Raw genomic sequence first — 82,388 nt, forward strand, 5'->3', positions numbered from 1 at the left:
CGATCGGCCAGATGCCGGGCGAAGGCTCGCGTCAGCGCCAGGCGCTGGTCTGCACTGAGCTCGTGCGGCAGCGCCACCTCGAACTCGCGGGCAACACGGGCATCACTGCGCTTCTCCGCCCGCTCGGCGGCATTCCATAGTGCCGAACGGTTCCTCGCCCATGCGGCACTGACACCTTCCGGCAGGACGATCTCGGCATGTTCGACGCCCTGACGGTTGGAGAAGTCATGGGTCAGCCCATCGCGGGCGTTGGTCAGCCGCTCGGCGGCACGATAGGCGGCGGACGCCACGGCACTGCGTCCGCTGCTGCGGGCGACCGGCTTCATGCTGAGATGATAGATCGCCATCGCCCTTCCCCTCCCCCTGGTTAGCGGACCTGCCGGTCCGCGCACCGAGTTGCCCGGCAACTCGTAAGTGCGCCCTTGTGCCTTCGTCGACTGCGCGCCTCCGGCCCTGGTGGGAGCAAGCCGCAATCGTCGTCTGCCTTCCTCGCCCGGACAGACTGTTCTCGCCACTCGCAGATCTGCGAGTGGTCGAGTGGCGTGGCTGCGGGCAGCATGGGCGCCGGTGCAGCCGTCAATGCCGCGACGGCAGTTCGGATTGATCACAGGACAGGCGCGCGGCCCGACACGCAGGGCCCGACAAGGGAGAAGAACCACATGGCACGAAGGACCATCGGCGAGCGGTTGGCCCGGCTGGAGGCGCAGAAGAAGACGTTGCAGATGCGGCTTGGCAAACAGGAGCGCGCCATCGACACGCGCCGCAAGATCCTGATCGGCGCGCTGGTGCTGCATCGCCTCGCGCATGAGGGCGGCGCACCGTTTGCGCGCGAGCTCGCTGCATGGCTGCGGCGCGAACTGCCGAAGTTTCTGCTGCGCGACGCAGATCGAAGCCTGTTCAACGATCTGCTGACGCCGCAGGGCGACGACCGAGCCGCGAGCGATGGTGCCGATGATGCCGATGCTCATCGCGAGGCCAATCGATGAACTGGCTTCGTCTCGTCAGGGCGGCCTTTGCCAACATGATGCGCATGGCCATGCGTGATCCGCTATGGGCCGTCGTTGCTCTGGTTCGGTTTCCGCTTCGATATGCCAGGTCGTTCTTCATGCATGCGGCGGGCTATGCATTCGTCGTGTTCGCCGTCGGCTTTGGGATGGACTATCTCACCCGCGAGATCCTCGGCAGCAGCAAGGGCGATCTAATCTGGATGATCGGCAACTGGATGTTCTCCGCCTTCGCCGTCGTCCTGCTGCTTCGGATGTTATCCGCGCCGCTGATCCTGCACTTTGGGCCGGCGAACGATGCCACGCATGGCTCGGCCCGCTTTGCCGGAAGGCGGGAGGTCGCGGCACTCGCCACGTCAACCAGCGGTCTGCTGATCGGTCGTGCGCAAAACTCCGGGCGGCTGCTGCGCTATGACGGACCGGCCCATCTCCTGACCATGGCGCCGACGCGCAGCGGCAAGGGTGTCGGCACGATCATTCCCAATCTGCTGACAGCTAACCGCTCGATCATCTGCATCGACCCGAAGGGCGAGAACGCCATCATCACAGGCGATGCGCGCCGGCACTTCGGGCCGGTCCATATTCTCGATCCGTTTGCCGTGACGGGCCACGTCCCGTCCGCCTTCAACCCCCTCGACGGCTGCGATCCAGACAGCATCGATGTTGCCGAGGATATCTCGACGCTTGCCGATGCGCTGGTGTTCGACGCGCCGGGTCTGTCGGGTGACGCCCACTGGAACGAGGAGGCAAAGGCGCTGATATCAGGGCTGCTTCTCCATGTCGTTGCCAGCCAACCGGCTGAGCGGCGCACGCTCTCGACGCTCAGGCACTATCTGACCCTGGCGCCGGATCGCTTCCGCACCGTGCTCGAGGAGATGCAGGGGAGTGAGGCCATCGACGGATTGGTGGCGCGTGCCGCCAACCGGCATCTGAGCAAATCGGAACGCGAGGCGAGCGGCGTGCTTTCTGCCGCCCAGCGGCACACGCATTTCCTCGACAGTCCGCGCATGACGAAGGTGCTGGCTCGATCCGGTTTCCGGTTCAGCGATCTGAAGCAAACCAGGGCAACGGTGTTCCTGGTCCTGCCGCCGGACAGGCTTGCGGTCTATTCCAGATGGCTGCGTCTGCTGATCGCCCAGAGCCTCACCGAGATGGCGCGCACCACCGGTCCGTCGGGGGCATCAGTGGGGACATCATCAGGAGCATCATCGGCTCCCTCCCGCCCGCCGGTTCTCTATCTGCTCGACGAGTTCGCATCCCTCGGTCATCTGGCGCCGATCGAGCGCGCCATGGGCCTGATGGCCGGCTATGGCGTGCAGCTCTGGCCGATCATACAGGACATCCATCAGCTGCGCGCCACCTATGGTCAGCGCGCCGGCACCTTCCTGTCGAATGCCGGCGTGCTGCAGGTCTTTGGCGTCAACGATCACGACAGTGCCCGCCTCGTCTCTAACCTGCTTGGCCAGCAGACCGTCGTCTTCCAGACGGCCGCCCGTGCCCTCGATCCAGAAAAGACCGGCCTCACTCTTGCCGGACAGCATGTCGGGCGCCCGCTCCTGACACCGGACGAGGTGCGCCATCTTCCCGGCGATACCGAACTGCTGTTCCTTGCCGGCCAGCGCCCGATCACGGCGAGGAAGCTGCGCTATTTTGCCGATCGGGAATTTGCCGGATTGTTCGCGAGAGCGCGCGAGTGATGCTGGAGACTGATGGTGGCGACTGATGGTGGAAGAGACGGCGGCTTACGCCGCCGCCTCGTGGTCGTCAGTGCCGTCATCGTCATGATCAGCGTCGACATGAGGCTGCAGATGATGCAGGTAGTCGACGGCGCGCTGTGCGTGGGCGGCGGCAGTGAAGATCGCCCGCCTGTCGCGACCGAGAACCTCGAGCCAGCCGGCGAGATAGCTCGCATGATCCGGGCGTGGCTGAAGTTCAGGGACGATACCGAGATCGGCGCAGAGGAAGCAGCTGCCGAGTTCGGCAATCAGCTCCTCGCGGGCGCGTTCGCTCCTGTCCTTTGCATAGCGGCTGAGGTCGCGATCGAGCCGGTGTGGCGATGCCGTCCAATGCGTCATCTCGTGACTGAGTACTGCGACATAGGAAGCATCATCCGTGAACGCATCGAAGGCTGGCATCTGGATATAGTCGCGGGCCTGATGGCACACAGACTTGTAATTCTCAATGCTGTAATCAATCGAGCTATGCGGCGACAATTTTCACGTTGCGCCAACGCAAAAAGAGATGCGCTGTGGATGACGGAATATCTTCTCCCACCTCCGCACTCGGCATAGTCTGACAAGCTCCGTCCATTTCGCGCCCGATTAGCGAAAATCCGCCGCTGTCAGAGTAACGGAGGTGGCACGGCGGTGGGAGTAGACCTTGCGGGCGACCTCCTGGATGGTGGCGCGGAAGGCGTCAAAGGCTGAAAGGCATCTTGTTTCCGAAGCACGCGTCCTGTGCAGTTCGGTATCGGATTTTGCGAGGGCGTCGATCTCCACGAAGAAGAGAACCTCGAACATCCCGTCATGGCCGATGAAGCGGACCGCGTTTCTGACGGCGTCGAAGCTGCGGCTCGGGTTGGGGAAGGCAAGGGTCATGATCGGCCCGCTGTCGTTTCCTGCGTTTTCGGGGCGAGTTGCGAAAGTCTGGTCCGTTCCCTGCGGCGTCCGGTATTGACAAGGTTGAGAGACAGCATGCCCTTGGTCGCGTCCGATCGGCTCATGCCGGTCAGAGTCTGGCCATCTGTTCGCGCCGGAATGCCGGTGAAGACATGATAGACCGTCCAGGAGCGGTCGGGCTCGATGCGCCGGCCATATTGGATGTCCATCGAATCGTGGCAGAGAGCGCCGCCCTCGTTTTCCCATCTGCCGAGCGCCATGGCATCCGGTCGTCGTTCGATCTTGTCGTTTTCGATGGTCATGATTCTGATCCTTTTGCGTTCCGTCCGTCAGCCGTGGCCGAATGTTTTCTCCATGAGGGTCGCGCTGCCGCCGGCCAACATTGGCACCGTCTCCAGAGTATCCTCCGTCGTCACCCGTTCATGGCGCTCGTCTTCGTTGCGAATGCGGTATTGCAGCATGTTCCCCCTCGCCGGCAATGTGCCGGTGACACGATAGATGTCCGTCGACCTGGAAGGGAATATGCGGAAACCGCCCTTAAGCTGAACGGACTGTCCCACCGCGAAGATATGTGTCGCTGCGGCGCGGGGGATCGGTCGGCCATTGCGCTGTAGAATAACTGGTGTGGTCATGATTGCTGTTGGTCCTTTTCCAGGATGGTATCAAGGTCCGATATATTGATCGGCACCATCTTTTGCGCCGAAGCCTGTATGGCAATCGCCGGCAGGTAGATGAAGGCGGCGATGCGTCGCCATGCTAGCCGGAAGACACCTTCGAGCGGCTCCTCGTCGTAATCGATGCGATAGTCTCCGGCCGGCTGCGGCGCTTCGAAGCCTGGCAGCAGGAATGGAGAAGAAAAGCGAACGATGGTCTGCGTGGTGCGACTGTTCATGATGGCAGGTCTCCCTGGGAAACACACGGATGCGGTTTCCCTATCATTCACATTCGAACCGACACGATCCCGGGGCTGCAGGTACATCCGCGGTCAACACACGAGTTCATTCCAATTCGAACACGGCGACATGCGCCCCGAAACGGGTCATGCATTCGCTTTCGAGAATTCGGAGTGTATGGCGGGTCGTAGTCTCTGACACCGCGAAGCCAGATAGGCCAAATCAACGAGATGTATCTCTACTCCCTGATTGAGCCTCAATCAAGGCCATTAAGTTTTTTCCGGCCTTCTTCAGAAAAATATCCAGTTAATTAAGATATAAAATCATTAACTCCTGTAGTAATTTCCATAATTATCGCCGAAGTTATCGGACTTAATTTAAGTGATTACAGATATTATTTTCGTACAATTTCGGTGCCCCAATAATATTTCTTGGCACTCCTATCAATCGAGTGCCATCGGTGCTATTTATTAGCTGCAGCCGCCCTATGCGCCGGCAGCAGAAAGATCTCTCATGACATTCCGCCCGCTCCACGACCGCGTCGTTATTCGACGCGCCGAACGTGATACCAAATCCACGGGCGGGATCATCATTCCCGACACCGCCAAGGAAAAACCCCAGGAAGGCGAAGTGATCGCCGTCGGCCCCGGCCTGCGTGACGAAAGCGGCAAGCTGTTCCCGCTAGCCGTGAAGGCCGGCGACCTGATCCTGTTCGGAAAATGGTCCGGAACCGAGGTCAAGATCGATGGCGAAGACCTTCTGATCATGAAGGAAGCCGACATCATGGGCATCGTTGAGAAGACCGCCGCGACCTCCGACAAGGCTGCCTGATCGGCCGAATTCCGCTCCCTTATCTCAAGACCGAACTGGACCAGACCATGTCTGCCAAGGAAATCATCTTCTCCACCGACGCCCGTGACCGACTGCTTCGCGGCGTGGAATTGCTTAACAACGCCGTCAAGGTGACACTCGGCCCCAAGGGCCGCAATGTCGTCATCGACAGGTCCTATGGCGCGCCGCGCATCACCAAGGACGGCGTCTCCGTCGCCAAGGAAATCGAACTTGCCGACAAGTTCGAGAACATGGGCGCGCAGATGGTGCGCGAGGTGGCGTCGAAGACCAACGACATCGCCGGCGACGGCACCACGACCGCGACCGTGCTTGCTGCCTCCATCTTTCGCGAGGGCGCCAAGCTGGTTGCCGCCGGAATGAACCCCATGGACCTCAAGCGCGGCATCGACCTCGGCGTCACCGCCGTGCTTGCGGAAATCAAGGCGCGCGCCACCAAGGTCAAGTCCTCGAGCGAGATCGCGCAGGTCGGCACAATTGCCGCCAATGGCGACGCCAGCGTCGGCGAGATGATCGCAAAGGCGATGGACAAGGTCGGCAACGAAGGTGTGATCACCGTCGAAGAGGCCAAGACGGCCGACACCGAACTCGATGTCGTCGAGGGCATGCAGTTCGACCGCGGCTATCTCTCGCCCTACTTCGTGACCAATGCGGAGAAGATGCGCGTGGAGCTGGAGGATCCCTATATCCTCATCCACGAGAAGAAGCTCGGCAACCTCCAGGCAATGCTGCCGATCCTCGAGGCCGTGGTGCAGAGCGGCAAGCCATTGCTGATTATCTCCGAAGATGTCGAAGGCGAGGCTCTGGCGACGCTGGTCGTCAACAAGCTGCGGGGAGGCCTGAAGGTCGCCGCCGTCAAGGCACCAGGCTTCGGCGATCGCCGCAAGGCCATGCTGGAGGATATTGCCGTTCTGACGGCCGGCCAGATGATCTCCGAGGATCTCGGCATCAAGCTGGAGAACGTCACGCTTGATATGCTCGGCCGCGCCAGGCGCGTGCTGATCGAGAAGGACACGACCACGATTATCGACGGCTCCGGCGACAAGGCGGCCATCCAGGCACGCATCCAGCACATCAAGGGGCAGATCGAGGAGACGACATCCGACTACGACAAGGAAAAGCTGCGGGAGCGCCTGGCGAAACTCACAGGCGGCGTTGCGGTGATCCGCGTCGGTGGTGCGACCGAGATCGAAGTCAAGGAAAAGAAGGACCGCATCGACGATGCTCTGAACGCCACGCGTGCGGCGGTCGAGGAAGGCATCGTTCCCGGCGGCGGTGTGGCGTTGCTGCGTGCGAGATCGGTCCTGGCGGGGCTCAACGGCGAGAACGCCGACGTGACGGCGGGCATCTCGATCGTGCGCAGGGCGCTCGAGGCTCCGATCCGGCAGATTGCCGACAACGCCGGTGTCGAAGGCTCGATCGTTATCGGGCAACTCGTCTACAGCAAGGATCACAATCAGGGCTTCGACGCGCAGACGGAAACCTATGTCGATATGATCGAGGCCGGCATCGTCGATCCCGCCAAGGTCGTACGAACCGCTTTGCGGGACGCGGGCTCGATCGCGGCACTTCTGATCACCGCTGAAGCCATGATCGCGGATATTCCCGCCAGAGAACCCGCCCACAGGGGCGGAGCCGAAGCCATGGGCGGCATGGGATATTGAAGGCAGTGCTTGAACCGTTCGGCCAGGGTGGCCGAAGGGTGGAACCCGAAGACAACGGACAGGGAGAATTTCAATGGCCATGCAGAGCAACAGCAAGACGTCGATCGCGCAGCGGTTCGAAAGCTACCAGCCATCCAAGACGATTCTCGTATGGGCTTGCGTCGTCACCGCGGTCGCAACGATAATCATCGGATTCAACTGGGGCGGCTGGGTGACGGGCGGCACGTCGCGTACAGCGGCAGCAACCGCGGGCGACAATGCACGCGGGGAACTGGCATCTGCCGTCTGCGTCGAGCGGTTCAACGCGGCGCCGGATGCCGCCGCGAAACTGGTAGAGTTCAAGGCGATAACCGATAGCTACAAGAAGCGTCAATTCGTCGAGGCCGGCGGCTGGGCGACCATGCCGGGACAGACGACAGCTGACAGCCGCGGTGTTCAGGGCTGCGCCACGGCTCTCTCTTCGTAGGAACCAGTTCCCAGAGCGCTCTCCCATGCTTGAGTGGAGCGCTCTACAATCTATGAGAGCAGGAGAGACTAACAAGCGATCCCTTTCGAGAAGCTCGATCCACAGTCGTCGCCGAAGGAAGCCGGAACCAATCGCACGGAGCGGTCCGCGATTCTGCGAAAGAAGAGAATGGCGAGACAAGTATAGGGGCCAAACGTCGCCGGGCATGCGGAACGACTGACGACGACCGTCTCATTTGAGCGCATGCAGGAGTTTCGGCCTGCCTATTTATTCAACCGGGCCCCCTATCGCGAGGCCGGCTCTATCAAGTTCAACGATCAAAGGATCACCCCAATGGCCAAAGGACAAATGAGAGGCAACCGCGAGATGCGGAAGCCGAAACAGGAAAAGGCGCCGACGAAGGTGGAGGCAAGCTTCGCAAACCAGATCAAGGATGCCTCGAAAAGCAGCCCGCAGGGCGGCAGATACAAGAAGTGAAGCCAAAGGCAATAGCGCCAAGGCGCCGGGCGCTCTCGCCGAGCTAGCGCCATGAGCGGACATGTTCCGAAACCCAGGAGATCCAGCAATGACGAACACTCTTCATGCGATCTATCGCTTCGACTATCCGCTGTTCCTCATCAGATCCGCCGTGGTGATGGCCCTCGCTTTCTCGGCATTCATTGCCATACGTGGAGTTGTTCATTGATCGAGCCTATCGACCGCGACCTGAACCCTCCCCTTGCCGACGAAAGGGCATGGCTCAAGATCCTTGCCAGATATCGTCAGCCTCATCTCAAACGCAGCGTCTTCGAGCTTACGGTGACCGCCATCCCGTTCGCGCTTTTCTGGGCCGGTGCATGGGCGTCGGTTCACTACGGCTTCTGGCCCGGCCTGATCCTGATCGCTCCGGCAGCCGCCTTCCTGCTGCGTCTGTTCATGATCCAGCACGATTGCGGCCATGGTTCCTTCTTCGCGCATCGACGCGCCGACGACTGGACGGGCCGCGTGATCGGTGTCCTGACGCTGACGCCCTATGATTATTGGCGTCGGGCCCATGCTGAGCATCACGCCTCGGCCGGCAATCTCGACGATCGCGGCGTCGGCGACATAACCACATTAACGCTATTGGAATATAAAGCCCTGCCATGGTCCGGGCGGCTTATCTACCGACTCTACCGGCACCCGGCGATCATGTTCGGCATCGGTCCGGCGTGGCTGTTCCTGTTCAAGCAGCGGCTGCCCTTCGGCATGATGCGAGCCGGTTCACTGCCCTGGATATCCACCATGGCGACAAATCTGGCGATCGCTGTGATCTCCGCGACACTGATGTGGGCAATCGGAATACCGCCCTTCCTAGTGGTGCATTTGCCGATCGCCCTGCTGGCCGGAGCCGCAGGAATATGGCTTTTCTACGTGCAGCACCAGTTCGAGGAAACCCATTGGTCGAATGAGCCCGAATGGCAGTTTTCATATGCGGCCCTTCATGGCGCGTCGCATTACGATCTGCCGCTCGCACTTCGCTGGATCACCGGCAATGTCGGCATCCATCACGTTCATCACCTGTCAAGCAGGGTGCCTTACTACAGGCTTCCGGAAGTGCTGAGGGATCATCCCGAACTGGCCAGCGTCGGCCGCATTACCCTGATGGAGAGCCTGCGCTGTGTAAAGCTGGTTCTCTGGGACGAGCAGGACCGACGCCTGATCTCGTTTCGTGATGCCGCCGACTTGCGGCCCGCCCAATAGCGGGCGATCGAAGGCCTCGCGATCTTTCAGATTCGCTTGGCACGCTTTAGATCTTTGTTTCTGCGCATGTCGTTATCGAAACCGCTGCACATTTTCGCGCGATATGCCCCAGCCGGTCATCGCGGATGAACGAGGTTATTCCGCGGCAGGGCTTTTTGCAGAGTTGCGGGAGCGTCCTCTCTTTGCTCCCCTCGACACTCGGCTTCTGCCTGATGCGAATCCTGAGAGGGCTGCCTTCGGTTCGTTCGATGTCGAAGTGTCCCGTTTTGCGGACGAGGTCGCGCAATTTCTTGAAGCCGAATGTCCGCGGATCGAAATCCGGTGCCAGATTGAGAAGCTGCTTGCCGACCGTGCCGAGGCTAATCCAGCCGTCATCCGCATCCTCCTGAGCCAAGACCCTCTCTATCAGCAGCCTGGCCGTATCCGGTGACTGCAGCGGTTTGTCGCTCGTGGCAGTATCGCATTCCTCCTTGATCATTCCCGGCAAGAGGTTCTCGGTATAGATGAAGCGTCGGCACGCCTGGCGAAAACTCTCTGGCGTTTTCTGCTCCCCGAACCCAAAACATCGATGCCCTGTTCGCGGATGCTTGCCGCGAGCCGGACGAAACCAGGCAAAAGCCGTCGAAACGCCCGCTGTGCAGCAGGTCCATCACATCGATGACAAGCGTGATGTCGGACACATTCTTGCCTGTCGTGTAGGCAAATTGCTGCTGCGGAATGATCGCGTGCTTTGCGAGGATCGCGGCCCAGCCCCGCGAGCGCGTACCCGAAAAATCACCGTAGATGCGGCGCACGCTTGCCTCGCCGATCTTGGCAACCTCTTCAAAAAGGCCGTCGGCAATTTTCGCGGATGTGTTGTCTGCGTCGATCAGAACGGCCAGACGCGGCGATGGTGGTTCGGATGGCATGTTGTCCCCTGCTTCAATTCAGCCCTGCTGCGTTTCTTTGGTAATCACCTCAAAACGGGCAAGCGTTGTCGGTCCGAAAGCCGTCGAAAGGGCGACATCCGTCGCGTCACGGCCGGTCGCCATCAGAATTCGCCCGATGCGTGGCTTGTTGTGACGGGCATCCACCGTATGCCAGTGTCCTCCGAGATAGACCTGGAACCAGGCGCTGAAATCCATGGGATTGGGATCGGCCGGCACGCCGATATCGCCGAGACAGCCGAGATAGCCGAGATAGCCGAGATAGCCGGTACAATATCGCGCCGGGATATTCATGCAACGGCACAGCGCAATGGCGAGATGGGCGAAGTCCCGGCAAACGCCGGTCTTGTCGGTGAATCCGCCATGTGCCGTGCGAAGCGGATCGGCCTTCATTTAGTTGAGCGTGATGTGACTATGGACGAAGTCGCAGATGGCCTGCACACGCTGCCATCCGAACGGCGTCTTGGAAAATCGCGCCCACGCGAAATCGCCGAGCCTGTCGGTATCGCAATAGCGGCTGCCGAGCAGGAAGACCAGAACCTCGTCCGGTAGGTCGTTGATCGCATGCTGAAAGGCGCCTTCCGGGACGATATTCGGCTGACCGCTGTCGTAAATCTCGAATTCCGTGGAGATCGTCGTTAGCCCCGGCGGCGCGACGATGCGGCTGCAGGAATTGCCGAACACATCGGTGTAATGCCAGGCTTCGATCTGCCTGTCAAAGTTCAAAACCTGATCGCCGAGAAGATCGACACGGCAGGAGGGATGGATGTTCAGCACAAGTAGCATCGGGGTGGGCTGCGTGCACTCATATCCTATGTGAAATCCGGCGCGTATTTTCATCCTGAATTCCTTGTTTGAGGTCGGGCATGCACGGAGGGCTGTTGCGAAGCGTGGATGGCAACGCGGAGTTCCCGCAAGCCTGTTCCGTTGCCGGTTTATCGGGTCGTGACGTTGACCTGCACTGTCATTCCATCGAAATCGGAACGAATGCCATTGTAGCTGCCGCTCAGTGGCACCGCCTGGCTGGGATCACGGGCAACGGCAACGCGAACAAGGTCTCGATTGCCGACAATGCCGTTGGTCGGATCGAACTCCGTCCAGCCGGCTCCGGGAAGATAGATCTGGCACCAGGCGTGGGTAGAGCCTCCCCCAAGCTTGGCGCTGCCATCCCGATCGGCGACATAGATGTAGCCGGTGACGAAACGCGCGGCGAGCCCGAGCTAACGGGCCGCTTCCATCATCAGCAGGGCAAAGTCGCGACACGAGCCTGAGCGTAATGAAAGGGTCTGCACCGGCGTCTGCGTTCCGTGTTCGAGGCGACGCGCGTATGAAAAGCTCTCGCGGACGGCATAACAGAGTGTCATCAGCAGGTGGCCCGTTTCCGTCGGCTGGCCGTAACGGACGAACTGGCGTGCCCAGCGTCCAAGCGTCCGGATCGGCGTAGTGACGCTGCATTGCCGGCTGGAGATCGGGAACCTCGTCCGGATCGTAGGAAAACGGATAGGCCAGGGCGGCACTGTCGATCTGGAAATCCAGTGCGAGCTGAGGTGTATGGCATAGTTGTCGAAAGGCAGCACCGCCACCGACGGCTTGCCGCTCAAAGGCTCGGGCAGCAAAAACCACCAGACCCCGCCGACCGCCAGTGCAAGCGCCGCGATTGACGCCGTAGTCATTTTGCCCCAGCGCGGTATCAATTCGAGGAGCGATCGACGCGCCTGCCTGCCGTCGAGTCTCAGCCGATACATCCGCACCGGACGGCTGATGTTCTTGACTTGCTGCTCGCCGGCAAAATCGAGCGACCAGTCGATCTTGCCCTGGAGATGGTCGTATGCCGTTCCCGACACCACTACGCCGCCCGGCTCAGCCAACTGCTCCAGCCGGGCGGCGACATTCACTCCATCGCCATAGACATCGGCATCCACCAACGCCACATCGCCCAGATTGATCCCGACGCGGAATACGATGTGCTCAGGCTCCGGTAGGCCGGCGTTGCGCGCCGCCACAGCATTCTGAAGTTCCGCGGCCGCATCAACCACGCGTGCTGCGCAGGCTTCCGGCCTTGACCGGTTTGCCGGACAATTTGCCGAATTGAGGTTCCCTTCTTTGACAGCTCCAAGATCGCCTCATGATCTCCTGGCGACGCAGATATCTCCTATTCACAGCCCTTCGGCAGAGGTGAGAAGCTTGGGATCAACGACATTGCTGCCGACCGCATGCCTGATCTGGCCCATTGACTTGCCGACAGCATAGAGACTACGCCGAATCTTTGCCACAAGACTTGAAAAGCATCCCAGAACCATCCATATACCATCCTTGCGGATGGAGATGCGCTATGCAAGACAATGTTCATAGGCTTCGCGACAAGGGCGGCGATTCCGAAAAAATCACGATCAATCTCGGCTATGTCGATCTCGGCCGTATCGACCTTCTCGTGCAGGAAGGCTTCTATTCCAATCGCACGGATTTCATCCGCACGGCCATCCGAAACCAGCTTGCCATCGAGCGTGAGGCGGTCGCTCAATCGATCGTCCGGCACACTCTCGAGCTGGGGCTTCGCGACTATACCAGAGCGGATCTGGAAGCTGTGAAGGCAGCCGGAGAGCGGCTCGATATCAAGATAGTCGGACTGGCCCGCATCGCGACTGATGTCTCGGCCGAGCTTGCCCTTGCAACGATCGAATCGATCACCGTGCTGGGCGCGCTTCACGCCAGTGCCGAACTGAAGTCAGCACTGTCCGAGCGCATTCGCTAGGGCAGCGGCCCTACCAACAAGGATATCTTCCATGAACGTGGATTTCTTAGCAGCAATGCGTCGGGCGGCAGCATCCACGCGCGCCTTCAACCTCGCCAAGGCGACACGGGTAATCCAGGATGCTCTTGCAGGACCTCACGCGCATGGGACGAACAGGGGTGCAAATCCACACATCATCCCTCCTGCATCCCAAAGCCGGTCAAGACCTTTTCCCGTCGATCCCGACGCTGAGGTCATCGAACCGACAAAAAGGCCGACCGATGAAATCGCTGAGGGGCCAAGCGGAGGTGCAGCCGCGCAAAGGCTGCGAAAGCCCATGGGGGAGGTCCTGCGTATCCTGCGAGAAGGACGGTCCGCGAGCAGCCGGTTTGAATCGATGTCGTTGTCCAGCTTGCCCGACATCGCCAAACAGCGTCCCTCTCTTGCGATTGCAATCGGGGCGCAATATCTCACGCGATCCTTCGTCGGCGCAGCAGGTCGACGAAACTACAAGCTTTACATTCCGGAGTCTGCACATGACCAGCCGCGCGGGCTTGTCGTGATGCTTCACGGTTGCAAGCAGGATCCCGACGAATTTGCTATTGGGACACGCATGAATGATATTGCCGAGACACGCGGCCTGCTCGTCGCCTATCCCGGCCAGACCGGTGTGGACAACGCCTCGTCCTGCTGGAACTGGTTCAGGCCGACGGATCAGATGCGCGGCGCTGGAGAACCTGCGATCATTGCGGGAATCACCGCGGAGCTCATGTCGGAATTCAACCTCGATCGCAGCCGAATTTTCGTCGCCGGCCTTTCAGCAGGCGGCGCAATGGCGGCCGTCATGGGCGAAACCTATCCCGATCTCTATGCCGCAACGGGCATCCATTCCGGACTTCCCTATGGATCGGCAAACGACGTGATGTCCGCATTTTCCGTTATGCGAGGGGACGCGGGTTTCATGTCCCGCCCGGAGCGCCGTACTCGCGCGATGGAGCCGGTTCGCACCATCGTCTTCCACGGAAGTGCGGACCGGACGGTTCATCCTTCCAACTCCAAACGGATCGTGACGGCCGCCGCTCCATCAGACTCCACCACCCAAACGCAAACGGGCCGTTCAGCAGGCGGGCGAACCTATACGAGAACAATTGTTGCCGACCCAAAGGGGCTGCCGACGGTGGAACACTGGCTGGTCGAAGGGGCCGGCCATGCGTGGTCAGGCGGCCATGGCAGCGGCTCGTATACCGACCCTCATGGACCGGACGCCTCAGCCGAGATGGTGCGTTTCTTCCTCGAGGAGCTTTGACAAGCGCAGCGAAGAAAATTGGTGTCGTTGAGTGTGCCGGAGCAGATGATCTTGGAAAGCGCTTTGGAACATTCAAGAAGGCTTCCGTCGACGATTTCCTACTCGGGAATCTTAGTGGGAACTGCCGGAACCAAGCAGGGCCATAGATTTCAACGACATCAATAGACCACCACCCAATAACCAACTGGCAGACTTGCCGAAACTACATGAAAACCGCGAAAGTTGGGGGAAGCGAAATATTAGGTCGCAATCCTAGTCGAACGCTCTATTTCTTTTTCAAAGAAGGAGCCTCAACTTGAAAAATCTCAGAGAATTTGCTTCGAGCACAAATGGAGACCGGTGGTTTTTGGGCGTAGACGCGGCGACCGATACAGAATTTGTCGTTCACCGTGGTAATCCATCGTCGGGCGGTCATGAAACGACAACTCCCGTGACTTCATTCCTAGACCAGCGCCCATTTGGGCCAGAACGCGAGGCTTTGGTTATGTTACTAGCTGATCGACGTCCTGCCGAAAGCGGAGAAATACCCGCCAAGCCAATCTAGTGCCAACAGTCCAGGTGGCACACGACGCGGCGATAGACAAAGGCAATGAAGGAAATCTGAATTGCACTCAGGACGGCCACTACGAAAGGGCACGGCCACCGCCGCGGCGTGCGATCCCGTGATGGTACGACGATCAGCAAAACCGACGGTTGGAAGTCCCACCGGGCGGTCTGATCCGATTTTCTGTCCAAGTCACACTTCGCATTCCTAAACGGCAGGCTCCATCCGTATCTTTCGCTTGGCGGCCGCAAAACGATCTCGAAATTCCGGGCACGATGGGGAAGACAGGCTCCGATCGAGGTTTGAGATTGGGTGTCCTCCGACAAGTGTCATCCAGCCTGGGTGATTGCACATTGCAATTGGGGCTTCCCGCAGCATGTTTTAACGAGTGGCAGTATCTGAAACGGGCGTCGCCGCCTGTGGGCGCACAGAGTGCCTCAGCCCCAACAAGGGAGGACTGCATGTCTTCCGCCTTCAGCATCTGCTTTCCCGACAATCTGATGCGAAGTGCCCGTCGGCTCCACTATTTTGAGTTTCTCATAAAGTCGACGCCGGCGCTCAGCGTGGCATTTATCGTCTGTGTGACGCTACGCGGCGTTCATGATGGAACGCACCACGGAAACCGAAATCACCTTCGCCCACCCCTTTTTGCTGAGTTCGTTGATGGTGCCGAGATTGCGACAGCAGTCGCACCAGGCAGCGCCTGTGAGTGTCCGCGCAGGAGATTGAAGCCGCCTTGGCCAAGGACGCAAGAAGCGGCGGTTGATCCCGTCGACTGATCGCTGCCGGAGCACCTCAACATCGCGACCACGAAAAGTCGCCAATATGGCAATCCGGTTTCCCAACAATGGCAGAAGCTACGACGAAACGCCCACTCGAAGTGCAGCCGGACCGCCGCGATCCTCGCCGCCATGGAAGCCAAAAACAAAAGCTCCTCTACGCTTATGCGGAGGAGCTTTCTATGAAGCGACTCGGATGTGCAAATAATCGGGTCTCAGTGGTTGCGGGGGTGCCAGCAACGAACCGCATCCAGAAGGCATTCCTCCTTCCCAATTGCGATCTTGTGAGTTCTAATTAGCGGGCCATTGACTTCCAATCAGCCGATCTGGTCTTAGTCGACTGACGCGTAGCCGGGCTTCTTGTAGAGGATTTTCCTTGATCTCGGGTTCGAAACGTCGCTGTCCCAGCGGCCTGCTGGCACATCCTCGATCACCAAGTAGGATGGATCCTCGTAGAGGCCAGCGCCCCGGGCTTCGACGTACGCATCAATACGGCAAGGACCTCGTCTGGGCCCGCTATGGCAGTAGGGAAAGCAACCAGTTCCTACTCGTTAGATTTCCCACATAACCAATTTTTGAGTTTCCAACATCGACTGGCTGTAGATCACTAATGTCTTGACTGGCGAACACCCATCTTGCTCGTCAGCAACCGATGCGCTTCTGCATTCACGCGACTGATGGACAGACCGGCAACACCAAATCGTTCGTAGAGCGATGTGAGCAACGGCAGAAGATGTTCACCCAATCGCTCTTCGATATTGTCAGCCGGGATCGTTGCCTCAAGCACAACCTCATCGCTCTTGGCCGGATAGCCTTCTACCAGAAGATTGCTCAATGGGTTTGCCCAGGAGCGCAGCACGCGTCCGCTCAAGCCAGTGAACATGGCGCGGAAATGCACTGTGATTGGGGTGGTATCATCCCTACGGAGCAAGGAAGCCAAGCTTTGCGCATGCAGCAGTACCTCGCCCATTCTCCACAATGGCAAGGTCGTATCCATAATCGTCCTAGGCGGGAACGTTTCTTCGCCGTCTTCCTGATAACCGCGGATCAGAAACATGCGGCCGGCCGGCGCAGCGCGCCAGAAGTCGCAATGAGCGGGATTGTAAAACATGCGCTCGCGGGTCCCGTCGGGCGGTCCAAGCCAGCACTCGATCACCCCGTCTACCTCAAGCGGGCGAATGCCATCACGATCGGGCAGCCAGAACGGCGGGCAACCTGTCTTGCGAACGACAGCATTGCGTAAGATGTTCTCGAAGGCGCCCAGTTCCACCGGCTTCAGATCGCCTTCCAGCCAGTAGTCCATGCGATACCAGCCGTCGGGAAACCGCGCTGGTGCGTCGTCCGGCAACGGCGCCACCAGTGAGCGCCACCGTTCAAAGGCATCGAGAACGAACCGTTCCTGCGTATTGCCCTCTGCAGGTTCGTCCACGAGACCAACCACCCGCAGGATATCGAGAGCCTTGGCCAAGGTGATCGTCGTTTCACCGCGCCCAAAGGCTGCCATCGTAGGAATGCTGACGCCCGCGAGGGCAGCATGATCCTTTTGCGTCAAACCTTCCGCCTTACGACGCCGCAGGGTTTCCTCCACAAGCCGTGGCCATGCTAGAGGCGCTATGTTTCCAGTATTCTCAAACATGAATTGTCCACGATCTCCTTGAATTTGTGTCTGAAGCCATCGGCTTGTTCGGCCGGCGGCGGCATGATGATTTTTTCCGCTTGGGCAACCCGGCGCCGGAGTTGGGCGAAAGTTAAATCGACTGCGCGTTCGGGCAAGCCGATATCCTTTCCAAACCGGCGGAACAAATCGTGGCCCGCCGCCTCCAGATGGACTTTCTGACCACCGATCGACAGTGCCAATGTCTGGTCGAACCCATCATAAAGAGCTGTGTTCACCACATCGTAGGCTGGCGACAGGCGCAGTCCCGCCCCTGTTTCCAGTAGGGAGAAGTTTTTCAGGTGCGCATCGCAATTGCCAACGAGGGTGAAGACAATCAGGCGATTAAAAAACCGCAGCAGATCAATCGTCCCGCGCACGGAGTGCTGCCGAATGATGGCCGCTATGTCCTCATAGGCCGCGTCATATTTGCCTGCGTAATCCTGGCCCTTCGGCTTGCTGAGTATCTGCGCACAATCTTCAAGCCGCAACTTCTCGCCGTTCGGTCCACGGTCGAACCGCGTGGCGATGAGCGCCGTTTCACCAATCACTTCGATGAATGATGTTGTGAATTTCGTCACCTCCTGCTCTCCGAGGATCGCGGCAGTCCAGCGCAGACTTAGCGCCTCGTTTCGGACCAAGCTGTCAATGCGGTCCGAGTTGAATTTTGCAATATAAGACGCAGGTCCGATTGCAGTCGCAGGTGTGTAGCGATTGTTCTCGTCGCGGGTAACAAGCAATTTCTTTTGAACACCGGAGACGGTGCGCCCTGGCGTCGCCGTTGCTTCGGTAATGTCGGGTAACGATCCTGCCGCGTCAGGTGGCAACACGCTTACCGCGCCGATACAATCTGCTCCATAGCGCAACAGCAGGCCAAGATCGTCCTCCTCAACAACATGCGCTGAACGAGCCTGTTCTTCGCGGAGCCATCCTTCCGGCCCAAGATGCTGAAAGAATGGATGCAAGCCGATCGCCCATTCATGCTCACGCCGTATGGCAGGAAAGCAACAAGCTATGTCTCCCTTGCTCCAGTTGCTATGATAGGTAAAGCGCGTGCCGCCGTTGACCGTCTCGATCAATATGCCGGCAAGCTCGTCTTTAAAGAGAATATTTGCGCTTCTTTCGGCCATGAAGCTTTACCTTCATCCTCTCTATAGAAGTCGTCCTTCGCGGCTTTTTACGAAGCTGTGTGAAATCATAATGCCGGATCGGAGATTGGAAAGCAAATCATACCTTCATAGATGCGTAAACGCAGAAAAACTATGTTGTTATAACTTCATAAAGGAGATGACTGCGAGTGCGCTGCAGGCCAGTGAAGCCATAATTCGATTTCGAATCCCGCCCGGAACCGATCGGTCGAAGGAAGACTTGCGACTGCGCAGTATCCGAAGGCAAACGCGGGGTGCACGTTATTGGACTGATCGTTAAAGAAATCTACAACCAAACTGAGTAGCATCGCCTCACCTCAAAATATCGCATGGCAAAAATGAGCACTTGGTCAGGCTCGTGGTGTTTGTCACCAAAGGGGTTTGAATTTTCTAAAGGATATCTACGCCGTTGCGATAGACGACAATCAATTCCCATGTGCGGCGGGCTGTAAGTGTTTTACATTTTAACACACCTGTTAAATACGTCACCGGGGACTAGGGGGATGGGAAAGGCGCATGGCGGGACAATGTCTTCGTCGAACGGCTCTGGCGGTCGATCAAATACGAGGAAGTCTACCTCCCCGCCCTACAAGACTGTATCCGAGGCCCGTGTCGGCATTGGCCGATATCTGACCTTTTACAACAGCCGACGCCCAAATTCATCCCTTGACCGGCAGACGCCGGATCAGGCTTACTTCAACGCGCTGACACCGATGATGGTGGCAGCATAATCGAGACGGAAATCCACTTAGCGAAACGCCCGAAATTGTTCAGACAAACCGAGCCACCTCTCAGGATTTCCTTACTGGAGAGCGCGTCATCGTTGTTACGATGCGTTGAAAGACTTGATCACGTCTGAGGAAATGCGCGATGACTTCATCGCCGAATGCGCGCAGGCGAATTTTCGCCTGAGATAGCCGTAAACCAATCCTTACGGACCAGAGATCTCCCATCTCGATTGAGCTATTCCTGGCGATCGCTGACAAGTGCCTCCTTGAGCGCAGCTTCGGTCACGCTGAGCGCTTCGGTCAGACCGCCGGACGTCAAGATGAAGGTCATCGTTCTGTGATAGCCTTCCCACATGACGTCGAGAGGTTCTTCGTCGATCTGAACATCGAATTCGCCGGGTGCGTGTGCTCTTCCATTCCAGGCAACTTGAAAGCTTTCCGGAAGGTAACTCTTCTGATGCTCGTCCTGGTATTCATGGAAAACCCTCGCAAGGCGGCTCCGGAGGTCACAGGCTAGCCCAGATCCGCAGCCGTGAGCGTATAGGTCGTTCCGCGCCTGGGGTGATAAAGTCTCGTCGCGGCTTCCTGAATATCGGGGGGGCCGCATCGAAGGCCCTGAGGTAGTCCGTCTCCGACATTCCGGTCGACGTCCTTGGAAGTGCGGTCGTCTCCACGAAGAACCGAACCTCGAACATGCCGTCATAGCCGAGAAAGCGCACCACCTTGCGCACATCGTCGAAGCTGCGGCTCCTGTTCGGAAATAAAAGGGTCATGACAGCTCCGGTTCAAAAATTGGCACGCCGGGACGGCGTTCTCAATAGGTTACTTGTTCTTCAGAAGCCACATCTTGCCGGCCATGGGTAATACCGCGGGCGGCCTCTTGCGTCTCCTCGTCGGAATCGAGACTGCGCGGCAGCCCGAATCCCAGCAATGTGTCCAAGGTCGCCGACGTCAGAAACCTGACCTTTTGCGGCCGCTCCCGAAACCGGTCGTTCTTTGCGTAGGTGACGGAGGCATCGCGATGTGTCCATTTATTTGCCTCCCGCGGAAACAGGTCGCCTTCCTTCGCGAGCTTCGGGCCCTGATCTGGGCGGATGTAAGCGTGATCGTATTCACTGTTCAGTCCTTGCATTGGTAGAAGATATGGAAAATTGTCGCCTATGGTCCTACTGCTGCGCTTATAGGATCATGCAAACATAGCGGGCAGGCAGATCGCGGCGGCACCGCCGCCTCACGGCTTCCGGCGCGTCAGCGGATATGCCTCGGCTTCGTAGAGTTTGCGCATCTGCACGCCATCGAAACGCGCTTCCTCGACTTCGAGAATGGACCCTCGAAGGAGAGAGGCCGGCATGTCCTCGATCGCGAAGCGAAGGGCATCGGCGGCGGAATCGAACCTTTTGTAGCGGAGGCGGCTTTTTCTCTTGATCGTCTTGCATGGGTAAAGCCCTGCGCCTGCACGATAGTCGAAAGCTGCCATAAACCCGTTCCCTTGCGATTGGAGCGATTGTCGAGGACAGTCGGGCTTCACCGGCCTGCGACGTCAACGGAAGAATGAGGTCAGCCCGACCGTGTCCGCAGTCCGCTTTTCGAGACGCTGCTGCATCTTGGTTTCATTTCCCGCGTCCGGAGAACTTGTCTGCTGCGCAAATCTCGCAGCTTTGCCGCGTCGGATCCGTCTTCGGAACCCAAACAACGTTTGAACAGGCGTTCGACGGCATGGCGGGTGGTGTTGATCATGATGACATCCTCAGTGTGCACGCCGGATGAAAATATCCGGCGCAAGCCGCTCCAGCCAGTACCGCGGAGTTCGCAACGTTCGCAAATGAGGGTTGCCAAGCAACCGGCACAGCCGGGAGGATCAGGTAGCCGGAGGGCTGAAAACGTATTCTTTATGTAGTGTTGCAATATGTAGTGTTGCAATGCGTCTCTTTCAAGACGCTGCAGGAATAGTCAAAGCCTTGCTTGCCAAAGGCGGAAATGAAGTCCAGGGTACTATGTCGGCTGCAACTGGTCAGGGCGCTGCCGCCTGAGGGACGTATGTGCGCCCTAGCCCCGACAAGAGGAGGACGCGATGTCGTCCCGATCCTCACATGCCAGCTTCCTGCTTTATTTCCAGAAAATGCTCCTGAAGGCCAACTACGAAAGCAAGCAAAACCCAGGAAATCGGAAGGTCCGGAAAGCCTTTCGCATGGTGCGCAAGAGACGGCGGCTTCATGGCCCGTCACTTGTCGGCCCCGAGATATCACCGGCACCCACTATCCCCGTGAATGCTCCCGAGAAAAAGCCAGGGCGCTGGTAGCTGCGCAACGGTATCGTTCTTTCGCTCTTTCCTGCCCATCAGCGTTGTGTCTCGGCCTTCGGACCTCGAGATCACAGATGCAGGCCTATTGGAGACAAACTCATGCGCCAATCATCTTGCAGGGCGCTGGCCCTGACGATAACCGTTCTCCTGCATTTTGCATCGGGACTCAGCTCCGGGGCGTTGGGCCAGACCGCAACGCCAGTGCCCGAAAATGCCCAGGCAAGCCGTTACGGCTCCGGCTGGGAGTGCAATCGTGGCTTTCGAAGGCAGGATGATACCTGCCTCGAGGTGAAGCTTCCGGACAACGCGTTTCTGACGAACTCTTCCTATGGAAAAGGCTGGGATTGCCATTACGGCTTTCTTGAGAAGGGCGATCAATGCCTCACCGTCCAAATTCCGACCGACGCATATCTCGACCCGTATTCCGGCGACCGCTGGAGATGCCTGCGTGGATACCGTCAAAGCAATGCGGGCTGCGACCTTATTAAAGTCCCGGAGAACGCATTCCTGTCGGATAACACCCCAGGATCCGGTTGGGAGTGCGAAAGAGGTTATCGCGCAACACAACAGGCATGCGTCAAGCTCGAAGTCCCCGCCCACGCCTATCTGACAACCAGCGGAGACGAGTGGAGGTGCGATAGAGGACTTGAGAAGAGGGATCAGGCGTGTGCCGCCGTTCAGGTTCCGGAGAACGCTATCTTCGTCGACGCTCCCTACGGGCAGAAATGGAAATGCGACCGAGGCTTCCAAATGAAAGCCGATGAATGCCTACAGATCAAGCTTCCCGAAAACGCCCATCTCAACTCGACGGGCAATGGCTGGGACTGCAATCGTCCGTATCAGCTTCGCGGTGATATCTGTATAATGGATTGAAAATCAGCGGAGGCGCTGTATCCGGCGCCTCCTCAGCAAATTCATTTCTGTTTCTTCCCCAGGCCGAAGCCGTTGCTAGCAAGCTTGACCTGTGCTACCTGCGCCGCAGTCATCGGAGTTGCGTTTCTATGCATCTTCGGTTTTCGAGCTTCCCGCTTGCTGCGTATTTGGCCCTTGGCCATTTCTGCTTCTCCCGTGCGATGGTTTGTTTTCCGTTGACAAGATGCATCGGCTTGTGAGGATGAAGAAGACGTGGGGTTTCGGCCTCTGCTTCCTGTATCTGCGCAATGTTCAGGGGCATCGCTGGAATCACAGGCGGGTCTAGCGCATCTATCGGGAGCTTGAACTGAACCTAAGGATCAAGCACCGTCGGCGGATGAAGCGCGAGAATCCGGATGAACTGGCAGTGCCGGATGCGGCAAACATGGTCTGGTCGATGGACTTCATGGCCGACCGCCTCGCAGACGCTCGGCAATTCAGGCTTTTGAACGTGTTGGACGATTTCAACCGCGAGGGCTTGGGCATCGAAGTCGATTTTTTACTACCAGCCGAGCGGGTCGTGCGTAGTCTCAACCAAATCATCGAATGGCGAGGCAAACCGCTGGCGATCAGAGTGGACAACGGCCCCGAATATGTCAGCTCGACGCTCACTGGATGGGCCGAAACTCAAGGGATTGCCTTGAATTACATCCAGCCAGGCAAGCCGAAGCAGAACGCCTATATCGAGCGATACAACCGAACGGTCAGGCATGAATGGCTTGATCTGTATATTTTTGACAGCATAACGGAGGTGCAGGACATCGCCACGGAATGGCTTTGGACATTAACCACGAAAGGCCCAACATAGGCATTGGCGGGATCACACTCGCTCAGAAACTGAAAATGGCTGCGTGAATTCTACCGCTGAACCCCGTTAAAACGGGGAGGACTACCATTCCTTCGGAAACAGCCAGGCGAACCCTTAAATAAAGTTCCAGGGGATCATGTCCCAGGTAGTGGTGTAGATCCCCTGTCCCTCCTGCGATAATTGCAAGAAGGAAATAGGTGGCCGGATTTTACTCCGCCCGCGGCTGGATTATTCCGCCGCTACCGGGGCCGACTTTTGCACCGCCGCTCTCACTCGACCGCCCGACCTGTGCCGCGATGAAACTGGGACAGCCGCAGGTATCGGTGCAAGCGCTGACGGACCTCGATCGACTACTCAAGGATCATGGACTCAGGCAGGTCTTTTCAGATGACGCGACAGTTACCGAGGAGGCATGTGATGAAAGCGAGACAGCATCCCGCCATCGCAAAACGACCCTGCCAGTTCAGCATGACGTTGGAAACGCCCGAGGTGACGCGGATGAACGTCGCGGAGACGCTTCGTTCCCCTTGCCAAGTCGTCTCGGGGTATTTCGAAAGTGTGGCTTTCCCTTAGCGCGAGAAGGCCTCGAAAGGATTGGTTTCGGTGAGTTGCCGGACGGTCTCCCTTGTCGGCTCCCTCCCGCCCGCCGGTTCTCTATCTGCTCGACGAGTTCGCATCCCTTGGTCATCTGGCGCCGATCGAGCGCGCCATGGGCCTGATGGCCGGCTATGGCGTGCAGCTCTGGCCGATCGTCCAGGACATCCATCAGCTGCACGCCACCTATGGTCAGCGCGCCGGCACCTTCCTGTCGAATGCCGGCGTGCTGCAGGTCTTTAGCGTCAACGATCACGACAGCGCCCGCCTCGTCTCGAACCTGCTTGGCCAGGAGACCGTCGTCTTCCAGACGGCCGCACGTGCACTCGATTCGGAAAAGACCGGCCTGTCTTTTGCCGCAAAGCATGTCGGACGTTCGCTGCTGACGCCCGACGAGGTGCGCAATCTTCCGGGCGATATCGAACTGCTGTTCCTTGCCGGCCAGCGTCCGATCACTGCCACGAAGCTGCGCTATTTTGCCGACCGGGAATTTGCCGGATTGTTCGCGAGAACGCGTGACTGATGATGGAGACTGATCGTGGAAGAGACGGCGGCTTACGCCGCCGCCTCCTCGTGGTCATGGTCGCCATCATCATCGCCATGATCAGCGTCGACATCCGGCTGCAGATGATGCAGGTAGTCGACGGCGCGCTGTGCGTGGGCGGCCGCGGTGAAGATCGCCCGCCTGTCGCGGCCGAGAACCTCGAGCCAGCTGGCGAGATAGCTCGCATGATCCGGGCGTGGCTGAAGTTCAGGGACGATACCGAGATCGGCGCAGAGGAAGCAGCTGCCGAGTTCGGCAATCAGCTCCTCGCGGGCGCGTGCGCTCCTGTCTTTGGCATAGCGGCTGAGATCGCGATCAAGCCGATGCGGCGCTGCCGTCCAGTGGGTCATCTCGTGACTGAGTACTGCGACATAGGAGCCATCATCGATGAACGCATCGAAGGCTGGCATCTGGATATAGTCGCGGGCCGGCACGTAATAGGCTGCCGTTCCCCCATGGCGGATCATCGCACCGGTATTGGCAAAGAAGCGGCCGGCATCGCCGATGCGGATCAGCGGATCCTCAACCGGGGCGATGTCGTCAAACCGCTCGTCGAGACCGGCGATCTGGTCGCGGTTGAAGACGGTGTAGCTCTTCAGGAAGGGAATATCCTGTTCCAGCTCCTCGCCGGTTTCGGACGTCTGCCTGCGCATGAAGGAACTGGCGAAGACGACGGTGGTCCCGGTCTCGCCCTTGCGGACTGCGCCGCCAAGTTCGATCGCCTGGCGGAAGGTCATCCAGGTCGACGAGGCAAAGCCGCGGGCGATCGCCTCGGACCACAGAAGCAGGACATTGATGCCCGAATAGGGCTGGCCATTGTGGCGCAGTGGCCGGGTGATCGCGCCGGTCACGGAACCAGAGGTCCATGGCCTGACCCAGGGCCGCACGCCCTGCTCGAGCTCGGCGATGATCGTGTCGGTGATGCGGCTATAGAGATCGGCGCGTTGATTGCCCTGTTGCCTGCCCATGTTGGAACCTCCGTTTTGAGGTCGCGGCCATCGCGACCTGCTACGGCGGTCCCAGAGCCAGGCGGCAAGCAGCGCCCGCACCCGAAGGGCCGCAACGCAGTGGAGGACGGCAAAGCCGTTGCGGGCGCTGCGTGCCTGGCAGGACCAGAGCCGCAGCAGGGCGCGATGGCGGCAGTCGCACGGAGATGATCGGCAAGGCAGGATGTGGCAGGGGGAGAGACGAACGGGCGGCGGACGCAGACGGCAGCCGCCTCCCCTCACCTCATCTACCGGGCCGTGCGAGCGAGCGGGCGATGTCGATGATGTCGTCGCGGGCGGCCGTCGGATCCTCCTTGTTCCAGGCAACCCCAAGCCCGATCTTCAGGTCGATGCCCCTGACCTTCTTCAGCTCGAAATTGCGCTCGGGAAGATTGGCCGTCCATTCCGGCGCAAAGCCGATGCCAAGGCCGGCAGAGACCAGTGACACCAGCGAGAAGGTGTCGTCGCAGCTATAGGCGATGTTGCCGCTCAGATCATGCTCGTCGAACAGCGACGCGAAGTAGCGCTCGGTATAGGACAGGTTCGCCCGTGAGAAGGCGATGATCTTCTGGTCCTTCAGGTCCTCGACCGAGATCTCCTCCCTCTTCGACAGTGGATTGCTCCTGGCGACGGCAAGCAGATAGTGCTCCTGGGCGATCGAGAAGAAGCGCAAGGTGCCGATGTTCTCGACCGGGCGGATGAAGCCGAGATTGATGCGGCCGGTCTCCAGCTGGCGGATGATGTCGTCGCTGGTGCCGCTGGTGATGTGCAGGCGGATATCGGGATATTTGCGGGCGATCCTCGCCAGGAAGGCCGGCAGCACGCTCCTGGTTGCCGGATGCACCGTGCCGATCTTGATCTGGCGGATACTTTTTCCCGCCGCCGCGCGGGTCACCTCGGCCGAGAGATCAATCTCGCTGAGGATCCGAACACAGCGGTCATAGAACACCGCCCCTGCCCTGGTCAGTTCCACCCGTCTGGTCGAGCGGTTGAACAGCTGCACGCCGAGATGCCGCTCGAGCGCCTGCACCTGGTTGGAGAGCGCCGGCTGGGCGATATTGACCCGCATGGCGGCGCGGCCGAAGTGGAGCTCCTCGGCGACTGCGACGAAGTAGGAAAGCTGGCGCAGTTCCATTGCTAAATACCCGCGGGATTCGGGCCGGAAGCAAAATGCCCCTAGGCAAGCCTACTCTGCCGCGTGATCGCTCTTGATCACGCGGGTCGGATGTAGTTGAACGATGCATCAGTCGGAGAGAATCGCCCATGGTGATGCAATCCGTCACAATCGCCACGTCAAGGCGATTTCAACATACGATGGCGACAATATTGCCTATCCAGTGTAAAATGGCGAGTACTGCGCTGGACATGAGCGTCAAACAGCTCGCTGAGCTAGCGGAGGTTTCAACCAACACCATCGTGCGCTTCGAGCGCGGCGACGAGTCAAAGCCCAGAACGATCGCCGCACTGCAAACCGTGTTTGAAAAAGCCGGGGTTACTTTTCTGGACGGGCTCTACTCCGGAGATGGCGGGCCGGGCATTCGCCTCACTTCAGGCGCGGACTAGCGGCAGCCCTGGTGATTGGGCTTTGCCTCTTTTTTTGTTCTTGAACCAACTCGAACCGCTAACCCGTTGCTTTCCGAGCATCAGCCTGCAAATTCCGAGGCAACCCGCCCCCTGATTCCGAAATGATCTCGCCCCCCGGTTCCGAGAATTAGTCGCCCCCTTGTTCCGAGATGATGCCGCCCCCTTTGGCAGGGATGTGGCGTGGGCGTTCTGCCGGTGTGAAGTTCCTTCCGTCGATGTTGACGAGGAAGGAACGGGATGCCTGCGGAGAGACTGGAGATGCGGCGTGTCCGCGAGATACTGAGATATCGTTTTGAACAAGGACTGGGCCACAAATCGATTGCGGTTCGGGTCGGGGCAGCACCGTCGACGGTGCGCGAGACGCTGCGGCGGGCAACGGTTGCGGGTCTTTCGTGGCCGTTGGACGACGACGTGAGCGATGCCGTCCTGGAGGCGGCGCTCTACAAGGCGGCCGGGACGAAGACGGGTCATCGTCGCGCGCCGGAGCCGGACTAGCGCAGGTCCATCGCGAGCTGAAGCGCAAGCACGTGACGCTGCAAATTCTCTGGGACGAATACATGAGCCGTTATCCCGACGGCTACCGCTACAGCCGGTATTGTGACCTTTACCGCGGCTGGGCGCTGAAGCTGCCGGTGACGATGCGGCAAGATCATGCTGCCGGCGACAAGCTTTTCGTCGATTATGCCGGCGACGCGGTCACGGTCGTCGTTGATCGGCTGTCGGGTAAGACGCGGCAGGCGCACTTGTTCGTGGCGGTCCTGGGAGCGTCCAGCCTTTCGTTTGCGCAGGCGCGCTGGACAGAGACACTACCCGATTGGATTGAATGCCATATCCAGGCGCTGGAGTTCTTCGGCGGTGCGCCAGCCTTACTGGTTCCCGACAATGCCAAGGTGGCGATCATCAAGGCATGCCACTTCGATCCCCAGGTCAACAGGACCTATAGCGCAATGGCGGCGCACTATGGGAGCGCCGTGCGACGACTGGGACGCCCAACTGCTGTCGCCCGGTATGGCTAGCCGTAGGGCCGCGTCGCCGGACCATCCTCGTGAGTTCTGTCCCACTGCTGATGTGCTCAAGACCGCGAGCCCGATGGCACAACGATCGTTTGGGAAGACCAATTCCCTCACCATCAGTCGTTGACTGGCAGCCCTCGTACGCTTCCTCAGAACGGCCCAGACGGCCGCTCGGGGACTGAATTGACGAGGGCATTGAGCATTTTATGCTGTTCTTGCAGCCGCAATGAGGTGCGTTGCGCCGCTTCAATATCTGGACAATTGGCGTTCAGCCAAAAATAGAGAGCATGTGTTCCCATCAAGATCGCGGTTAGAAGAGCATTGATCTCATGAATCTCCTCAGCCAGTCCTTCCGGCGGCCGCAAGTGGTCGGGCAGATCCCGAACGGGGTAAGTGCCAAATTCCCTCTTTTGAATTCCGAGCGCCTCGTCGGCCCAGCCTAGACACTGATCGTCACTCATCTCGACCCGGCCAGAGACAGCATCTCGCTGGGCAACCGCTGTTTCCGTATCAGACGGAATATCGGGCTCGAAGCCGACATCTGCGGCTGTCCTGTCCATCGTACACCTCTTTGCCTGGGCTCGCGCCTATCCTGACCGCTTCCGGCTAGCCGCGACATCACACACCAAAGAAAGCGTGAATCCTAGATGTACATGAGTATAACGTCACCCAAGGGCTCCAAGAACTGACCTCAAGATTCTCAGGATTTCCAAACCTGGCCATCCGATCCAACGAAGCGTGGCGACGGAATTTCGAACCAAAAAGCCGTACCGTGACCGGCCCCAATGTCCAGACCAATTGTACCGTCCATGAGTGTGACAATCTCTTTGCATATCGCCAAGCCCAACCCAACGCGCCCAGTTCGAGTCTCGCCTTCCGCCCGGAAGTAGGGCTCAAAGATATGTTCCTGCGCGCCATCTGGTATACCTGACCCATCGTCCATCACAGTGACGCGAAGGCGATCAAAAGGATTTCCCATGAACTCGGCAGACACCGAGACCCTGGTCTGCGCATGCTGCAGGCCATTGCCCACCAAATTTATGAGCACCTGGCTTACGCGCTCGGAATCGATTGTCACGTCAAAGGGAGCAGCGGAGACATTTACTTCAAGCTCAATCTCTCTTTCTTGCGCCTGCACCACGAGAGTGGCCACGACGTTTTCAACCAGAAGACTGACGTTGGTTGGACGTCGGTTAAGCACATGTCCGACTGCCTCGAACCGAGTGTAGTTCAAGACACCATTGAGAAGGCTCAAAACGTGGTGACCGATGCTGTCGATGATGCGGATTGATTCCGCTCGCTCATCGTCAGCGGATATTGATGTCCGCAATGCTGACGTAAGAAGCGCCAAGCTGGCCAACGGAGACCTGATCTCATGGCTCATTGTGGCCAAAAACCTGGTCTTCACCGCGGCAGCTTGTTCTGCGGCTCGCCTGTCGAGCTCTGATTGGGTCTGGAAAAGCTTGCGCTGTTCAAGTGCCGCGCCAACGAGAAGGGTGACCAGTGTCGTAGCAGCCAGAAAGCATTGCACTGTTAGTGTTTCGACATCCAAGACACTGAAGACGCCAAGTCTTAAATTATTCAGTTGCACGCCCAGCGCAGCAAAGCCGATCGCCAAGACGGTCAATGATGCGCTGAGGAAACCCGAGGAGAACGTCACAACTACTACGGCGACAGTAATGAGGAAGAGCAGAGAACCATTCGGCTGATTGAAAACGAACCAGACCAGGAAAACGATCAAGACGCCAATCGAAAGGGTCTGCAAGCCTTCCCTCATCGAGGGCCACCTCCATTGCGACGTCGCGAGCAACAGCATCGGAGGCGCAAACGCCACCATTCCAAGCAGTCCGGCAGCTTGACCAAGAGTTGTGGCCACAAGAGCCTTCGGCGTATTTGGAACGAATGCGTCGATGAATCGAGACACCACGGAGGTGCCGGCGGTGACGCTATCCGGGACCACGAATGGCAGCAGATAGCTTCGCACCGCAAGAGACGCTATCATCGCAATGGCAAGGGCAACAACGTGCCTGGGACGCCGGACGTCAATGCCGGACCGCAGCAACATGTCCAGAAAAATCACGAAAATCAAAATGCCGGCTGCACGAGAGAGCGACGTACCCACGATACTGATATAGTCGACATTGCCTTCCATGTTCCACTCAGAGAGGAAGGTCGCGGCAATTACAGAAGGAAATACCCAAAGGCGATGCCAGCGGGGGGTCAGAATTAAGGCGACCCCGTACAGCATCGGGGTCGGATTTATAACCGGTACACGACCAGCTTCGTAGAGCGGCTGCATGGCCACCAGGAAAATAGTATAAATAGCGGTCGCGAAGAACAGCGGCATTATTGCCCGAAACCAATTCGGCCAAAGCGAGAGCTGAAGCATATCTGGAGTTGGTCGCCCGACGCTCAACGAATTACCGCCGGCGCAGGCGTTCGTGCAGGCTAACAAGTGCTGCAACGGACGAAGCTTTCATCTTTTGCATCATTCGAGAGCGGTAAACTTTCACGGTAATCTCAGCCAGCGAGAGTTCACCAGCAATCTGCTTGTTCATCTTGCCCGCAACTACATGTGCCATGACCTCCTTCTCCCGGGTGGAGAGACTGTCAAATGACTCTTCCAACGCGCATATTTCAGTCCTTTCTAGTTGCTGATCAGCCTCAAGACGAATTGCACGGGCTACAACATCCAAGAGGGTCTCTTCCGCAAAGGGCTTTACCAAATAGTCAAGCGCCCCACCTCTTATTGCTTGAACGGCTAGAGGCACCTCATCGCGACCCGTCATGAATACGATAGGCCGTCTGTCGCCGCGTGCGGTCATCCTGGCCTGCAGTTCCAAGCCGGTCTCCCCTGGAAATTCCATGTCGAGCAGGAGGATACCCGGGTCGGGCGGCGCAATGCGTGTTTCAAACTCCGCGATCGACAGAAAACAGTCCACGGTCCAGCCTGCCGCTGACAGGGTTCGGCGCAACGCAATCAAAAGATTCTTATCGTCATCGACGACAATTACGTGGTTCCCACCGACACTCACTTGCTGATCCATTTCAACGCCTTTCGAGCCGCGAAGAAAACTGTCAGGAACCTGGACGCATCGTAAAAAGTCGGCCGCGACCGGTGGGAATAATTGATGACTAACGAGTGAACCACGCACACCATTAGCGACAATTTACGTTGAAGCTGCAAACCAGTCCAGCCATCGTCAAGAGGGCGGCGATGAAAGGCTGCCGGCGGCCCCAAGTCGACAAATCAACCGAAGCCCGTAGGTTTCGGCGAAACTATTCACTACCCATGCCCATGCCTGGAGCGAACGGTAGGCCGCGGATCAAAAATGGGAAAAGCGTCATGACTGGTGCTCCGTCACTGTGGAAAGTGCTCGACATGGGTCTCGGCCGTACGGCCGAAATAGACGACGCGGCGGCCCGGGAAAGAGACGAGGTATCCCGCACAACCGGCGGCTTTCGCCTTCTCACAGAAAGCGACGTAGTGGTAGTCGGCGGGGTTCGCCTGCGCCCATCGCACCAGACGCTCGATCTCGGCGGCATCGAAGGCAGCGGCGACGTTGCCAGCGGGGGACTGCATATCCATTGTCACGCTGTCGCCGTCCGGCAGATAGTAGGTCTGGCTGTTGCGGCGATAGTCGACGGTGTAGCCCTCGAAGCCGGCAGCGATCAGCTTGCCGACAATCTCCGGAAAGCCCAGGCTTCCATCGTGAGCTGCGTGCAGGCAAGTTTCGGCAATAGAAAACCGTTCCGCGTCCATGGCGGCTTCCTTTCATCTCAATGTTGAGTGTGGCCGGCGGGTTCAGTCCACCGGGGTTGCTTTTAGGCCGCGCCGTTCGGCGAGAATCTTCAGGATATGGTCGAGCGTTTCGTGCTCTTCTCTTGTCAACACGCCGAAGAATTCAGCGTCGTTCTCGTCGGCAAGCGATGCCAGCACCGGGATTTTGGTCCGCCCCTCCGTCGTCAGGGATAGGCTATGAGCGCGCTTGTCCTGCTGGCTTTCCGCCCGCTCAACCAATCCTTTGGCTACCAGTCTTTCCGCCAGTTTGCTGATAGCCCCCTTCGTCATGCCCATCCTCTCGGCAAGAACTGAAGGAGGCGTAGGCTCCAAGTCGTAGAGCGCCCGCATGAACGACCATTCCGCGACGGTGACATCTTCGCCTGCGACCTTGCGCGCGAACTCCTGCGACACGGCGTTTGACACCATTCGCATCCAGTACCTGGTGTGATCGGTCAGTTCCGAGATTGAGGTCACGAGGTATCCTTTATTGACAAGGAAACTACCTTAAAGAGGTTTCCTAGTCAACAATAATTTGGGTACCGGCTGAAACGGAAGCGGCCGCTTGGGACGCTTCGCGGCGCCTTCGGTCAGGCTCGTTGTAACGGGTGGGGACGATTTGAACCGGCCCTGTGGCAAAACGGCGAAGCATCGGGCCTGCAGCCGCGCCGCAGAGGCTATTCCATCCGGACTTCGCTAAAGGCACCATCGGCTCGGCCAATCGCCCGCCAAAACCCCGCTGGTTCTCCTGCGGCACTTCTAGGGCAACATCGACGCGTGGGATCGCGCCGTCATCAGCGCCCTTGCCAGCGATCGCCGCGAACCAGCACTAACCCTGACCCTTCAACGGTCTTCCATTGAACACATGAGTTTGCAGGGAAACTGATGGCACGTGGCGGGGTTGCGATTGGCGCCAGTCAACCCACCCCGCATCCATTCTCTATATGTATATCCAAGGCTTACGTTCACTCCGCGAAAGGGTCGGTTTTCGGCGCCGATTCACGAGACTGCCATTGCTTTTGTGGTGGGAACGCTAATTACGTCCTCGTCAAGTGGGATGGATCTTCGCACCGCATGTCTCCGTCGCTCATCGTACCTCCTGTCACGCAAAATGCGCTTTGGACCGTAGAGCGCGGTATTTCACCGATCGTGGCGACGGCCATTCATGAGGGCCATAGCGTTCGGGAAGAACTGCAGGCGCTATGTGCGCTGTCACAGGACGAGCGGCTGCGCGAAGAGGATCCCTTCACCGAATTCACTATCCGCGACATCCCCAATCGGATCGTCTTCCATCGTTCCCGTTTCGAGGTTGATGTCAACCGAAGTCGCGACGGCGCGATTTATAGGACGCCTGAACAGGCATGGGGCCTGAGGGTCTGGCGCAATGAGCTTAGCACCGCACATGTAGAATCCTCCCTTCAGCTTCACGACGATTACTACGATATGCTGTTCACCTTTCTGAGCGGTGTCGAACGGCGGCACGGTCAGTTTGTCGTGCTCGACATACACAGTTACAATCACCGACGTCTAGGGCAGGCTGCCGTACCGACCGAACAAGCCAAAGCTCCGGACGTCAATATCGGCACGTCTTCGATGGATCGAGCGCGATGGTCTCACATTGTCGATACACTCGTGGAGCACTTTCGATCTTTCGAAATCGGGGGGCGTCCTCTGGACGTACGCGAGAACGTCGCCTTCCAGGGGAAGGGCGAGCAGACCCGTTTTATCCATGAGCACTTTCCTTTGACGGGTTGCGCGATTGCCGTCGAGTTCAAGAAGATCTTCATGGACGAGTGGACAGGAGAACCCGATCTCGATGCTCTGACAAAACTGCGGGCCATCGTTGCCTCGGCCGCACCGGTTCTTGAGCACGCATTGACGGAGGGCCTTTGAACAAAGCACAGCAGGTCGAACAGCATGATCTTGATGAGTGGCTTGCCGATGTTCTCGACTGTATCCACAACGGCAAGGCGGTGCGCCGCGACCTGCCGTCGGGTGGGCGTCTGCATATCGATCGCCCCCTGCCCTTTCTCTGCATCCATATCGCATCGGATGACGCCGAGCCGGTGGCCCGCGATATCGCCCAGGCCAACGCCTCTTATCTGACTGCGCCTCTTTGGGATCAAACACGCGCCATTATCGAAGCTGTGACCATCGCCCTGAAAGAGAGGTTCGGCGTCTGCATCGTCTTCGACATCGGCGAACTGTCGCAGGACAGGTTCCTGACCGACGATGCGCCTTTCCTGGCGCCATTCGAGATCTCGATATGGTCGAGCCCGGACGCAACTGAAGCAGCCGATGCGTTTTCCGCCGCGGTGCGACAAAGCGAAGCCCGCTTCCGCACGCCCCGGGTCGAGAAAGTGGAGGCGGCGACGGAAGACGAAATCTTGCATGGCCCCCGACTGGCCGGTTCCACAATCAAAGTCCGGTTCGCACCCGTCTACCGTCAGCCAAATTCCGACGACGTATACCCTGAGGTTCGCGAGCAAGTCGTGGCCCTGCTGTTCGACGCGGGGCTGCAGGCTCTGGCGAGTTTCATCGAGGCACACCAGGTCCTCAAGCTGACCAACCATCGAGCTCTGGGACGAAAGGCGTTCATCGACGCGGTGTCGCGTGTCGACCGCAGCATCGACGAGATTGCCTCGACATTTGATTTTCTTCTCGTCGTCACGCCGATCAATGCCGAAGCTGCCTTCGAGGAATTCAAGACCAGTGGCTTTAAGAAACAGCCCAAATTCCTCTATCGGCCGCTTTCCTTCCAGGCCGAGACCGTCAAGCGCAAGCTTTTCTCGATATCGTTCGACCATCTCGAAGACCCGGTCCTTTACCAGCTTTACCGCGAGAAGCAGCAGGAGCTCGATTTACAGCTGTCGCTCCTGGGCTCACGTCAAACTCCCAAGTTCGTGGAATTCGGTCGTGCGCTCTATGGGCCGGTGGAGCGCCCGTTGCTGCGTGAGGCGAATGCAATATTGGCAACTCTGGCGGGCCATGAGCCGCCTAGCGACGATGCCACTGGCAGGGACGATGAAATTGCTGACTGCTTCTACGTAGAAGCGCGCGCGAGAGCCATGATTGCGGCATACCGCCGCCAGTCCAAAGGCTTCGACGTTTCGATCGAGCTTCGAGACGACTTGCCATCCGGCCTTTTGGTATCCGGACGCCGCCTCCTGATTTCTCGCAGCACTTCGATGGGACGCCGCCGCGTCGAGCCCTTGCTGGCGCATGAGGTGGGGGTCCACTTGCTCACCTACTTCAACGGTTCCGCACAAGGGCTGCGGCTGTTCCGGTCTGGCCTGTCGGGTTACGAGGGCATGCAGGAGGGCCTGGCCGTGTTCGCCGAGTATCTTGCCGGCGGCATGACGGTCGAGCGCCTGAGGCTTCTTGCGGGCCGGGTCGTCGGATGCGCGGCCATGCTCGACGGAGCAAGCTTTTCCGACACCTATCGCATGTTGGTCCATGAGCATAACTTCTCTGACACTGCGGCCTTCAACCTGGCTCTGAGGCTCTACCGAGGTGGCGGGCTTGCCAAGGACGCGATCTATCTGCGCGGGTTGCTTGCACTCCTTGCTCATCTGGAGCGCGGTGGAGCGCTTGGACCATTCTGGATGGGAAAGATCGCCGCCTCTCATTTTGGCGTAATGCAGGAGCTGGCAGATCGAGGCCTTCTTGGCCTCCCCGCCATTAACCCGATCTTCCTTGACAGCAACAACGGACGTGCACGGCTGCAAAGGGCGACAACCGGGATGCGGCCACTCGATATGATCCAGCAATAGGAGCCGTGAATGCGGATTGCATTTTTCGTAAACTCGATTGAGGGCGAAGCGAGCTCCTACACGACGACGGCGCTGGCGCTGGGGGCCATCGCGCGCGGGCATGAGATTTGTTACCTCACGCCCGGCGATTTCGTGCTGCGACCGGATGACAGTCTGATGGTTCGGGCGACTATACCCAAGACCAGCAAATACAAGAAGGCTGATGCCTTTATCAGTGCGTTGCAAGGTGACCAGGCACAACTAGAGACGATTGACATAAAAGAGGTCGACGTTCTCTTCCTTCGCAATGATCCGTCTGAAGATGCAGACGAACGTCCTTGGGCGGCACAGGCCGGCACAATCTTCGGAAGGCTGGCAGCCGAACGTGGCGTGCTGACCGTCAACGATCCGGACGGTCTCACCCGGGCCCAGAACAAACTTTACTTTCAGGGTTTCCCGGAGGCGGTTCGACCGACTACACTCATCTCAAAGAGCATCGAGGAAATCCGCGCCTTCATCGATCAGCAGAAACAAGGTGCGATCCTGAAGCCTCTCCAGGGCTCCGGCGGCAAAAACGTCTTCAAGATAACCTCCAGCAAGGAAGCCAACCTTAATCAGATTTTCGAGGCCGTCAGTGGGGAGGGGTACCTTATCGCCCAAGGTTATCTTCCCGATGCGACCGCAGGGGACGTCCGGCTGTTCCTGATGAATGGAAAACCGCTCCAGAGGGACGGCGCTTATGCTGCGTTTCGTCGCGTGCCAGCGAAAGGCGAAGTCCGCTCAAATATGAGCGCTGCGGGAAGCGCAGCGGCCGTGGAAGTCACCCCCCAGATCCTGGCCGTTGCCGAGATGGTTCGACCAAAGCTGGTGGAAGACGGGATGTTTCTGGTTGGCCTCGACATCGTCGGGGACAAGATCCTGGAGATCAACGTCTTTACGCCAGGGGGCCTGCCGGACATCGCCGAACTGCACGGGGTGAACCTTGCTCCTGACGTCATCGCCGCACTCGAACAGAAGGTGGCAATGAAGAGGAATTACGCCGGCATGCTCTCCAATCGAACTCTCGCGACCCTCTGACGGTCACGTGGCGCGGTTGCCCTTGGACGGATGCGAACCCTCGGCACCAAACTTGTCTTCGCCACCTCGAAACGATCAGCTACTCGACTTTCGAAGCAAAGGCAGCCTATTCTCCAAATGGAAGTTCGATGTCTTCGCGGTTTTGCCTTGCCCCCTCGATCAGGACCGTCTTGAACCTCTCGGCATCTTGTGCCGGCAGCATCCCCGCCCCGGTCCGAACACCTTCCTGCCACGCAGGCCCGCGCTCCCACGCTTCATTGTAGACGAGTGCCAGGTCGGCAGATCGCCTCGTCTGCTGCAGGGCTTCAAAGAGCACGGCAGCTTGACGAACGTCCTTCTCACGCTTTGCCGGCCCCTGCCCGTCAGTGTGCCGACGGCTGGCGACTATGAGCTTATGGATCGCATACCGAGATGGATCAGGGACAACGACTGGAACACCGCTTCGGTGAAGCAGCATTGTCCTGACGGGTTCCCTGATGAGGAAGTCGAGAAAGCGTAGTGGATCCGCGCTGGCGCCGCCAAGGGCGGGCATCGTCGCCGGCTGGTCGGTGTATTCATCCGAACCGCGGTTCGACGTCAGGAATTCAACCCTGTAACCGTCGGCATTCTGAAATGCCGAGGAGGCCGCGGATCCCGATCGATGGGGAACCGGCCGGAAGCTTGTATCAACGCCCTGCAGTAGCTCAACGATCGGAGGCAGGCTGTCTTCAACCTCCCGACTGATGGCATAGTCCTGGGCGATGTCCGCATCGCCGGTCAGGATTGCAGCCATGGGAAGGCGCACGCCCAGCAGTCCCGAATAGCACTGAAAGGCCACCGTGCCGATAAGAACACCCCGGAGCCGAAAGAGACCGCCGTCGGCAAGAGCCTCGACGATGTCGCCCGACATGGCGTCAGGTGCGACCATCCCGCCTTCCCGAGTGAGGGTGTTGACCATGCGCCGGCGAGCGCGTAGATCGTCCTTGTCCCGCTTATGTTCAGCTACTCGTCGTGCGATGTCCGGATCGTCAGCAGTGCCGACGTAGCGACGTTTCGTACCACCATGTCCATCTGGGATGTCGAAGTACCAGTACTTTCGCCCCTTGATGTTCGCCGGAGTGAACCGACCCTCCGGAGGGAAATCGGCCGTCCAAGCGGCGTCGAGCGAGCGCTGACCTAGCTCGGCGAGCATGGTCTGATACATGAGGTCGATAGACTTCATCAGCTCGTCTCCGATGTTATACTGTTTTTCAAAAACAGTATAACGGTCGCGGATATGGGAAGCAAGATCGGATGCCAGTGATGATCCGCCCTGGGAGCTGACCCGGCACAGCCAGATATTTGCTTTGAAAACTGGCTCTCACTCAGAATTGCTGCTGTTGCGAGCGACGCTCCGGCTCACTCACGGCAGGACCAGCATGTGCAGCATCGCAATCCCGCGCGCGAGCCTCGCCCCCCAACGGCCTTGGACCTGACTTGCGCCGAGTTATCTCACAGCGAAAGCAGAAACTCACTCGCTCCTGCCAACGCTGAATTGGGGCACTGTCGCTGTGAATTGCAGGGTACGCAACAATCGGCGTTTCAATATTTTGAGGAAGGACGACGGTCGGAGTCAGGACCGTCGTCCAAACATCAGGCTTCGGGCAGCTCGCCGATAAGCTTGTCCAAGGTGATCGGATAGTGCCGTACGCGGACCCCGGTCGCATTGTAGATTGCGTTTGCGATCGCCGCAGAGACACCACAAAGGCCAAGCTCACCGACGCCCTTTGCCTTCATTGGCGACGACATGGGGTCGGTCTCGTCCATGAAGATCACCTCCTGGCGTGGAATGTCGGCATGAACCGCGACCTCGTAGCCAGCGAGATCATGGTTGACAAAAAAGCCCCGCCGAGTATCGACGGCAAGTTCTTCCGACAGGGCGGCGCCGACCCCCATGGCCATCGATCCGATCACCTGGCTGCGGGCAGTGATGGGATTAAGTATCCGGCCGGCCGCGCACACAGCCAGCATTCGGCGAATGCGCGTCTCGCCGGTTGCGACGTCGACGCCAACCTCTACGAAGTGCGCACCGAAGGTCGACTGCTGATGGGTCTTCGTGAGGTCACCCCATTCCATGGTGTCCTCGCCGACCAGTCCGTCCGGGCCGGCGGCCTCGGCGAGCGGTACCGAGCGATCGCCGGAGCGCACCACGCCGTTCTCGAACACAATGTCTTCAGAGTTCAAGCCGAGTTTCGCGGCCACTGCCTGGCGCAGCTTCACGCAGGCGGCATAGACGCCGGAGGTCGATGAATTCGCCCCGAATTGGCCGCCGGAGCCTGACGACACCGGAAAGCGGGAATCCCCGAGCTGCACAGCGACCTTGTCCATGCCGACGCCCATCATTTCGGCGGCTGTCTGGGCGATGATCGTGTAGCTGCCCGTTCCGATATCGGTCATGTCAGTCTCGACCGTTACGACTCCTTCCTTGTCGAGCTTCACTCGCGCACCGGAGGCAAGCACGAGGTTGTTGCGGAATGCCGCGGCAACGCCCATGCCGACCAGCCAGCTTCCTTCGCGCCGAGACCCGACCTTGGGACGGTTGCTCCAGCCGAAACGTTCCGCCCCGAGTTTCAGACAGCCGACGAGGTTTCGATGCGAGAACGGTCGGTCGGGATTTTGTGGATCGACCTGTGTGTCGTTGACGATCCTGAACTCGATCGGGTCCATGCCGACTTTTTCTGCCATCTCGTCGATCGCAATTTCGAGAGCCATCATGCCAGGAGCCTCACCCGGAGCACGCATGTCGTTGCCTTCCGGGAGATCGAGCGTTGCAAGCCGCATCGCCGTCATCCGGTTTGCTCCGGCATAAAGCAGCCGGGTCTGGGCGACCGCCTCCTCAAGGCGCCCACCAGGCTGATCACCGTTCCAGCTTTCGTGTGCGATCGCAGTGATCTTCCCGTTCCGGTCGGCGCCGATACGAATGCGCTGGACCGTCGCTGGCCGATGGGTCGTATTGTTCATTATGAACGGCCGCGGTAGCGCAACCTTCACGGGCCGGTTCGCGGCCCGCGCTCCGAGCGCCGCCAGTACGGCGTCCGCGCGCAGATACAGCTTGCCGCCGAAGCCTCCGCCGATGAATGGCGACATCAAGTGGATCTTCTCCTTGTCGACGTCGAGGGTCGTTGCAAGGTCGGAACGCCACCAGTCTATCATCTGGCTGGAGGTCCACACCGTCACCTCGTCGCCATCCCACGCCGCGATGGAGGCGTGCGGTTCCATCATCGCATGCGACTGGTCCGGGGTCGTGTAGGTTTCCTCAAGAGTAACTGGGGCATCTCGGAAAGCAGCCTCAAAGTCTCCGACGCTGGAATCCGGCTTCTTCGCGTCGTCCGGCTTGGCCGCCGATTTCATTGCCTCCTTCAAGTCGTAGACACCCTCCTCCTCCGCGTATTCGACCTGGATCAGGGCGGCAGCAGAACGCGCCTGCTCAAAGGTATTCGCAACGACGACCGCGATCGCCTGATGGTAGTGGTGGATCTTGTCACCGCCGAAGAGCTCGACCGTGTTGAATCTGCCCTTCTTGAGGCTCCCCCCATCAAGTGTCGTTACGACCGCGAGTACCCCCGGAGCTCTCTTTGCAGCGGCGACGTCCATCGACTTGATCAAGCCTTTCGCGATCGCCGATCCGACGGGATAGCCGTAGGCGTATGGTATGTTGGGGTCGTGCCACTCGTAGGCGTACATCGCCCTTCCTGTGGTCTTAAGCTGCCCGTCGATGCGGGGGATCGGTTGGCCAATGACCTTCAACTGGTCGATCGGATTGGTGGTTGCTGGCGTATCGAACTTCATGGATCAACCCCTTGCTTCTGCGAGGACGGCGCCAAGCGTGCGCTCGACAAGCTCGACCTTGAAACTGTTCTGCTCGGTGGGACGGGCGTCGGCCAGGATGACGTCGGTGGCAGCACTGGCGCCGTTCGGAAGCTCGGCCTCGGCCGCTTCGACCCGCCATGGTTTAGGCGCGACGCCACCGATCGCCACACGTCCGGTTCCGTCAGGCTGGATGACCGCTCCGACCGAAACGAGTGCGAAGGCGTAGGAGGCACGATCTCGAACCTTGCGGTAGATTTGCTTACCCCCGATCGGCGGCGGCAACAGGACGGCTGTAATGAACTCGCCGCGCTCAAGCACGGTGTCGATATGCGGCGTGTCGCCGGGCAGACGATGGAAGTCTGCAATCGGGATCGAGCGCCTGCTCCCGTCAGCCTTCACCGTCTCGACAGTGGCATCGAAAGCCCGCATGGCGATCGCCATGTCGCTCGGATGGCTGGCGATGCAAGCATCGCTGACACCAACGACAGCAAGGGGGCGGGAAAAGCCACCGATCGCCGAACAGCCGGTGCCAGGCTGGCGCTTGTTGCATGGCTGATTGGTGTCATAGAAGTACGGACAGCGCGTCCGCTGCAGAAGGTTTCCCGCCGTCGTCGCCTTGTTGCGAAGCTGTCCCGAGGCACCCGCCACGATCGCTCGTGACAGAAGTCCGTAGTCGCGACGAACGACCTCGTGCGCTGCGAGATCCGTGTTCGTTACCAAAGCGCCGATCCGGAGCCCTCCCCCAGGAGTGATTTCGATCTTGTCGAGACCGAGACCATTCACGTCGACCAGATGCGCTGGCGCCTCGATCTCAAGCTTCATGAGGTCGAGCAGGTTCGTGCCGCCGGCGATGAACATGGCCTCAGGGTTCGATGCGACCGTCTTGGCTGCTGCCTCGACGGACGAGGCGCGTTCGTAGGTGAAGGCTCTCATGCTTTGATTCCTCCAACTTCGGTGATGGCATCGAGAATGTTGGAGTAGGCTCCGCATCGACAGATGTTACCGCTCATGCGCTCGCGGACTTCCGCTGCCGTCAATTGCGCCGGGCTGGTCAGATCGTCGGTGACGTGGCTGGGAATGTTCGACTTGATCTCCTCGAGCACCGCCACGGAAGAACAGATCTGTCCGGGGGTACAGTACCCGCACTGGAAGCCGTCATGCTTGATGAATGCGGCCTGCATAGGATGAAGGTTACCGGGCTCACCCAGGCCTTCGATCGTTGTGATCTTGTCGCCCTCGTGCATGACGGCGAGCGTCAAGCAGGAGTTGATCCGGCGGTCGTCGACCATGACGGTACAAGCACCACATTGACCGTGATCACAACCCTTCTTCGTGCCGGTCAAATGCAGGTGCTCGCGCAGCGCATCGAGCAGTGTCGTCCTGTTATCGACGTCGAATTCGCGTTTCTCGCCGTTGACGTTGAAGCTGACCTTGGTCGTGTAGGCCATTGTTGTTTCGGCGGATTGTGCCATCGCGTCCTTGGCAACGGTCCCGGTGAACGCGACTGATGCAGCCGACGAGATCAGCAGGGAGCGGCGGGAAAGTTCCAGTTGAATGGTGTTCTGCATAGGCCCAGTTCCACTTCTTTGGTTCTTTGGTTTTTCGTTTTTGGACGGAGGCGTGTGGCCCGAACAGCCACGAAGCCAACTGGGAACCTAGGGCAATGGAGAATTTGGTAAGGGTGTCCTGTTACATTAAGTTACAAATCACGTGCATTTGTAACCAAGGCCGAGCTGTGTCTCAGCCACGAGACGACGTCTCCCATGCGCAAGAGAGACCATTGACATCACCTTTCGTGCCACCAAGTTCCTCCTGAAACATGGGAGGAGCTTATGCCAAGGTTTATCACCATAGGATACGGAGACGAGGCGGGTTACGAACGGACAGACGAGGCTGTCCTCGCCGACGCTCACGCTCATGATGCAAAGCTTCAAAGGGCCGGTGTCGAAATGGGCATAGCCGGACGAGCCGTCCAGGTTAGAAACCATGAGGCTAGGAAAGTGACCGTTTCCGAGGGTGCATACATGAGGTCCGCACTGCCTGTCGCGGGTTTCGCCGTCATCGAAGCGGCTGACCTGGCGGAAGCGATAGAGATCGTTTCGAAGACGCCATGCGCCGTCGCCTACGGTGTCGTCGAGGTTTGGCCACTAAGCCAAACGCGATAGACCGAAGAGCCAGGCGAAGTGTCCTGGCCACAAAAAGTTCCGCGCTGGCCACCGCTCACTCACGCCCGTCAGAGCGCTTGTCATAATAGTGAATCTCCAGCAGCAGGCAGCCGGTCTTCGACCTGAACGGTCCATGAAGGACCCCCGGGGGACGGCAGGCATAGGTATGAGCCGGAAACGACGCGGTTCCGGTAGATGGATCACCGACGACGAGATCACCTTCCACCAGATAGACCTCTTCCCAATAGTCGTGCACGAACGGTTTGTCGGTATACGCCTCCGGCAGGAAACGCAGCAATCTCGTACGACTGCCTTTGCCGTTCGCTTCGTCGAGCCGTCCAGCCAAAATTTTCTGCTCGATGCCGGGAGGATAACCTGGTGGAACGTGCCAGCCCTCCTCCATATCCACAAGATGGAATTCCTTGTGTTCCTTGAATATGGGCACAGGCGGGTTCATGCTGCCGCCGCCTTATTGGCGTGAAGTGCGCCATCGAGCGTGTAGGAGTCGAGCATCTGGTCGACCAGCCTGGTGCGTGAGTCCCAGTCGCATGTGCGGTAACTGTGGTTCTTGGTGACGAAGTTCGCCCCCGCGTAGAACATCTCGTATTGGGTATGCCTGGAGGCAAACTCGGAGCCAATCGCGTCCCAGGCGAGTTTGAAAAGCTTGACCCTGCCTTCGCTGCTCGTGGCGGGCGATTGCTGTGTTTTCTCGATCATGGCCCTCAACAGCGGATCGGCGAAGTCATCGACGCTGGAGGGCAGCATTATCAGCCCGCCGCCCGCCAACTCCCTGAGCGTCGAAATGACCTCTGGGTAAAGCCTCTGGGTGAGCACCTGCGCCGAATAGAGGGTGTGGGCATCCGGAACGAAATACTTGCCATGGGCTTGCCCCTTGACTTCCATGGCGTGCACGAGCGCGTCGACCATCGCGCTCTGTGCGGCGAGGAGACCGAGCGTCTCGCGCACCTGCGGGAAATTGATGATGCCGTTGGTTTCCGCGATACGGTGCGCCAGTCCCAGTTGGAAGCGCATCTTCACCATCAAGCGGATTTGCGCCTGATAGTTCTGCAGGACATGGGCGGGCGTTGCATGGAACTGCCGCTGGCACATGCCGATGTCCTGATTGATGAAGACCCGGTCCCAGGACACTTTGACATCTTCGAAATAAAGTACCGCATCGTTCTCGTCGAAGCGGGTGGAGAGCGGATTGTCGAAGACGCTTGTCGCGTGCTCCTCATAAGATTTGCGGGACATGATCCTCAAACCGCGAGCGTTCATCGGGATCGCAAAGGAGACCGCATAGGGCTCGTCGCCCTCAGTGAGCGGCTGGATACAGGTGACCAAGACCTCGTTCGCCAAGATGCCGCCGGTCGCCAGCATCTTCGCACCGCGTATCGTCAAGCCTTCCTGATCCTGGTCGACGACACCCGCCGTCAAGGTGCGGTCCTGTTGCTGGCTCGCGGCCTTGGAGCGGTCTGCCTGCGGGTTGATGATCACATATGTCAGGTAAAGGTCGTTGTCGCGGGCGTAGCGATAGTAGTCTGCCAACGCTGCGGCGCGATGCGGATCATAGGCTTCAAAAATCTCGGCACCCATCATCATGCCGGCAAGACAGGAGGCGACGTGGTCGGGGGCTCGGCCGAGAAAGCCACAATGCAATGTTGCCCAAGCCTCGAGCGTCTTGCGGCGCTCCACGAGTTCGGCATAGGTTTTCGGCATCTGCCATATGCGGCTTGCGCGATCGCCGGACTCCACCGTATCGAATGTCATAAGTGATCGGTTCTCATCGGCGCTTTGGAAATCGTAAAGCCGTCCGACGGAGCGGATGGTTTCGCGAAAGGCCGGATGCGTCGTCACGTCACCCGCAAGCTGGCCATTGATATACACCTGCCTGCCGTCACGCAGGGTCTCGGTATGCTGCGAACCTGTTTTCAGCATGACTTTTCCCTCAGTAGTGGATGGCCAGCGGCCAGGACGCTTCGTCGTTCACTTCGGACTCCAGTGCAGCATACCGCCCCCTGCTGAACACAAGTGGCCGGCGATCCCGGAACGATAGAAATGAGTTTACCTTCCCGATGAACAGCAGATGGTCACCGCCCTCGTGGACAGCCCAGCGCGTGCAATGAAACAACGCTGCGGCACCGGGCAGGACGAGGCCGCACCCCGCCTTCAACTGGCAAGCTATTCCTTCCCATTTATTGGTCAGAGGCCGAGAGAAGCGGCTCGACAAATCTGTCTGATTTTCCGAGAGGACGTTGATCGTGTAGCCTTCTGCCTTTGTCCACAGGGGGAGGCTGGCGGCACGATTATCGATGCTGAACAGGATCAACGGTGGATCAAAGGAAAGCGAATTGAAAGAGCTTATCGTCACACCGATTTTATCCATGCCGATCACGCTCGTGACCACGCATACTCCGGTGGGGAACTGCCCTAACGCCTGCCTGAATGCGCTTACGTCAAAGACTGGTTCCATCCCGGACCCTCGGTATTGTTTTGATCTATCCTATGCCTGTTCCTGCAATTTCGGTTTCCACGGTGGTGTCGAATGCGGGAGGCCGCTATCCTGCCCGCACGTTCGACGACCAATCGCCGAACAGCGGCGCTCGCAGCGCCGCGAGTGTCAATTCCAAGTGCGTGCCGACCGCGGCGACCGCCCGATCTGCCGCTGATTCACGGATGGCCTGCGCGATCGCCCCGTGTTCGGTCAGCACTTCATCAATACGGCGGCCAACAGAGATCGCATGCACACCCATTCGAACCTGCCGGTCACGAAGGCTTTCATAGAACGCCGCGAGTATCGGGTTTCCCGCAGCCCTTACAATCGTACGATGAAACTCCCTATCGCGCTCTATGAAGGCGACAGGATCGTTTCGAACCTGTTCCTGCACAGCGATCAGTCGGTCCAGTTCGTCAGCCACCGCACCGCCGAAGCGGCTCGCTTGCTGCGCGCACCACTCCTCCACCAACCGGCGCGCCTGCATGATTGAGACCACCTCTGCATCCGTGATCGGCGAGATATACGCGCCCTTCTTCGGCAGAATCTTCAGCAGCCCGTCAGCCTCGAGTCTCAAGAAAGCTTCTCTGACGGGTGTCCGCGACACACCAGTTTCCCGACACACCTGCGATTCCGTCAGGAATGTTGTCTCATCGCGCGGCAAGGTCAGCACATATTGTTTCAGCCAGGCATAGACCACGTCTTGCGCAGCTTCGGGGCGCTGGCCGGCGGCGACACGATCTGAACCATCGCTTAACGTCATGTACATCTTGTATACAAGTGGCTTACGAAAGTCAATATTGAGGGAGTTCTGGGTCAAGGACTGAAGAGCAGAAGGTCACCGCTTCTTATGGGCGAACCTGTCCTCCCGCGAGCGCTACTTCGCGCCTCTCTTCAAGAGCATGAGCTCCGCCGGAACATTCGCCGAAGCTGCGGAAACTTGCAGCCCAAAGGAAATCAGTGTTGGCGAGATGATTGCCGGATCACCCTGTTGGGTCCGTCGGTCACATATTCCACCTGGCGCGCCGACCCGCTGGGTTGCGTCTCAGGTTTCCTGCCCAGTCACAGGATCGGCTCCCGCCGCCTAGTCAATCGGCTGTTCGGCCGCCATGACATCTCGCACCTGGTCGATCTTGCCGACGGCAGGACCAACACCGAGAACATCCTTCGCCCATGCCATCACAGCCGGGTCCGCCACCACGGCATCGCCTGGCTGCTCAACTGTGCCGATATCCTTGTTTGCTGCCGCCATAAGGGCTGCGCTCAGGGCCTCGTCGCTGAGTGCCGGATCCGTCGGGACGACATCGACGCCGTTGTCCAACTCGAACTGGGCATACGCCACAACGTAGTCACGGATGGCAGCCATGCGAGGATCGTTGGAGTTGAGGTACGCCCGATAATTGCGGTTCAGAGAGTTCAGGCCGCCAAGCTTTGCAGCCAGATTGGAACTGAGGATAGGCTCCTCCACTTCGTCCGAAGCAATAGTCGGCCTTTCGGGCCTTGGCGAAGGCTTGGCCACTTTCAGATGCACTTTGTCGGCCTTCGGGGAAATGTTGGCGATTTCGGTTCCGGCCTTTCTGAATGCAACGCGCTTTTCTTCGTTCTTGTGGAAAAGCTTCCCGAATGCCGTCGCTATCGGATCGCTTGATCTGCCGGTTGCGCTCTTCTCGCGAGAAGACAGACCAGAATTTCCGTGATGGGCAGAGGCGTGGGTCTCTCCCGCGCTCTTGCCGCCACCATTCCCGTCGCTGCTTCCTCGGCCATTGCCGCCACCATTTCCACCGCCATTGCCACTACCGTTTCCATTGCCGGCGAGGGCAGTCGATGTGATGAGCTTCAGCGGGCTCTTCAGATCCAAAACGACTGGCGCGGCAGTAAGTATCGCTGACACGGAGGCCACAAACGTCAGACTCGCGATTTTTCCCATGCTCCATCCCTCCGAATCATGAGCTCTACGAGCTCCCATCATGATGCTTGAGGATATTATGGCACCGAATTGTGGCAACAAGCCACTGGTCGGGCGGCGATGGGCAAGGATAGGAATCGCGCACTATGGTTGGAAAGGCCCTTAGATTTCGTCTGAGTGGCCACAACGGAGTCGCGAAAATCGAAGCCTGTTGAGGAGATCGGGGCTTGCTTGCCTCGCGCGCCTGGGCTGCGTCCGCGCCACCACGCCGGCTCCTATTCGGCTTTCGTCAGTGGTCCGGGCAGCACTACATTGAAGTGGTCTGCCATGAACCCGTGGACCCAATTCGGGGCATTTCGATCTGTTGGCGGCGATCATTCTGACCGAAAACCAAAGCAAGGAGCTCTACGTTCGATTGCCTTCGCAGTCTGGCCGTGAGGCCGTTAGTGGAGCTTCCATGAAGATGAGGTGATTGCGCAGTTCAGGAGGCGCTTCGTAATATGCCCCGATCTCCTGGAAACCAAGAGATCGGTAGAGGCCAAGCGCTTCACCGTGATTACGGCCGGTATCCAACCGCATGGTCATGTAACCCCGCTCGGCAGCCACTCGCACGATGTTCTCGGCGAGTCGGCGGCCCAACCCCAAGCCTCGCCCCTCCGGACCGACGAACATGCGCTTCATCTCGCATATGTGATCATCAATCCGCTGCATCATCACACAGCCAACCACCTTTCCGTTCAGTCGGGCAACAAGGATTTCCCCGTCTGGAGCCGCGTGAATCTTCGGCAGGCTGTCCACGAGCGCAGCCCATTCTTCTGGCGTGTAGTAACGGTCGACGAACCAAGCATTTTCGCCATAGCGCGACCGGCACCAGTCGATAAAGTCGTTGCACAAGGCTCGAATGGCTGGAAAATCGCCAGGCCCGGCTGGGCCAATCTCCGCGTTCTGTTCCACTTCTGTACCCCACTCGCTACGCGCCAATCAGCCCCTCCCTTTCGCTATTCCGCCCGGTCCTCTTTTGCCCGCTCGATGAATTTCCCGGCGACCGCCCATGCCAGAGCCAGCGCCCTATCCTAGAGGAAATCGTCGCGCCTCGGGGTGAAAGTGTCAATCAGCAGTCCCTTTTCGAGGGCGACAACGCCATGGACGAGGTTGGGAGCGACGATGAAGCTGGAGCCGGCATCGAGCCGCGTGGTGACGCCATCGACGGTGACGTCGAAGGCACCTTCGGCGACATAGCTTACCTGCGTGTGTGGATGTGAATGCAACGCGCCGATGGTGCCGGGATCGAAGCTGAAGGCGACGAGCATCATTTCCGGGCGGTGCGACAGCACGGCACGCCTGTTGCCGGTCGCGACCTCCGTCCAGGTGATGTCATGGGGAAGCGTATAATGATCGGCCATCATAATCTCCTATCGGGCGAGCCAGCCGCCATCGACCGGCAGCACCGTGCCATGAACATAATCAGAGGCGCGCGAGGCAAGATAGACCGCCGTGCCCACCATATCCTCCGCCTTGGCCCAGCGGGCGGCCGGGATGCGCTTCAGGATATCCGCGCTTCGCTCCGCATCAGCGCGAAGTGCCTCCGTATTGTTGGTCTCGACATATCCGGGCGCGATCGCATTCACATTGATGCCCTTCGATGCCCATTCGTTCGCCAACAGTCGGGTGATACCGGCGAGCCCGCTCTTCGATGCCGTGTAGGATGGAATGCGAATGCCGCCCTGGAACGATAGCAGCGAGGCGATGTTGATGATCTTCGCCGGCGTCTGACGAGCCAATACGACCTTCGCGAAAGCCTGGCAGAGGAAGAAAACTGACTTCAGATTGGTGTCGAGTACCGCATCCCAATCCTCCTCCGTAAATTCCAGTGCATCGGCACGACGGATGATGCCGGCATTGTTGACGAGGATGTCAGGCGAGGCGCCGGCGGCAAGGGCGCGTTCGATAACGGCCCTCGCCTCCCCGGTATCGGACAGGTCCGCGTTGAGCGATACGAACCGGCGCCCCGTCGATGTGACCGTGTTTGCGGTGTCGTCCATGGCCGAGCGGCCGACGCCGACAATGTCGGCGCCCTGTTCCGCCAGGCCGACCGCGATTGCCTGGCCAATGCCGGCATTGGCGCCGGTGATGATGGCCCAGCGGCCGCTAAGATCAAAAAGGGTCATCGCAGTGCTTCCATCGGCACCTTGTCCATGTCGGTGAAGCTCATATTGTCGCCAGCCATGGCCCAGATGAAGGCGTAGCGGCCGGTGCCGGCGCCGGAATGGATGGACCAGCCGGGAGACAATACCGCGTCATGGTTCTTCAGGACGACATGCCGGGTTTCGCGCGGCTCTCCCATGAAGTGGAAGATGCGCGTCGCTTCCTGCATGCCGAAATAAAGATAGACCTCCATGCGCCGATCGTGAACGTGCGCCGGCATCGTGTTCCAGACCGAACCCGGCTCGAACATCGTCAGCCCCACGAGCAATTGGCAGCTTTCGCAGACATCGGGATGCACATACTGATTGATGGTGCGGGCGTTGGATTCCTCCGCTGAACCAACAATCACCTTCTTGGCCATCTCACGCGTAATATGCACCGTGGGGCATGCACGGTGAGCTGGCGCGCTCAGCAGGTAGAATAGTGCTGGTTCGGCCGGGTCACGGCTGGCAAAGCTCAAAGCGCCCTCGCCCATTCCGATGTAAAGCGCCTCCTGGAAGCCGAGCTCGTAGCGCTTTCCGACTACACTGACCGTCCCCGCTCCGCCGATATTGACGATGGCGGCCTCGCGCCGGTCCAGAAAGCGCTCAGTGCCGGTCTCAGCAATGGCGGTGATCTCCAGAGGCTTGGCATCCGGCATGACGCCACCGACGATCATGCGATCGAGATGGCTGTAGGTGAGATTGGCTTCGCCCGGGCGAAACATATTCTCAATGACGAAGCCGTCGCGCAAGCCCCGCGTGTCACGCCTTGCAGCGTCCTCCGGCCCGACGACCTGCCGTACTGATACTGAAATTGTCACGGCTATACCTCTTCTGTCTGGGGAATAGGATCAGGTGAGCACGACATATTCGGTCAGCTGATTGATCGTCGTGTCCGCCTTGTCGACGTCGAACACCTTGGTGCCGTGGCTCATGATCACGAAACGGTCGCAGACCTGATAGGCGTGATAGATGTTGTGCGTCACCAGCACGCTCGAGACGTTCTCCGCCTTGAGCTTCAGCACCTGGTTCAAAAGTGCCTCCGTCTCGCGCACCGACAGCGCCGAGGTCGGCTCATCGAGAAGTAACACCCGCTTCTTGAAGTAGACGGCGCGGGCAATCGCCACGGCTTGTTTCTGGCCACCGGACAGATTGCCGACCAGCGTATCGGGGGAATCGATGCCCGAAATGTGGACCGCATTCTGTAGGACCTCCATCGCGATCTCGCGCATCTCGCGCTGCCTCAGGAAGCCAAAGCGATCGGTGAGTTCGCGACCCATGAAGATATTGCGGGTGATCGAAAGGGAATCGACCAGCGCCGTATGCTGATAGATGGTTTCGATACCGGCATCGGCCGAGTCCGACCGGCAGGTAAATGCGGTCTTCTTCCCGTCGACGCTGAGATAGCCTTCCGTCGGCTTGTGGATCCCGGAGATCAGGTTCACGGTGGTCGACTTGCCGGCGCCGTTGTCGCCGAGCAGCCCCACCACTTCGCCTTCACCGATATGGAAGCTCAGATTGCGCAACGCAGTCAGCGCGCCGAAGCTTTTCGAGATATTGTGCAGTTCGAGAAGATTAGGGGCCGACATCACGCGAGACCTCGCCGCTCGATAAGATGGTTGAAGATGGCGGCCAGCACGATCAGTGTCGCAATAAACATGTCGAGATAGAAGCCTGGCGCGCGCAGCAGAAGCAGGACGTCGGTGATCGTGTGGATCAACAGCACGCCGAGGAAGATGCCGATGATCGACCCACGGCCGCCGCGCAGCGACAGCCCGCCGATCACGCAGGCGGCGATCGCTTGCAGCTCCAGTCCGGCGCCCTGTCCCGGCTGCACGCTGCCGACGCGTGATGTCGCAAGGATGCCTGCCACTGCCGCCATCCCGCCGGCAATCCCGAATGCCACGAGCTTGACGCGGTTGGTATTGATGCCGATCGCCTCCGCGGCACCACGATTACCGCCGGTCGCGAAGACATGGTTGCCGAAGCGGTGACGGTGGACGAGATAGTGAAAACCGACGACGAAGAGAACGATCCAGATAAAGGCGGCATTGATGCCGAAAAGCGTACCGGAAAACAGGCTGGTGAAGAGCGGCTCAGGGTCGAAGCGCACCTGGACGGCGCCGTTATAAAGCAGGACCGCGCCGCGCCAGAACAGCAGTCCGCCCAAGGTCACGATAAAGGAGGGCAGCCCAAAGCGCAGCGTGATGTGGGCATTGAGAAGCCCGATCATGACACCGGCCAGAATACCGAGCGGTGCTGCGACGAAGGCGCTCAACCCGGCGCCGACGAGGCTCGCCATCAGGATGGCGGTGAAGGTGTAGACGGAGCCGATCGAAAGGTCGAACTCGCCTGATATCATCAGCACGCCGGCGCCGAGCGCCAGGCAGCCGAGCACCGGGATCGCCTTCATCAGGATTGTCAGGTTCTGCGGCGAGAGATAGCGGAACTGATCGGGATAGAGCAACGCGCCTACGATGCAGACGATCTGCAGCGTCATGAAGACGAGGAAGATCGCGCCGGCGGGCATCGCCATGATCTGCTTGAGGATCGGTTGCTTCTGAGTCCGCGACCGGGGCGCGGCACTTTCTGCGAGAATTGGTGTCACGGGCTGGTACTCGATCTATTGGACACGGAGAACCTGCCGACATAGCCGACAGGCTCCCGTGAAACGCTGTTAGCGGAAGCTGCCGATCAGCGGCTTGACCGAACTGATGCGAGACTTGTCGAGGAAGGCGCCCTGCCCGGTATCGACGTCGGTCGGTGTCAGCCCGTACTTCTTCGAGAGCGCGATCTGGGCGATCGGGTAATAGCCCTGGAGATAGGGCTGCTGGTCCATGGTCGCGAACATCGCGCCTGATTCAACCGCGTTGACGATCTCGACCGCCAGGTCGAAGCCTCCGAACGGGATCGTGACGCCTGCGTCCTTGATGGCGCCTGCCCCAACGGTGGAAGTGACCGAGCCCGTGCCGAACAGCGCCTTGACACCCGGATTGGCGATCAGGAACTGCGCCATGATGTTCTGCGCCTCTGCGGGATCGAGACCGGCGCGGACCGTTTCGACCTTGATGCCACTCTCCTTCATCGCCTTTTCGATGCCGCCGCCGCGCGCGACCGCAAAGCTCGCCTCGGGGATTTCGCGCGGATTGAAGACGACGTCGCCGGACTTCAGGCCGAATTCCTTGATCATCCGGTTGCCGAGCTCGTAGCCGGACGCGAACTCGTTCATGCCCACATAAGCCTGGCGGCAATTGCCCTTGGCGCCTTCCAGGTCGTCATTGTTGAAGCCGATAACCACGATCCCGGCCTTGACCGCCGCGCAGATGCTTTCGTCAAAGGCATCAGACGAGGAAATGGCGACCGCGATGCCGTCGACACCGCTTGCCGTCGCGCTCTCGATCAAGTCGTTCTGGCGAACCGGATCGTTGTTGGCATACTGCACGTCGAGATCGACGCCGAACTGCGCGGCTGCGTCCTTCGCGCCCTTTACCACGGGGTTGAAGAACTGGACACTCGGATCGAGATAGATGATCATCGTTGCCTTGACGTCCGCGGCCAGCGCCGTAGATGTCATCATCGTGGCGAGACCCGCGGCGAGTGCAGCGGTTTTCAACCTGGTCAATTTCATTTGCGTATCCTCCCTTTGGATGTGCAATGCGGGTCGAAAGACCCGAGTCTCGGCTGGCGGGCTCCGACCAAAGATCACGCCGGCCGAGATTTTCCTCTCAGGCGTTCCGCCTTCTCCCAAAACGAAACGCCCTGTACGTTTATTCCCCTTCGACGCCTGTGCCGCTGCTAGCCGAACCACGGCGCCGGGCGCCCGAACGTCACGTGTATGCCCTTGAACTGGGAATATTCATCGAAGCCGTAGCGGCCGAGTTCGCGGCCGAGGCCGCTTTTCTTGTACCCGCCGATCGGTAGTTCCGGCGTGCCGTCGATCACGCTGTTGACCCAGCAGCGACCGGCACGAATGCGGCGGATGCTCTGCATCGCGTTTTCGAGATTGGTCGACCAAACCGAGGCGGAAAGGCCGAACTCGCTGGCATTGGCGATTGCGACGGCTTCGTCCGCAGTCTTGAAGGTCATGCTCGACAGCACCGGCCCGAATATCTCCTCGCGGGCGATCGACATGTCAGGCCTCACGCCTGCAAATACGGTGGGTGCGTAGTAGATGCCGGCGTCCTTGCCGACGCGCTCGCCGCCAAGCAGCAGCTCGGCACCGGATGCGATGCCGGCTTCCACATAGGAGTGAACCTTGCCGACATGCGCTTCGGAGATCATCGCCCCGATCTTGGTGTGATCGTTCAGAGGATCGCCGAAGGTCACCTTGCGCGAGATATCGAGCAGACGCTCCATCAATGCGTCGCGGATCCCTTCCTGGACCAGAAGCCGGCTACCGGAAATGCAGCACTGGCCGGCATTGTGATAGACGCCGTAAGCGATGCCGTCGGCCGCGGCCTCGAGGTCCGCATCGGCAAAGACGATCTGGGGGCCCTTGCCACCGAGCTCCAGCCCAACGCGCTTGACGCTGCGCGCGGCGATCTCGCCAAGCTTGGTGCCGACACGCACCGAGCCGGTAAAGGCAACCATGTCGATACCGGGATCCTCGGCGAGCACCTGGCCGGCGGGATCACCGTAACCGGTGACCACGTTGAAGACGCCATCGGGAATACCGGCCTCGCGTGCCAGTTCCGCCATGCGGATCGATGTTCCCGAGGTAAATTCGGACGGCTTGAGGACGACAGTGCATCCCGCCCCGATCGCCCACGGCACACGCTCCGACGCGATGATGAAGGGGAAATTCCAGGGCGTGATGATGCCTACGACACCGACAGGCTCGCGCAGCACCAGACCCAGGCGATCGTCGCCGATGTTATTGTGCGCCTGCCCCTCGAGCCCGCGCGCCTGCCCGGCGGCGTAGGACCAGAGGTCGGCGCAGAACCCAATCTCACCGCGGGCCTGGGCGATCGGCTTGCCGACCTCCAGACTCTCGATCAAGGCGAGCTCCTCCTGCCGCTTGAGGATCAGGTCCGCCACCTTGAACATCAGGCGCGAACGCTCGGCGCCCGACATGCGCGGCCACGGACCGGTATCGAAGGCACGACGGGCCGCCGCGATCGCCACCCGCACATCCTCGGCCGAGGCTTCGGGCCAGGTGCCGACGATGACACCTGCATGACCGGGGCTGGCACGATAAATCATACGACCCGAGGCGGCATCCACCGACTTGCCATCGACAAGCATCTGGTAGCGGGATTTAATGTTCAGCCGCGGATCACTGGAATCGGGCGAAATGAAATTGGACAGCACGTTATCCTTCAAGCCGACACACCGTGCCGGCCCTTCCCTTTTTACCCGGTTCTGAACCACCGAATTTATGTTGCGTTTGAATTGTATGGTACTGTATGGTGGTTTAAATTGGATGTCAACGCATGGCGGCGACGAAAGACATGAACCTCGAATCCTTGAAGATTGAGACCGGCGAGACGGCTGCGGCGCAGGTCGAACGCGACCTGCGTGAGGCAATTATCAGGCTGGAACTGGCGCCCGGCACGCGGCTTTCGGAGCAGGAGATCGCGACGCGAATGGGCGTATCGCGCCAACCCGTGCGCGAAGCACTCATCGCGCTCGGGAAATCAAAACTGGTCGATGTGCGCCCCAATAGGGGCACGGTGGTTGTGAGGATCTCGGCGCGGCAAATGATGGAGGCCCGTTTTGTCCGAGAAGCACTCGAGACCGCGGTTGTGCGCCGCGCCAGTGAAAGCTTCGACACCTGGACGCGCCGCCGGATTGACAACATTATTGCCCGGCAGAGAGCCGCGATGGAGGCACACGACCACAACGCATTCCGACGCGAGGACGAGCAGTTCCACATCGCGATCGCAGAAGGCGCCGGTTGTAGCCTCGCCTGGAACGCCATCGCCGATATCAAGGCGCATATGGACCGCGTCTGCAATCTGCAGCTTCGCCATCCCGATTCCATGATGCGCCTGATCGCCGAGCACGAGGCGATCATTGCGGCCATCGACAGTCGCGACGCCGACGCGGCAGCATCCGCGATGTGCGTGCATCTCAACGGCATCCTGTCCGACCTGCCGCAAATTGAGGCGGATCATCCCGACCTTTTCGAATGATGCCATGATGATGGTTCGCTCTGCGACGGTGAGGTGTTGGGACAAGGAGGTCGCCCCGTCAGGACAGCGCCGCACTTATTGCTCTCGCTAGCCCCGACGGGTTGTCGCATGCCATGAGGTGGCCCGCGTCTTCGACGACCTCGATGTCTACACCAAGACCCTTCAATTTGTCGGCGCGGGCATCTGGAAGTGAGGCACGTCCGTAGATGGCAGTTTTCGAAACCTCCAGAATATCAAGCTGATGACACCATGTCGGATCGCTGCCCAAAACGAGAGACGTCGCGGCACGATGCATCGCGTACGGAGCGCTGACTGACAAGGATGCGGCCCAGATTTCATTGCCTTCTGACCGTGAAAGCCTGACCAGGTCATCATGGCCGTGGTCCACGTAATCGGCCTCGGACATAGCCGCTATCCGACGACTGAATATCCCGCCGCCGGGCTCGATGTTAGGTTCGGCAAGTATGATATGGCGAACGCGATCCCGCATCAGACTCGCTGCGACTATTGCGATTGCACCGCCCATGCTGTGACCAAAGAAGTCCAACGATTCGATGCCCAACCGATGGACGAGTTTCACGATCGTCCTAGCATGGAGTTCGACCGAGTACCGGAACTCCGTCGGCCGATCACTGAAGCCCGATCCGAGCAGATCGATGAGGAGCATGTTGCGACCGGACAACGCCGGATCGGCCGCAACCGCCGGATAGTCACAGGACGATGCGCAGCCCAGGCCATGGATCAATATGAGGGGCGGTCCATGACCGGGCAGATCGTGGAATCTTATCGTCGCCTTTTCGGCTTCAAGTGCGACCGACTTCATGTTCCCCGGCATCCCCAAGCGATCGAGTTGCATGACTCCTGATCTTATCTGGACAACGCCGACTTCGCACCCGATTCATGATCCCCCGCCCTCGTCCATACTCGTCATCTCCTAAGCTCGACTTCGGGTCCCCATCATTTCTCGCATAGTTTCGCCATGCTTCGTTCGAGGCCGCGGCGCAGCGCATCGGAGATTTCGCCTTTCAGGCCCTTCACGACGTCCCCGAAACGTCCGCCGGTATCGGTGATTTCGATCCTGCTTTCTGTCGTCTTGCAGGTGGCCAGATCAACGTGCATGGCGATGGCCGCCGTGGCCGAAAAGCCACCCTGAACCAGGGCGTTGTCGGACGTCTTGCAGGCCAGGGTTCCGCGCGCATTCGCCTCGGCACGGTCGCCGTTCACTGCCAACTGGAGTTGCTCGATCTTCACGTAGTCGAGTTTGTCGATGCCGACCTCGACACTGATCCCAAAGCTCGATGCCTTGGCCTTGAGCGACCGGCATGGCTGCGCATCGCCGATCGCGCGCTCCAGCGCGTTCGCGGCTACTGCCGGGGGAGGAGCGGCCGTCTGCGAGATCAAGGCGCCCAACGCAAGCACATTTACCCATCTGCGCATTACTGTCTCCTCCTCAAGTCCTTCCACTGACACGCCCCTCTGTTGATCTAGGATTCGCGCATCTTGTGGAAAGTCATTTCCTGACAATCAGGCGAGAGGTTGCGTAGTCGCAACAGGAACCATCGCTAGCGTCCGATCATTACCTTTCGAAGCTCGCCGGAGGCACCGTGAAGATCGCGACCTACAACGTGAACGGCATCAATGGTCGACTGGAAATCCTTCTTCGGTGGCTCAAAGAGGACAAGCCCGATGTCGTTTGCCTTCAGGAGCTCAAGACCGAAAACGCCAGGTTTCCAGGAAAGGAGATCGACAAGGCCGGATACGGCGCGATCTGGCGTGGCGAGAAGAGCTGGAACGGCGTTGCCATCCTCGCCAGGAACGCCCTCCCGGTCATGACGAGGCGAGGACTTCCAGGGGACCCCGATGACAATCATAGCCGCTATATGGAGGCGGCCGTCAACGGCATTCTGATCGGATGCCTTTATGTGCCGAACGGAAACCCTGCGCCCGGACCGAAGTTCGACTACAAGCTACGCTGGTTCCGACGCCTGCAGGAATACGCCCGCGAGCTTCTGGACCTCGGTGTCCCCGCTCTGCTTGTCGGCGACTACAACGTAATGCCCACCGAGCTGGACGTCTACAGGCCGGAACGATGGGTAAACGACGCTCTCTTCCGATCGGAGGTCCGCAAGGCCTATGCGGATCTCGTCGCACAGGGATGGACGGACGCAGTCCGGCACCTTCATCCGGACGAGCGCATCTATACCTTCTGGAAATACTGGCGAAACTCGTTTGAGCGCGACGCTGGGCTTCGGATCGATCATTTTCTGCTTAGTCCGGCCGTCGTTCCGTGGCTGAGGTCTGCAACTGTCCGCAGGAAGCCGAGAAGCTGGGCCCACACAAGCGACCACGCACCTGTCATGATCGAGCTCGATCTCCCAAGGATGGAAGAGGATTGATGCAGATGCCGAACCTATCCATTCTTCGCCAAATCCGCGTAATTTGCGATTTCGTTTACACGAAGAACTATACCTCCCGTTTTAAGCTCTCGATAGTGGTACGAAGTGCGGTAGCGTGGCCGCATGCAAACACCGCTCCGTGAAGGTGGAAGACCGCGGGCGGTTCGGATGTTGAACAGCTTGACTGCAATAGGCTGCGACCAACCCGTCATCCAGGACATCCGTCTTTAACAGCGCGTTGATTCCACAATGACAGTCTTCCGACTTTCCGGCATCGCGTGGACACGACCGCGCCATTAAGGGTAAGCGGCCGTTTTCCGGCTCGCCTGAGGAGATAGACGCAGGACGCTCGACAGTTACGGCAGCTATGAGGGCCAACGCACTTCGCGGTGATCCCGCGGCCTTTCTCCTCTTGACGGCTCTCTCGCCCCGAAAGGAGAGACACCCGGGTAAGCTTTGCGTTGCCGTGGACAATCACCTTGAGTACCATTCCCCATCTCACCCGTGAACAGATTCCCCGGAGCACTCCATGCAAATCGAGCCGCAGCAGCGGATCTATGTCTGCTTCTTCCTTTTCGCGGTCTCGATGGGAGCTATGCTTTCGCGCCTCCCCGATCTTCAAGATGCTCTTCAGATCAACAAATCTGAGTTAGGATTAACTCTGATCGGTGCAGCAATCGGTGCATTGGTTTCCCTAACATTTTCGTCCTCTTTGGTTGCTCGCCTCGGCGCCCGAACTACTGCGTTCCTCACGGTTCTCGGAACATCGGCACTTCTTGCTTTCGTTCCGTGGATGAGTGCGGCTCCGCTCGTCTTTGGCCTGCTGTTTTTCGAAGGCTTGCTCGCCGGAGCGCTCGAAATAAATCTGAACGTTGAACTGGATCGCATCGAGGCCCAGATCGGTCGCAGCGTAATGAACCGGGCTCATGGATTCTGGAGCCTTGGTTTCTTCGCGACTGCGATTGCTTCGGCTTTCATCCGCCAAGCGGGAATATCCATGCAATTGCACCTCGCGTTAACGTTCGCGTTTGTCCTGATGGTGGGAGGCTTTGTGGTATCGAGCATGCGCAATACGCCTGCTCGATACCAGGCAGAGCACATACAAGCCGGACACGTGGCGCTCCCCACAGTTGGCTTGCTACCGCTTTGCATTATTGGGTTTGCTGCGTTTCTCGTGGAGGGCGCGGGAATTGACTGGTCAGCAATCTACATGCGGGACGTTTTTCATTCTCAACCATTTATTGGTGGGTTGGGCCTCACGCTCTTCACGCTATTCATGGCTGTAACGCGGTTGTTTGCCGATCCGTTTGTTGATCGCTTTGGTTCACGTTCTGTCGCGATCCTCCTGCTCGTTGTTTCGGCCGCTGGTCTCTGTGCTGTCTGGCTTGCGCCCAACCAGTACGTTGCACTGATGGGGTTCTCCCTCATGGGCGCGGGATGCAGCGCGGTATATCCCCTCGCCATTTCGGCCGCCGCGCAACGAATGGACCGGGCTGCAAGGCGCGGCTTTGGAGACGTGCACCGGCATATAGACCTGCTTCGTAAATTTCGAACTTACAGATTCGTTCCCGTCTTCTCGAGACACAAAAAGCCCCGCTACTGCTGGGGGGCGATACCGGGGCAAATTGCCGGCTCTCTGGAGAAACCGGCGGACATCGAGCATGGATACGATATACCCGGTGACCGCGATTTTCCAGCAGTTCAGGATCGGTGACGCGCACGTCCCTCATGGCGAAGCGCATGCGGACTAGACAGGCACTTGCCGTGCCAGGTCAGTGCCTTCACGTAGTTGCTTCCGATCTGCGAGCGGATTGGCGCCGAAGCGCCAGGAGTGGGTTGGAAACCACGCCGCGCATCGATTTTTTCCCGAAGCGCAAAATGAATTGGCCGGCGCCAAGCTGCCGCTCGACCGCGCATGGGCATTGCGACCGAACGGCAGAGGAGCCATAGCAGGCCTCAAGCAAGAATCTTTTCGTTCCCTCGGAACAACTGCAGATGCGTCAGGTTCGCAGCCTGGCGGCAAACCTGGATCTCCTCGCTTGCTATGTGTGTCTCTATGACAATTGCAACAGTTTGAGGATGATGGGACGATAACCGTACATCGCGAAATGCAATCCGCCTAAGTCATCAAGCCTGAACCACCCTAGTTCTGAGTGTTCATCGCCCAGCAAGCGTGCGGTCCCACCCACCCATTGCGTGATTACGAAAATATGGAAGGGATTCTTCCGAGAAGCGTCGTCTGCTTCGTAGATGGTAGCCAGGAGTGTATAGGAGATTGGGGTCAGTCCGACTTCTTCCTGACATTCCCGAATAAGGGCAGCGGCTACCTCCTCGCCTTTCTCGACGTGCCCTCCGACGAGGTCCCAGCAATTTGGCGACCATTTTCGATGTGAGGCGCGTCGAACCAACAGGACTTGTTGATTGGTGATGAAGGCACCACAGACGATATCGGGCACGTCTTTCCTCCTCGTCCTCTTCCTACTTCCCGCGGCGTCTAACTGCGAAGCAAAAGTCGTGAGGGAGTCACCGCTCTATCTCGATCCAACGGAACGCCGACGGCGTTCGAATGTTTCCTCTCAAATGGCCAACCCCCGCTAGCCCGCCGCGTTGAAAAATGGGCGTCACAGGAGACGAAGATGGAAACCCCTCAGAAACTTTGGCCGTGGAGTATCCGCGCCTCGGAGGTCGTAGGATCGCTGTCATCGACGACAACGTTGGTTCCTCTCGCGACTGGGATGTCGATCCACCAGAAGCCTCAAGGTCCTGGAATGAACGGGTCGCGGCACTGCCCGATCGCGAAAAGAGCGACGTCGAAACCTTCGTCCCCTCGCTTAATGACGAAAGCCACGAGCCTGCGTCAAAGTGAAGACCCCTTCTCGGCTCGGGTGGCGGTGAGTCGAGGGTGAGCATTGAACGCCCAAAGCAAAGATGATCCCGGCTCCGACGAACGTCGCAGTTTAGCGGTTGAACGTCTCCGTCGAATGGAAGCGATTGGGGGACTTTTGGAATCTGACTTCCTTAGCCTTCAATCCCACGCTGACGCCGTGGCGGAGGAGCGACAGTGCTTAGAAAGACTCGTCTCAGAGGTCTAGCTAAGAGCACAAGGCATGTAAGGCTAACGACCGCGATAAATGCCGGGGCTGGATAAAGTCGCCCATCCCCCGCATGCCAAGAAGCTTCGTTGCGCAGCGGAATTCTTTGATAGCCTGTTCGGGGACAAGCGCGGCACCGGCCGGTACGACAAGTTCATCGCCGCGATGGAGGAAATGCAGGATCGTCTGGGCGTGCTGAATGATCTTGCGACCGGCCCCGGAGGTCCTTGAACAACATGGAATGGCCGATTACCCGGCTCGTGATACCATCGTCTCTCACGCTGACAAGGATGCTCTCCGAAGAGCGCAGGCTTCGGTAGACGAGGTGCCAGACACAAAGCGCTCCTGGCCATCACTGGGACTTCGCATCGGGCGTGTCAGGGTATCCTTGAAGAGCAAGCTTGCCTGCGCCCAAGTGACATGGTGGTCTCCTTGCAGATCGTTCACGCAATCGCGGCGCCGAAAAATCAAGGAACGCTCGTAAGCTTGAACGGCACCTTGCTTTGGCTTGGGCAAATCAGACTGACCGAAGGCGTGGGATGTCACTTGGTGAGTTCCTGGACCACCTCGACAAGCAGCTTTAGATCTGTAGGCTTCCCAAGATTGGGCACCATGGAAAGAGCAGCGTCAAAAGCCAGGTCGATCTTGCTTACAGCGCTTGCTAGGACGAACGGCACGCCAAACATGTTGAGGTGAACAGCGACGGCCGTGCCTTTCTCGTCTCCCAGCCTCACATCCAGAACCGCTGCATCGGGACGCTCATCTCGGCCGTCAACGGAATGGCCGAAGACGATGAGGGCACTTGACTCGCTTCCCATGTCTGCAGCCGACCGTGTCCGTTGGAAGGGCGTCCAGCTAGTCTTCCTGAAATCGCGACATGAAATCTAGGGGAGCTACGTCGGAGCAGATACATTCAGAACAGATACCGAAAGCATCCTCGTCAAACTGATCCCTGCCCTTTCTTTGATGGCAGCAATCGCAGACGACAGTCCCGCGGTGAGAAAACCTCGCCGGAGGTAGGATCTCGACAAAAGGACTTTCTCTCGCACTATTGGCAGGTTCTGGCATGAAAACCTCCCTGAATCCTATCGGGTATGAGATAGGTGAGGTCGGGGGCGCTTTCCAGATCCCGCGTGTTGGAACCGCAATTCTGGTTGTCTACGCTGCGCATCCATATCGACGGGAGGTGGCTATCTTGTGCAATCTTTTGGTCGATACCAGCACCAATCACAGCGAACAGCTACATGATGAAACTGTCGTGTTCAACCGGCCGCTTCATGAAGACCTCGGTGTGCTTTATCGCGTCCGGAATGTTTCGAAACGGTGGGCAGGGTGTGAAGCCGAAAGCTTTATACAGCGACACCGCACTCTTCATATAAACCGTCGTATGAAGCAGCACCGTCGATCTCGGCCCCTTGTCGGCTTCGGCCAAGATCGCCTGCAGGAGTGCCTTTCCGATTCCGCGCCCTCTAAACGCTGAGTCCACATAAAATTTGTGGATTTCAGCCGCGCCGTCGTCGAACGGTGCAAGGGCAATGCACCCTGCTGGTTCGCCATGCCATCGAGCCAGCAGGAGCGAAGCGTCCGCCTGACTGTACTTTGCTGCCAACGCCTCGTTGTCCTCACTGTGGAAAAATGCCGCTACGACCTCCGACGGGATGTCATAGTCGCGGCATGCCTCTGCATCCCAGGCGCCAAACATCCTGCACAACTCGCCACTGATGGTAAAATCCTCGGCAGTACATGCCCTCGAAATCGTCAGCATTTGCATGTCCCCTGAATCAGTCCGACATTTATACGCACTTGCTAATATTTTGGGCAGGTATCCACGCCTCAAAGAACGCCAAAAGAAGCTACAGCAATCAAATTCACGCACTTCCCTTACACCAATGCCTGCTTTGCTCCTGCGATAACGGCGTTAGACAGATGCCGTCGCACTAAAATAACTCTAGCCACAGTGGCAGCCTCGATCACCGCCACGTCGATGTTCTTCATCGTCATCATTGCGTCGAACGCTCGGTTTGCTTCACTCTCGCCTGCCCGCATGGCATCGATCAGGGCGCGCGTCGTGATATGCCAGGAAATGCACCATCAATCTTTGTACCATCCGCATTCGCTTTTCTGACCGCCGTTAACTGACTACAGATATGTAGGAAATACGGACCTCGTCCGCTGCCCGCATGAGTGCTGTTCTAACGGAGTCAGGCGGGATTTCGTCGTACAAGCATCGAAGGCAAGCGTAGACTGCGGCAACGTACTCTTCACCATCGTCGTCTGGCCAGTCGGTCATCAGGGTCTCCGCGGCCTCTATAACGGTCGTGATGACTCGATACTTTTGCTTGCCCCTTCCAACCAGCGTAAGAGCTGGAAACTGATGCGATGTGTATCCTAACATTCCACGTTACCCCAGCTGCGCCTATATATTAGGAACCACGCAAGAACCATTCCAGTTGCGGTGGCCGACGAGATCAGGCGGCTGCCTATCATGGTTCCCAAAACCTGTTGACATTACAGAATTCTGGAACATAATGAGAACACTCCGGCGATAGAAGTCGTCAATCAGGACAATTAGCGGTGGAGAACGACGGTGCAGAAGCAACCGAACGATGGCGAAGCTGTGCTCACTGGCGTGCCCGTGGCGCCGATACACGGGATCTACTGGGGGCCACTCGCCCTATTCAAAGCAAAAGACGCCCACGAGGGGATGACGAAGGAGATCAAGGGGCGGACTGATATCAGGCTTCTCACGGCAAATGTTCACGACAGGCAAACTGGAGCGTTATCAGGCAGGTTCGACATCGCAATCGGCACCCACTCGAGCGAAGGGTGCGCGATGTACCGCTCCCTGATGATGGTGAAATCGTCTGGCGAAATGCATGACATCGCCACTCCGCCTCTTTGGTACCAATTCAAGGATCCTGAGGATGTAATCGCGAAACTCTACAGTTTTCTCACCAGCATAAAGTTCTTCGAAAACCTTGATACCTATGCCGATCATGCGATCCGTCTCAGCGAAGCCGAGGCGAGCGGACAGGTTCATTAATTACATTGGCGCGTGACGCTTGCGCCCGGTCCCGGCCATAACACGTCTGCTAGTCTGCATCCCGGCTGACACCCGCCAACATCGGTGCATGAGCAAACAACAAACAGAAATCTTTATGAACGCAATGATCGAGGCTGGCAGCAACATCCAGGCTGTCGGCCGAGAAGTCTATGTTCGCACTTCGGTGCGAAGTCAGACCATGCGATGCACCATGTGGACATCCGAATGCGAAAAACTCCTCACGGTTGAACCCTTTTCTGAAACGCTCGACTCCCCACTGCGGGTGTAGGTTCGGTCGTCTCGGCAGGAAAGATGCGGAGCGCACGCAGCGCATTGAGTATGACCGCAATGTCAATCGCCTCCTGGATCAGCGCGCCCTGGACAGGAGTGAGGTAGCCCAGGGCTGCGGCGACCATGCCGGCAACGGAAAGCCCGATGCCGGCCACCACGCTTTCGAGCGCGATACGTCGCGCGCCACGTGCGATCTCGACGCCGGCTTCCAGCGGGTCCAGGCGGTCGACAAGCAGGACCACGTCTGCAGTCTCCGCCGACGCCGCCGCCCCACGCACGCCCATGGCGACGCCGATGTCAGCCGCGGCAAGAGCCGGGGCGTCGTTCACTCCGTCGCCAACCATCATCACCGGGCCGCGTTTGCGCTCGGTCAGCACCAGCAGCACCTTCTGGTCAGGGGTGAGGCCGGCGCGAATGCCGTCGAGTCCGAGCCCCTCGGCGATGCGTTTGGCGACCTCTTGACGGTCTCCCGTTGCCAGCAGTATGCGGCTGACCCCCTGTCGGCGCAGTCTGGAAAGCATCCTGTCGGTGCCATCCCGCAGGGGGTCGGCCATGATGAGGTGGCCCACGAGCTTACCGTCGGCGCCGACCGCGACCAGAACTGATCCCGCTGCCAGGGCGGGATATTCCGCTGCCGTCATTCCCAAACGGCCGGTCACGAAGCTATGCCCGCCCACGACGACAGGGCGGTCTTCTACCAACCCCACCAGTCCTTCGCCTGGGATTTCGGCCACCTCTCTCGGAACCGTCAGTGTCAGCCCCCGCTCGCGCGCCGCTGCAACGATCGCCTGCGCCACCGGGTGCTTGGTGGCCTGATCGAGCGCCGCTGCCAGCCTCAGCACCTCGTCCACCTCCATTCCTCCATGCGCGTCGATTGAGACGATCTGCGGCCGCCCATCGGTAAGCGTGCCGGTCTTGTCGAGGATCAGCGTGCGCGCGCGGGCCAACGCCTCGAGTGGTCCGGCCCCCTTGACCAGTACGCCGTAGTGTGCGGCGCGCGAGAGACCCGCCACCAACGCCACGGGCACCGCCAGGATCAACGGGCACGGGGTCGCCACCACCAGCACGGCGACGGCACGGATCGGGTCGCCGGTAAACGACCAGGCCGACACGGCGATCGCCACGGTAGCCAGCAGGAAGGCCAGTGACCATCGGTCGGCGAGCCGCGACATCGGTGCCTTGGAGGCCTGAGCCTGTTCGACAAGTCGCACGATGCCGGCATAGGTGCTGTCCTTGGCGGGTCGCGTCACGACAAGGTCGAATGCATCGCCCGCATTTGTCGAGCCGCTCATCGCTTCGCCGCCGTTCGCCACCTTCACCGGAAGTGACTCGCCCGTCAGTGCCGAGGTGTCGAGGAAGGCGGAAGCGGACGAGACCGTGCCATCGACCGGCACTACTTCGCCCTGCCGGATAAGCAGCCGGTCGCCGGGTGCGATAGCGTCGAGCAGCACATCTTCCAGCGCGCCATTATGGTAGCGCGTTGCCGTGCGGGGCACGCGCGCGAGCAAGTCTCGCATCTCGCGCCGCGCGCGGCCCTCTGCGAAGCTTTCGAGGAAGGTGCCCCCGGAATACATGACAGCGACGACGGCGGCTGCTAGCGTCTCGCCGAACAGAAGCGCTGCCGACATCGAAAGCGCCGCCACGATGTCGAGCCCAACCTCACCCCGAAGCAGGCTTCGCAGGATTTCGACCAGGAGCCCTGCGAGAACCGGGACCGCGCCTGCGAGCCAGACAATGGAGGCAAGCTCAGGCCTGCCGCTCCCGAAAGCCAGGACGAGACCGCCAGCAAGGCCGCCCAGCGCAACCACCAGGAGCGCCTTCTCCAAGCTGCCGCCGGTCGAATGCTCCATTCTTTCTATTCCCCTCCACTACGCGTACGGACTTGTGTCCGACCCGGCCCATAAAGACTGTAGTGTGTTCACCGCAAAAAACAGCAATAGAGCCACAATGCCGACTTTCCGACCCAAAGCACGGCCCTTCGCCGGATCAAGCGCATGAGCACGATCGTCCGGATATCAGCCGTAGCAGAGCCACTTGGACGCAAGAGGACAGGCCATGTCGTGGTTGACTGGCTCAGGCAACCGTCACCACGAGCGCCATTCACGCGAAGGAGCCGTGGCGCCGATAACCATGCGGAACGCTTGAATCTAACGATGCGGAATCGCCTTCTGCAAGCGTAAACGTCTCCCCATCCACCACCGCGATTCGGGCGACTCAACGCAGATTGTCGGCACAGAGCTTCAGTCTTGGCTCGCTACGCAAGCTGATCAGTCTGGGCGGCAATTCGGCCCGACACCTCATCCATGAAGATGCAATAGAAGAGGTGCGGGGAAGCGTACGCCAGCGGTACTGCGTCAGGCGTCAGCGAACCCATTTCCCACCAGTTCAGGCGTTTCTCGAGCAAGGACCAGGCATGTATCCGTTCCTCGTGCCAAGTGTCGTCGTCTGGTAATTCCTGGAAACGTCCATTCAGCACGACGCTTCTCCAACTGCCCTTTGCAGGCCAATCCTCGATCTGCAGGCAAACCTTTGGGTTTCGGCGCATCCATTCCACCTTGCGTCCCGGCATTGAGAAGCTGTACGCCACCCTTGCTTTAAACGCGAAGTAGATCGGCACAACATAAGGTTGCCCGTCGCTGCTGCACGCAAGGTGGCCGTAGTGTGCGCCCTCTAGCATTTCCAGGCATTCTGCCGGTGTCATTTTCCGAAGTGTCATTGACATGTCGACCGCTCTCCCGTTTCACCGCCTTCTCGGCTGTGACCTTCTCAGCGTAGCTGCCTGCATGGCCTGAAACGGTGACGACGCCGTTTACAGCGACACCAATATTGAGGGTCCCAGGATCGGATCGCAGCCGAGTTTGTCGATGATGTTTTGACATAGCTTGAGATCACTTAGTCACATTCCTCCATTGTGACGTCGTTCGAGGGTTTTGCGTCCATGATCCGTCTCCTCAATCAGGGCAGCATTGCGTTTGATCAAATCCGACGAAATTTCGCAGAAGATCGCCATTGCGATCTGGGAAGAGATCATGGGCCGCCCAAGGGCATTACTTCGGACATGTCGCTGACGTCGTTTGCCGCTGCGAGAGCGCCAATTGGGCATCGCTGGATGACGGTGACAATTGTTGTCGCATTTCTCGGCACGGTTGCCATTGAGCGATATAGCCGGGCGCAGCAACGCCCTTCTTTGACCGGGATCAAAGTCTCATGAGTTTGAGCGTGCTTTTATAAGTGGGCTCGCGATTGAGCAAGGCATCGGCAAACGGGTCCGAGCAGGATCCGTGCCTTACATACAGGAGATGACCATGTCCGGCACATTCCCCGTTAAGACAGAACCCAAAACCGCAACTCCGTCACAAGCAAACTTCTCTCCGTTCGAGTCGCTTCGTACTGAGATCGATCGTCTATTCGACGACTTTGGTCCGTCGTCCTGGCGCCCTCTGGCCCGCCCCTTGCTGGGTCGCCTTTCCAGCGCGTCGAAGGACTGGGTCGTGTCTCCGGCTGTTGACGTGGTGGAGAAGGACGACGCCTTCGAGATCACAGCCGAGGTTCCAGGTCTCGACGAGAAGAACATCGAGGTGAGGCTCGCGAACGGCCTGCTCACCATTCGTGGCGAGAAGTCCGAAGAAAAGGAAGAGAAGGACAAATCGTACCACATTTCAGAACGCAGCTATGGCTCCTTTCAACGAGCCTTCCAGCTGCCGGAGTACATCGATAGCGAGAGGGTGAACGCCAGCTTCGCAAAGGGTGTCTTGAAAGTGACTCTTCCCAAGACTCCCAATGCGAAGAGTAACGACAGGAAGATAGAAATTTCGGCTGGTTGAAGATCGCTCTGGGTGACGAACAACCCCGCTTTCATACGGGCGCTCAATGCCTCGAACGTCAGATCTACCGAGATTGTCGAGCAGTCGAAAGCGCTTAATCTGATGCGTGGATTTCAGATCATCACCGCTGCGGGTAGCATGTGTGAAACGGGCACATCCAACACCGTTTGCCCAATCGGCTCTGGCCGCCGGAATACGCCGTGCTCCCTGTAGGATTCCAGGCTGTGGAAAGGCTTGGTCGAATTCTCCGGGACTGCGCCTGCGTGGTGCGCATTCCGGGCGATGAGGTCAAGATGAGTGCGGCGGTGGAATTCGACGCGTGCAGCGGTCACGCCGACGCCAGCGACCTGGAGAACTGGGTCGCGGCCCGCAAGCCGATCGAAAAAGGAGTCTTCAGGGTTCACGGGAACCGCCGGCGCGTACGGCCCCGCCGCTCGATCCAGAGCAAGACACAGTCAAGGCAAGGGAGAATTAGTATGCTGTCCACTGATAGGGACTACAGGCCGGGAAGCGAACATTTCGCCGTTCCCACCATGGGCGAAGTCGAAGGCAAACTACTGGTTTCCGAAATTGTCGCCGTCGCTTGCTTGCAGGAACTCCTGAAGCATGAGCACGCCCCCGTTGTCAGAAGGGTGCGACGCCGCATCCAACGAGATTTGAAGCATAGATGCAGCGCGCTGAAACTCTGCGCGGACGATGAGAAAACGACTGCAGACTACGCGTTCCAGATTTTGAAAGCCGCCATAGTAGAGGCTCGCTCCCAGTAGGGGTCACTGCCTAATCGACGTCGACATGAGCAAGGAAGTCGGACCAGATGGACGTTACGCGCCCGCCTTCTAGCTTTCTGGATGACCGCTTTTGACGCGAAGGAGGCGCCCGTCTCACGACGCCCCCAAGCCCAAAGCGGTCGCCCTATACAGTTGTTACTACCTGCGGCCCGGCAAGAAGTCCACTTCTGGGGATTTCTCCTTGTCGTTCTCATGTGAACTTGTTTGTCTGCACCTGGGCCATATCGCCCTCTCCTCGCACAACCGTCGCAAGTGGCTAGGCAAGCCGGTGATGTAAGTCACCGCCTGCTCCTCGTCCCATTTTTCAATGGTATCCCGCCCGATCTTGTCCTGAGTGGCGTCCGCCCGCGGATAGAACCGATATGCAAGCATTTCTAGCCGCGCTGGTTGCGATGGATGACATCCCCGGCTGTGACCGTGACAAATTCACTGTCATCGGCCCGTATGGCCGGTGCAAGCTCCTTTTGGAGCGCATCCCATCCCTCAGCACGAGTCTGCAAGTCGCGACGGATCAATGCGCGAATGTATTCGCGGGCGTTCTCAAAAAGGCCGTGGTCGCCAATCTACTGCTGGATGTGGTCTTGCAGCGCACCGCTGACCTTCACATGAATGCTACCTGACACCATCGGCACTATCCTTTCGTTACATCCTGATTTGGCTGATGAGCGGGTAAATAGCTGATCGGCCTAAGAAAAATCACCGCTGTAGCGTACGCCGTGCTTTCATGCAAACACGTGACGTTTTCTTCAAGACGGGGGCTTTGTCGCCAACGAAACTCTGACCGCTGCCGGCGTTCGCCTCCGGAATAGTCATACGGTTTGGCGCGCGCGGGTATACGTCCAGCGAAGGTCGCTCGGTCCGCAACGATCGGAAGCTGCGGCAATCGTCTTGTACCGCAATGGGCACATGCCCACAAAAAGAAGAAGAGAGTAATCATGACCAACACGAGATTCCTTTCCGCCTTTGCCGTCCTCGCCTGCCTCGTCCCGGCCTCCGCGAGCTTCGCCCAGGACGCGATGGCCCCGCATCCCATGGAGACTAGCGCGATGGCTGCCAACACGACCAATTGTCAGTCCGGTCAGCGCGCAAACTGCGATCATCGCGCGGCCTCCGGCGCCATGGGAGGCAGCGCGATGGCCACGCACGCGACGGGTGCCATGGATCACAGCGCGATGTCCGGTGGTGCGATGGCTGACGATCACATGAAGCCGCACAAGTAGTCGACAGTATCCAGGCTGCTTGCGCAGTTGTCGCGGACCGGCAACCGCGCAAGTCGCCGTCATCTCGATCTGGACCAACGCTCTTCAATGGAGAACGCGTATGCGCCAACTGGTCTATCGGCAGTCGATCTGGACCCGCATAACCCACTGGACCTGGGCTGGTTGCCTGGTCTTTCTGCTGATGTCGGGCTTGCAAATATTCAACGCGCGTCCCGATCTCTATATCGGGCAGCAGTCGGGATTCGGCTTTGACAACTCGGTGCTTCGGATGTCGGCCGTCGAGACTCCAACTGGACCGAAAGGGCAAACGGAGCTGTTCGGCCACCAGTTCGACACGACGGGAGTGTTCGGTGTAAGTGGGCCAGTATCGGATCGACAGTTCCAGGGATTCCCGAGCGCGTTAACGGTTCCTTCCTACCGCGACCTCGCTACCGGGCGCGTCATTCACTTTTTCTTCGCTTGGTTGCTGGTTGGGACGCTGCTGTTGTGGCTCGTCGCTAGTCTTCTTAACGGACATGCGTGGCGAGACCTCCTGCCGAAGGGTCGTGACCTGCGCGCGTTGCCAAATGACCTCATCTCCCATCTGCAGTTTCGGTTCAGTCACGGTCAGCGCTACAACCCGCTACAGAAGCTGAGCTATTTCACGGTCATTTTTGCACTCTTGCCCCTCATGGTGTTGACGGGGCTCACGATGTCGCCCGGCATGGACGCGGCTTGGCCATGGCTTCTGGAGATTTTTGGAGGGAGGCAAACTGCCCGTTCCGTTCACTTCGCTGTCGCATGTCTGCTGGTTCTGTTCTTCCTCGTTCACATCGCGATGGTTGTCGCGGCAGGGCCGATAAATGAGCTGCGCTCAATGATCACGGGCTGGTATCGCGCAGGCCTGGATGTCGAGTCGCCTTCGGAGAAAGAGAAATGATAAAGCAGAAGCTTTCCAGGCGTCGGTTGCTTGGGCTTGCATCGGTGGCCGGGTCGTCATTGGCCCTGGCCGGATGCAGCAACTTCGATTTTCTCGGCGATCAGGACGACAGTGTTCGCGAAATATTAGCCAGCGCAAACGATCTCACTTATCGGATGCAGCGCCTGTTACTTGGCAACACCTGGTTGGCACCGGAATACACCGAGGCGGACATTCGCCAGGAGCAAAGGCCAAATGGAACGACCGCGATCGACACCGACGAATACAACCGCCTGGCCGGCGAAGGTTTTTCCGCCTATCGGCTATCGGTCGGTGGATTGGTTGAAAGGCCGACGTCATTTTCCCTCGCCGGACTGCGCGATATGCCATCGCGCACCCAGATCACCCGCCATGACTGTGTGGAGGGTTGGAGCACTATTGCCAAATGGTCGGGTGTTCCGCTTTCGTCGGTGCTCGACCAGGTGAAGCCGCGCCCAGAGGCTCGGTACGTGGTGTTTCACTGCTTCGACAACTGGCAGAGCGGCGACACTGAGGTTCAGTTCTACGGAAGCATTGATCTTATTGACGCGCGACATCCGCAGACCATCCTGGCCTATGCGATGAACGGAGCCCCTCTACCGGTTGCAAACGGAGCTCCGCTCAGGGTCCGCGTCGAACGCCAGCTCGGATACAAGATGAGCAAATTCATCAAGTCCATTGAATTGGTCTCGAGCTTTGCCGACATTCAAGGTGGTCGCGGCGGGTATTGGGAGGACCAGGGATACGACTGGTACGCGGGCATATGACAGGCAATCGTGGGGCCACATTGCCGATGCGTAACCAGCCTGGCTTTGGCTTTAGGGCGTGTCGATTGTTGATTTCCGCTGCGAACTTATCGAGCGCGCTCAGTGAGCATGAGCATGAGCATGCACGTGCCGTCGGCCGAGGGATGCCGTGAACGCGCGATTACGAGCGTTCACGGCATGTCGCAGAAAGGAGTGAGAAGCTCCGCAGCTCACCTCAAGCGCACCACACGGGTGGTAAGGCTTTTGACGTCAAGGCGTTTTCAAAACGCGACCTGCAACCGCATCTGGAAGATATCCGCGTTTCCGTCGTCGCCGCCCAGGCTGCCAGCCGTCGGGTCGGCCCATGCGTGGATGTAGTTCGCCATCACGCGGGCGAAAGGCTCAGGATACCAGTTCAGGCCCAGCGTGACGTCTTGCTGGAAGCCTCCCTGAATATCGTGGCTGTCGAGGTCGATGGCGGAGTAGCGGGCGACGGCTTCGAATACCCCGGCCCCGCCTTGTGTCACCCGCTGGTCCTTGCTGGGCTGCACACGCTTGAATATGCCGATCTCGGTCGCGGTGTCGGCCTGCAGCACGTAGGGCGCTGCATTGCCGTTGATGACCCAGCCTCCCTGTACATATCCCCCCTGGAAGAAGGCGTCGGGTTTCGTGTCCCGATCGACCTGCGTTGCGATGTATTCGCTCTGAATTCGGAAGGGACCATTTGCCCAGGCGAATTCCAGGCCCAGGCGGCCGATCGAGTTCGCATCCTTGATGTTGCCCGTCTTGACGAGGTCGGCATCGAAAAGAAAGCTTTCCGGCGTGGTCGAGAACGAAGCGCCAACATCGTTGGCGAGCGAGTGATAGTTGGCGGAAACACCGAAGTGGACAACCTCGTGGCTGGTCAGGATCGGTGCATAGGTCGCACGGATCGTCCCCTCGATGCCGACACCGTCGACGCTGTGGTTTATGTTGCCTCCGAAGACGCCCCCGGCAAGTGTCCAATTGTCGCCATGCGTGCCGATGGCTGCACCCGTGTTACGCCCTGCGGGCCCGGACGCAAAGGCGGTCGGAAGCGAGCGCTCCATGAACATGATGTCATTGTTGGCCGTGAGCACATCGAGGCTGAATGGCTCCTTGAAATTGCCAAGCGTGATGGTGAATGGAGAAAAGCCCTTGTAGGTCGCGATCAGATTGTCGACTGGAGTCGTGTCGCTGCTGAAGTCGTACTGCAGCGCGAAGATCAGGTCGTCATAGATCGTCAGTTTCGGCTCGAGCCAAGCCCGCCGAATAGCGGCATGCTTGGGAAACTCGTCCGTCACCGCCGAGCTGCCTCCAGACCCAAAATCACCTTGCAGACGACCACCGAGGTGGAATTTGATGCCGCCGTCAGGAGATTGCACGGTGAAACCGTGGTCGTCGACCGTCACCAGGCGGTCGCCCTTTTTCGCTTGAGTGGCTTCCTGTGCAATTGCCGGACTGCCCAAGATCGAAATGGCGGCGCTGGCCCACAGCGCCCGCGAAAGGCAATGAGCTTTTCTCACAACTCCCCCGTCGACTCGTGTTCTGAAAACGACTTCATCAAGACCCGCACTATACATTGATTCAACGAATGTTCCTCTATCTTTAACCTGGGAAGCGGAGGTCGCTTCTAGTGCTTTGCCTCTCCCGGGAATATTCCCCCTGAAGGGAGGGAATTGAGGTTCATCGATGGCGACCTTGCACAAGTCGCCCGCCCATCGGGGCGGCGAACCAGCACAACGTCCACGATTTTCGGGTTCAGGAAAGCCCCGCAGCCGAGAGGTGCGCCTGCCACAGATTTGCGTGGAGAGCGGCAAGATCCTGATCGAGATGCATCGTCGTCGCGCTGTGCCTGCAAGGCATCGATTCCTCGAGTGGCGATACTCTAGCGCGACGACGCACGGATTTTCTCGATCAAGGGAGGGGGGCAGGACGGCGCGGAAGAGGTTGAACGCCTGAGAAAATGGAGAAACGAGTGCCGCGATAGCCACCGTTCTAACGCATTTGTGATCGTCTGAAAGCGCCTTCACCTTGCCGCATGCTATTGCAAAACCTATCCTTTCCCAAATAAAAAGACTGGGGGGATCATGCTCAATCGATATTGGACCCGAGCAATCGTCGTCACGCTTCCCGACGGATCTAGTCGCAGCATTACGTGTGGCCGCGAGGCCGCAAACTTGCTCCTGGGGCAATGGCCAACAGACGATGGCGCTTTGCGCGAGCGCGCGCTGCAGGCCTGCTATAGCCTCGACAAGGGCATGGCGTCACCGGAGGCTGCCCGTCTGGCTTTCCTGGACGCATGCGTCGAAGCACGGATTTGGGCAGTGGGATAATCAACACGTTTTGACGTCGTGAGGGAACAGATCAGGGCGCCCTGCGTTTGCCCCATGTTCATATCATCACGTCCCGGACTGCCCCGCTTTGCCAGCGGGGCTTTTTTCATCCGCACCGGATGGCGTAGTGCCGATGCCGTAGTCAGCCCGGGTTCCTCGCTCGAACGGTGGTCTTTCAATTTGCGATTCGATAGCTAGCGTAGCGCCGTTGCGTTAGCCCTCAGCGACGCAATATGTTGGCGACTTTGCCCTGCTCTTTGCGAGCGGGGCATTTTTGCTTCCAAGTAGCCAGACACAACGGCCGCCGTTATGCTGCGTTATGGTGCAGATCCACTCACCGTCCCGCCCGGCGGATCAACCCTACCGGTTGCTCGATTGCCAGCAAGCGATCGAGCTCGCGTTTCAGGATTTGGTGGAGAAGGCGGCGCGGCAGGGATGGAGCGAGGAGGAAATCCTTGACGCTCTGATGGAGCTTGCCGAATACAGGTTGCTCTACGGGCGGGCGGATGCCCCATGACCAGGACGACGGACTTCGTCGCCGAACTGATCCGGGCCGCCAACGAGATCGACAAACTGACACCGCTTGAGTGTCACCGGCTCCTCGATCGCGCGGCGTCAACCAAATGGGCACTGCGAGATTTGCTGGACGCTACAGGCAAGGTCGTACCGATAGAGCGAGGCATCGGCAGGGAACAGCCGCAGCTGTCAGCAATGCTGCACAACATACCGGACGAGATCGTGGCCCACGCCCTGCTGCATGCCGCCGACGAGATCAGGCGGTTGCGCATTCTGGTTCACGAGGAAGGGTAGGCCAGTGGAACAAAGCCGTCAGGTCGCTGTTGATGTCTGATGGAGACCTCGATGAGCTATCACGCCAATGACAACCCGAAACCACATCGAAATAAAAGCTTTAGCCGATCGTCCCTTTGGACCGGTTTGGCGATTGTCATGGCGCTTGTTGCTGTCGGAGCAGTCGCCTGGACGTTTTGGAGCGTTGACACCGACCTCGCTACGGCGGCTTCTGCATCGTCACTCACCCAACCGGAACCCAAACCGGCTCTGACTATTCCTGCGCCGAGCCCAGACGCGCCCGCAATCAAACCTGCACGACCCTAGAGCTGGCTATGCTGCCGGACCTCAACCGGCGCTTCACGAGCGGCGGCAATAAATGCCAGACGCGCCTGCGCCGGAGTAGACAGACCTTCCTCCACGGCAGAGCATATTTGAAGGGCCGCAAAGAAGTGACGCCCGCTGGTCGTCGGCCACCTCGTCAGCAGTATGTCCAGAGCTTCGCTGGCAGTGTTCACGGGGACGCCATCGCCGCTTTTGCTGCACTCCACAACCACGGCTCCACCCCAATCCACGCTGGGCATCGATAATCCGCCAAACTGCGCCTCTTCGAATGCCATGTAGAGGCCAACGGGGAAGGTCAAGACGCACTAGCGATGCGTTGCAGCGCGTGATTGAAAAGATAGACCTTTCAATAATCCACAAGTGGCGTAAACTGGAAACGTCGGCCCCACAGACTATCGGCGGGGACCGCTTGGGAGTTTATACGCGCTCTTGACGGATAACGGAGGGCACGACATCCTCCAAACTCTCATCTCATTGTCAGACCAGGAAATTGAACTCGTGATCGGCGCGGTGCGTGAGTGGTGCGCTGAGAACCATTGCGAGATCGATAGCAGCGAAGGCCGGCGGGCTATGACTGCCGCAGTCGACGTGCTCCAAGCCAGCCCGTCCCGGAGCGTGTTTCTGCAGGAACTGTCCCAGCGGATGGGTGCTTAGGCACTTGGAGTGAACCCCTCGGGCTGGACCAACAGGGCCGAAAAAACTGATACGTTCTGTGGGCCTCAATCGGAGAAGGCTCATGAAGTCACGAGGTCCATACCGCCGGCATTCGACGCAGTTCAAATTGCAGCTATGCCAGGACATCCGCAGTGGCGTTGTTGGACGCCGCGATGCCCAACGCACCTATAGCGTCTCAGCCAATCTCATTCAGCTTTGGCTGACGCAGTTCGACCGCGGCGAACTGAATGACGAGGAAGCCGAGGCCAGCGTTGTCGCTGAATACGAGGCTCGGATCGCCGCGCTGGAACGCAAGGTCGGCCAGCTCACCATGGAGTTGGACCTGGCCAAAAAAACGCCGCGCCCGTCAACCGTCGGCGACAACGAGAGGTCCTTCATCGTCACCGGCCCACGGCCTGCTCCGTCAGACGGGACGCCGGTCTTCGCAACTGTCCGCAGGAAGCCGAGAAGCTGGGACCACACGAGCGACCACGCACCTGTCATGATCGAGCTCGATCTCCCAAGGACGGAGGGCAACTGATACAGACTGCCGAAACTAACCGGTTCCCCGCCCAATTCTTGGCATGTCATGCCGCGCTCATCTGGTGATGGTAACCCCCGCGGCATATTTCCATTCGGCCTACGAAGGGTTAATACGAGCTAGACGTCGCTGATCGACGCGAGATGGACCTCCACTTCACGTCGGCGCTTTTCGTCCATCGGTTCGATGTTTTCTCTCCAGAAAGCCTCCGCTTCCGGGGTATCCTTCTCCCATTGCCTCGTAGATACAATGTTATCGTCGATCTTGACGAGCTTGCGTCCGCCGAGTCGCATGTATTCTTCAGCGATCTTAAACGACTGGGTCTTCTCCATGACGTTTCCTCCTTACTCATATAAAAAGAGAGGATCGTCCAATTGTTCCCGCCTGCCGAATTCGCTGAGGGCCTCTCCCGTTAAAATTCCGGCCTGCTAACCCCGAAAGACCCGGCGGTTTATTCGAGAACAGCGTTCAAGGCTCTCGTGAACAACGCCTCCATTAGCTGCCACTCTTGGACTCGATATGGAATAGCATCCAAAACTTCCGGCGTCGCTCTTTTACGCGCTCACATGTCGGGATCGTCTCGGACCTCGAGGCTTGGATGAGGTTCTACGAGTCATCGAGACCTTGGACAAGTTCCTCGGTGAGGACAGCGAACGCATCTCCCTGCGGGTGCCCGAGAGAGAACCGATCACCGAGACTGAGCACTCCAGCGTGCGAAGACAACAGCGCTTGAAATGACCGCGTTCGGTACAGCGGCGGCCGCCGAAGCGTCTACGACTGTACCGCCCTGAGCAAAGGGCACCTTCGACGACGAAGAGCCATGCTGCCGGTCTAAGCGCTTCCGACATTGCGGTTGCGCGCCATGACAAAAAAGCTGGAAACTCCTCCAACCTCGGCAAGCATGCCCGACTTCTTGACAAAGCGTTCGAAGTTCTCACGGACGGCGCTTAACGGAAACGCTCCCTGGGCGGCCTTGCGGCAGGCTCTGTACAGCGTCTCATAGGCTAGGTCACGGCGCTCATGCGGCCAGTCGTCGAGGAGATCAAACGCTTCTTCAAGGCAGGTAATCTCGTCTATGAAGTGCGAGCGCTGCACATAGACTGCGCGATCAAAAAATGAAGGAGCCATATTCCGCCTCCGCTATTTTGGCCGTCCGATGGTTCAAAAATTACGAAAGTGGACTTGATGTTCAAGGCGGAAACTGCGTTGCGACGCAGCAATTCGAAAGCAAAATTGGCTGCGCGAGCGTGGAGCCACTGCCGGTTGCCCTCCTGACCCGGGAGACCTTTCTGAGTAGGTCAAAGGATAACCCTTGCTGTTTCATGCACGTATTTGACGATGGAATCCTTCTGCGCCTCTTGTTTAGGAACGGCCGGCGCAACTTTTGGGATCCGCGCCAATCCTCCAGATGACGGCTCGGCGGTGACGAACAAATTTTGGCCGACAGCCTGAATGTTTACCACCCGCACCGATCATCTCGCTCAAAAAAGATTTATGCTTGTTGTTTGCTCGGCCGTACAGACAGGCGGCGCTTGAGATTGGCGACTCGCGGAAGTGTTAGTTTTCGCAATGTTGGCTTGGAACCTAGAAGCCTCGTCGCTGTTAGAAAAACGGGTCGAGTAATCTGGGAACACCGTCCCTCAAATTGGGGTCGCCAGTCGACCTGCCCCGGCGCTTGCCTCTTCCGTCGGGGCTTTCGTATTTCTCAACGGTGCCCGGAACAGACGGGCTGGCTTTGAGTTTTCGAACCTGCGGCCGGTCCATCAAGACGTTTTCCGGCGGCCGCTAAGGCCCCGATGCTATTCCAGGCTTTGGTGTCGGGGCCGCTCCGTTGATGAATGGGAGTTCTCGACGCTCTCTGCTGGCAACTAGGCAGTGGCGATCAACATTGTTGCACGCGCGGCCATAACTATGAGACCCACCCAATTGCTCGTTATGCCCAGGAATCCAAGGCCCTGAGCACGAGGTTCCAATGTCGAAGTAGTGTCGTTTGCCGCTTCGCGGTGCCGATCACTGAGCGGCCGACTGGCGAACGCCTCCCAAACCAGGAGAAGAATTCCGAAAATTACGAGACTTGTGCCTACCGGGATTTATCATCACGATCAGCCCTCCTCGTTGGTTTGCTAGATTAGATTAACTTTCCACAGCGACCAGCGTTCGGCCGATGCCCCGATCGTTTTTCTCGCACAGCAAGATAGCTGGTCTTCGGAGGGATTCGCACGGGCGTCGTTGGGGGAAAGGATTGGGCCGATGGAACCAATCACAGTATTGCGCGTTCTCTCGCCGTTCATATCATGATCTTCTATCAGCCCCGCCTGGCAAGCGGGGCTTTTTTCGTCGGTTGAGACCTTGTACCGCGCCTGGGTGACGGTTGGCGAAAACTTGCGTCGCTCCTCGCGAGCGGATTTTTTATGGGAAGAGTCGGCTGATCCGGAGCCCATGCCGCCCAGGCTACTGACGGTTCCCTATCCCATCGTGCCAACTCCGAACTCAAGCTTCTGTACGCCGACGTGGCAAGAGTTAAGGAACGTACGAGATCCTCTCACATTTATAGGTGCGGAGATTGCCATGCGACTGATTGAAGAACACTTTCCCAGACTTTCCGAGATTGCGGTAGCGGTAGCTGGTCATCAGATTGCGGTCGCGACCGTGGGCGTGATGACTGTTGGATGGACGTCAGTCGGTATCGCGGCCGGATTTCCAACCTGGTGGTTTCTCTCTGCTGACACGGTTGGCACGGTGACGACGGTTCTCATCCTCCTTCTCGTCCAGCACTCGCAGAGCCGAGACATGCAGCTCTGCAGATAAAGGTCGACGAACTCGTGCGGTCGAGCGGCGCAGGTAACCATCTGATCGGCTTGCACGAGCGCGCGCCTGAAGACGCCGACGCGTTGCTGGAAAGCAGACGACAACAACCTCAGGCTTGAGCGGTAGCGCCCTGCGCCGCCTTCTCGTCGGCAACGTCTTCGACACATACCGCCTTCGGCCAGCGTCTTGCTCATCTTGTGAGGGAGGATGAGTTCATCGAGCTTGGCTTGAAGAGCCTTGCCATCGTCAATTTGTCGAATACGCGTGCCGGCGGAATAAAATGCTTCAGCGTCGGCACGATGTCGAGCAAACCCGGATCGAGTTGCTCGCGGGTCATTGTCCGCCATTTCTCGTAGTAAGCCAGCCACATTCCCGACATGTGTTCGGGCCGTTCCGGAGTGATGAAGCGAGTGAACACCGTCCTATGCGCATGCCGATGGGTGATCTCCTCGACCTGGGGAGACACTTGGCGCATCTAAGGCACGTGCCAAGGCGTCTCCTCGGCGAACATCCGCTGCATGTCGATACAAAGGTGCATCCAGTTCCCACCCATCGATTTGCTCCGCTTCCGTTCGACTTTCAACGCGTGAAGAGGTTTCGGCTTCCTTCCGGAACAACTCCCAACACCCGGCGTTAATTTCCCGCAAATTCCATTGCCACAGGAGGAGACGATGGCAACGACGAAAACTCTTGACGATCTTTTCCTTGATACTCTCAAGGACATTTATTTCGCCGAAAAGCAGATCCTGAAAGCCCTGCCGAAGATGGCCCGCGCCGCCCAGTCTGAAGAAGGCAAGGCAGGATTCTTGCACCACCGCGACGAGACCCAGGGGCAGATCGAGCGCCTTGAGCAAGTCTTCGAAATTCTCGGCAAGCCAGCCCGCGGCAAGACCTGCGAGGCGATCCAGGGCATGATCGCCGAGGGAGAGGAGATCATGGAAGAATTCAAGGGATCGGTTGCGCTCGACGCCGGCCTCATTTCCTCGGCCCAGGTGGTCGAACACTACGAGATCGCCCGCTATGGCACGCTCATCGCCTGGGCTGGCCAGCTCGGTCTCAAGAATGCCGTTCCACTGCTGCAGGCAAACCTCGCCGAGGAAGAAGCAACCGATAAAAAGCTGACGAAGCTCGCCACATCCCAGGCGAATGCCAAGGGCGCCAAGGCCGCCTAAGTCCCCTACTCAAGTCCCCACAAGCGACGTCGGCTTGGGATTCGAGCTCTACGAGCCATCGTCCGATCCGTCGGGAGGCAGTGCGTCCAGGCACGAACCATCCCTGACGAGTGTCGCTCCATCGCGCACGAGGGAAGCGACGGCAAATGAGGAGCTATCGGAGATCGCGCGAGAGAGCCTTCGCGAACGCAATCGCGTCTGGAAAAATTCGCGAGACCTGCTTGCCGTGATCGATACGGACGGTGTCTTTCGAGATGTTAGTCCCGCATGTCTCCGAATCCTCGGTTACCCTTCCGACCAAGTTACCGGCAGAAAAGTTCTCGACTTCGTGTGGGACGACGATCGCGATCAGATCAAACCCGATCTGAAATCGGCGATCGAGAACACCCACACCGCCTTTGAGATTCGCATTGCCCACCGAGACGGATCACCTCGGGTCGTGTCATGGATGACCTCGCGCGAAGAAGACCGCATCTACGCCTATGGCCGGGACGTGACATTTGAGAAACGACAAAAGACAGCGCTCGAAGAAACGGAAGCCCAGCTTCGGCAAGCTCAGAAAATGGAAGCCGTTGGGCAATTGACTGGCGGTATCGCGCACGATTTCAACAACATGCTGACCGGCGTTATAGGGGCGCTCGCAATTATAAAGCGCCGAATTGCGGCCAATCGGCTGGATGAGTTGGATACTTTCATTGATGCGGCGACCAAATCTGCGCACCGAGCTGCGGCTCTAACGCATCGTCTTCTCGCGTTTTCGCGCCGGCAATCGCTGGATCGTCAGCCTGTCGATTTGAAGCAACTCGTTGGCTCTATGGAGGACCTTTTCCGCCGGACACTTGGCGAACAGGTGGAATTGCTGATCAACGTGACGCCAGGAACCTGGAAAGCAGTTACTGACGTCAATCAGTTTGAAAGTGCGATCCTCAATCTTGTCATCAACGCTCGTGATGCAATGCCGGATGGCGGCAAGCTCACGATAGAAACCGACAATGTAGTATTCGCAGAAACAGACCTTGCGCGTGGTGAAACACTGCTGCCCGGCAGCTACATTGTGCTGGCGGTCAGCGATACCGGAATAGGAATGTCGCAGGCAACGATCGAGAAGGCTTTCGATCCTTTCTTTACGACAAAGCCAATTGGCCAAGGGACGGGCCTCGGTCTGTCGATGATTTATGGATTTGCCCAGCAATCAGGGGGCCATGTTCGAATCTATAGCCAAGTCGGCCTTGGCACCACGATAAAACTCTATTTGCCGGGTAGCCCCGAAGAAGCGTCAGCTCCGAAGTCATCGTCTGTTTCGCAGTTCGTTCCACCTCGCGGCGAAGGAGAAACAATTCTCGTCGTCGAAGACGACGAGGCGGTACGTATGCTAGTGGTCGACGTGCTCAAGGAGCTAGGCTACCGTGTGGTCGAAGCCATTGATGGCGCTGAGGCTCTACCTATCATCGAGGGCACGCGACGTATCGATCTGCTGATTTCGGACGTGGGACTTCCCGGCCTCAACGGCCGGCAGCTTGCGGAAATCGCCATTGGTGCGCGTCCCTCGCTAAGAGTTCTGTTTGTCACGGGGTATGCTGCGACGGCAGCATCACGTGCCGATTTCCTTGCTCCTGGGATGGACATGATTACAAAACCTTTCTCGATCGATGATCTCGCTCAGAAGGTACGAGAGATTTTGACGGTTCAGTGAGTTCTCGCGGACGACCGATATAGCCACGGCGCGGCGAATGAGCGCCGCTCACGTTTGCGCGTACGAGATCGTCAATTCCAGCGAGAGCTTTGCAATGGGTATCCGTTGCGCGTTGCTTACTTCAACGGAAAGACGCTTTCCACTCTGCTCAGGAATGCCATCGAGCGCCATTTCCGCCAGAAGTCTCTTCGCTTCATGAATTGCCGACATCAGATCTGGAAAATCATATCCATTGTCGCCTAGCGATACGGTGTCGAGATCCTCGGTCTTAAAGTAAAATATGCTCATCGCCTGCCTCCGCCAAGCGGAAACACACGTGCGCTCTCGAAGTTCCGAAACCGCCTTCCATAGCCCAGATTTCACATCCAGTAAGCCTATCGCGTTGGAAGGATTTCACCGGTGATGTAGCTCGACATCTGCGGTGATGCGAGGAACACGTAGGCAGGGGCAATCTCTTCCGGCTGGGCGGCACGCTTCATTGGTGTTTTCGAACCGAACTTCGCGACATCTTCTGCTTCCTTGTCAGATGGATTGAGAGGCGTCCAGACAGGACCCGGTGCGACGGCGTTCACGCGGATGCCCTTGGCAACGAGCTGC

77 protein-coding genes and 13 pseudogenes are annotated in these 82,388 nt (G+C 58.7%); 35 read left to right on the forward strand and 55 right to left on the reverse strand.

Going from position 1 to position 82,388, the window contains the following annotated elements:
* The coding region (locus EV286_RS30255) for a MobA/MobL family protein (RefSeq protein WP_165932995.1) at positions 1–347 on the reverse strand (347 nt) is incomplete at its 3' end.
* Positions 348–659: 312 nt separating this feature from the next.
* Between EV286_RS30255 and EV286_RS30260 the strand changes: the two genes are divergently transcribed.
* Together EV286_RS30260 and EV286_RS30265 are read left to right on the forward strand one after the other, a co-directional pair.
* A complete protein-coding gene (locus EV286_RS30260) occupies positions 660–986 on the forward strand; it encodes a mobilization protein (protein ID WP_132960967.1) in 327 nt (108 codons plus the stop codon).
* A complete protein-coding gene (locus EV286_RS30265) occupies positions 983–2,701 on the forward strand; it encodes a type IV secretory system conjugative DNA transfer family protein (RefSeq protein WP_132960968.1) in 1,719 nt (572 codons plus the stop codon). The genes EV286_RS30260 and EV286_RS30265 overlap by 4 nt, the downstream gene beginning before the upstream one ends.
* 45 nt (positions 2,702–2,746) lie before the next feature.
* Here the strand turns inward: EV286_RS30265 and EV286_RS30270 are convergent, their stop codons facing one another.
* The 5 genes from EV286_RS30270 to EV286_RS30290 all read right to left on the reverse strand — a co-directional run bounded on the left by EV286_RS30270 (position 2,747) and on the right by EV286_RS30290 (position 4,514).
* A complete protein-coding gene (locus tag EV286_RS30270) occupies positions 2,747–3,199 on the reverse strand; it encodes a zincin-like metallopeptidase domain-containing protein (protein WP_165932999.1) in 453 nt (150 codons plus the stop codon).
* 126 nt (positions 3,200–3,325) lie between these two features.
* Positions 3,326–3,601, reverse strand: coding sequence for a DUF1488 domain-containing protein (locus EV286_RS30275; RefSeq protein WP_132960969.1), 276 nt, complete (start codon positions 3,599–3,601; stop codon positions 3,326–3,328).
* Positions 3,598–3,924: a hypothetical protein gene (locus EV286_RS30280; RefSeq protein WP_132960970.1), complete on the reverse strand. Its 327-nt coding sequence runs from the start codon at positions 3,922–3,924 to the stop codon at positions 3,598–3,600. Before EV286_RS30280 ends, EV286_RS30275 begins: the two co-directional genes overlap by 4 nt.
* A gap of 27 nt (positions 3,925–3,951) precedes the next feature.
* Complete coding sequence (locus EV286_RS30285; RefSeq protein ID WP_132960971.1) at positions 3,952–4,254, reverse strand: hypothetical protein; 303 nt, start codon at positions 4,252–4,254, stop codon at positions 3,952–3,954.
* A complete protein-coding gene (locus EV286_RS30290; RefSeq protein WP_132960972.1) occupies positions 4,251–4,514 on the reverse strand; it encodes a hypothetical protein in 264 nt (87 codons plus the stop codon). The genes EV286_RS30285 and EV286_RS30290 overlap by 4 nt, the downstream gene beginning before the upstream one ends.
* A gap of 514 nt (positions 4,515–5,028) precedes the next feature.
* On the opposite strand from EV286_RS30290, the gene EV286_RS30295 reads away from it, so the two are divergent.
* The 5 genes from EV286_RS30295 (at position 5,029) to EV286_RS30310 (ending at position 9,216) form a co-directional block, all read left to right on the forward strand.
* Entirely contained in the window at positions 5,029–5,346 is a 318-nt protein-coding gene (locus EV286_RS30295) for a co-chaperone GroES (protein WP_132960973.1), read from the forward strand.
* A 47-nt stretch (positions 5,347–5,393) separates the two neighbouring features.
* Complete coding sequence (gene groL, locus EV286_RS30300; RefSeq protein ID WP_132960974.1) at positions 5,394–7,028, forward strand: chaperonin GroEL; 1,635 nt, start codon at positions 5,394–5,396, stop codon at positions 7,026–7,028.
* A gap of 73 nt (positions 7,029–7,101) precedes the next feature.
* Positions 7,102–7,494: a hypothetical protein gene (locus tag EV286_RS30305; RefSeq protein WP_132960975.1), complete on the forward strand. Its 393-nt coding sequence runs from the start codon at positions 7,102–7,104 to the stop codon at positions 7,492–7,494.
* A gap of 333 nt (positions 7,495–7,827) precedes the next feature.
* A complete protein-coding gene (locus EV286_RS32195; RefSeq protein WP_165932996.1) occupies positions 7,828–7,971 on the forward strand; it encodes a hypothetical protein in 144 nt (47 codons plus the stop codon).
* Between the two features lie 204 nt (positions 7,972–8,175).
* Positions 8,176–9,216: a fatty acid desaturase gene (locus EV286_RS30310; RefSeq protein WP_132960976.1), complete on the forward strand. Its 1,041-nt coding sequence runs from the start codon at positions 8,176–8,178 to the stop codon at positions 9,214–9,216.
* A gap of 196 nt (positions 9,217–9,412) precedes the next feature.
* Here EV286_RS30310 and EV286_RS30315 read toward each other — a convergent pair.
* From EV286_RS30315 to EV286_RS32200, 4 pseudogenes are all read right to left on the reverse strand, one after another.
* Positions 9,413–10,124, reverse strand: a pseudogene (locus EV286_RS30315) (NYN domain-containing protein); the annotation flags it as partial.
* 18 nt (positions 10,125–10,142) lie between these two features.
* Positions 10,143–10,982: pseudogene (locus tag EV286_RS30320) on the reverse strand (transglutaminase family protein).
* A gap of 95 nt (positions 10,983–11,077) precedes the next feature.
* Positions 11,078–11,702, reverse strand: a pseudogene (locus tag EV286_RS30325) (transglutaminase family protein); the annotation flags it as partial.
* A pseudogene (locus tag EV286_RS32200) lies at positions 11,699–12,178 on the reverse strand (adenylate/guanylate cyclase domain-containing protein); the annotation flags it as partial. The pseudogenes EV286_RS32200 and EV286_RS30325, both read right to left, overlap by 4 nt.
* 296 nt (positions 12,179–12,474) lie before the next feature.
* Between EV286_RS32200 and EV286_RS30335 the strand changes: the two are divergent.
* Together EV286_RS30335 and EV286_RS32640 are read left to right on the forward strand one after the other, a co-directional pair.
* A complete protein-coding gene (locus EV286_RS30335) occupies positions 12,475–12,894 on the forward strand; it encodes a CopG family transcriptional regulator (protein ID WP_132960977.1) in 420 nt (139 codons plus the stop codon).
* A gap of 376 nt (positions 12,895–13,270) precedes the next feature.
* Positions 13,271–14,179, forward strand: coding sequence for a PHB depolymerase family esterase (locus EV286_RS32640; RefSeq protein WP_281041148.1), 909 nt, complete (start codon positions 13,271–13,273; stop codon positions 14,177–14,179).
* Between the two features lie 1,930 nt (positions 14,180–16,109).
* On the opposite strand, the gene EV286_RS30345 is transcribed toward EV286_RS32640, so the two are convergent.
* Together EV286_RS30345 and EV286_RS30350 are read right to left on the reverse strand one after the other, a co-directional pair.
* Positions 16,110–17,138 carry a transcriptional regulator gene (locus EV286_RS30345; protein WP_132960979.1) on the reverse strand — a complete coding sequence of 343 codons (1,029 nt, stop codon included), beginning with the start codon at positions 17,136–17,138 and terminating at the stop codon, positions 16,110–16,112.
* A complete protein-coding gene (locus EV286_RS30350) occupies positions 17,114–18,286 on the reverse strand; it encodes a HipA domain-containing protein (RefSeq protein ID WP_132960980.1) in 1,173 nt (390 codons plus the stop codon). Before EV286_RS30350 ends, EV286_RS30345 begins: the two co-directional genes overlap by 25 nt.
* A 520-nt stretch (positions 18,287–18,806) precedes the next feature.
* On the opposite strand from EV286_RS30350, the pseudogene EV286_RS30355 reads away from it, so the two are divergent.
* Positions 18,807–19,035, forward strand: a pseudogene (locus EV286_RS30355) (integrase core domain-containing protein); the annotation flags it as partial.
* 510 nt (positions 19,036–19,545) lie between these two features.
* Here the strand turns inward: EV286_RS30355 and EV286_RS30365 are convergent.
* The 3 genes and pseudogenes from EV286_RS30365 to EV286_RS30375 all read right to left on the reverse strand — a co-directional run bounded on the left by EV286_RS30365 (position 19,546) and on the right by EV286_RS30375 (position 20,509).
* Positions 19,546–19,805: pseudogene (locus EV286_RS30365) on the reverse strand (DUF1488 domain-containing protein).
* A 41-nt stretch (positions 19,806–19,846) separates the two neighbouring features.
* Positions 19,847–20,164 carry a hypothetical protein gene (locus EV286_RS30370; RefSeq protein WP_245500882.1) on the reverse strand — a complete coding sequence of 106 codons (318 nt, stop codon included), beginning with the start codon at positions 20,162–20,164 and terminating at the stop codon, positions 19,847–19,849.
* A gap of 99 nt (positions 20,165–20,263) precedes the next feature.
* The gene (locus tag EV286_RS30375; RefSeq protein WP_132960981.1) at positions 20,264–20,509 is read right to left on the reverse strand and encodes a hypothetical protein; all 246 of its coding nucleotides are present in this window, start codon (positions 20,507–20,509) and stop codon (positions 20,264–20,266) included.
* Between the two features lie 924 nt (positions 20,510–21,433).
* Here EV286_RS30375 and EV286_RS30385 point away from each other — a divergent pair.
* The 3 genes and pseudogenes from EV286_RS30385 to EV286_RS30395 all read left to right on the forward strand — a co-directional run.
* A complete protein-coding gene (locus tag EV286_RS30385; RefSeq protein WP_132960982.1) occupies positions 21,434–22,207 on the forward strand; it encodes a hypothetical protein in 774 nt (257 codons plus the stop codon).
* A gap of 247 nt (positions 22,208–22,454) precedes the next feature.
* Positions 22,455–23,101: pseudogene (locus tag EV286_RS30390) on the forward strand (IS3 family transposase); the annotation flags it as partial.
* Between the two features lie 587 nt (positions 23,102–23,688).
* Positions 23,689–24,171: pseudogene (locus tag EV286_RS30395) on the forward strand (type IV secretory system conjugative DNA transfer family protein); the annotation flags it as partial.
* Positions 24,172–24,203: 32 nt separating this feature from the next.
* Here EV286_RS30395 and EV286_RS30400 read toward each other — a convergent pair.
* Both EV286_RS30400 and EV286_RS30405 read right to left on the reverse strand, forming a co-directional pair.
* Complete coding sequence (locus tag EV286_RS30400; RefSeq protein ID WP_132960983.1) at positions 24,204–25,160, reverse strand: zincin-like metallopeptidase domain-containing protein; 957 nt, start codon at positions 25,158–25,160, stop codon at positions 24,204–24,206.
* A 262-nt stretch (positions 25,161–25,422) separates the two neighbouring features.
* Positions 25,423–26,313, reverse strand: a complete 891-nt coding sequence (locus EV286_RS30405; RefSeq protein ID WP_132960984.1) for a LysR family transcriptional regulator — start codon at positions 26,311–26,313, stop codon at positions 25,423–25,425.
* A gap of 209 nt (positions 26,314–26,522) precedes the next feature.
* On the opposite strand from EV286_RS30405, the gene EV286_RS30410 reads away from it, so the two are divergent.
* Together EV286_RS30410 and istA are read left to right on the forward strand one after the other, a co-directional pair.
* Positions 26,523–26,741 (forward strand): helix-turn-helix domain-containing protein, encoded by a 219-nt coding sequence (locus EV286_RS30410; RefSeq protein WP_207909952.1) that lies wholly within the window; start codon positions 26,523–26,525, stop codon positions 26,739–26,741.
* A 279-nt stretch (positions 26,742–27,020) separates the two neighbouring features.
* A pseudogene (istA, locus tag EV286_RS30420) lies at positions 27,021–27,736 on the forward strand (IS21 family transposase); the annotation flags it as partial.
* Positions 27,737–27,924: 188 nt separating this feature from the next.
* Here istA and EV286_RS30425 read toward each other — a convergent pair.
* The 5 genes from EV286_RS30425 to EV286_RS30445 form a co-directional block, all read right to left on the reverse strand.
* A complete protein-coding gene (locus EV286_RS30425) occupies positions 27,925–28,335 on the reverse strand; it encodes a hypothetical protein (protein WP_132960986.1) in 411 nt (136 codons plus the stop codon).
* Between the two features lie 140 nt (positions 28,336–28,475).
* Positions 28,476–30,164, reverse strand: a complete 1,689-nt coding sequence (locus EV286_RS30430; protein WP_132960987.1) for an ATP-binding protein — start codon at positions 30,162–30,164, stop codon at positions 28,476–28,478.
* 31 nt (positions 30,165–30,195) lie between these two features.
* Positions 30,196–30,822 (reverse strand): response regulator, encoded by a 627-nt coding sequence (locus EV286_RS30435; protein ID WP_132960988.1) that lies wholly within the window; start codon positions 30,820–30,822, stop codon positions 30,196–30,198.
* Between the two features lie 314 nt (positions 30,823–31,136).
* Entirely contained in the window at positions 31,137–31,538 is a 402-nt protein-coding gene (locus EV286_RS30440) for a DUF1398 family protein (protein WP_132960989.1), read from the reverse strand.
* A 42-nt stretch (positions 31,539–31,580) separates the two neighbouring features.
* Entirely contained in the window at positions 31,581–32,033 is a 453-nt protein-coding gene (locus EV286_RS30445) for a MarR family transcriptional regulator (protein WP_132960990.1), read from the reverse strand.
* Between the two features lie 597 nt (positions 32,034–32,630).
* On the opposite strand from EV286_RS30445, the gene EV286_RS30450 reads away from it, so the two are divergent.
* The 3 genes from EV286_RS30450 to EV286_RS30460 are packed head-to-tail and all read left to right on the forward strand — an operon-like array spanning position 32,631 to position 36,385.
* Entirely contained in the window at positions 32,631–33,449 is an 819-nt protein-coding gene (locus tag EV286_RS30450) for an N-formylglutamate amidohydrolase (protein WP_132960991.1), read from the forward strand.
* Positions 33,446–35,329 (forward strand): flavohemoglobin expression-modulating QEGLA motif protein, encoded by a 1,884-nt coding sequence (locus EV286_RS30455; protein ID WP_132960992.1) that lies wholly within the window; start codon positions 33,446–33,448, stop codon positions 35,327–35,329. The genes EV286_RS30450 and EV286_RS30455 overlap by 4 nt, the downstream gene beginning before the upstream one ends.
* A 9-nt stretch (positions 35,330–35,338) precedes the next feature.
* Positions 35,339–36,385, forward strand: coding sequence for a glutathione synthase (locus EV286_RS30460; protein ID WP_132960993.1), 1,047 nt, complete (start codon positions 35,339–35,341; stop codon positions 36,383–36,385).
* Between the two features lie 106 nt (positions 36,386–36,491).
* Here EV286_RS30460 and EV286_RS30465 read toward each other — a convergent pair whose 3' ends face one another.
* From EV286_RS30465 to paoA, 4 genes are all read right to left on the reverse strand, one after another.
* A complete protein-coding gene (locus EV286_RS30465) occupies positions 36,492–37,586 on the reverse strand; it encodes a GSU2403 family nucleotidyltransferase fold protein (RefSeq protein WP_132960994.1) in 1,095 nt (364 codons plus the stop codon).
* Between the two features lie 410 nt (positions 37,587–37,996).
* Complete coding sequence (paoC, locus tag EV286_RS30470) at positions 37,997–40,192, reverse strand: aldehyde oxidoreductase molybdenum-binding subunit PaoC (RefSeq protein WP_132960995.1); 2,196 nt, start codon at positions 40,190–40,192, stop codon at positions 37,997–37,999.
* Between the two features lie 3 nt (positions 40,193–40,195).
* Positions 40,196–41,146, reverse strand: a complete 951-nt coding sequence (locus EV286_RS30475) for a xanthine dehydrogenase family protein subunit M (RefSeq protein WP_132960996.1) — start codon at positions 41,144–41,146, stop codon at positions 40,196–40,198.
* On the reverse strand, positions 41,143–41,781 hold the full coding sequence (gene paoA, locus EV286_RS30480; protein WP_132960997.1) for an aldehyde dehydrogenase iron-sulfur subunit PaoA: 639 nt from the start codon (positions 41,779–41,781) through the stop codon (positions 41,143–41,145). The genes EV286_RS30475 and paoA overlap by 4 nt, the downstream gene beginning before the upstream one ends.
* 264 nt (positions 41,782–42,045) lie before the next feature.
* On the opposite strand from paoA, the gene EV286_RS30485 reads away from it, so the two are divergent.
* On the forward strand, positions 42,046–42,378 hold the full coding sequence (locus EV286_RS30485) for a YciI family protein (RefSeq protein ID WP_132960998.1): 333 nt from the start codon (positions 42,046–42,048) through the stop codon (positions 42,376–42,378).
* Between the two features lie 55 nt (positions 42,379–42,433).
* Here EV286_RS30485 and EV286_RS30490 read toward each other — a convergent pair whose 3' ends face one another.
* From EV286_RS30490 to EV286_RS30550, 13 genes are all read right to left on the reverse strand, one after another.
* A complete protein-coding gene (locus EV286_RS30490) occupies positions 42,434–42,835 on the reverse strand; it encodes a cupin (protein ID WP_245500883.1) in 402 nt (133 codons plus the stop codon).
* The gene (locus EV286_RS30495) at positions 42,832–44,316 is read right to left on the reverse strand and encodes a 4-hydroxyphenylacetate 3-hydroxylase N-terminal domain-containing protein (RefSeq protein WP_132960999.1); all 1,485 of its coding nucleotides are present in this window, start codon (positions 44,314–44,316) and stop codon (positions 42,832–42,834) included. Before EV286_RS30495 ends, EV286_RS30490 begins: the two co-directional genes overlap by 4 nt.
* Before the next feature lie 10 nt (positions 44,317–44,326).
* A complete protein-coding gene (locus EV286_RS30500) occupies positions 44,327–44,851 on the reverse strand; it encodes a flavin reductase family protein (RefSeq protein ID WP_132961000.1) in 525 nt (174 codons plus the stop codon).
* An 85-nt stretch (positions 44,852–44,936) separates the two neighbouring features.
* Positions 44,937–45,635: a GntR family transcriptional regulator gene (locus tag EV286_RS30505; protein WP_132961001.1), complete on the reverse strand. Its 699-nt coding sequence runs from the start codon at positions 45,633–45,635 to the stop codon at positions 44,937–44,939.
* A gap of 321 nt (positions 45,636–45,956) precedes the next feature.
* Complete coding sequence (locus EV286_RS30510; protein WP_245500884.1) at positions 45,957–46,877, reverse strand: hypothetical protein; 921 nt, start codon at positions 46,875–46,877, stop codon at positions 45,957–45,959.
* Positions 46,878–47,183: 306 nt separating this feature from the next.
* Positions 47,184–47,759 (reverse strand): GNAT family N-acetyltransferase, encoded by a 576-nt coding sequence (locus tag EV286_RS30515; RefSeq protein ID WP_245500885.1) that lies wholly within the window; start codon positions 47,757–47,759, stop codon positions 47,184–47,186.
* A gap of 92 nt (positions 47,760–47,851) precedes the next feature.
* Complete coding sequence (locus EV286_RS30520) at positions 47,852–48,184, reverse strand: cupin domain-containing protein (protein ID WP_132961002.1); 333 nt, start codon at positions 48,182–48,184, stop codon at positions 47,852–47,854.
* 6 nt (positions 48,185–48,190) lie between these two features.
* Positions 48,191–48,946, reverse strand: a complete 756-nt coding sequence (gene kduD, locus EV286_RS30525) for a 2-dehydro-3-deoxy-D-gluconate 5-dehydrogenase KduD (protein WP_132961003.1) — start codon at positions 48,944–48,946, stop codon at positions 48,191–48,193.
* A complete protein-coding gene (kduI, locus tag EV286_RS30530) occupies positions 48,943–49,785 on the reverse strand; it encodes a 5-dehydro-4-deoxy-D-glucuronate isomerase (RefSeq protein WP_132961004.1) in 843 nt (280 codons plus the stop codon). The genes kduD and kduI overlap by 4 nt, the downstream gene beginning before the upstream one ends.
* A gap of 30 nt (positions 49,786–49,815) precedes the next feature.
* Complete coding sequence (locus EV286_RS30535) at positions 49,816–50,553, reverse strand: ATP-binding cassette domain-containing protein (protein ID WP_113359047.1); 738 nt, start codon at positions 50,551–50,553, stop codon at positions 49,816–49,818.
* A complete protein-coding gene (locus EV286_RS30540) occupies positions 50,553–51,572 on the reverse strand; it encodes an ABC transporter permease (RefSeq protein WP_207909948.1) in 1,020 nt (339 codons plus the stop codon). The genes EV286_RS30535 and EV286_RS30540 overlap by 1 nt, the downstream gene beginning before the upstream one ends.
* Positions 51,573–51,641: 69 nt before the next feature.
* Complete coding sequence (locus EV286_RS30545) at positions 51,642–52,592, reverse strand: substrate-binding domain-containing protein (RefSeq protein ID WP_132961006.1); 951 nt, start codon at positions 52,590–52,592, stop codon at positions 51,642–51,644.
* Positions 52,593–52,759: 167 nt separating this feature from the next.
* Complete coding sequence (locus tag EV286_RS30550; protein ID WP_132961007.1) at positions 52,760–54,274, reverse strand: aldehyde dehydrogenase family protein; 1,515 nt, start codon at positions 54,272–54,274, stop codon at positions 52,760–52,762.
* A gap of 122 nt (positions 54,275–54,396) precedes the next feature.
* Between EV286_RS30550 and EV286_RS30555 the strand changes: the two genes are divergently transcribed.
* A complete protein-coding gene (locus EV286_RS30555) occupies positions 54,397–55,098 on the forward strand; it encodes a GntR family transcriptional regulator (RefSeq protein WP_165932998.1) in 702 nt (233 codons plus the stop codon).
* 58 nt (positions 55,099–55,156) lie between these two features.
* Here EV286_RS30555 and EV286_RS30560 read toward each other — a convergent pair whose 3' ends face one another.
* Positions 55,157–55,954, reverse strand: coding sequence for an alpha/beta fold hydrolase (locus EV286_RS30560; RefSeq protein WP_207909949.1), 798 nt, complete (start codon positions 55,952–55,954; stop codon positions 55,157–55,159).
* A gap of 101 nt (positions 55,955–56,055) precedes the next feature.
* Positions 56,056–56,535: a hypothetical protein gene (locus EV286_RS30565; RefSeq protein WP_132961036.1), complete on the reverse strand. Its 480-nt coding sequence runs from the start codon at positions 56,533–56,535 to the stop codon at positions 56,056–56,058.
* A 167-nt stretch (positions 56,536–56,702) separates the two neighbouring features.
* Between EV286_RS30565 and xth the strand changes: the two genes are divergently transcribed.
* Complete coding sequence (xth, locus tag EV286_RS30570) at positions 56,703–57,494, forward strand: exodeoxyribonuclease III (RefSeq protein ID WP_132961008.1); 792 nt, start codon at positions 56,703–56,705, stop codon at positions 57,492–57,494.
* Positions 57,495–58,023: 529 nt separating this feature from the next.
* On the forward strand, positions 58,024–59,208 hold the full coding sequence (locus EV286_RS30575) for an MFS transporter (RefSeq protein WP_245500886.1): 1,185 nt from the start codon (positions 58,024–58,026) through the stop codon (positions 59,206–59,208).
* Positions 59,209–59,548: 340 nt separating this feature from the next.
* Here the strand turns inward: EV286_RS30575 and EV286_RS30580 are convergent, their stop codons facing one another.
* Entirely contained in the window at positions 59,549–59,950 is a 402-nt protein-coding gene (locus EV286_RS30580; protein WP_132961009.1) for an NUDIX hydrolase, read from the reverse strand.
* A 675-nt stretch (positions 59,951–60,625) separates the two neighbouring features.
* Between EV286_RS30580 and EV286_RS32645 the strand changes: the two genes are divergently transcribed.
* Positions 60,626–60,817, forward strand: coding sequence for a CHAD domain-containing protein (locus EV286_RS32645; protein ID WP_245500887.1), 192 nt, complete (start codon positions 60,626–60,628; stop codon positions 60,815–60,817).
* Positions 60,818–61,128: 311 nt separating this feature from the next.
* On the opposite strand, the gene EV286_RS30595 is transcribed toward EV286_RS32645, so the two are convergent.
* From EV286_RS30595 to EV286_RS30610, 4 genes and pseudogenes are all read right to left on the reverse strand, one after another.
* Positions 61,129–61,404: a hypothetical protein gene (locus EV286_RS30595; RefSeq protein ID WP_132961011.1), complete on the reverse strand. Its 276-nt coding sequence runs from the start codon at positions 61,402–61,404 to the stop codon at positions 61,129–61,131.
* A gap of 422 nt (positions 61,405–61,826) precedes the next feature.
* On the reverse strand, positions 61,827–62,351 hold the full coding sequence (locus tag EV286_RS30600; protein ID WP_132961012.1) for a GNAT family N-acetyltransferase: 525 nt from the start codon (positions 62,349–62,351) through the stop codon (positions 61,827–61,829).
* Positions 62,352–62,467: 116 nt separating this feature from the next.
* Positions 62,468–62,719 (reverse strand): annotated as a pseudogene (locus EV286_RS32650) (hypothetical protein); the annotation flags it as partial.
* Positions 62,718–62,981 carry a DUF982 domain-containing protein gene (locus EV286_RS30610; RefSeq protein WP_132961013.1) on the reverse strand — a complete coding sequence of 88 codons (264 nt, stop codon included), beginning with the start codon at positions 62,979–62,981 and terminating at the stop codon, positions 62,718–62,720. The pseudogene EV286_RS32650 and the gene EV286_RS30610, both read right to left, overlap by 2 nt.
* Positions 62,982–63,173: 192 nt before the next feature.
* Here EV286_RS30610 and EV286_RS30615 point away from each other — a divergent pair, with 192 nt between their 5' ends.
* Positions 63,174–63,629, forward strand: coding sequence for a hypothetical protein (locus EV286_RS30615; RefSeq protein ID WP_132961014.1), 456 nt, complete (start codon positions 63,174–63,176; stop codon positions 63,627–63,629).
* Positions 63,630–63,868: 239 nt separating this feature from the next.
* Here EV286_RS30615 and EV286_RS30620 read toward each other — a convergent pair whose 3' ends face one another.
* Positions 63,869–65,770, reverse strand: coding sequence for a heavy metal translocating P-type ATPase (locus EV286_RS30620; protein ID WP_132961015.1), 1,902 nt, complete (start codon positions 65,768–65,770; stop codon positions 63,869–63,871).
* A 404-nt stretch (positions 65,771–66,174) separates the two neighbouring features.
* On the reverse strand, positions 66,175–66,642 hold the full coding sequence (locus tag EV286_RS30625; protein ID WP_132961016.1) for a pyridoxamine 5'-phosphate oxidase family protein: 468 nt from the start codon (positions 66,640–66,642) through the stop codon (positions 66,175–66,177).
* Positions 66,643–66,858: 216 nt separating this feature from the next.
* Here EV286_RS30625 and EV286_RS30630 point away from each other — a divergent pair, with 216 nt between their 5' ends.
* The 3 genes from EV286_RS30630 to EV286_RS32655 all read left to right on the forward strand — a co-directional run bounded on the left by EV286_RS30630 (position 66,859) and on the right by EV286_RS32655 (position 68,511).
* Positions 66,859–67,131: a hypothetical protein gene (locus tag EV286_RS30630; RefSeq protein WP_132961017.1), complete on the forward strand. Its 273-nt coding sequence runs from the start codon at positions 66,859–66,861 to the stop codon at positions 67,129–67,131.
* A 94-nt stretch (positions 67,132–67,225) separates the two neighbouring features.
* A complete protein-coding gene (locus EV286_RS30635; protein ID WP_207909950.1) occupies positions 67,226–67,744 on the forward strand; it encodes an Hsp20/alpha crystallin family protein in 519 nt (172 codons plus the stop codon).
* 224 nt (positions 67,745–67,968) lie between these two features.
* A complete protein-coding gene (locus EV286_RS32655; RefSeq protein WP_245500888.1) occupies positions 67,969–68,511 on the forward strand; it encodes an MBL fold metallo-hydrolase RNA specificity domain-containing protein in 543 nt (180 codons plus the stop codon).
* Between the two features lie 395 nt (positions 68,512–68,906).
* On the opposite strand, the pseudogene EV286_RS32915 reads toward EV286_RS32655, so the two are convergent.
* Positions 68,907–69,158, reverse strand: a pseudogene (locus EV286_RS32915) (transcriptional regulator).
* 309 nt (positions 69,159–69,467) lie between these two features.
* On the opposite strand from EV286_RS32915, the gene EV286_RS30660 reads away from it, so the two are divergent.
* The 3 genes from EV286_RS30660 to EV286_RS30670 all read left to right on the forward strand — a co-directional run bounded on the left by EV286_RS30660 (position 69,468) and on the right by EV286_RS30670 (position 71,456).
* Entirely contained in the window at positions 69,468–69,752 is a 285-nt protein-coding gene (locus tag EV286_RS30660) for a hypothetical protein (RefSeq protein WP_132961018.1), read from the forward strand.
* A gap of 100 nt (positions 69,753–69,852) precedes the next feature.
* Positions 69,853–70,671 (forward strand): cytochrome b/b6 domain-containing protein, encoded by an 819-nt coding sequence (locus EV286_RS30665; RefSeq protein WP_132961019.1) that lies wholly within the window; start codon positions 69,853–69,855, stop codon positions 70,669–70,671.
* The gene (locus tag EV286_RS30670; protein WP_132961020.1) at positions 70,668–71,456 is read left to right on the forward strand and encodes a molybdopterin-binding protein; all 789 of its coding nucleotides are present in this window, start codon (positions 70,668–70,670) and stop codon (positions 71,454–71,456) included. The genes EV286_RS30665 and EV286_RS30670 overlap by 4 nt, the downstream gene beginning before the upstream one ends.
* Positions 71,457–71,716: 260 nt before the next feature.
* Here the strand turns inward: EV286_RS30670 and EV286_RS30675 are convergent, their stop codons facing one another.
* Positions 71,717–73,162, reverse strand: a complete 1,446-nt coding sequence (locus EV286_RS30675) for a porin (RefSeq protein WP_132961021.1) — start codon at positions 73,160–73,162, stop codon at positions 71,717–71,719.
* Between the two features lie 1,140 nt (positions 73,163–74,302).
* On the opposite strand from EV286_RS30675, the gene EV286_RS30685 reads away from it, so the two are divergent.
* On the forward strand, positions 74,303–74,599 hold the full coding sequence (locus EV286_RS30685; protein WP_132961023.1) for a hypothetical protein: 297 nt from the start codon (positions 74,303–74,305) through the stop codon (positions 74,597–74,599).
* A 1,423-nt stretch (positions 74,600–76,022) separates the two neighbouring features.
* Positions 76,023–76,118: pseudogene (locus tag EV286_RS30705) on the forward strand (exodeoxyribonuclease III); the annotation flags it as partial.
* A 119-nt stretch (positions 76,119–76,237) separates the two neighbouring features.
* Here EV286_RS30705 and EV286_RS30710 read toward each other — a convergent pair.
* The gene (locus EV286_RS30710) at positions 76,238–76,450 is read right to left on the reverse strand and encodes a hypothetical protein (RefSeq protein ID WP_132961025.1); all 213 of its coding nucleotides are present in this window, start codon (positions 76,448–76,450) and stop codon (positions 76,238–76,240) included.
* A gap of 499 nt (positions 76,451–76,949) precedes the next feature.
* Positions 76,950–77,246 carry a DUF982 domain-containing protein gene (locus EV286_RS30715; protein WP_132961026.1) on the reverse strand — a complete coding sequence of 99 codons (297 nt, stop codon included), beginning with the start codon at positions 77,244–77,246 and terminating at the stop codon, positions 76,950–76,952.
* A 1,440-nt stretch (positions 77,247–78,686) separates the two neighbouring features.
* Here EV286_RS30715 and EV286_RS30725 point away from each other — a divergent pair.
* Complete coding sequence (locus EV286_RS30725) at positions 78,687–78,926, forward strand: low affinity iron permease family protein (RefSeq protein ID WP_245500889.1); 240 nt, start codon at positions 78,687–78,689, stop codon at positions 78,924–78,926.
* A 244-nt stretch (positions 78,927–79,170) separates the two neighbouring features.
* On the opposite strand, the pseudogene EV286_RS30730 reads toward EV286_RS30725, so the two are convergent.
* Positions 79,171–79,401: pseudogene (locus EV286_RS30730) on the reverse strand (cysteine hydrolase); the annotation flags it as partial.
* A 196-nt stretch (positions 79,402–79,597) separates the two neighbouring features.
* On the opposite strand from EV286_RS30730, the gene EV286_RS30735 reads away from it, so the two are divergent.
* Positions 79,598–80,098 carry a ferritin-like domain-containing protein gene (locus tag EV286_RS30735; protein ID WP_132961027.1) on the forward strand — a complete coding sequence of 167 codons (501 nt, stop codon included), beginning with the start codon at positions 79,598–79,600 and terminating at the stop codon, positions 80,096–80,098.
* A gap of 163 nt (positions 80,099–80,261) precedes the next feature.
* The gene (locus tag EV286_RS30740; protein WP_281041150.1) at positions 80,262–81,791 is read left to right on the forward strand and encodes a response regulator; all 1,530 of its coding nucleotides are present in this window, start codon (positions 80,262–80,264) and stop codon (positions 81,789–81,791) included.
* Between the two features lie 48 nt (positions 81,792–81,839).
* Here the strand turns inward: EV286_RS30740 and EV286_RS30745 are convergent, their stop codons facing one another.
* On the reverse strand, positions 81,840–82,079 hold the full coding sequence (locus tag EV286_RS30745; protein WP_132961028.1) for a hypothetical protein: 240 nt from the start codon (positions 82,077–82,079) through the stop codon (positions 81,840–81,842).
* An 86-nt stretch (positions 82,080–82,165) separates the two neighbouring features.
* Positions 82,166–82,388, reverse strand: a 223-nt coding sequence (locus EV286_RS30750; RefSeq protein WP_132961029.1) for an SDR family oxidoreductase, incomplete at its 5' end; no start/stop codon positions are given.

The organism is Rhizobium sp. BK251, assembly GCF_004345245.1.
Taxonomy (GTDB): Bacteria; Pseudomonadota; Alphaproteobacteria; order Rhizobiales; family Rhizobiaceae; genus Rhizobium.

Coding starts and splice junctions, on each gene's coding strand:
- EV286_RS30375 (WP_132960981.1), bottom strand. CDS start 20,509: ATGGCAGCTTTCGACTATCGTGCAGGCGCAGGGCTTTACCCATGCAAG.
- EV286_RS30345 (WP_132960979.1), bottom strand. CDS start 17,138: ATGTTTGAGAATACTGGAAACATAGCGCCTCTAGCATGGCCACGGCTT.
- EV286_RS30555 (WP_165932998.1), top strand. CDS start 54,397: ATGGCGGCGACGAAAGACATGAACCTCGAATCCTTGAAGATTGAGACC.
- EV286_RS30610 (WP_132961013.1), bottom strand. CDS start 62,981: ATGTTAGGATACACATCGCATCAGTTTCCAGCTCTTACGCTGGTTGGA.
- EV286_RS30465 (WP_132960994.1), bottom strand. CDS start 37,586: ATGAAGTCTATCGACCTCATGTATCAGACCATGCTCGCCGAGCTAGGT.
- EV286_RS30710 (WP_132961025.1), bottom strand. CDS start 76,450: ATGGAGAAGACCCAGTCGTTTAAGATCGCTGAAGAATACATGCGACTC.
- EV286_RS30500 (WP_132961000.1), bottom strand. CDS start 44,851: ATGGAACCAGTCTTTGACGTAAGCGCATTCAGGCAGGCGTTAGGGCAG.
- EV286_RS30435 (WP_132960988.1), bottom strand. CDS start 30,822: ATGGATCAGCAAGTGAGTGTCGGTGGGAACCACGTAATTGTCGTCGAT.
- EV286_RS32195 (WP_165932996.1), top strand. CDS start 7,828: ATGGCCAAAGGACAAATGAGAGGCAACCGCGAGATGCGGAAGCCGAAA.
- EV286_RS30265 (WP_132960968.1), top strand. CDS start 983: ATGAACTGGCTTCGTCTCGTCAGGGCGGCCTTTGCCAACATGATGCGC.
- EV286_RS30725 (WP_245500889.1), top strand. CDS start 78,687: ATGCGACTGATTGAAGAACACTTTCCCAGACTTTCCGAGATTGCGGTA.
- EV286_RS30290 (WP_132960972.1), bottom strand. CDS start 4,514: ATGAACAGTCGCACCACGCAGACCATCGTTCGCTTTTCTTCTCCATTC.
- groL (WP_132960974.1), top strand. CDS start 5,394: ATGTCTGCCAAGGAAATCATCTTCTCCACCGACGCCCGTGACCGACTG.
- EV286_RS30490 (WP_245500883.1), bottom strand. CDS start 42,835: ATGAACCCGCCTGTGCCCATATTCAAGGAACACAAGGAATTCCATCTT.
- EV286_RS30295 (WP_132960973.1), top strand. CDS start 5,029: ATGACATTCCGCCCGCTCCACGACCGCGTCGTTATTCGACGCGCCGAA.
- EV286_RS30600 (WP_132961012.1), bottom strand. CDS start 62,351: ATGCTGACGATTTCGAGGGCATGTACTGCCGAGGATTTTACCATCAGT.
- EV286_RS30735 (WP_132961027.1), top strand. CDS start 79,598: ATGGCAACGACGAAAACTCTTGACGATCTTTTCCTTGATACTCTCAAG.
- EV286_RS30715 (WP_132961026.1), bottom strand. CDS start 77,246: ATGGCTCCTTCATTTTTTGATCGCGCAGTCTATGTGCAGCGCTCGCAC.
- EV286_RS30545 (WP_132961006.1), bottom strand. CDS start 52,592: ATGAAATTGACCAGGTTGAAAACCGCTGCACTCGCCGCGGGTCTCGCC.
- EV286_RS30595 (WP_132961011.1), bottom strand. CDS start 61,404: ATGGGAAGCGAGTCAAGTGCCCTCATCGTCTTCGGCCATTCCGTTGAC.
- EV286_RS30285 (WP_132960971.1), bottom strand. CDS start 4,254: ATGACCACACCAGTTATTCTACAGCGCAATGGCCGACCGATCCCCCGC.
- EV286_RS30275 (WP_132960969.1), bottom strand. CDS start 3,601: ATGACCCTTGCCTTCCCCAACCCGAGCCGCAGCTTCGACGCCGTCAGA.
- EV286_RS30495 (WP_132960999.1), bottom strand. CDS start 44,316: ATGCTGAAAACAGGTTCGCAGCATACCGAGACCCTGCGTGACGGCAGG.
- paoC (WP_132960995.1), bottom strand. CDS start 40,192: ATGAAGTTCGATACGCCAGCAACCACCAATCCGATCGACCAGTTGAAG.
- EV286_RS30505 (WP_132961001.1), bottom strand. CDS start 45,635: ATGACGTTAAGCGATGGTTCAGATCGTGTCGCCGCCGGCCAGCGCCCC.
- EV286_RS30460 (WP_132960993.1), top strand. CDS start 35,339: ATGCGGATTGCATTTTTCGTAAACTCGATTGAGGGCGAAGCGAGCTCC.
- EV286_RS30565 (WP_132961036.1), bottom strand. CDS start 56,535: ATGCGCAGATGGGTAAATGTGCTTGCGTTGGGCGCCTTGATCTCGCAG.
- EV286_RS30385 (WP_132960982.1), top strand. CDS start 21,434: ATGCGCCAATCATCTTGCAGGGCGCTGGCCCTGACGATAACCGTTCTC.
- EV286_RS30370 (WP_245500882.1), bottom strand. CDS start 20,164: ATGCAAGGACTGAACAGTGAATACGATCACGCTTACATCCGCCCAGAT.
- EV286_RS30620 (WP_132961015.1), bottom strand. CDS start 65,770: ATGGAGCATTCGACCGGCGGCAGCTTGGAGAAGGCGCTCCTGGTGGTT.
- EV286_RS30335 (WP_132960977.1), top strand. CDS start 12,475: ATGCAAGACAATGTTCATAGGCTTCGCGACAAGGGCGGCGATTCCGAA.
- EV286_RS30410 (WP_207909952.1), top strand. CDS start 26,523: ATGGCGAGTACTGCGCTGGACATGAGCGTCAAACAGCTCGCTGAGCTA.
- EV286_RS30625 (WP_132961016.1), bottom strand. CDS start 66,642: ATGTCAATGACACTTCGGAAAATGACACCGGCAGAATGCCTGGAAATG.
- EV286_RS30405 (WP_132960984.1), bottom strand. CDS start 26,313: ATGGAACTGCGCCAGCTTTCCTACTTCGTCGCAGTCGCCGAGGAGCTC.
- EV286_RS32640 (WP_281041148.1), top strand. CDS start 13,271: ATGTCGTTGTCCAGCTTGCCCGACATCGCCAAACAGCGTCCCTCTCTT.
- EV286_RS30260 (WP_132960967.1), top strand. CDS start 660: ATGGCACGAAGGACCATCGGCGAGCGGTTGGCCCGGCTGGAGGCGCAG.
- EV286_RS30630 (WP_132961017.1), top strand. CDS start 66,859: ATGATCCGTCTCCTCAATCAGGGCAGCATTGCGTTTGATCAAATCCGA.
- EV286_RS30535 (WP_113359047.1), bottom strand. CDS start 50,553: ATGTCGGCCCCTAATCTTCTCGAACTGCACAATATCTCGAAAAGCTTC.
- EV286_RS30305 (WP_132960975.1), top strand. CDS start 7,102: ATGGCCATGCAGAGCAACAGCAAGACGTCGATCGCGCAGCGGTTCGAA.
- EV286_RS32645 (WP_245500887.1), top strand. CDS start 60,626: ATGCCGGGGCTGGATAAAGTCGCCCATCCCCCGCATGCCAAGAAGCTT.
- EV286_RS30745 (WP_132961028.1), bottom strand. CDS start 82,079: ATGAGCATATTTTACTTTAAGACCGAGGATCTCGACACCGTATCGCTA.
- EV286_RS30450 (WP_132960991.1), top strand. CDS start 32,631: ATGTCTCCGTCGCTCATCGTACCTCCTGTCACGCAAAATGCGCTTTGG.
- EV286_RS30520 (WP_132961002.1), bottom strand. CDS start 48,184: ATGATGGCCGATCATTATACGCTTCCCCATGACATCACCTGGACGGAG.
- EV286_RS30560 (WP_207909949.1), bottom strand. CDS start 55,954: ATGCAACTCGATCGCTTGGGGATGCCGGGGAACATGAAGTCGGTCGCA.
- EV286_RS30575 (WP_245500886.1), top strand. CDS start 58,024: ATGCAAATCGAGCCGCAGCAGCGGATCTATGTCTGCTTCTTCCTTTTC.
- EV286_RS30350 (WP_132960980.1), bottom strand. CDS start 18,286: ATGGCCGAAAGAAGCGCAAATATTCTCTTTAAAGACGAGCTTGCCGGC.
- kduD (WP_132961003.1), bottom strand. CDS start 48,946: ATGACCCTTTTTGATCTTAGCGGCCGCTGGGCCATCATCACCGGCGCC.
- EV286_RS30670 (WP_132961020.1), top strand. CDS start 70,668: ATGATAAAGCAGAAGCTTTCCAGGCGTCGGTTGCTTGGGCTTGCATCG.
- EV286_RS30665 (WP_132961019.1), top strand. CDS start 69,853: ATGCGCCAACTGGTCTATCGGCAGTCGATCTGGACCCGCATAACCCAC.
- paoA (WP_132960997.1), bottom strand. CDS start 41,781: ATGCAGAACACCATTCAACTGGAACTTTCCCGCCGCTCCCTGCTGATC.
- EV286_RS30685 (WP_132961023.1), top strand. CDS start 74,303: ATGACCAGGACGACGGACTTCGTCGCCGAACTGATCCGGGCCGCCAAC.
- EV286_RS30475 (WP_132960996.1), bottom strand. CDS start 41,146: ATGAGAGCCTTCACCTACGAACGCGCCTCGTCCGTCGAGGCAGCAGCC.
- EV286_RS30440 (WP_132960989.1), bottom strand. CDS start 31,538: ATGGACGCGGAACGGTTTTCTATTGCCGAAACTTGCCTGCACGCAGCT.
- EV286_RS30425 (WP_132960986.1), bottom strand. CDS start 28,335: ATGGACAGGACAGCCGCAGATGTCGGCTTCGAGCCCGATATTCCGTCT.
- EV286_RS30485 (WP_132960998.1), top strand. CDS start 42,046: ATGCCAAGGTTTATCACCATAGGATACGGAGACGAGGCGGGTTACGAA.
- EV286_RS30430 (WP_132960987.1), bottom strand. CDS start 30,164: ATGCTTCAGCTCTCGCTTTGGCCGAATTGGTTTCGGGCAATAATGCCG.
- EV286_RS30400 (WP_132960983.1), bottom strand. CDS start 25,160: ATGGGCAGGCAACAGGGCAATCAACGCGCCGATCTCTATAGCCGCATC.
- EV286_RS30280 (WP_132960970.1), bottom strand. CDS start 3,924: ATGACCATCGAAAACGACAAGATCGAACGACGACCGGATGCCATGGCG.
- EV286_RS30660 (WP_132961018.1), top strand. CDS start 69,468: ATGACCAACACGAGATTCCTTTCCGCCTTTGCCGTCCTCGCCTGCCTC.
- EV286_RS30635 (WP_207909950.1), top strand. CDS start 67,226: ATGTCCGGCACATTCCCCGTTAAGACAGAACCCAAAACCGCAACTCCG.